Source organism: Novosphingobium sp. BL-A-41-Hi4A-0G (genome assembly GCF_055521735.1).
On sequence record NZ_CM145501.1, the window covers coordinates 275,721 to 387,983 of the forward strand.

At 65.1% G+C, this 112,263-nt stretch carries 106 protein-coding genes and 1 tRNA gene (2 of these 107 running past the window's edge); 60 read left to right on the forward strand and 47 right to left on the reverse strand.

Features of this window, described 5'->3' with window-relative positions; genetic code table 11:
- Nucleotides 1–186: the 3' end of a single-stranded DNA-binding protein gene (ssb, locus tag ACZ1JX_RS01470; RefSeq protein WP_465125064.1), read on the forward strand. 378 nt of this gene lie to the left of the window's left edge; the window shows 186 of its 564 coding nt (coding positions 379–564); the start codon falls outside the window, past its left edge; it ends in the stop codon at nt 184–186.
- A gap of 135 nt (nt 187–321) precedes the next feature.
- Here ssb and ACZ1JX_RS01475 read toward each other — a convergent pair whose 3' ends face one another.
- Complete coding sequence (locus tag ACZ1JX_RS01475; protein ID WP_465125065.1) at nt 322–1,068, reverse strand: 7-carboxy-7-deazaguanine synthase QueE; 747 nt, start codon at nt 1,066–1,068, stop codon at nt 322–324.
- Nucleotides 1,069–1,248: 180 nt separating this feature from the next.
- The gene (locus tag ACZ1JX_RS01480; RefSeq protein ID WP_465125066.1) at nt 1,249–3,963 is read right to left on the reverse strand and encodes a valine--tRNA ligase; all 2,715 of its coding nucleotides are present in this window, start codon (nt 3,961–3,963) and stop codon (nt 1,249–1,251) included.
- 128 nt (nt 3,964–4,091) lie between these two features.
- On the opposite strand from ACZ1JX_RS01480, the gene ACZ1JX_RS01485 reads away from it, so the two are divergent.
- Genes ACZ1JX_RS01485 through ACZ1JX_RS01500 form a run of 4 tightly spaced genes read left to right on the forward strand, consistent with a single transcriptional unit; the run spans nt 4,092 to nt 7,652 of the window.
- On the forward strand, nt 4,092–5,210 hold the full coding sequence (locus ACZ1JX_RS01485) for an ABC transporter permease (protein WP_465125067.1): 1,119 nt from the start codon (nt 4,092–4,094) through the stop codon (nt 5,208–5,210).
- Nucleotides 5,210–6,097: an ABC transporter ATP-binding protein gene (locus ACZ1JX_RS01490; RefSeq protein WP_465125068.1), complete on the forward strand. Its 888-nt coding sequence runs from the start codon at nt 5,210–5,212 to the stop codon at nt 6,095–6,097. Before ACZ1JX_RS01485 ends, ACZ1JX_RS01490 begins: the two co-directional genes overlap by 1 nt.
- Before the next feature lie 9 nt (nt 6,098–6,106).
- Nucleotides 6,107–7,066, forward strand: a complete 960-nt coding sequence (locus ACZ1JX_RS01495; protein ID WP_465125069.1) for an MlaD family protein — start codon at nt 6,107–6,109, stop codon at nt 7,064–7,066.
- 13 nt (nt 7,067–7,079) lie between these two features.
- Nucleotides 7,080–7,652 carry an ABC-type transport auxiliary lipoprotein family protein gene (locus ACZ1JX_RS01500; RefSeq protein WP_465125070.1) on the forward strand — a complete coding sequence of 191 codons (573 nt, stop codon included), beginning with the start codon at nt 7,080–7,082 and terminating at the stop codon, nt 7,650–7,652.
- Between the two features lie 127 nt (nt 7,653–7,779).
- On the opposite strand, the gene ACZ1JX_RS01505 is transcribed toward ACZ1JX_RS01500, so the two are convergent.
- The 6 genes from ACZ1JX_RS01505 to crcB are packed head-to-tail and all read right to left on the reverse strand — an operon-like array spanning nt 7,780 to nt 11,735.
- Complete coding sequence (locus tag ACZ1JX_RS01505) at nt 7,780–8,475, reverse strand: ATP12 family chaperone protein (protein WP_465125071.1); 696 nt, start codon at nt 8,473–8,475, stop codon at nt 7,780–7,782.
- Between the two features lie 3 nt (nt 8,476–8,478).
- Nucleotides 8,479–8,697 carry a hypothetical protein gene (locus tag ACZ1JX_RS01510; protein ID WP_465125072.1) on the reverse strand — a complete coding sequence of 73 codons (219 nt, stop codon included), beginning with the start codon at nt 8,695–8,697 and terminating at the stop codon, nt 8,479–8,481.
- Nucleotides 8,694–9,350 (reverse strand): HAD-IA family hydrolase, encoded by a 657-nt coding sequence (locus tag ACZ1JX_RS01515; protein ID WP_465125073.1) that lies wholly within the window; start codon nt 9,348–9,350, stop codon nt 8,694–8,696. The genes ACZ1JX_RS01510 and ACZ1JX_RS01515 overlap by 4 nt, the downstream gene beginning before the upstream one ends.
- Nucleotides 9,347–9,949 (reverse strand): FMN-binding negative transcriptional regulator, encoded by a 603-nt coding sequence (locus ACZ1JX_RS01520; protein ID WP_465125074.1) that lies wholly within the window; start codon nt 9,947–9,949, stop codon nt 9,347–9,349. The genes ACZ1JX_RS01515 and ACZ1JX_RS01520 overlap by 4 nt, the downstream gene beginning before the upstream one ends.
- Complete coding sequence (locus ACZ1JX_RS01525; RefSeq protein WP_465125075.1) at nt 9,949–11,340, reverse strand: RluA family pseudouridine synthase; 1,392 nt, start codon at nt 11,338–11,340, stop codon at nt 9,949–9,951. Before ACZ1JX_RS01525 ends, ACZ1JX_RS01520 begins: the two co-directional genes overlap by 1 nt.
- Nucleotides 11,337–11,735, reverse strand: coding sequence for a fluoride efflux transporter CrcB (gene crcB, locus ACZ1JX_RS01530; protein ID WP_465125076.1), 399 nt, complete (start codon nt 11,733–11,735; stop codon nt 11,337–11,339). Before crcB ends, ACZ1JX_RS01525 begins: the two co-directional genes overlap by 4 nt.
- Before the next feature lie 185 nt (nt 11,736–11,920).
- Between crcB and rpsU the strand changes: the two genes are divergently transcribed.
- From rpsU to gatB, 6 genes are all read left to right on the forward strand, one after another.
- Nucleotides 11,921–12,127, forward strand: a complete 207-nt coding sequence (gene rpsU / locus ACZ1JX_RS01535; protein WP_144902223.1) for a 30S ribosomal protein S21 — start codon at nt 11,921–11,923, stop codon at nt 12,125–12,127.
- A gap of 157 nt (nt 12,128–12,284) precedes the next feature.
- Complete coding sequence (locus ACZ1JX_RS01540) at nt 12,285–12,848, forward strand: FKBP-type peptidyl-prolyl cis-trans isomerase (protein WP_465125077.1); 564 nt, start codon at nt 12,285–12,287, stop codon at nt 12,846–12,848.
- A 106-nt stretch (nt 12,849–12,954) separates the two neighbouring features.
- On the forward strand, nt 12,955–13,257 hold the full coding sequence (gene gatC / locus ACZ1JX_RS01545) for an Asp-tRNA(Asn)/Glu-tRNA(Gln) amidotransferase subunit GatC (protein ID WP_465125078.1): 303 nt from the start codon (nt 12,955–12,957) through the stop codon (nt 13,255–13,257).
- Nucleotides 13,258–13,372: 115 nt separating this feature from the next.
- Nucleotides 13,373–14,857, forward strand: coding sequence for an Asp-tRNA(Asn)/Glu-tRNA(Gln) amidotransferase subunit GatA (gene gatA / locus ACZ1JX_RS01550; protein ID WP_465125079.1), 1,485 nt, complete (start codon nt 13,373–13,375; stop codon nt 14,855–14,857).
- Entirely contained in the window at nt 14,851–16,002 is a 1,152-nt protein-coding gene (locus tag ACZ1JX_RS01555; protein ID WP_465125080.1) for an acyltransferase family protein, read from the forward strand. Before gatA ends, ACZ1JX_RS01555 begins: the two co-directional genes overlap by 7 nt.
- A gap of 40 nt (nt 16,003–16,042) precedes the next feature.
- Nucleotides 16,043–17,536: an Asp-tRNA(Asn)/Glu-tRNA(Gln) amidotransferase subunit GatB gene (gene gatB / locus ACZ1JX_RS01560; RefSeq protein ID WP_465125081.1), complete on the forward strand. Its 1,494-nt coding sequence runs from the start codon at nt 16,043–16,045 to the stop codon at nt 17,534–17,536.
- A gap of 79 nt (nt 17,537–17,615) precedes the next feature.
- Here gatB and ACZ1JX_RS01565 read toward each other — a convergent pair whose 3' ends face one another.
- Together ACZ1JX_RS01565 and ACZ1JX_RS01570 are read right to left on the reverse strand one after the other, a co-directional pair.
- Nucleotides 17,616–17,912 carry a hypothetical protein gene (locus ACZ1JX_RS01565; RefSeq protein ID WP_465125082.1) on the reverse strand — a complete coding sequence of 99 codons (297 nt, stop codon included), beginning with the start codon at nt 17,910–17,912 and terminating at the stop codon, nt 17,616–17,618.
- A 152-nt stretch (nt 17,913–18,064) separates the two neighbouring features.
- Entirely contained in the window at nt 18,065–20,923 is a 2,859-nt protein-coding gene (locus tag ACZ1JX_RS01570) for a M16 family metallopeptidase (protein ID WP_465125083.1), read from the reverse strand.
- A 212-nt stretch (nt 20,924–21,135) separates the two neighbouring features.
- Between ACZ1JX_RS01570 and ACZ1JX_RS01575 the strand changes: the two genes are divergently transcribed.
- From ACZ1JX_RS01575 to ACZ1JX_RS01595, 5 genes are all read left to right on the forward strand, one after another.
- Nucleotides 21,136–22,755: a M28 family metallopeptidase gene (locus ACZ1JX_RS01575; RefSeq protein WP_465125084.1), complete on the forward strand. Its 1,620-nt coding sequence runs from the start codon at nt 21,136–21,138 to the stop codon at nt 22,753–22,755.
- A 258-nt stretch (nt 22,756–23,013) separates the two neighbouring features.
- On the forward strand, nt 23,014–25,593 hold the full coding sequence (clpB, locus tag ACZ1JX_RS01580) for an ATP-dependent chaperone ClpB (RefSeq protein WP_465125085.1): 2,580 nt from the start codon (nt 23,014–23,016) through the stop codon (nt 25,591–25,593).
- 495 nt (nt 25,594–26,088) lie between these two features.
- Complete coding sequence (locus ACZ1JX_RS01585) at nt 26,089–27,171, forward strand: YjgN family protein (protein WP_465125086.1); 1,083 nt, start codon at nt 26,089–26,091, stop codon at nt 27,169–27,171.
- 497 nt (nt 27,172–27,668) lie between these two features.
- On the forward strand, nt 27,669–28,271 hold the full coding sequence (locus ACZ1JX_RS01590) for a M48 family metallopeptidase (RefSeq protein WP_465126332.1): 603 nt from the start codon (nt 27,669–27,671) through the stop codon (nt 28,269–28,271).
- Between the two features lie 72 nt (nt 28,272–28,343).
- Complete coding sequence (locus tag ACZ1JX_RS01595; protein WP_465125087.1) at nt 28,344–29,612, forward strand: Xaa-Pro dipeptidase; 1,269 nt, start codon at nt 28,344–28,346, stop codon at nt 29,610–29,612.
- A gap of 147 nt (nt 29,613–29,759) precedes the next feature.
- Here ACZ1JX_RS01595 and ACZ1JX_RS01600 read toward each other — a convergent pair whose 3' ends face one another.
- The 6 genes from ACZ1JX_RS01600 to ligK form a co-directional block, all read right to left on the reverse strand.
- Nucleotides 29,760–30,110, reverse strand: coding sequence for a TonB family protein (locus ACZ1JX_RS01600; RefSeq protein ID WP_465125088.1), 351 nt, complete (start codon nt 30,108–30,110; stop codon nt 29,760–29,762).
- 54 nt (nt 30,111–30,164) lie between these two features.
- Complete coding sequence (locus tag ACZ1JX_RS01605) at nt 30,165–32,063, reverse strand: methyl-accepting chemotaxis protein (RefSeq protein WP_465125089.1); 1,899 nt, start codon at nt 32,061–32,063, stop codon at nt 30,165–30,167.
- Between the two features lie 197 nt (nt 32,064–32,260).
- On the reverse strand, nt 32,261–32,683 hold the full coding sequence (locus ACZ1JX_RS01610; RefSeq protein ID WP_465125090.1) for a secondary thiamine-phosphate synthase enzyme YjbQ: 423 nt from the start codon (nt 32,681–32,683) through the stop codon (nt 32,261–32,263).
- 20 nt (nt 32,684–32,703) lie between these two features.
- Nucleotides 32,704–33,594, reverse strand: a complete 891-nt coding sequence (locus tag ACZ1JX_RS01615) for an amidohydrolase family protein (protein WP_465125091.1) — start codon at nt 33,592–33,594, stop codon at nt 32,704–32,706.
- Between the two features lie 137 nt (nt 33,595–33,731).
- Entirely contained in the window at nt 33,732–34,790 is a 1,059-nt protein-coding gene (locus ACZ1JX_RS01620) for a 4-oxalomesaconate tautomerase (RefSeq protein WP_465125092.1), read from the reverse strand.
- Nucleotides 34,783–35,457 (reverse strand): 4-carboxy-4-hydroxy-2-oxoadipate aldolase/oxaloacetate decarboxylase, encoded by a 675-nt coding sequence (gene ligK, locus ACZ1JX_RS01625; RefSeq protein WP_465125093.1) that lies wholly within the window; start codon nt 35,455–35,457, stop codon nt 34,783–34,785. The genes ACZ1JX_RS01620 and ligK overlap by 8 nt, the downstream gene beginning before the upstream one ends.
- A gap of 106 nt (nt 35,458–35,563) precedes the next feature.
- Here ligK and ligR point away from each other — a divergent pair, with 106 nt between their 5' ends.
- The 9 genes from ligR (at nt 35,564) to ACZ1JX_RS01670 (ending at nt 44,511) form a co-directional block, all read left to right on the forward strand.
- The gene (ligR, locus tag ACZ1JX_RS01630; RefSeq protein WP_465125094.1) at nt 35,564–36,715 is read left to right on the forward strand and encodes an aromatic metabolism transcription factor LigR; all 1,152 of its coding nucleotides are present in this window, start codon (nt 35,564–35,566) and stop codon (nt 36,713–36,715) included.
- A 63-nt stretch (nt 36,716–36,778) separates the two neighbouring features.
- Nucleotides 36,779–37,600, forward strand: coding sequence for an NAD(P)-dependent oxidoreductase (locus tag ACZ1JX_RS01635; protein ID WP_465125095.1), 822 nt, complete (start codon nt 36,779–36,781; stop codon nt 37,598–37,600).
- Nucleotides 37,597–38,622, forward strand: a complete 1,026-nt coding sequence (locus ACZ1JX_RS01640) for an amidohydrolase family protein (protein WP_465125096.1) — start codon at nt 37,597–37,599, stop codon at nt 38,620–38,622. The genes ACZ1JX_RS01635 and ACZ1JX_RS01640 overlap by 4 nt, the downstream gene beginning before the upstream one ends.
- On the forward strand, nt 38,619–39,038 hold the full coding sequence (gene ligA, locus ACZ1JX_RS01645) for a protocatechuate 4,5-dioxygenase subunit alpha (RefSeq protein WP_465125097.1): 420 nt from the start codon (nt 38,619–38,621) through the stop codon (nt 39,036–39,038). The genes ACZ1JX_RS01640 and ligA overlap by 4 nt, the downstream gene beginning before the upstream one ends.
- A gap of 1 nt (nt 39,039) precedes the next feature.
- On the forward strand, nt 39,040–39,882 hold the full coding sequence (locus tag ACZ1JX_RS01650; RefSeq protein WP_465125098.1) for a class III extradiol dioxygenase subunit beta: 843 nt from the start codon (nt 39,040–39,042) through the stop codon (nt 39,880–39,882).
- 70 nt (nt 39,883–39,952) lie between these two features.
- The gene (locus ACZ1JX_RS01655; RefSeq protein ID WP_465125099.1) at nt 39,953–40,897 is read left to right on the forward strand and encodes a Gfo/Idh/MocA family oxidoreductase; all 945 of its coding nucleotides are present in this window, start codon (nt 39,953–39,955) and stop codon (nt 40,895–40,897) included.
- Between the two features lie 355 nt (nt 40,898–41,252).
- Entirely contained in the window at nt 41,253–42,044 is a 792-nt protein-coding gene (locus ACZ1JX_RS01660; RefSeq protein WP_465125100.1) for a CmcJ/NvfI family oxidoreductase, read from the forward strand.
- Between the two features lie 56 nt (nt 42,045–42,100).
- Complete coding sequence (locus ACZ1JX_RS01665; protein WP_465125101.1) at nt 42,101–43,582, forward strand: carotenoid oxygenase family protein; 1,482 nt, start codon at nt 42,101–42,103, stop codon at nt 43,580–43,582.
- Nucleotides 43,579–44,511 (forward strand): SDR family oxidoreductase, encoded by a 933-nt coding sequence (locus ACZ1JX_RS01670; protein ID WP_465125102.1) that lies wholly within the window; start codon nt 43,579–43,581, stop codon nt 44,509–44,511. The genes ACZ1JX_RS01665 and ACZ1JX_RS01670 overlap by 4 nt, the downstream gene beginning before the upstream one ends.
- A gap of 188 nt (nt 44,512–44,699) precedes the next feature.
- Here the strand turns inward: ACZ1JX_RS01670 and ACZ1JX_RS01675 are convergent, their stop codons facing one another.
- Together ACZ1JX_RS01675 and ACZ1JX_RS01680 are read right to left on the reverse strand one after the other, a co-directional pair.
- The gene (locus ACZ1JX_RS01675) at nt 44,700–45,341 is read right to left on the reverse strand and encodes a hypothetical protein (RefSeq protein WP_465125103.1); all 642 of its coding nucleotides are present in this window, start codon (nt 45,339–45,341) and stop codon (nt 44,700–44,702) included.
- A gap of 72 nt (nt 45,342–45,413) precedes the next feature.
- A complete protein-coding gene (locus ACZ1JX_RS01680; protein ID WP_465125104.1) occupies nt 45,414–46,277 on the reverse strand; it encodes a dienelactone hydrolase family protein in 864 nt (287 codons plus the stop codon).
- A gap of 145 nt (nt 46,278–46,422) precedes the next feature.
- Between ACZ1JX_RS01680 and ACZ1JX_RS01685 the strand changes: the two genes are divergently transcribed.
- Nucleotides 46,423–47,142, forward strand: a complete 720-nt coding sequence (locus ACZ1JX_RS01685) for a nuclear transport factor 2 family protein (RefSeq protein WP_465125105.1) — start codon at nt 46,423–46,425, stop codon at nt 47,140–47,142.
- 324 nt (nt 47,143–47,466) lie between these two features.
- Here ACZ1JX_RS01685 and ACZ1JX_RS01690 read toward each other — a convergent pair whose 3' ends face one another.
- Entirely contained in the window at nt 47,467–47,955 is a 489-nt protein-coding gene (locus ACZ1JX_RS01690) for a MarR family winged helix-turn-helix transcriptional regulator (RefSeq protein ID WP_465125106.1), read from the reverse strand.
- Nucleotides 47,956–48,129: 174 nt separating this feature from the next.
- Here ACZ1JX_RS01690 and ACZ1JX_RS01695 point away from each other — a divergent pair, with 174 nt between their 5' ends.
- From ACZ1JX_RS01695 to ACZ1JX_RS01705, 3 genes are all read left to right on the forward strand, one after another.
- Nucleotides 48,130–50,511 (forward strand): TonB-dependent receptor, encoded by a 2,382-nt coding sequence (locus tag ACZ1JX_RS01695; protein WP_465125107.1) that lies wholly within the window; start codon nt 48,130–48,132, stop codon nt 50,509–50,511.
- A gap of 132 nt (nt 50,512–50,643) precedes the next feature.
- A complete protein-coding gene (locus ACZ1JX_RS01700) occupies nt 50,644–51,045 on the forward strand; it encodes a nuclear transport factor 2 family protein (protein WP_465125108.1) in 402 nt (133 codons plus the stop codon).
- Between the two features lie 13 nt (nt 51,046–51,058).
- Nucleotides 51,059–52,528: an aldehyde dehydrogenase gene (locus ACZ1JX_RS01705; protein WP_465125109.1), complete on the forward strand. Its 1,470-nt coding sequence runs from the start codon at nt 51,059–51,061 to the stop codon at nt 52,526–52,528.
- A 260-nt stretch (nt 52,529–52,788) separates the two neighbouring features.
- Here the strand turns inward: ACZ1JX_RS01705 and ACZ1JX_RS01710 are convergent, their stop codons facing one another.
- A complete protein-coding gene (locus ACZ1JX_RS01710; RefSeq protein ID WP_144902140.1) occupies nt 52,789–53,445 on the reverse strand; it encodes an alpha/beta hydrolase in 657 nt (218 codons plus the stop codon).
- Nucleotides 53,446–53,572: 127 nt separating this feature from the next.
- Here ACZ1JX_RS01710 and ACZ1JX_RS01715 point away from each other — a divergent pair, with 127 nt between their 5' ends.
- The 5 genes from ACZ1JX_RS01715 (at nt 53,573) to ACZ1JX_RS01735 (ending at nt 59,813) form a co-directional block, all read left to right on the forward strand.
- Entirely contained in the window at nt 53,573–54,628 is a 1,056-nt protein-coding gene (locus ACZ1JX_RS01715; protein ID WP_465125110.1) for a cysteine desulfurase family protein, read from the forward strand.
- Entirely contained in the window at nt 54,625–55,707 is a 1,083-nt protein-coding gene (locus tag ACZ1JX_RS01720) for a cysteine desulfurase family protein (protein WP_465125111.1), read from the forward strand. The genes ACZ1JX_RS01715 and ACZ1JX_RS01720 overlap by 4 nt, the downstream gene beginning before the upstream one ends.
- A gap of 2 nt (nt 55,708–55,709) precedes the next feature.
- Nucleotides 55,710–56,042 (forward strand): 2Fe-2S iron-sulfur cluster-binding protein, encoded by a 333-nt coding sequence (locus ACZ1JX_RS01725; RefSeq protein ID WP_465125112.1) that lies wholly within the window; start codon nt 55,710–55,712, stop codon nt 56,040–56,042.
- A gap of 347 nt (nt 56,043–56,389) precedes the next feature.
- Nucleotides 56,390–57,547, forward strand: coding sequence for an iron-containing alcohol dehydrogenase (locus ACZ1JX_RS01730; protein WP_465125113.1), 1,158 nt, complete (start codon nt 56,390–56,392; stop codon nt 57,545–57,547).
- A 136-nt stretch (nt 57,548–57,683) separates the two neighbouring features.
- Nucleotides 57,684–59,813: a malate synthase G gene (locus tag ACZ1JX_RS01735; protein ID WP_465125114.1), complete on the forward strand. Its 2,130-nt coding sequence runs from the start codon at nt 57,684–57,686 to the stop codon at nt 59,811–59,813.
- 30 nt (nt 59,814–59,843) lie between these two features.
- Here the strand turns inward: ACZ1JX_RS01735 and rsmA are convergent, their stop codons facing one another.
- From rsmA to ACZ1JX_RS01750, 3 genes are read right to left on the reverse strand one after another with little or no spacing between them, the layout of a single operon-like run.
- Entirely contained in the window at nt 59,844–60,665 is an 822-nt protein-coding gene (gene rsmA / locus ACZ1JX_RS01740) for a 16S rRNA (adenine(1518)-N(6)/adenine(1519)-N(6))-dimethyltransferase RsmA (RefSeq protein WP_465125115.1), read from the reverse strand.
- A complete protein-coding gene (gene pdxA / locus ACZ1JX_RS01745) occupies nt 60,662–61,663 on the reverse strand; it encodes a 4-hydroxythreonine-4-phosphate dehydrogenase PdxA (RefSeq protein WP_465125116.1) in 1,002 nt (333 codons plus the stop codon). The genes rsmA and pdxA overlap by 4 nt, the downstream gene beginning before the upstream one ends.
- 10 nt (nt 61,664–61,673) lie before the next feature.
- On the reverse strand, nt 61,674–62,363 hold the full coding sequence (locus tag ACZ1JX_RS01750) for an HAD family hydrolase (protein ID WP_465126333.1): 690 nt from the start codon (nt 62,361–62,363) through the stop codon (nt 61,674–61,676).
- Between the two features lie 61 nt (nt 62,364–62,424).
- Here ACZ1JX_RS01750 and glmU point away from each other — a divergent pair, with 61 nt between their 5' ends.
- On the forward strand, nt 62,425–63,810 hold the full coding sequence (gene glmU, locus ACZ1JX_RS01755) for a bifunctional UDP-N-acetylglucosamine diphosphorylase/glucosamine-1-phosphate N-acetyltransferase GlmU (RefSeq protein WP_465126334.1): 1,386 nt from the start codon (nt 62,425–62,427) through the stop codon (nt 63,808–63,810).
- A gap of 5 nt (nt 63,811–63,815) precedes the next feature.
- Complete coding sequence (locus ACZ1JX_RS01760) at nt 63,816–64,268, forward strand: DUF3291 domain-containing protein (protein WP_465125117.1); 453 nt, start codon at nt 63,816–63,818, stop codon at nt 64,266–64,268.
- A gap of 66 nt (nt 64,269–64,334) precedes the next feature.
- Here the strand turns inward: ACZ1JX_RS01760 and ACZ1JX_RS01765 are convergent, their stop codons facing one another.
- Nucleotides 64,335–65,063 (reverse strand): glutathione S-transferase family protein, encoded by a 729-nt coding sequence (locus tag ACZ1JX_RS01765; RefSeq protein WP_465125118.1) that lies wholly within the window; start codon nt 65,061–65,063, stop codon nt 64,335–64,337.
- Between the two features lie 128 nt (nt 65,064–65,191).
- On the opposite strand from ACZ1JX_RS01765, the gene ACZ1JX_RS01770 reads away from it, so the two are divergent.
- From ACZ1JX_RS01770 to ACZ1JX_RS01790, 5 genes are all read left to right on the forward strand, one after another.
- The gene (locus ACZ1JX_RS01770; RefSeq protein ID WP_465125119.1) at nt 65,192–65,449 is read left to right on the forward strand and encodes a CopG family transcriptional regulator; all 258 of its coding nucleotides are present in this window, start codon (nt 65,192–65,194) and stop codon (nt 65,447–65,449) included.
- A gap of 3 nt (nt 65,450–65,452) precedes the next feature.
- Nucleotides 65,453–65,818, forward strand: a complete 366-nt coding sequence (locus tag ACZ1JX_RS01775; protein WP_196276403.1) for a type II toxin-antitoxin system VapC family toxin — start codon at nt 65,453–65,455, stop codon at nt 65,816–65,818.
- An 18-nt stretch (nt 65,819–65,836) separates the two neighbouring features.
- Complete coding sequence (gene glmS, locus ACZ1JX_RS01780; protein WP_465125120.1) at nt 65,837–67,660, forward strand: glutamine--fructose-6-phosphate transaminase (isomerizing); 1,824 nt, start codon at nt 65,837–65,839, stop codon at nt 67,658–67,660.
- Nucleotides 67,661–67,778: 118 nt separating this feature from the next.
- Complete coding sequence (locus ACZ1JX_RS01785) at nt 67,779–69,293, forward strand: N-acyl-D-amino-acid deacylase family protein (protein ID WP_465125121.1); 1,515 nt, start codon at nt 67,779–67,781, stop codon at nt 69,291–69,293.
- Between the two features lie 2 nt (nt 69,294–69,295).
- Nucleotides 69,296–70,585, forward strand: a complete 1,290-nt coding sequence (locus ACZ1JX_RS01790; RefSeq protein ID WP_465125122.1) for an alanine racemase — start codon at nt 69,296–69,298, stop codon at nt 70,583–70,585.
- 12 nt (nt 70,586–70,597) lie between these two features.
- Here the strand turns inward: ACZ1JX_RS01790 and ACZ1JX_RS01795 are convergent.
- A tRNA-Pro gene (locus ACZ1JX_RS01795) sits at nt 70,598–70,674 on the reverse strand.
- 115 nt (nt 70,675–70,789) lie between these two features.
- On the opposite strand from ACZ1JX_RS01795, the gene ACZ1JX_RS01800 reads away from it, so the two are divergent.
- Nucleotides 70,790–71,056, forward strand: coding sequence for a hypothetical protein (locus tag ACZ1JX_RS01800; RefSeq protein ID WP_465125123.1), 267 nt, complete (start codon nt 70,790–70,792; stop codon nt 71,054–71,056).
- Between the two features lie 4 nt (nt 71,057–71,060).
- Here the strand turns inward: ACZ1JX_RS01800 and ACZ1JX_RS01805 are convergent, their stop codons facing one another.
- Both ACZ1JX_RS01805 and ACZ1JX_RS01810 read right to left on the reverse strand, forming a co-directional pair.
- On the reverse strand, nt 71,061–71,846 hold the full coding sequence (locus ACZ1JX_RS01805) for a sulfite exporter TauE/SafE family protein (RefSeq protein ID WP_465125124.1): 786 nt from the start codon (nt 71,844–71,846) through the stop codon (nt 71,061–71,063).
- Complete coding sequence (locus tag ACZ1JX_RS01810; protein WP_465125125.1) at nt 71,843–72,766, reverse strand: MBL fold metallo-hydrolase; 924 nt, start codon at nt 72,764–72,766, stop codon at nt 71,843–71,845. The genes ACZ1JX_RS01805 and ACZ1JX_RS01810 overlap by 4 nt, the downstream gene beginning before the upstream one ends.
- A 112-nt stretch (nt 72,767–72,878) precedes the next feature.
- On the opposite strand from ACZ1JX_RS01810, the gene ACZ1JX_RS01815 reads away from it, so the two are divergent.
- The 6 genes from ACZ1JX_RS01815 to ACZ1JX_RS01840 all read left to right on the forward strand — a co-directional run bounded on the left by ACZ1JX_RS01815 (nt 72,879) and on the right by ACZ1JX_RS01840 (nt 79,577).
- On the forward strand, nt 72,879–73,193 hold the full coding sequence (locus ACZ1JX_RS01815) for an ArsR/SmtB family transcription factor (RefSeq protein WP_465125126.1): 315 nt from the start codon (nt 72,879–72,881) through the stop codon (nt 73,191–73,193).
- A gap of 254 nt (nt 73,194–73,447) precedes the next feature.
- The gene (locus tag ACZ1JX_RS01820) at nt 73,448–74,074 is read left to right on the forward strand and encodes a gluconate 2-dehydrogenase subunit 3 family protein (RefSeq protein ID WP_465125127.1); all 627 of its coding nucleotides are present in this window, start codon (nt 73,448–73,450) and stop codon (nt 74,072–74,074) included.
- 19 nt (nt 74,075–74,093) lie between these two features.
- Complete coding sequence (locus tag ACZ1JX_RS01825; RefSeq protein WP_465125128.1) at nt 74,094–75,773, forward strand: GMC oxidoreductase; 1,680 nt, start codon at nt 74,094–74,096, stop codon at nt 75,771–75,773.
- A 1-nt stretch (nt 75,774) separates the two neighbouring features.
- Nucleotides 75,775–77,229 carry an MFS transporter gene (locus ACZ1JX_RS01830; protein ID WP_465125129.1) on the forward strand — a complete coding sequence of 485 codons (1,455 nt, stop codon included), beginning with the start codon at nt 75,775–75,777 and terminating at the stop codon, nt 77,227–77,229.
- A gap of 61 nt (nt 77,230–77,290) precedes the next feature.
- Nucleotides 77,291–77,878 (forward strand): HD domain-containing protein, encoded by a 588-nt coding sequence (locus ACZ1JX_RS01835; protein ID WP_465125130.1) that lies wholly within the window; start codon nt 77,291–77,293, stop codon nt 77,876–77,878.
- Nucleotides 77,879–77,978: 100 nt separating this feature from the next.
- The gene (locus tag ACZ1JX_RS01840) at nt 77,979–79,577 is read left to right on the forward strand and encodes a fatty acid--CoA ligase (RefSeq protein WP_465125131.1); all 1,599 of its coding nucleotides are present in this window, start codon (nt 77,979–77,981) and stop codon (nt 79,575–79,577) included.
- Nucleotides 79,578–79,839: 262 nt separating this feature from the next.
- Here the strand turns inward: ACZ1JX_RS01840 and ACZ1JX_RS01845 are convergent, their stop codons facing one another.
- From ACZ1JX_RS01845 to ACZ1JX_RS01870, 6 genes are all read right to left on the reverse strand, one after another.
- Nucleotides 79,840–80,820: a DUF4402 domain-containing protein gene (locus ACZ1JX_RS01845; protein ID WP_465125132.1), complete on the reverse strand. Its 981-nt coding sequence runs from the start codon at nt 80,818–80,820 to the stop codon at nt 79,840–79,842.
- Nucleotides 80,820–83,588, reverse strand: coding sequence for a hypothetical protein (locus ACZ1JX_RS01850; protein ID WP_465125133.1), 2,769 nt, complete (start codon nt 83,586–83,588; stop codon nt 80,820–80,822). The genes ACZ1JX_RS01845 and ACZ1JX_RS01850 overlap by 1 nt, the downstream gene beginning before the upstream one ends.
- 1 nt (nt 83,589) lies before the next feature.
- On the reverse strand, nt 83,590–84,519 hold the full coding sequence (locus ACZ1JX_RS01855) for a fimbrial biogenesis chaperone (RefSeq protein WP_465125134.1): 930 nt from the start codon (nt 84,517–84,519) through the stop codon (nt 83,590–83,592).
- A gap of 18 nt (nt 84,520–84,537) precedes the next feature.
- The gene (locus ACZ1JX_RS01860; protein ID WP_465125135.1) at nt 84,538–84,945 is read right to left on the reverse strand and encodes a hypothetical protein; all 408 of its coding nucleotides are present in this window, start codon (nt 84,943–84,945) and stop codon (nt 84,538–84,540) included.
- Between the two features lie 78 nt (nt 84,946–85,023).
- Nucleotides 85,024–85,548, reverse strand: coding sequence for a DUF4402 domain-containing protein (locus ACZ1JX_RS01865; RefSeq protein WP_465125136.1), 525 nt, complete (start codon nt 85,546–85,548; stop codon nt 85,024–85,026).
- Nucleotides 85,549–86,116: 568 nt separating this feature from the next.
- A complete protein-coding gene (locus ACZ1JX_RS01870) occupies nt 86,117–86,392 on the reverse strand; it encodes an HU family DNA-binding protein (RefSeq protein ID WP_144902088.1) in 276 nt (91 codons plus the stop codon).
- A gap of 343 nt (nt 86,393–86,735) precedes the next feature.
- Here ACZ1JX_RS01870 and ACZ1JX_RS01875 point away from each other — a divergent pair, with 343 nt between their 5' ends.
- The 3 genes from ACZ1JX_RS01875 to ACZ1JX_RS01885 are packed head-to-tail and all read left to right on the forward strand — an operon-like array spanning nt 86,736 to nt 92,476.
- On the forward strand, nt 86,736–87,929 hold the full coding sequence (locus tag ACZ1JX_RS01875) for an efflux RND transporter periplasmic adaptor subunit (protein WP_465125137.1): 1,194 nt from the start codon (nt 86,736–86,738) through the stop codon (nt 87,927–87,929).
- A gap of 6 nt (nt 87,930–87,935) precedes the next feature.
- On the forward strand, nt 87,936–91,070 hold the full coding sequence (locus ACZ1JX_RS01880; RefSeq protein WP_465125138.1) for an efflux RND transporter permease subunit: 3,135 nt from the start codon (nt 87,936–87,938) through the stop codon (nt 91,068–91,070).
- The gene (locus tag ACZ1JX_RS01885; protein ID WP_465125139.1) at nt 91,067–92,476 is read left to right on the forward strand and encodes an efflux transporter outer membrane subunit; all 1,410 of its coding nucleotides are present in this window, start codon (nt 91,067–91,069) and stop codon (nt 92,474–92,476) included. Before ACZ1JX_RS01880 ends, ACZ1JX_RS01885 begins: the two co-directional genes overlap by 4 nt.
- 289 nt (nt 92,477–92,765) lie before the next feature.
- On the opposite strand, the gene ACZ1JX_RS01890 is transcribed toward ACZ1JX_RS01885, so the two are convergent.
- The 5 genes from ACZ1JX_RS01890 to ACZ1JX_RS01910 are packed head-to-tail and all read right to left on the reverse strand — an operon-like array spanning nt 92,766 to nt 98,487.
- Nucleotides 92,766–93,935, reverse strand: coding sequence for an acyl-CoA dehydrogenase family protein (locus tag ACZ1JX_RS01890; RefSeq protein WP_465125140.1), 1,170 nt, complete (start codon nt 93,933–93,935; stop codon nt 92,766–92,768).
- Complete coding sequence (locus ACZ1JX_RS01895) at nt 93,932–95,146, reverse strand: acetyl-CoA C-acetyltransferase (protein WP_465125141.1); 1,215 nt, start codon at nt 95,144–95,146, stop codon at nt 93,932–93,934. Before ACZ1JX_RS01895 ends, ACZ1JX_RS01890 begins: the two co-directional genes overlap by 4 nt.
- A gap of 2 nt (nt 95,147–95,148) precedes the next feature.
- Nucleotides 95,149–96,375 carry a CoA transferase gene (locus ACZ1JX_RS01900; protein WP_465125142.1) on the reverse strand — a complete coding sequence of 409 codons (1,227 nt, stop codon included), beginning with the start codon at nt 96,373–96,375 and terminating at the stop codon, nt 95,149–95,151.
- 3 nt (nt 96,376–96,378) lie between these two features.
- Entirely contained in the window at nt 96,379–97,557 is a 1,179-nt protein-coding gene (locus tag ACZ1JX_RS01905; RefSeq protein ID WP_465125143.1) for an acyl-CoA dehydrogenase family protein, read from the reverse strand.
- A gap of 12 nt (nt 97,558–97,569) precedes the next feature.
- Nucleotides 97,570–98,487, reverse strand: a complete 918-nt coding sequence (locus ACZ1JX_RS01910) for an SDR family NAD(P)-dependent oxidoreductase (protein WP_465125144.1) — start codon at nt 98,485–98,487, stop codon at nt 97,570–97,572.
- Between the two features lie 174 nt (nt 98,488–98,661).
- On the opposite strand from ACZ1JX_RS01910, the gene ACZ1JX_RS01915 reads away from it, so the two are divergent.
- A complete protein-coding gene (locus ACZ1JX_RS01915) occupies nt 98,662–99,570 on the forward strand; it encodes a LysR family transcriptional regulator (RefSeq protein WP_465125145.1) in 909 nt (302 codons plus the stop codon).
- A gap of 103 nt (nt 99,571–99,673) precedes the next feature.
- A complete protein-coding gene (locus ACZ1JX_RS01920; protein ID WP_465125146.1) occupies nt 99,674–100,672 on the forward strand; it encodes an energy transducer TonB in 999 nt (332 codons plus the stop codon).
- A 33-nt stretch (nt 100,673–100,705) separates the two neighbouring features.
- On the opposite strand, the gene ACZ1JX_RS01925 is transcribed toward ACZ1JX_RS01920, so the two are convergent.
- From ACZ1JX_RS01925 to folE, 3 genes are read right to left on the reverse strand one after another with little or no spacing between them, the layout of a single operon-like run.
- A complete protein-coding gene (locus tag ACZ1JX_RS01925) occupies nt 100,706–101,182 on the reverse strand; it encodes a PaaI family thioesterase (protein WP_465125147.1) in 477 nt (158 codons plus the stop codon).
- 43 nt (nt 101,183–101,225) lie between these two features.
- Entirely contained in the window at nt 101,226–102,194 is a 969-nt protein-coding gene (locus ACZ1JX_RS01930; protein ID WP_465125148.1) for an NAD(P)/FAD-dependent oxidoreductase, read from the reverse strand.
- 19 nt (nt 102,195–102,213) lie between these two features.
- On the reverse strand, nt 102,214–102,810 hold the full coding sequence (folE, locus tag ACZ1JX_RS01935; RefSeq protein ID WP_465126335.1) for a GTP cyclohydrolase I FolE: 597 nt from the start codon (nt 102,808–102,810) through the stop codon (nt 102,214–102,216).
- A gap of 165 nt (nt 102,811–102,975) precedes the next feature.
- Here folE and ACZ1JX_RS01940 point away from each other — a divergent pair, with 165 nt between their 5' ends.
- A complete protein-coding gene (locus ACZ1JX_RS01940) occupies nt 102,976–103,566 on the forward strand; it encodes a PAS domain-containing protein (protein WP_465125149.1) in 591 nt (196 codons plus the stop codon).
- Here the strand turns inward: ACZ1JX_RS01940 and ACZ1JX_RS01945 are convergent.
- A complete protein-coding gene (locus ACZ1JX_RS01945) occupies nt 103,563–104,537 on the reverse strand; it encodes a sensor histidine kinase (RefSeq protein WP_465125150.1) in 975 nt (324 codons plus the stop codon). The genes ACZ1JX_RS01940 and ACZ1JX_RS01945 overlap by 4 nt on opposite strands.
- Nucleotides 104,538–104,681: 144 nt before the next feature.
- Nucleotides 104,682–105,074 carry a hypothetical protein gene (locus ACZ1JX_RS01950; protein ID WP_465125151.1) on the reverse strand — a complete coding sequence of 131 codons (393 nt, stop codon included), beginning with the start codon at nt 105,072–105,074 and terminating at the stop codon, nt 104,682–104,684.
- Between the two features lie 153 nt (nt 105,075–105,227).
- On the opposite strand from ACZ1JX_RS01950, the gene ACZ1JX_RS01955 reads away from it, so the two are divergent.
- Both ACZ1JX_RS01955 and ACZ1JX_RS01960 read left to right on the forward strand, forming a co-directional pair.
- Nucleotides 105,228–105,623 carry a protocatechuate 4,5-dioxygenase subunit alpha gene (locus ACZ1JX_RS01955; protein WP_465125152.1) on the forward strand — a complete coding sequence of 132 codons (396 nt, stop codon included), beginning with the start codon at nt 105,228–105,230 and terminating at the stop codon, nt 105,621–105,623.
- Nucleotides 105,620–106,465 carry a class III extradiol dioxygenase family protein gene (locus ACZ1JX_RS01960; protein WP_465125153.1) on the forward strand — a complete coding sequence of 282 codons (846 nt, stop codon included), beginning with the start codon at nt 105,620–105,622 and terminating at the stop codon, nt 106,463–106,465. The genes ACZ1JX_RS01955 and ACZ1JX_RS01960 overlap by 4 nt, the downstream gene beginning before the upstream one ends.
- Before the next feature lie 134 nt (nt 106,466–106,599).
- Here the strand turns inward: ACZ1JX_RS01960 and ACZ1JX_RS01965 are convergent, their stop codons facing one another.
- From ACZ1JX_RS01965 to ACZ1JX_RS01980, 4 genes are all read right to left on the reverse strand, one after another.
- On the reverse strand, nt 106,600–106,974 hold the full coding sequence (locus ACZ1JX_RS01965; RefSeq protein WP_465125154.1) for a Rap1a/Tai family immunity protein: 375 nt from the start codon (nt 106,972–106,974) through the stop codon (nt 106,600–106,602).
- A 375-nt stretch (nt 106,975–107,349) separates the two neighbouring features.
- Nucleotides 107,350–107,652, reverse strand: coding sequence for a GIY-YIG nuclease family protein (locus tag ACZ1JX_RS01970; RefSeq protein ID WP_465125155.1), 303 nt, complete (start codon nt 107,650–107,652; stop codon nt 107,350–107,352).
- Nucleotides 107,653–107,832: 180 nt separating this feature from the next.
- Nucleotides 107,833–108,459, reverse strand: coding sequence for a response regulator (locus tag ACZ1JX_RS01975; RefSeq protein ID WP_465125156.1), 627 nt, complete (start codon nt 108,457–108,459; stop codon nt 107,833–107,835).
- Nucleotides 108,456–110,090, reverse strand: a complete 1,635-nt coding sequence (locus ACZ1JX_RS01980) for a sensor histidine kinase (protein ID WP_465125157.1) — start codon at nt 110,088–110,090, stop codon at nt 108,456–108,458. The genes ACZ1JX_RS01975 and ACZ1JX_RS01980 overlap by 4 nt, the downstream gene beginning before the upstream one ends.
- A 247-nt stretch (nt 110,091–110,337) precedes the next feature.
- Between ACZ1JX_RS01980 and ACZ1JX_RS01985 the strand changes: the two genes are divergently transcribed.
- The 4 genes from ACZ1JX_RS01985 to ACZ1JX_RS02000 form a co-directional block, all read left to right on the forward strand.
- Nucleotides 110,338–110,913 (forward strand): helix-turn-helix transcriptional regulator, encoded by a 576-nt coding sequence (locus tag ACZ1JX_RS01985; RefSeq protein WP_465125158.1) that lies wholly within the window; start codon nt 110,338–110,340, stop codon nt 110,911–110,913.
- Nucleotides 110,914–111,025: 112 nt separating this feature from the next.
- Nucleotides 111,026–111,427, forward strand: coding sequence for a hypothetical protein (locus tag ACZ1JX_RS01990; protein WP_465125159.1), 402 nt, complete (start codon nt 111,026–111,028; stop codon nt 111,425–111,427).
- A gap of 48 nt (nt 111,428–111,475) precedes the next feature.
- Nucleotides 111,476–111,934: a hypothetical protein gene (locus ACZ1JX_RS01995; RefSeq protein WP_465125160.1), complete on the forward strand. Its 459-nt coding sequence runs from the start codon at nt 111,476–111,478 to the stop codon at nt 111,932–111,934.
- A 65-nt stretch (nt 111,935–111,999) separates the two neighbouring features.
- On the forward strand, nt 112,000–112,263 hold the 5' end (the start) of the coding sequence (locus tag ACZ1JX_RS02000; protein WP_465125161.1) for a MarR family transcriptional regulator. It continues 264 nt past the right edge of the window; 264 of the gene's 528 nt are visible here — the first part of the coding sequence; the start codon lies at nt 112,000–112,002; its stop codon lies beyond the right edge, outside the window.

Here is a 112,263-nt window from a genome sequence, read left to right on the forward strand (position 1 = left end):
GGCGGCGGCGGTGGCCGTTCCTCCGGTGGTGGCTGGAACGAAGGCGGCTCCTCTGGTGGCGGCAGCTACGGCGGCGGTTCGCGCGGCGGGGCCTCCGGAGGTGGTTCGTCAGGCGGCGGCTGGAACCAGGGCGGCGGCAGCGCAGGCGGCTTCGGCGACGATCTCGACGACGATATCCCGTTCTGAACTGAACCGCACCACTTGCGTCCCCGCGAAGGCGGGGACCTCAGTGTTGTTACTTAACCCAAATGTAAAGCGACTGAGGCCCCCGCCTACGCGGGGGCACAGTTGTATTTACGCGTTGTATTCACGCGGAAACCCTCAAGTCCCCCGCGTATCCCCGTACAGGTGGATATGCAGCCGGTCCGTAAACCGCCAGCCACGCTCGAGCGCTTCCTCGGCAAGCCAGCGCGAACGGTCGCGCAGCACCGCGCTGCCAGTGCCCTCGGGCATCACGAACAGATGATCGCTGGCAATCGCATGGCGCTCCTGCAGCGCTGAAATCTCGGCAAGGTCCGCTGGCGTCGCCACCACGAACTTGAACCACGCTCGCGGATCGCACGCCCAGGCATCGAGCCGCTCGGGCACCAGCGCCAGCTCTGCCGCATTGCCCGAATGCGCCAGCTTGGGGCTGACGTTGAACTGGTCGATCAGCGGGTCCAGCTCCGGATGCACCGCCACCGTGCCGTTGGTCTCGACCTCGACATGCAGGGCAGGGCGCCCGGCCTTCACCAGCGCCACCACCCGCGCCAGCGCCGAGCCTTGCAGCAGCGGTTCGCCTCCGGTGATCACCAGTCGGTCCTCGGGGTGCGAGAGGATCAGCGCAGCGGCATCGGCCTCGCTCATCGTCACCTGATTTTCGCCGCGCTCGAACGCCACCTCGTCGCGGTGGGGCCGGTTGTCGCCGGTGAAGCGCCAGGTATAGGCCGTGTCGCACCAGCGGCAGGCAAGGTTGCAGCGGGAAAGCCTTACGAAAACAGAGGGGCGCCCCATCGACGGGCCTTCGCCCTGCAGCGAGGAAAAGACTTCCGGTTCCCCGGGGGATGTGGTGGCGAGTACGATAGACATTGCTCGCCCCTTACTCCTTCCCCCTTGATGGGGGAAGGATGCGAAGGCTTGGCGGCGTGCCGCCTAGCCGCAGCTGGATGGGGGTATATCGGGCGCGCGCTGCCAGCACCCCCGCCCAACTCCGACTAGGCAGCAAGCTGCCAAGTCTGCGTAACCCTCCCCCATCGAGGGGGAGGGGCTTCACCCCAGCCGCTGCAGTGCCGCCGCCAGCCGTTCGGCCTCGGCAGCGTGCATCGCGTGATCGGCGCGGGCCTTCTCGACCGCCTCGGGCTTGGCCTTCTCGACAAACGACGGGTTGCCCAAACGCCCTTCGAGCGACTTGGCTTCCTTCTGCGAAGCCGCCAGCGCCTTTTCCAGACGTGCCTTTTCCGCCGCAATGTCGATCACGCCTTCCAGCGGCACCACGATGTTGGCATCGCCCGCACCCACCTGCATCGCTGCGCCTGCAGGCGCGGCCTCGAAGCGGATGCCGTTCAGCCGCGCCAGACGCTCGATCGCCGCCGGATTGGCCTCGATGATCCCGCGAGTCAGCGCCGAGGGTTCGGGCAGATAGGCATCGAGCTTTGCCCCCGGCGCGATGCCGAGTTCGTTCTTGGCGGTGCGCAGGTTCGAGACCAGCGCGATCAGCCACTCGACCTCACGCTTGGCTGCTGCGTCCACCGTGGCTTCGGGCTTCGGCCAAGCCGCCACGATCAGTTCGCCATCACGCTGCCCCAGCGCATGCCACAGCTCTTCGGTCACGAAGGGCATGAACGGGTGGAGCATCACCAGAATCTGGTCGAGCACCCAGCCTGCAACCGCTTTGGTCTCGGCATCGAAGTTGCCCTTGATCAGCTCGATGTACCAGTCGCAGAACTGGTCCCAGACGAAGTGATAGACGGTGTTCGCCGCCGCATCGAAGCGCAGGTCGGCCATTGCCTGATCCAGCGCGGCGACGGTTTCGACGACTTCGCCGATGATCCACTTGTTCACCGCCGAGGTTGCCGCAGGCGCCGCCACTGAAGTGCTGCCGTTGATGCCATTGCTCTGGCAGAAACGCGCGGCGTTCCACAGCTTCGTGGCGAAGTTGCGATAACCCTCGACGCGCTTCTCATCCATCTTCACGTCGCGGCCCTGGCTCTCCATCGCGCACATGAAGAAGCGCAGCGCATCGGCCCCGTACTTGTCGATCAAGCCGAGCGGATCGACCACGTTGCCCTTCGACTTGCTCATCTTCGCGCCGTCAGCCGCGCGGACGAGGCCGTGCAGATAGAGCTTCTTCCACGGCACTTCTTTCATGAAGTGCAGGCCCTGCATCGCCATGCGCGCATCCCAGAAAAACAGAATGTCGAAGCCGGAGACGAGCAGGTCATTGGGGTAGTGCTTCTTCAGCAGCGGCGCGTCTTCATCCGGCCAGCCGAGCGTGGCGAAGGGCCACAGCGCCGAGGAGAACCACGTGTCGAGGACGTCGTTGTCGCGCTCCAGCGTCACGCCTGCACCGGCCTTGGCCTGCGCTTCCTCTTCGGTTTCGGCAACATAGCACTGGCCATCAGAGCCGTACCACGCCGGAATCCGGTGCCCCCACCAGAGCTGGCGGCTGACGCACCAGGGCTGGATGTTCTCCATCCAGTTGAAGAAGGTCTTTTCCCAGGTCTTGGGCACAATCTCGATAGCGCCCGAGCGCACCGCTTCCATCGGCGCCTTCGCCAGCGTTTCGGCATCGACGTACCACTGGTCGGTCAGCCAGGGTTCGATCACCACGCCGCCACGGTCGCCGAACGGCGTCTGGATCGTGCGCGGTTCGAAGTCGGCGGCAATCTCGTTGCCTTCCTTGTCCTTCGTCACGTGGGGGATGATGAAGCCAGCTTCCTTCATCCGCTCGACCACGAGCTTGCGCGCATCGAAGCGGTCGAGGCCTACGAACTCGGCCGGCACCAGCCCATCGGCGGTCTGCACCACCTTGGCCTCGGCATCGAACATGTTGAGCATGTCGCCCGCCTTGATCCCGGCGCGCTTGCCCACTTCGAAGTCGTTGAAGTCATGCCCCGGCGTGATCTTGACCGCGCCTGAACCCAGCTCAGGATCGGCATGCTCGTCGGCCACGATCTTGAAGCGCCGCCCCGTCAGCGGCTGCAGGATTTCCTTGCCGATGACCGACTTGTAGCGCTCGTCCTCGGGATGCACCGCCACGGCCATGTCGGCCAGCATCGTCTCGGGGCGCGTGGTCGCAACCTCGATGTAGTCGAGGCCATCGTCCCGCGTCACGCCATCGGCCAGCGGATACTTGAAGTGCCAGAACCCGCCCTGCGTCTCACGCGTCTCGACCTCGAGGTCGGAAATCGCGGTCTTGAGCTTCGGGTCCCAGTTCACCAGCCGCTTGTCGCGGTAGATCAGGCCCTGATTGTAGAGGTCAACGAAGACCTTCACCACGGCGCGGGTGAAGTGCGGGTCCATCGTGAACTGCTCGCGCGACCAGTCCATCGAGCAGCCAAGGCGCCGCAGCTGGCCGGTAATCGTCCCGCCGCTTTCCGTCTTCCACTCCCACACCTTCTCCACGAACTGTTCGCGCGTGTAGTTGGTGCGCTTGTCCTGTCGCGCTTCCATCTGGCGTTCGACCACCATCTGCGTGGCGATGCCGGCGTGGTCCATGCCCACCACCCACAGCGCATCCTTGCCGCGCAGGCGCTCGTAGCGGATCGCCACGTCCTGCAACGTGTTGTCGAGCGCGTGGCCGATGTGGAGCGAGCCGGTCACGTTCGGCGGCGGATTGACGATGGTATAGGGCGCGGCATCGGGCCGCTCGGGCCGGAACAGGCCATTGCTTTCCCAGTGGGCATACCATTTGGCCTCGATCCCGGCGGGTTCGAAAGTCTTGGCCAGTTCTGCAGAATTGGTGTCGGGCGTTTGGTCGGTCATGGGCCAGCGCCTTGCCATCCCAGCGCCCAGCCTGCAAGCGCTGCGGGGAACCGCAAGGGCAGTTCCAACGTTACGGCTCATGTGTTGCACTTGTCGCCCTGTCCGATTTCCCCCATGAAGCGGGCAAGATGCGGGAACTGACCGATTTCCAGCTAGTGCAAGCCGACGGGGGTGGCACAACGACGCTCGCGTTTCGCGGGCCGATGACCGTGTCCTCGCTCGGTCTTACCGACGCGCGCCTGCGGAACTTGAGCGAATCCGTCTCGGAAATCGACCTGACTGGCGTGACCCGGATGGACACCGTCGGCGCATGGACCGTCTGGCGCCTCTCGCGTGACAACGACGCGAAGATCATCGGCTGCAGCGAAGAAGCGCAGAAGCTGGTCGACGCCATCAGCAAAGCCGATTCGAACGACCATTCAGTGCGCGCGAAGCGCCTTCCCCTGCTCGAACGCGTGCCCGCCCATGTCGGCGACGTGATGATCGGCCTTGGCCGGGGTGCGTTGCAGGTGGTCGGCTTCCTCGGGCAGGTGATCCTTTCTGCAGGCACGCTGTTGCGCCATCCCGGCCGTTTCCGGATGAAAGCGCTGGTCCACCAGATGGAACTGGTCGGCGTCAATGCGCTCGCCATCATCGGCTTGATGAGCTTCCTCGTCGGCATCGTCATTGCACAGCAGGGCGCGGTGCAGCTGCGCCAGTTCGGTGCTGAGATCTACACAGTCAACCTCGTCGGTCGCCTGACCTTGCGCGAACTCGGCGTGCTGATGACCGCGATCATGGTCGCGGGCCGCTCCGGTTCGGCCTTTGCCGCGCAGCTTGGCACGATGAAGCTGACCGAAGAGGTCGACGCCATGCGCACGATCGGCGTCTCGCCGATGGAAGCGCTGGTCGTGCCGCGCATTCTCGCCACGATGATCATGATGCCCCTGCTCGGGTTCTACTCGGCATTCCTCGGCATCATCGGCGGTGCGTTCCTGTCGAGCCTGACGCTCGGCATCCCGTTCTTCACCTTCCTCGCGCGCATCCAGGAAGTGGTGCCGCTGCATGACGTCTGGGTGGGGCTGACCAAGGCTCCGGTGTTCGGCCTGATCGTCGCGGTGGCGGGGTGCTATCAGGGCATCAACGTCAAGAACAACGCCGAGGAAGTCGGCACGCGCACCACCGCTGCCGTCGTCATGGCGATCTTCACGGTCATCGTGCTCGATGCCTTCTTCGCAGTGTTCTTCACCAACATCGGGTGGGGCTGATGGATCAGACACCAGCCCCCGAACGGCTGCCGGAACTGCCCGAACAGTTCGAAGGCAGGTATCCCATCCGCGTGCGTGGCGTGCGCAACGTGTTCGGAACCCACGTCATCCACGACGGACTCGACCTTGATGTGCGCAAGGGGGAGATCCTTGGCGTCGTCGGGGGATCGGGCACCGGCAAGTCGGTGCTGATGCGCACGATCATCGGTCTCCAGATTCCCGAATCGGGCGAAGTCGAAGTGCTCGGCAGTTCGATCACCGATGCGCGCGACGACGATGACATCGACATCCGCAGCCGCTGGGGCGTGCTGTTCCAGGGCGGCGCCTTGTTCTCCACCCTGACCGTGGCCGAGAACGTCGAAGTTCCTCTACGTGAATTCTATCCCGAGATCAGCGACGAGCTGCGCCACGAGATCGCGCGCTACAAGGTTCTGCTCTCGGGCCTCCCCGCAGAAGCCACGAGCAAGTATCCGTCCGAGCTTTCGGGCGGGATGAAGAAGCGTGCGGGCCTTGCTCGTGCGCTCTCGCTCGATCCCGAACTGCTGTTCCTCGATGAACCCACCGCCGGGCTCGACCCGATCGGTGCCGCCGCGTTCGACCAGCTGATCCTCAAGCTCCAGCAGACGCTCGATCTCACCGTTTTCCTGATTACTCACGATCTCGATACGCTTTACGAGATCTGCGACCGGGTGGCGGTGATCGCGGACAAGAAGGTCATCGCCGTGGGCACGATCCCGGAACTGCTCGCGCTCGATCACCCGTGGATTCAGGAATACTTCAACGGCCCGCGCGGCCGCGCGGCGCAGGATGCGCAGGAGCGGCACGATGCGGTAAAGGCACGATTGACCGACGAAGCGCCTTCGCGCGTTGATCAGGACGAGGCATAAGGACAGGGCATGGAAACGCGCGCAAACCACATCTGGGTCGGCCTCGTCACGCTGCTGCTCATGGCGGCGGTCGCCCTGCTGACCGTCTGGATCGCCCGGATCAATCAGGGTGACATCAACGAGTACGACATCTTCTTCAAGCAGTCGGTCGATGGTCTTGCCAAGGGCTCCGAAGTCTCGTTCTCGGGCGTGCCCTCGGGGCAGGTCAAGGACATCGAACTGTGGGAGCGCGATCCCGAATTCGTCCGCGTCCGCATCGCAGTGGACCGCAAGGTGCCGATCCTTCAGGGCACCACCGCCAGCCTGCTCGGCAGCTTCACCGGCGTCTCGACGATTCAGCTGACCGGCGCGGTCAAGGGTGCGCCTGCCATCGAATGCCCGAAGGAAAACAAGCGCGCGACCTGCCCTGAAGGCGTTCCGGTGATTCCGACCAAGCGCTCAGGCCTTGGCGAGATCCTGTCGAACGCGCCGCTCCTGCTCGAACGCCTCGCCACGCTGACCGAGCGGTTGACGATGGTCCTGTCCGACAAGAACCAGAAGTCGATCGAGAACATCCTGTCGAACACCGACAAGATGACCGCCAACCTCGCCGACGCCTCGCCCGATGTGAAGCGCACCATGGCCGAACTGCAGGCAACGCTGCGGCAGGCGAACTACACGCTGGCCAGCTTTGAGAAGTTGACGACCTCGGCTGATGCTGTGCTCAACGACGAAAGCAACGGCCTTGCCCAGCAATTGCGCAAGACTTTGAAGTCCGCACAGGGTGCAGCCGATGCCTTGCAGGGCACGCTCAGCGATGCCCGCCCTGCCGCAAAGCAACTCAACGAACGCACGCTGCCCGCCGCCGAGGCCGCGATCCGCGATCTTCAGGCGACGACCAAGTCTCTGCGCGAAGTGACCGACCGCCTGAACGATCAGGGCGTCGGCGGCTTCGTCGGCGGCCCCAAGCTGCCCGACTACAAGAACTGAGGAGGCGATGAAGATGATCCGCAAAGCCCTTGTCGTCCCTGCGCTCCTCGCAACACTGGCAGGCTGCGTCAGCCTCGGCCCTAAGGTGCCCGATACGCTGCTCGCACTCACTCCCACCGCAGCGCCTGCCGCAGGCAGCGGCACCAGCGGCACGCTCGCCAGCGCGCTGGTGGTGATGGAGCCTTCCGCCGAAGCGCGCCTCGCGGTCACCCGCGTGCCGGTACAGATTGATGACGCCAACGTCGCCTATCTGCAGAAGACGATGTGGGTCGAACGGCCTGCGCGCCTGTTCCAGCGTCTCCTCGCCGAAACCATCCGCGCGCGCGGCACCCGCCTTGTTCTCGAAGGCGATCCGGGCGCAGGCGCCGTGCACCTGTCCGGACGCCTCCTCGACATGGGCTACGACGCCCGCACCCGCTCCGCCGTGGTCCGCTACGACGCAGTGCGCGAGGCCGGCGGCAAGGTCGAGACAAAGCGCTTCGAAAGCGTGGTGCCGGTGACCGAGGCCGAGGCGAAATACGTCGGCCCGGCGCTCAATGAAGCGGCAAATGCCGTGGCCAAGCAGGTCGCGGACTGGCTGGGGTAATCCAGCCGTCGGTCTCACTGGAATCCCAATGGATCCCGGCCTTCGCCGGGATGACGATACATATATAGCAAGATAGAGCGAGAGAATCCGTCGCCCCGGCGAAGGCCGGGGCCCACCACCTCTCCGCCTAACCCCGCGCCAACCCCGCAAACCGCGCCGCCGCAGCAAAGGCGCCAGCCCGCCGCTCCCGCCGTTCCATCGCTTCGGCATCCTTGCCCCAGAGTTCGGCCTGCCAGTCCTCTTCGAGGTTGGCCGCATCCCACAGCGCGTCGAGGTCCGCTTGCGGCTCCAGCGCGGCAAGGCCGAGGATCAGCGAGGCGGCGAGGCTCGCGGTGTTGCGCAGGGCGGCAAGTGCGAAAGCGTCGAGAGTTTCCAACTCTGCGCGCAACCGCGCCAGCGTTTCGGCCGGTTGCGGCTTGTGGATCACGCCCGATACCCGCACGAACGTCGCACCAATTCGCGCCTCGGCTGTGGCGAGAAGCGGCTCCCACATCAGGCGCTGGCGTGCCGCAAAGGCCTCGTCCGGCTCGGCCCGGTAGCACAGCGTGTCGGTCTCGGCATAAGGCAGGATTTCGCCGATGACGGACGCCGGATCACCCGCCACCACGTCGATCGCGTAGTCGGCCATGTCGCGGTAGAGGAACAGCGCAGGGTCGATCTCAGGCCCTTGGCGCTCCCATTCCGCCGCCATCGCCTCGGCCAGCGCCTGTGTCGGCACCACCTGCGGTCTGCCGCCGACCGTCCTAATCGCCCGCCCGTCGAGCCTCACCCCGAAGCCGCCGTCTGCTGCCTCGACCGTCACATCCTTGTAAAAGCGCTTCATTCTCTAATCCGGAGTTCGCCACCGCCGCGCGACGATGCGCGGCAGGAAAAAGAAGTCCCACAGGCCCGCCAGAGCCATGACGATCCCGGCCAGCGGCGGCAGCGCCGAGAGCGGCCCCGGCCCCTTGCCCGCCTGCACCAGCACGCCGAGCAGCACCAGCAGCGCGCCGGAAAGCCGCACCACCTGCAACGCGAAGTAACGCCCGACAGCAGGATCGCTCATGCAATCCTCCCGAGCAGCGCGCGCAGGTCCTCGATGCTCGTCGCCACGGCCTCCGCGCCTGCTTCGATCAGTTCGTCGGTCTCGTGGTAGCCCCAGTCGACACCGAAGCACCGCACGCCCGCGTTCACGCCCATGTGGATGTCATAGACCGTATCGCCGATCATCGCCGTGCGCGCACGGTCCGCGCCCGCATCCGCGATGCACTGCTCGATCATCGAAGGGTCGGGCTTGGACGGGTGCCGGTCCGCCGTCTGCAGCGAGACGAAGTGGCCGGTCAGGCCGTGGGTGGCGAGGCAGTGGGCAAGCCCCTTGTCCGATTTGCCCGTGGCCACCGCAAGCTGCCAGCCCTCGCGCGCTAGATCCTCGACCAGCGCGGCAATGCCCTCGTAGAGCGGCTCTGCCACCGCGCCTGCCGCGCGCCGGGCGCGGAAGGCGTCCTTGTAGAGTTCGGTCAGGCTGGCATGCTCGTGATGCTCGCCCTCAGGGTGCAACTGGCGCATTGCCTCGTGCAGCGAAAGGCCGACGACGCGCCGCGTCAGCTGGCGCTCGGGCGGGATCAGCCCGGCAGCCCGGAACGCTGCGTCCATCGCCGCGCAGATATCGGCCTGGCTGTCGACCAGCGTGCCGTCGCAATCGAAGATCGCCAATCTCAAGAGACAAGCCTCCGCATCAGTTCGGCGATCGCTGGAGAGCCCTCTGCCTCAAACCCCGCCGCCACGCTCGCTCGCTCGTCGGCGCTCTTGTTCTGCGATAGCTTGAAGGTGGGCCGCCACGCCAGCACTTCCATCTCGAAGCCGACGATACCGCCCATCATCCGGCGCAGCGTGTCCTCGGGCATCTTGTCCATCGTCCAGGGCGTGCCTTCGGAAATGCGCCCTTCGTGGTGGCTGGAGGACGCTTCGAGCAATCCGAGCAGCCCTTCCTGATCCATCCGCCGCACCCGTCCTTCCAGCTCAAGCGAAACGTAGTTCCACGTCGGCACTTGCGCCGCATCGGCATACCAGCGGGGGGACACGTAGCCGTCCGGCCCGTTGAGGACAGCCAGCGCCATCATCCCATCAAGGTGCTTGGTCAGGGCATTCCCGCGCGCCAGGTGGAACTGCACCGCGCCGTCTCCGGTGGAGAGCAGCGGCACATGCGCCACGCGCGGGCCATCGGGTATGGTCGCGAAGACCATCCCGAAGCCGATCTCGCCGATCAGCGCTTCCAGCAGCGCGCGGTCGTCATGACGGAACGCCGGGTTGGGATGCATCAGCGCGGCTTGCCCTTGGGAGCACCGGTGCCGGGCTTGCGCGCAGAGGCCCTGCCGCCAGTAGAGCGGGCCTCGGCATTGCGTGCCTCGGACCCGCGAGCGGCTCCGAAGCGAACCCCCGCAGGCTTGGCAGGCCGAGCCGCAGCCTTGGCATCAGGCTTGCCACCAGACTTCGGTCCCGGCTTGGTACCCGCTTTGGCAGGAGCCTTGGCAGGACCGGCACGCTTGCCTGTCGGCGTGCGACCAGCACTGCCTGCGCCCTTTTCGCCATCGGCGCGCTTGCGGCGTTCGCCTCGGCGCTCCTTGCGGTATTCCTTGGCGTGCGCCTTGGCGGCGCGCTTCTGCATCGTCTTTTCGGGGATCGGCTTGATCGGATCGATCGCCAGATCGCCGTCTTCCTCATGGAAGCCCAGACTCGCCATGCTTGCCTCGAAGTGCGCGGGCAGGGGCGCTGTCACGTCGAGCAGGTCGCCCTCGGGATGCTCGATGCGCAGACGGCGGGCGTGGAGGTGCATCTTGCGGCTGATCGTCCCGGTCAGGAACGCGGCCTGCCCGCCATACTTGCCATCGCCCACGATTGGGTGGCCGATCGCCGCCATGTGCACGCGCAACTGGTGCGTGCGCCCGGTCAGCGGCTGCAGTTCGACCCATGCCGCGGCGTTGCCCGCGCGGCTGATCACGCGATAGCGGCTGCGGGCGGTCTGGCCCTGTCCGCTTTCGTCGACCATCATCTTCTCGCCGCCGGTGCCCGGCTGCTTGGCGATGGGCAGTTCGATCAGCCCGTCCTTCACGTCCGGCACGCCGACGACCAGCGCCCAGTAGATCTTGCGCGCGGTGCGCCCGGAGAAGCGCTTAGAGAAGAACGCGGCGCTGCCCGGCGTGCGCGCGATCAGCAGCACGCCCGAGGTGTCCTTGTCCAACCGGTGGACCAGACGCGGACGCGGGCCGCCGCCCTGCGCATAGGCATCAAGCAATCCGTCGACATGCTCGTAGGTGCCGCTGCCGCCCTGCGTTGCAAGGCCAGGCGGCTTGTTGAGCACGATTGCGGCGCGGTCCTGCGAGAGGATCATCGATTCGGCGAGTTCGATCTGCTCGTCGGTCAGCGGTTCGCGCGGACGCTCGCCCTTGCCGGGTGTGCCGACCGGGGTGGCATTGCCGGGGGGCACGCGCAAGGTCTGTCCGGCCTCGAGCCGGGTGTCGACATCGGCGCGCTTGCCGTCGAGCCGGATCTGCCCGGTGCGCGCCCAGCGCGAAACGGTGGCAAAGCCCACTTGCGGCAGGTGGCGCTTGAACCAGCGGTCAAGCCGCGCGCCTTCATCGTCCTTGCCGATGGTGAACTGGCGAACCTGATCGTCGGGGAGGGCGCCTTGGCCCTTGCGAGGTATTTTCACGCTGCACCTCGCATCATCGAAAGGCCAAGGAACAGCCCGGCCACGCCTGCGACCAGCGAGCCCAACGCATAGACCGAAGCGAGGCCATAGAGTCCGCGCTGCATCAGCATCGCCGTTTCAAGGCTGAAGGCCGAGAAGGTGGTGAAGCCACCCAGCACGCCGACGCCAAGCAGCAGGCGCAGCGATTCGGCTCCGTCCTGCCGCGCCAGCCATCCGGCGAGCAGGCCCATCAGCAGGCTGCCGCTGACATTGATCAGGAAAGTGCCCCAAGGGAACACGGTGTTGGGACCGGCAAAGGCGGTCACGGCACGCCCGGCATGGTAGCGCAGCATGGCGCCTATGCCGCCGCCGATCGCTACGATGGCGGTTGCCGTCAGGGTATTGGGAGAGTTCATCCGCCGCCCTTAACCCCATGGCCTGCAAAATGCACGACTTTGCTTGCCTTTGCCGCCCGATTTGGCTAGTGGCGCTCCCGTTCGGGCCGGTCCTGTACGGATTCGGCACGTTTGGTATTTCCAGAATCAGGGTAACTCCCGCACGATTGGCGGGCTCTTGCCGACAGTTTGAGGTGTAGCGGTTTATGCAGATTCTCGTTCGCGATAACAACGTTGACCAGGCTCTTCGTGCACTCAAGAAGAAGCTGCAGCGTGAAGGCGTGTATCGCGAAATGAAGCTGCGTCGCCACTTCGAGAAGCCCTCGGAAAAGCGCGCTCGCGAGAAGGCTGCAGCCGTGCGCCGCGCCCGCAAGCTCGAGCGCAAGCGCCAGGAGCGTGACGGCGGAAAGTAAGACCGGGCGGGGCGGCAACGCCCCATCTGGCTACTTGCCGTTTAAGCCCTGATGGGCCAAGAGGGCGCCGAACTCCGGCGCCCTTTTTCGTGGGTCCGGTTCAGGTCATTCGAATCATCCAGCGCGATTCGGGCGAATCGCGTTCGAGGGGGAAAGCATGTCGGAAATCACCCGCGTTCCGCTCCAGCCCGTTGCCAAGGGCTCCATCGGCAAGATCTGGCTCGGCGTCATCGCTGCGGTCGTGCTCGGTTCGGGCGTGGCCTATGCCACCCGCTACCAGGGCATCGAGATCGAGACGGTGAAGGCCGGGACCGGCGCATCGCCGACCAAGGCTGACGTTGCGCTGATCAACTATGTCGGTCGCCTCGCCAGCGGCAAGGAATTCGATCGCGGCCAGCAGGCCGTGCTGCCGCTCGAAACCGTGATCCCCGGCTTCTCCGAGGGCCTGTCGAAGATGCAGAAGGGCGGCAAGTACGTCCTCGAGATCCCGGCAGAGAAGGCCTATGGCGCGGATGAAAAGCGCAATCCGCAGACCGGCGAAGTTGTGATCCCCGCCAACTCGGACCTCGTCTTCGAAATCGAACTGATCGACTTCAAGAGCGCGGCCGAACTGGAGCAGCAGCGCATGATGCTTGAGCAGATGCGCAAGATGCAGGGCGGTGCCGGTGCGGCTCCCGGCGGCATGCCCATGCCCATGCCCGAAGGCGCTCCGCAACCCTGATATCCGCCGGGCAGGGGCCCCTTGCGGTCCCGCCTCGGCTTGAAGCACGCCGCGCGCTCTGGTAGCGCGCGGCGTTCCTCATTTCTTTCCGACAAGAGTATCCGCCATGTCCGTAGATACCGCCACGGTGGCGAAGATCGCCTCGCTGGCCCGCATCAAGGTGACCGAGGCCGACCTGGACGCGATGGTCCCCGAACTGAACGGCATCCTCGCCTGGGTCGAACAGCTCGGCGAAGTCGATGTGACCGGGATCGAGCCGATGACTGCGGTCATCCCCAACCATCAGCGCCTGCGCGATGACGTGGTGGGCGCCGACCCGCTGACCGGTGGCAACATCCGCGACGCCGTACTGGCCAACGCCCCCGCGCCCGAACACGGCTTCTTCGGCGTGCCCAAGGTGATCGAGTGATGCCCCTCCCCCGCTGCGCCCCCGCGAAGGCGGGGGCCTCGTGCCGCATGGCTGACCGTCTCGTATCACTGCCTGAGGTCCCCGCCTTCGCGGGGACGCAGCTGGAAGTTCTGAAATGACCAACCTTACCGATCTCGGCATTGCCGCCATCCGCGATGGCGTGGCCAAGGGCGAATTTACCGCCACCGAAGTCGCCACCGCCTTCAACGCTGCGGTCGAAGCGGCTCAGCCCGCACTCAACGCGTTCATCGTCACCACGCCCGAAAAGGCGCTCGATGCCGCCGCGAAGGTCGATGCCGACCGCGCCGCCGGCAAGCCGCTTGGCACCATGGCGGGCGTGCCCATCGGCATGAAGGACCTGTTTGCCACAAAGGGCACGCAGACCACCGCCGCCTCGAAGATCCTCGAAGGCTTCATCCCGCAGTACGAATCGACCGTCAGCAGCAAGCTGTGGGACGCGGGCGCGGGCATGCTCGGCAAGCTCAACCTCGACCAGTTCGCGATGGGCTCCTCGAACGAAACCTCGGCCTTCGGCAATGTGATCTCGCCATGGCGCCGTCCGAGCGACACCGCACCGCTCGCCCCCGGTGGCTCGTCGGGCGGTTCGTCCGCTGCCGTGGCTGCGCGCATCGCGCCTGCTGCCACCGGCACTGACACCGGCGGTTCTATCCGCCAGCCCGCCGCCTTCACCGGCATCTCAGGGATAAAGCCGACCTACGGCCGCTGTTCGCGCTGGGGTGTCGTCGCTTTCGCCTCCAGCCTCGATCAGGCCGGCGCGATGGCCCATGACGTGACCGACTGCGCAATCATGCTCGAAGCCATGGCCGGGTTCGACCCCAAGGATTCGACCAGCCTGAACCTTCCCGTCCCTGAATGGACTGCAGGGCTCAGCGCCGACATGCGCGGCAAGAAGGTCGGCATTCCCCGCGAATACCGCCTCGACGGCATGGACCCGGATGTGTCCAAGAGCTGGGACGATGGCATTGCTTGGCTGAAGGACGCGGGCGCCGAGATCGTCGAAATCTCGTTGCCGCACACCAAGTACGCGCTGCCGACTTACTACATCATTGCGCCTGCCGAAGCCTCGTCGAACCTAGCCCGCTACGATGGCGTGCGTTACGGTCTGCGCGATCTGCCGGACGGTGCAGGCCTGCAGGATATGTACGCCGCCACCCGCGCTGCCGGGTTTGGCCCGGAAGTGAAGCGCCGCATCATGATCGGCACTTACGTGCTCTCGGCAGGCTTCTACGATGCCTACTACACGCAGGCGCAGAAGGTCCGCACCCTGATCGCGCGTGACTTCACCAACGCCTTCATGGACGTCGACGTGATCCTCGTGCCGACCGCGCCGTCCTCGGCATTTGCCCTTGGCGAAAAGAGCGCCGATCCGCTGGAAATGTACCTGAACGACGTGTTCTCGGTGCCCGCCAGCCTTGCAGGGCTCCCCGCCATGTCGGTCCCCGCCGGGCTTGACCGCAACGGGTTGCCGCTCGGTCTTCAGGTCATCGGCAAGGCGTTTGACGAGCAGGGCGTGCTCAACGCCAGCCTTGCCATCGAACAGCGCGCGCAGTTCTCTGCCCGTCCGGAGAAGTGGTGGTAGGACCCGGCAGCGACGGGACCGGCGCGGTGAAAGCCTTGCGCTATCCCGTGCTCGATTCCCTGCGCGGCCTTGCGGCGGTGGGCGTGGTGTTTCATCACATCCCCGCCGCCGCCGGCCTTTCGGCGGCGGGGTTCGACGCGAACTTCGGCCGCATGGTCGATCTGTTCTTCGTCCTTTCCGGATTCGTGATCGCCGCCTCCTATGGCGCGAAGCTCAGCGGAGGCTATTCGGTCTCGCGCTTTCTGTGGCTGCGCTGGGGCCGAGTCTGGCCACTCCACGCCGCGATGCTCACGGTCTTCGTGCTGTCGATGCTGGCCCTGGGTCTCATCCGCCCCGAGCTGCGCACCCATGGCCTGATGGCCGGGCGCAACGATCCGGCGGACCTGCCGATTGCCTACTTGCTCCTGCAGGGAATCGTCCCTTCGCTAGGCCTTACCTGGAACCACCCGAGCTGGTCGGTCTCCGTCGAGATGCTCCTCTATATCGTCGCTGCGACTGGCTGGCGGACCTTGGGTGCGCGGGCCTGGATGCCGTGGCTGGCGCTCGCCATCGCCGTTCTGGTCTTCATGGCGTTCGGCCCGGGTTTCGACAGCCTCGCCTCGAACATCGCGCGGGGCCTTGCAGGCTTCGGCCTTGGCCTGTTACTGCATCGCGCGCTGGAGCGCAGCAGTCCTCCTGCACTGGGCACCGGCATCGCCACGGTGCTGGAGCTTGCCGCCTTCGCCGCGCTTGGTGCCGTGCTGTGGAGCAGTGGCAGCATTCCGGCCTTCGATCTTGCCGCCACCGCCGTCGTCGCGCTGGCGGCACTCCAGCAGGGCCTTGTCTCGCGCGTGCTGACCGCCGCACCGTTCCAGTGGCTCGGCACGATGTCCTATGCGCTCTACATGGTTCATGTCTTCGTGATCGGCCGCGTGTTCGATCTGCTGGCGGTGATCCAGCCGCGCTTCGGACTGATGATTGCCGATACCACCATCGGCGGCGAGGACGCGCTGGTCGGGCCGGACTGGCAGGCCGACATGGTCAAGCTGGCCGTGATCGCGCTGTGCCTCGTCGTCGCCGTGCCCTTTGCAAGGCTGATCGAGCAGCCCGCGCGCCGTTGGTCACGCCGCGTGGCCGGGCAACAAGCACCGAATACAGCGAACTGACCCCTTTCCAACCCATCCCTCACACCTTATCGGGCGGATCATGAGCGAATATCGTATCCAGGGCGCAACCGGCGAATGGGAGGTCGTGATCGGCCTCGAAGTCCACGCGCAGGTCACTTCCAACGCCAAGCTGTTTTCGGGCGCGGCCACCGCGTTCGGCGCTGAGCCCAACACGCAGGTCAGCCTCGTCGATGCGGCGATGCCGGGGATGCTGCCGGTGCCGAACATGGAGTGCATCCGCCAGGCGGTGCGCACCGGCATGGCGGTGGGCGCGCAGATCAACAAGTGGTCGCGGTTCGATCGCAAGAACTATTTCTATGCCGATTTGCCGCAGGGCTACCAGATCAGCCAGCTCTATCACCCCATCGTGGGCGAGGGTTCGATCGAGATCCAGCTTGACGACAAGAACCCCGAAAGCCTCAAGACCATCGGGATCGAGCGCATCCACGTCGAGCAGGACGCCGGCAAGCTGATGCACGATCAGCACCCGACGATGTCCTATGTCGACCTGAACCGCTCGGGCGTGGCGCTGATGGAAATCGTCAGCCGCCCGGATATGCGCTCTCCGGCCGAGGCAGGCGCGTACCTGTCGAAGCTGCGGACGATCCTGCGCTATGTCGGCTCGTGCGATGGCAACATGGACCAGGGCTCGATGCGCGCCGACGTCAACGTCTCGGTCCGCCGCCCCGGAGAACCCTTCGGTACTCGCACCGAGACCAAGAACGTCAACTCGGTCCGGTTCGTGATGGCCGTGGTCGAGCAGGAAGCCAAGCGCCAGGTCGCCCTGATCGAGGACGGCGGCACGGTGGTGCAGGAAACGCGCCTCTACGATCCCGATCGCAACGAGACCCGCTCGATGCGCTCGAAGGAAGACGCGCACGATTACCGCTACTTCCCGGACCCCGACCTGCTGCCGCTCGAACTCGACGACGCGTTCCTCGAAGAATGCCGCGCGAGCCTGCCCGAACTGCCCGACGCCAAGCGCCACCGCTACGAGACCGCGCTCGGCCTCTCGGCCTACAACGCAGGCGTGCTGACGGCGGACGTGGAAACCGCGCGCTGGTTCGAAGTGCTGCTGGCCGAAACCGCCGCCAAGGCGAAGAAGAGCGAGGCCGATGTCGCCAAGCAGGCGGCCAACTGGCTGATTTCCGAACTGTTCGGCGCGCTCAACAAGCTCGGCGCGAACCTTGAAACCTCGCCCGTCACCCCGGCAGCAGGCGCCGAACTCCTCGCCCTCATCGCCGACGGCACGATCTCCGGCTCCATCGCCAAGCAGGTGCTGGAAAAGATGCTCGAAACCGGCGACGGCGCCGCCGCAATCGTTGAGCGCGAAGGCCTGAAGCAGACCTCCGACACCGGCGCCATCGAATCTGCCATCGACGCCATCCTCGCCGCAAACGCCGACAAGGTCGAGCAGTACAAGGCCGGCAAGGAAGCTCTGTTCGGCTTCTTCGTCGGTCAGACGATGAAGGCGATGCAGGGCAAGGCCAACCCCGGCATGGTCAACGAACTGCTGAAGAAGAAGCTCGTCTGAACGCAGCAGCGTTCAGCGCATGAAAAAGGGGAAGGCCTTGCGGTCTTCCCCTTTTTCGTTGGCGTCTGCTGCCAGCGGGTCAGGTCCGCGTGCCCTCCATCGGGAACGTGCCGAACATGCCTGCCGTCACCTTGCCGTCGAGCTTGTCGCCGTCGACGGTCGCCGTGCAATCGAGCGTCATCGGCATCGGCACGGTCATCTTCATCTGCCATGTCAGGGTATTGCCATCGACCTTGCCGTTCTCGACATCCATCGAGCCCATCTGGCCTGAGTTGGTTCCGGTGAAGCTGTCGCCGTCGACATTGACGGTGAAGGTGCTGGTCTGGTCGCCCATAGGGGTACGCGTCACGCAATTGTAGGTGCCGGCAACGGACATCGGTGCTCTCCCGTTCTGGTGTGCTGATTGGGAGTTTATCTACAAACGTGTCAATAGCAAGGCGGCCGCCGCTACGAAGCGTTGCACCGGCTCGCAGCACGAAAAAGGGGGCGCGCTTGTGGCACGCCCCCCTAGCCATTGCTGCTGCAGCCTTACTTCGGCGCGGCCATTTCCTCGATCGGCAGGCCGAACTTTTCGAGCTGCGGCTTCACCTTGGCCGCATCGCCGACGACGACCCAGACCATGCCGTCGCTGTTGATCTTCGAACGGAACGCCTTGTCCACATCCGCCGCAGTCATCTTGCCGTAACGGGCGGAGAGCGTTTCGTAGTAGTCGTCCGGGCGCTTGTAGTTGACGATCTTGGCGAGGCCATCGAGCACGGCGGCGCTGGTCTCGAAGGCGCCAGGCAGTTCGCGCGCGCTGCCCTTGGTCGACCAGTCGAGCTCTTCGGCGGTGACGCCCTTGGTCGTGACGTACTCGTCGATTTCGCGCTTGATCTCGACAAGCGAGTCCCCGGTGCGGTCGGTCTGGACCGGCGCGATCACCTGGAAGCGGACTTTGTCGAGCGGTTCGCTGACGCCGTTGTAGGCACCATAGGTCCAGCCCTTGGCCTCGCGCAGGTTCATGTTGATGCGGCCGAGGAAGTTGCCACCGAGGATATCGTTGGCAACGCCAAGCGCCACGCTGTCATCGGTGCCCTTCGCGTCGATCACCTTGCCGGCCATGATGAATGACTGCGGCGAGCCGGGACGGTCGACGAGGATCACGCGGGCTTTCTGCACCGGGACCGCGACGGAGAAGTCCTTCACCGGCCGCGCCATGCGGTTCGAGGGCCAGTTGCCGAAGCTGTCGTCGAGCATCTTGACCACGGCGTCGAGCGTGGTGTCACCCACCACGAAGATGCGCGCGGTGTCCGGGCGGAACCAGCGGGCGTGGAAGGCGAGCAGGTCCTCGCGCGTCAGCTTCTTCACCACTTCTGCATCGCCGAGGCCGCTCGACGGGAAGGCATAGGGGTGGCTGCCGTAGAGCGTGGGCACGAGCACGCGGGCGGCGAGCGCCTGCGGGTTCTTCATCTCGGCTGAGATCGCGGTCAGCTGCTGGGTGCGCACGCGCTCGATATCTGTGGGGTTGAGCGCGGGGCGGCGAACCACGTCTGCCAGCAGGCCGAGCGAAGCGCCGAGGTTGGGCGAGAGCGCATCGACCTGGAACGAGGTCAGGTCGCTTGTCGCCGAGAGCGAGATGTTGGCACCGAGACGTTCGCGTTCGCGGGCAAAGTCCGAGCCGGAGAGCTTGTCGGTGCCTTCGTCCATCAGGCTGAGCAACAGCGATTCGGTTCCGAGCGCCGACTTGGGATCGGCGGCATAGCCCGCATCGAAGCTGACGCGGACCGAAACGGTCGGCACTTCCGAGCGCTTGGCGAAATAGACCGGAATGCCGTTCTTGAGCGTGGCGCGCTGAATTGATGGGAAGTCGAGCGGGGCCAGCTGGCCGACAGCGGGGAGCTTCGAGCGGTCAGCGCCCGAGACCTGCGAGACCGGCGCACCCTTGGCGGGCATGTCGGGATCGCGGAAGTAGGCCGGGCGCATGCCGGTGGCTTCGTCGGTGTAGAACCCGCCGCGCGCCTCGCCGCCTTCTGTGCGTTGGCCGGGTTCGACCGCAAGTGCGAAGGCGGGGCGGGTTAGCCACTTGCCCAGCGCGGCCTTGACCTCGGCCGGGGTCATCTTGGCGGTGCGGTCAAGCGCCTCGCGGTAGTGGTTCGGGGTGCCGCTGTAGAGCAGGCCCTCGGCCAGCGTTGGCGCCTTGCCCGAGAAGCCGCCGGTGCGCTCGAGCCCGCGGATCTGATTGGCTGTGGCAGAGGTTGCAGCGCGCAACAGTTCGTCCTGCGTCGGGCCTTCCTTGATGAACCTGGCGATCTCAGCGTCCAGCGCGGCGGCGACCTTTGCGGGGTCCTGCCCCGGCGTGACATCGGCCTTGATCACGAACTGCGCGGCCTGCGCGAAGATCTCGGCATCGGCGGAAACCGAGACTGCAACCTTCTGCTGGCGCACCAGCGCATCGTCGAGGCGCGAAGAGGACAGGCCTCCAAGCACGGAAGCGGCAAGATCGAGCGGCAGGTAATCGGGATTGTCGAGACCCGGCACCGCCCACATGCGGTAGATTCGCGTGGTCGCAACCTGGTCCTTGATCGTCTTCGAAACGGTGGCGGGCAAGGTCGGCACCGGCGCACTGACCGGCTTGACCTGCGGACCCGGCTTGATGTCGCCGAACCACTTGCCGACCTTTTCCTTCGCGGTCGCCGCGTCGATGTCACCCGACAGGACCAGTACCGCGTTGTTGGGGCCGTAGTGATCGGTGAACCAGCCCTTCACGTCATCAAGGCTGGCCGAATCGAGGTCGGCCATCGAGCCGATGGTCGAGTGGTGGTAGGGGTGGCCCGAGGGATAGAGGTTTTCGAGCTGCTCGTACTCGACGATGCCGAAGGGGTTGTTGTCGCCCTGGCGCTTCTCGTTCTGGACAACGGCGCGCTGGTTATCGAGTACCTTCTGGGTGACCGCGCCAAGCAGGTGGCCCATGCGGTCCGATTCCATCATCAGCACCATGTCGAGCGCGGCGGTGGGCACGGTCTCGAAGTAGTTGGTGCGATCGAACCAGGTGGTGCCGTTAACGTCGGTCGCGCCGACCTGCTGCAACGGGGTGAAGAAATCGCCCGGCACGTTCTCGGTGCCGTTGAACATCAGGTGTTCGAACAGGTGGGCAAAGCCGGTCTTGCCCTTGGGCTCATTCTTCGACCCCACGCCATACCAGACCGAGACTGCGACCACCGGAGCCTTGCGGTCGGTGTTGATCAGCACGGTCAGGCCGTTGTCGAGCTTGAAGCTCTCGTAGGGAATCTGGACCTTGGCGACGAGGTCGGACAGCGGAGCCGGTTTCATGTCCTGCGCGAAAGCGGGGGCGGCAAGGGCAGTGGAGGCCGCAAGAGCGAGCAGGCTGGCAGAAAGTTTGTGCTGCATGGGTGTCCTGTGAAAGTGGCAGCGGCCTTGGGCAAGCTGCTCTGAAGTTGCGACGTCGAAGATCAGGTCGTGCCTGAATGAAAGCTGGGCCGACCTGTCCAGAATTGGTTTGATCGGAAACTTTCTAGTGCCCATGATCGCGCGCGCAAGTGGGGCGTGTCCAATGGGCAGGTGCCACTCGATCCCTTTCGACGAACGACAAAGAGAGACCGATGAACGTCAAGCTGCTCCTTTCCGCCATGCTGCTCGCCTCGACTGCCGTCCCCGCGCTGGCCGAGGAGCCGGTTTTCGATTCCCAGGCGGTGCGGGCGCATGTCACGTTTCTTGCCGACGATCTGCTGGAAGGTCGCGATACCGGGTCGAAGGGCTATGACATCGCGGCGAACTATGTCGCTGCGCAGTTCATCGCGATGGGCCTCAAGCCTGCTGGGCCAGACGGTTCATTTTTCCAGAAACTGACCGTGCGCGAGGCGCGACTTGACGGCGCGCCCAAGCTCACGCTGACCTATGGCGGCAAGGAGACTGTCCTTTCGGACACTGCACAGGTGCTGGTACGGCCAAGCCTGACCGACGCCAAGGTGGCGTTCGAAGCCCCGCTGGTCTTCGCAGGCTTTGGCTTCGACCGGCCTGACCTCGGCTTCGACGATTACAAGGGCCTCGACATGAGGGGCAAGATCGTCGTCGTGCTGACCGGCTTTCCCAAGGGCACGCCGAGCGAGCTTGGCGCGCATCTCAATTCCGACAAGGCGATGATGGCGATGAAGCGCGGGGCGATCGGCGTGATCAGCGTGCCGACCACCGAGGACACCGCCCGTCGTCCCTGGGACAAGCGCGTGGCGATCTCCGACGGTCCCGCCAAGGGCTGGGTCGGCGCCGACGGCAAGGCCTTCACCCGCACGCCCGGGATCAAGGGTGGCGCGACGCTCAACCCGGATGCCGCAGCGCCCCTGTTCGCCGGTGCGGGCAAGCCGCTGGCCAAAATCCTTGCCGAAGCCAACAAGACTGGCGGCAAGCCAAAGGGCTTTGCCATGAAGGCCCGCGCCAGCCTGTCCTATGCGCAGACTTGGAAAGACGTGGTGAGCGAGAACGTGGTTGCCATGTTGCCGGGGAGCGACCCTGCGGTTGCAGGCGAGTTCATCGGCATGACCGCCCACCTCGATCACATAGGTGTACATGGGAAAGGCGAGGACACCCTGCACAACGGCGCGATGGACAATGCCTCGGGCGTGGCGACGATGCTGGAGGTCGCCAAGGCCGTTGCCAAAGAAAAGCCCCGCCGCTCGGTGATGTTCGCCGCGCTGACCGGCGAGGAAGGCGGGCTGATCGGCTCGGACTATCTGGCGCGCAATCCTGTCGTGAAAGGTGAGGTCGTCGGCCTCGTCAACTTCGACATGCCGGTGCTGACCTACATGTTCTCCGATGTCGTGGCGTTCGGTGCGGAGAACTCGACGATGGGCAAGGTCGTTGCCGAGGCGGCGACCAAGGCCGGGATCAAGCTCTCGCCCGATCCGATGCCGGAAGAGGGGCTGTTCACGCGCTCCGACCACTACCGCTTCGTCCAGCAGGGCGTGCCCGCCGTGTTCATGATGACGGGCTTCGAAGGGCCGGGGGAGAAGGCGTTCCGCGGCTTCCTCAAGGACAACTACCACCAGCCGAGCGACGACCTGAAGCTCCCGTTCAACTGGGATGCGGGCGCGCTTTTCGCCAAGGTCAACTACTACACCGTGATGGGCCTCGCCAACGGGGCCGAGCGTCCCAAGTGGTACGCAAGCAGCTTCTTCGGCAAGGAATTCGCGCCGGGCGCGGCGAAGGCGGCTGATCCGGGGAAGTAGATCTATTTCTGTTTCACGCAGAGACGCGGAGGAGAAAGGGAGACGCGGAGAAGTTCAAAGAGAAAGCCTGCGGCGCAGCCGCCTTCAACCTCTTTCCTTCTCCGCGCCTCTCCTTCTTCTCCGCGTCTCTGCGTGAACTCCTATTGCGCTCCATCAAGGACCGACCCCCATCGAGGGGTGTAGGTTTTTCGTCGGCGCAGCCCTTGTGTTGCGTAAAAGCCACACCATGTTCTGCGCAACAGGAGGATGTTCAACACCATGAACCTCGAAAAATTCACCGACCGCGCCAAGGGCTTCCTGCAAGCCGCGCAGACCGTTGCGATCCGCATGAACCATCAGCGGATCACGCCGGACCACATCCTGAAGGCCCTGCTGGAAGACAGCGAAGGCATGGCCAGCGGGCTCATCCAGCGCGCGGGCGGCAATGCCGCTCTGGCCCAGACCGAAGTCGACAAGGCGCTGGCGAAGATCGCCGCCGTCTCGGGCTCTGGCGCGCAACAGACGCCGGGGCTCGACAACGATGCCGTGCGCGTGCTGGACTCTGCTGAACAGATTGCCGCCAAGTCGAACGACAGCTTCGTCACCGTCGAGCGCATGCTCGTCGCGCTGGCACTGGCGAGCACGACCTCTGCGGGCCAGGCGCTCAAGGCGGCCAACGTGACCGCGCAAGGTCTCGAAGCGGCGATCACCGCGCTGCGTGGCGGGCGTACGGCCGACAGCGCCAGCGCCGAAAACGCCTATGACGCGATGCGTAAGTACGCTCGCGACCTGACCGAGGCTGCGCGCGAGGGCAAGCTCGATCCGGTGATCGGCCGCGACGAGGAAATCCGCCGCACCGTGCAGATCCTCGCCCGCCGCACCAAGAACAACCCGGCGTTGATCGGCGAACCGGGCGTCGGCAAGACCGCGATTGCCGAGGGCCTCGCGCTGCGCATCGCCAATGGCGACGTGCCAGATTCCTTGAAGGACCGCCGGTTGATGGCGCTCGACATGGGCAGCCTGATCGCGGGCGCGAAGTATCGCGGCGAGTTCGAGGAGCGGCTCAAGGCCGTGCTCGACGAGGTCAAGGGCGCCGAGGGCGAGATCATCCTGTTCATCGACGAGATGCACACCCTGATCGGGGCGGGCAAGAGCGAGGGCGCGATGGACGCGGGCAACCTCCTGAAGCCCGCGCTGGCCCGCGGCGAACTGCACTGCATCGGCGCGACCACGCTCGACGAATACCAGAAGTACGTCGAGAAGGACCCCGCGCTGCAGCGGCGGTTCCAGCCGGTGTTCGTGGGCGAGCCGACCGTCGAGGACACGATCTCGATCCTGCGCGGCATCAAGGACAAGTACGAGCTGCACCACGGCGTTCGCATTGCCGACAATGCGATCGTCGCGGCGGCGACGCTGTCGAACCGCTACATCTCCGACCGCTTCCTGCCCGACAAGGCCATCGACCTGATGGACGAGGCCGCGAGCCGCATCCGCATGGAAGTGGAAAGCAAGCCCGAGGAGATCGAGAAGCTCGACCGCCGCATCATCCAGATGAAGATCGAGGAGATGGCGCTTTCGAAGGAGACCGACCAGGCCTCGAAGGATCGCCTTGCAACTCTGCGTGAGGAGCTGGCGAACCACGAGCAGCAATCGGCCGAACTCACCACCCGCTGGCAGAACGAACGCGACAAGATTGCCGCCGAGGGCAAGATCAAGGAAGCGCTCGATGCCGCGCGCAGCGAACTCGACGTGGCACAGAGGAATGGCGATCTGGCGAAGGCCGGGGAGCTTGCCTACGGCCGCATCCCCGAGCTTGAGAAGCAGCTGGCCGAAGCGCTGGGCGTTTCGCAGAACGCGATGCTGCGCGAGGAAGTGACCGCCGATGATATCGCCGCCGTCGTCAGCAAGTGGACCGGCGTGCCCGTCGACCGCATGATGGAAGGCGAGCGCGAGAAGCTGCTCAAGATGGAAGAGGTCATCGGCAAGCGCGTGATCGGGCAGAAGGACGCGGTGCTTGCCGTGTCCAAGGCCGTCCGCCGTGCGCGGGCCGGTTTGCAGGACCCGAACCGTCCGCTCGGCAGCTTCCTGTTCCTCGGCCCCACGGGCGTGGGCAAGACCGAGCTGACCAAGGCGCTCGCCGGTTTCCTGTTCGACGACGACAGCGCGATGGTGCGCATCGACATGAGCGAGTTCATGGAGAAGCACTCCGTCAGCCGCCTGATCGGCGCGCCTCCGGGCTATGTCGGCTATGACGAAGGCGGTGTGCTGACCGAAGCGGTCCGCAGGCGGCCCTATCAGGTCGTGCTGTTCGACGAGGTCGAGAAGGCCCACGGCGACGTGTTCAACGTGCTGCTGCAGGTGCTGGATGATGGCCGCCTGACCGACGGGCAGGGCCGCGTGGTGGACTTCACCAACACGCTGATCATCCTGACCAGCAACCTCGGCAGCCAGTACCTCGCCAATCTGGAAGAGGGACAGGACGTTGCCTCGGTCGAGCCGCAGGTGATGGACATCGTGCGCGGCCACTTCCGGCCCGAGTTCCTCAACCGTCTGGACGAGATCATCCTGTTCCACCGGCTGGGCCAGGAGCACATGGCGCCGATCGTGGATATCCAGGTCGGCCGGGTGGCCAAGCTGCTCAAGGATCGCAAGATCGTGCTCGACCTGACCGACGCGGCGAAACGTTGGCTCGGGCGGGTGGGCTACGACCCGGTCTATGGCGCGCGTCCATTGAAGCGGGCGGTGCAGCGCTACCTCCAGGACCCGCTGGCCGAGAAGCTGCTCGGCGGCGAGGTGCCGGATGGCTCGACCGTGCGGATCGACGAAGGCGACGGGGCCCTGAGTTTCATCGTCGAATAACGCGCTTCGTCGTGGAGTGATCAAGGAAGGGGCTGCTCCGGCAGCCCCTTTTCTGTTGAGGTTTGCGTCGGGGTGACGCGATTGACTTCACTGCGTTCAGCAAGTCTCGCGGCCCTCCCTGAGCATGTCGAAGGGGGAGGGCTGGTTATAGCGCTGCCGTTTCATCCCCCCTCCCGCAGGCGGGAGGGGCTGGGGGTGGGCATCGCGGACACGCGATACGGATAGCCATCCGCTTGCGAACGCGGATCGTAACGCCGATCGGAAAGTCACATATCGCGCGACCGGTACGGTTCCGCATCCGCAGCGTCGCTCAAAGGTTCTGCGCCGTGCTTTGCGGCATCATGTGCGCCTTTTGCACATTGTTCTACTTTGAAGAAACACCAAAAAATCGATAAGCAGGACGAATCTATTGTGGCACTTGCCTCGATGCGACTTGGTATTTACTGATCTGCTTGGGTGTTGTGTTGACAATATCCGTGGGGGCCAATCGGTACAATGCAGACTGACCGGGACGAGTACGTCGGCGATTTCGAGTTCGACGGCAATTGGCGCGAGTTTGCCGCGATCGCCTTGCCCAACCTGATCCTGACGATTGCCACACTTGGCATCTACAGGTTTTGGGCCACCACCAGGGTTCGCCGCTATCTCTGGTCACGAACGGTGTTCATGGGAGACCGGCTGGAATGGTCCGGGACCGGTCTGGAACTGTTCCGCAGTGCCATGGTGGCGCTCGTGCTGGTGCTGGTGCCGCTTGGACTGGCAAACCTGATCATCCGCCAGTTGCTTGTTCACGGATATACCGTTTTCGGACAAGTGTTGTCCGTACTGGTCCTGACCGGGTTTTACATCCTCACCGGCATCGCCGTGTTTCGCGGCTTGCGCTACCGTCTGTCGCGCACGAGCTGGAGGGGCATCCGTGGCGGCAGCCACGATCAGGGCATCGGGTTCGGCCTTGCTTATGCATGGAAGAATTTCGTCGGCATGCTTCCGCTTGGGGCACTGATGCCTTGGGCCATGGTCAGCCTGTGGAACCAGCGCTGGAACGCCATGAGCTTCGGTCCCTGGACCTTTGCTGCGCGTGGCCGGGTGCGCGGGCTCAAGCTCCCGTTTCTGTGGTGTTATGTGGCACCGATTGTCGCGATCGGTCTCATCGCGCTGATCATCTGGTCGGGCATGATTGTCACCTTCTTCGGGATCGAGCCCCGCACGCCGGTCGAGTGGGTGCTGATCCGGTTGCCGGCCGTTTTCGGCTTCATCTTCCTCTATTCGTTGATCATGCTGGCCTACTACGCCAGCTTCTTCAGGCAGATGGTCCGCAGTACCTCGCTGGGTGACATCAATTTCGGTTTCAACGCGGACGCCACCGACTGGATGGAGCTTTACATCGTCGACTTTCTGCTTGTCGTGTTCACCTTGGGGCTGGGTTCGGTGTTCCTCAGCTACCGGCACTGGAGATTCTATCTGCGCAATCTGCAGACCGATGGGCGGATAAACTTCGAGGCTGTCACGCAGTCCGACACGCCCGCGCCGGGACGAGGCGAAGGTCTTCTCGATGTGTTCGATATGGGGGCACTGTGATGAGCGATCTGCCTGTGATCGAAGACGCCGTCCAAGCAGACCTGAACGATGGCGTGACCGCGATGCGCCACCCGGTGCGGGTGACTTGGGGGCCAGCTGGGCTGTCCGTTGCGGGAGACGAGATTGCCGAGACCATCGCCTGGAGTGGACTGACCTGGATCGATCTGCTGCCCGAGGCGATCCTGCTTGGGCGCACTGACGAGCCGGGTTGGCGGTTGCGGCTTGACCGCGATGCGCCCGCGGATCTGGTAGCGCGGTTGCCGCAGCGGCCACGGTTCGGCCGCTGGATTGACCGGTTCGGCTTTGGCAAATCGCTGGTCTGCTTTGCCGCTGTCAGCAGCATGGTGGCCTTTGTCGCTATCAACACGCCAAGCTGGCTCGGTCGCCGGGTCCCCATTTCGTGGGAAGCCGGGATGAGTGATGACAATCTGGAAGATCTCTCTGCAAACACCTGCCACACGCCTGCAAGCGATGCGGCTCTGGCCAAGCTCTCGGCCATGCTGGACTACCAGAACAAGGACGGCAGCCTGCCGCCTGTCCGGGTGGAGATCATCAAGCTCGATATGATCAATGCCGTCGCGCTGCCCGGGGGGCGGGTGCTGGTGTTCGACGGGCTGCTCAAGCATATCGATTCTCCCGACACGCTGGCGGGCGTGATCGGCCATGAAATCGGCCATGTCCGCGAACGCCATGTCATGCAGGCTATGCTTCGCGAGTTCGGCATCTCGATGGTGTTGAGCGGCTTCAAGTCTGGCGTGACCAACACGCTGGGACGGATGACGTCGCTGAGCTATTCGCGCGAAGCCGAATCCGAAGCCGATGTCTGGGCACGGGCGAGTTTGGCGCAAGCCAATGTCTCACCAGTGCCGACCGCAGGTTTCTTCACGGGGCCGGTCGATCAGCCTCCTGCCGCGCAATATGCCATGGCCGCTTATCTTAACAGCCATCCGGACCCGGCAAGCCGTGCAGAAGAGTTCGGGGCCGCCTTCCGCCGCGACAGGACCTATCGTCCGGCGCTTGGCAAAGCGCAGTTCGCCGCGATTCAAACGGCCTGCGAGGATGACAGCAAGGTGAAGCCGCTCTTGCCGGGGCAGTTTTAGAGCACTTTCCGATCGGAAAGTGCTCTAACGCGCTGTGTTTGCGCTTTGGCTGGCGCGCGGTAATCTCCGCCCATGCTGCGCCATCTCCTCCCCCTCGTCGCCCTGATTCCGGCCACCGCTCATGCCGAGACGCTCTACGTGCGCGCCGGTCGGCTGGTCGATCCTGAGGCGGGGCAGGTGCTGATGTCCCAGGTTCTCAAGGTCGAGGATGGGCGGGTGGTTTCGGTGCAGGCCGAGGGGCCTTTGCCAAGAGGGGCGAAAGTGGTCGACTGGTCCGGGTTTACCGTGCTGCCCGGCCTGATCGACTGCCACGTCCATCTCGCCGACGTCGAACAATCGAAAAACGTCGCCGAGCCGCTGCTGCATTCGGCGATGGAGATCGGATTCATCGGCGCGCGCAACGCGAAGAAGACGCTGCTGGCGGGATTTACCTCGGTGCATGATGTCGGCTCGTTCCGCGCCTATGCCGATGTGGAACTGCGCAACGCGATCAATCGCGGCGATGTCCCCGGGCCTCGGGTGAGCGCCGTGGGAGCTTACGTGACGATCTCCGGCGGCGGCGGCGAGGTGACCGGGTTCTCGCCCGACGTGACCGTTCCGGCGGACATGCGCGCGGGTGTGGTGACGGATGCTGCCGATACCACGCGCAAGGTCAACGTGCTGTTCCAGAACGGCGCGGATTCGATCAAGCTGATCGCGACCGGCGCGGTTCTGGCGCAGGGGACCGAGCCCGGTCAGATCGAGCTTTCGGCTGAGATGATGAAAGCTGCAGTGAACGTCGCCCGCCAGCGCGGATCATGGGTTACGGCCCATGCCCACGGCGCGGCGGGGATCAAGCTCGCGATCCAGTCGGGCGTGAAGGCGATCGAGCACGCCAGCCTGATCGATGACGAGGGGATTGCTCTGGCCAAGGCCAAGGGCGTGTGGCTCGACATGGATATCTACAACGGGGACTTCATCGCCGAAGTCGGCAAGCGCGATGGCTGGCCCACCGACATGCTGCGCAAGAATGACGAAACCACCGAGGCCCAGCGCATAGGCTTTCGCAAGGCCGTGAAGGCGGGGGTGAAGCTGAGCTACGGGACCGATGCCGGGGTGTTCCCCCACGGGCTGAACGCGCGGCAGTTCAAATACATGGTGCGCTACGGCATGACGCCAATGCAGGCGATCCAGTCTGCGACGACGGTGGCGGCGGACCTGCTCGGGTGGAGCAAGGATGTCGGCGCACTGTCTCCGGGGCACTACGCTGACATGATCGCGGTGGCGGGCGATCCGGTGGCTGACGTCTCCGTGCTGGAGAGCGTGGCGCATGTGATGAAGGGCGGCGAGATAGTGAAGTAGGCCTTCGCGACCGATTGAAAAAGGGGGCGGTCCTGGCTGGGACCGCCCCGACGTTTGCCGGCAGGGATGGACCGGCAAGGTTGTCTGCCGCCCTGAGGGGAGCGGAGCGGCAGGCGAGGGAATCAGGGCATCAGCGCAGCGCCGAGATCACAGGAGCTTCCAGGTGACGGGCACGATGATCGCGGCGGGGCCACCGGGCGGGGGCGGGACGCTGCCCGCGCGGGTCGGCATGGCAAGCGCTTCCTTGTCGAGCGTGGCCGAGCCGGAGGGGGCGACGAGCTCGGTGCGTTCGACCGCGCCGCTCGCCCCGATGTAGACCTTCACGCGGGCCGTGCCTTCCTCGCCGCGCATCTGGGCGGTGCGGGGGTAGGTCTGCTTCGAAGCGATGATGCGAGCGACCTGCTTCTGCCATTCGGCCGATTGGGCCACGGCGGGAATGGAAGCGCTGGCAGTAGCGAAGGCCGCAAGGCCGAGGGCAATCCTTTCGATCAGTTTCATGGGGCATGTCCTTTGTCTGGCGTTTTTCGGTGGGTCTTGAACTTGGAGGCGGGATCAGAACTCCGACCAGTCGTCGACTTCGGCCTTGAGCGCGGTGTTGCCGCGGACTGGGGCAGAGGACGCGGCTGGGCGCGACGATGGCGAGCGTTCCTGGGTTGGAGCAGGTGCAGTCCGGGGCGTGATTGCGACCGGTATGCCGGCAGGCGCAGCACGCCGGGCGCCTGTAGAACTGAGGCTGAAACGGCCTAGCTGGTCGACGAGGCTGAGCGTTTCGGCGGCGAGGTTGCGCGTGCCGGCCGAGCTTTCCTCGACCATCGCCGCGTTCTGCTGGGTGAAGCTGTCCATCGAGCCGACCATGTTCGAGATGTCGGCAATGCCGGCGGCCTGCTGGCTGGCGGCCTCGGCAATCTCGTTGACCAGTTCGGACACGGCGCTGACTTCGGTGACGATCTGGCGCAGCGCCTCGCCGCTGGATTCGACGAGGGCGACGCCGCCGCTGACTTCCTCGGTGCTCTTGCCGATCAGGTCGCGGATTGACTTGGCGGCATCGGCCGAGCGCTGGGCCAGCGCGCGAACTTCGGTGGCGACCACGGCGAAACCCTTGCCGGCATCGCCCGCGCGGGCGGCCTCGACGCCTGCGTTCAGGGCGAGGAGGTTGGTCTGGAAGGCGATGCCGTCGATCACGCCGACGATCTCGGCCATCTCGCGCGAGCTGGTCTCGATGCTGCGCATGGCGGCGACGGCGCGGTTGGCGGTATCGCCGACGCTGTCTGCGGTGCTGCGTGCGACCGAGAGGCGGGCGCTGGTCTGCTTGGCATTCTCGGCAGTGGTCTTGACCGAGGTGGTGAACTCGCTGAGCGTGCGCGAGGTCTCGGCAAGCGAGGTGGCCTGCTGTTCGGTGCGCAGGGCAAGGTCGGTGGAGGCGCTGGCGATTTCGTCGGTGCCAAGCTTGATCGTGTTGCAGCCTTCGACGATCTTGCTCAGCACGCGTTCGAGCGAACCGACCGCCGCGTTGTAGTCGCTGTGCAGCTTGGCCAGCGCGCCCGACCCGTTCTCCTTGACACGGAATGTGAGGTTGCCTTCGGCGAGCGCGGTCAGGCCATCGCCGATGGCGTCGATGGTGACCTGAGTTTCGCGGGCGCGGGCCTGCTCGGTCTCGGTACGTGCAAGATCCGAGGCGAAGACGTCGCGGAACTTGTCCAGCGCGCGGGCAAGCTGGCCGAGTTCGTCGCTGCGGGTGGTTCCGGGGACGTGGACGGCGTGGTCACCGTCGACGAGACGGGTCACCGCATCGGCCATGCTTACAACCGGCCTGGCGATCGTGCGCATCAGCCAGAACAGCAAGACCACGGCGGTCATCAGGGCAAGGCCCATTGCGGCGAAAGTGAAGTTGCGCGCAGCAGTCGCGATCTTCGCGCCCTCTTCGGCCACTGCAGCGGACGCCTTCTTGTTGGCGTCGATGGCAGTGAGGGTCGCGTCTTCGAGCGCGTAGAACAGGTCAAGGCCTTCGGCGTCATGGAGTGACTGTGCGCCTGCCCCGTCGCCTGCAAGGGCCATGGTCTGCAGCGTCTCGTCCTGCGCAAGCATGGCCGACCACGCTTGCTTGACTCCGGCGAGCGCGCTCTTCTGCTCGGGTGTGCGGGTGAGCTTCTCGAAGTCGGCAATGCTGCTGTCGATGGCGCTGCGGGCATTGCGCAGCATCTTCTGGCTGCGCGCCATGGCATCGGGCGTCGCGGCAGAGAACATCTCGTCCTGCTTGAGGCGGTATTGCGAGGTGAAGGCGTGGATATCGCCGAGCGTCTCGGAGCCGGGGATCCAGACGTCGCGCTGCTCGGCGGCTATCGCGTTGACTTCATCGATCTTGCTGATCGCGGAAAGCCCCATCGCCGCTGTCGCCGCGAGGAGCAGCGAGAAAGCGACAACGAACTTTGTCGTAATGTTGAACTTGAGCATCACAGTCCCTCAAAAGCCTGTCGGCATGGGACCGGTGTAGGGATTGATCCGGAACGTCAGGTAAGGCCGGTAGGCCGTAATGCTGCGCAGACGGCGGTTAACGACTTGGGCATGAGGATTGCGCTCGGCTTTGGCCTTAGGGGCTCAAGCGCACGGAAACCCGGCGCTTTCGTGGTAAACGCGCGGAAGTTCTGTGCTCAGTCGCCCAGCAGGTGGAGCGCGATGCGGCGGCGGTGCGCGGCGCGGCGGTGCTCGCACAGGTAGATGCCCTGCCAGGTGCCGAGCGAAAGCTGCCCGCCGATCAGGGGAATCGATAGCGAGACGCCCGTGAGGATCGACTTGAGGTGCGCAGGCATGTCGTCCGGCCCTTCGTCGTCATGCGCATAGCCGTCGTTCTCGGGGGCAAGGCGGGCAAGCCAGCGGACAATGTCGCCGCGTACTTCGGGGGCAGCATTCTCCTGGATGGTGAGCGAGGCCGATGTGTGGCGGCAGAACGCGGTGAGCAGGCCGGTGGTCATGGCCTGCTCTGCTACCCAGCGGGCAATTTCGCGGGTGATCTCGTGCAGGCCCTGACCGGGCGTGGCGATGACAAGTTCGGTGGCGGACTGGCGCAGGGTCATGCGCCAGTCCATATCACGGATCAGTCGGCCCAGTAGAGCTTCATCGGGTTGTCGATGAGCAGCTTGCGCTGCAATTCCTCGGTTGGAGCAATGCGCGGGATCATGTCGACGAGGTGGCCGTCGTCAGGGATCTCGGTGTCCATGTTGGGGTGCGGCCAGTCGGTGCCCCACAGCACGCGGTCCTGATAATCGGCGACGAGCGGCGCGACCGCATCGGCAAAGGCGTTCCACGGATCGCCTGCGCCGCCTTCCTTGATCGCATCGAGGCGGTCGGGGCAGGTGGCCTTGAACCAGATGTCCTCGCGGCTGTTCAGGAAACTGCGGAAAGCCTTCATGTCAGCCCCCTCAGGTCCCTGACGCACGTCCGGGCGGCCCATGTGGTCGATCACGAGGGGCACCGGGATGGCATCCATGAACGGGCGCAGTTCCTCAAGGATGTCAGCCTCGAAATAGATCACCACGTGCCAACCCTTGGGCAGGCGCTGCGCCACTTCGAGGAACTTGTCCTTGGGCGCATCATCGACAAGGCGCTTGAGGAAGTTGAAGCGGATACCGCGAATGCCGCCGTCGTGCATGGCGTGGAGCTCGGCTTCGGAGATCGCGGGATCTACGACCGCGACGCCGCGTGCGCGCCCGTTGCTCTTGGCGATGGCATCGAGTGTGGCGGCGTTGTCGGTGCCATGGCAGCTGGCCTGAACGATCACGTTCCTGTCAAAGCCCAAGTGGTCGCGCAGGGCGAAGAGCATGTCCGGCCCGGCGTCCTGCGGCAGGTACTTGGCCTTCGCGCTGAACGGGAACTGCGCCATCGGGCCAAAGACGTGGCAATGCGCGTCCACCGCGCCTGCGGGCGGGGTATAACGCGGCTTGCTCGGGTTGGCGTGCCAGCTGATGATACGGTTCTGGTCGGTCATGCGATTTTCCCTTCCTGCTCTCTCCCCTTCAGGGGAGAGATACGCAGGCTTGTCAGCTTGCTGACTAGCCGAAGTTGAGAGGGGATCTTGCGCTTGCCCCCTCTCCCAACCCTCTCCCCTGAAGGGGAGAGGGCTATTCACCCAAACACCACCCCGTCCATCAGCTTGCGCGCGGTGCGCAGCAGCGCGGCAGTGCGGACATCGCCCGCGTCGTCCACTTCCAGAACGCAGCTCATCTCGCCGGTCGGGTGTTCGACCGAGAGCAGCTTGCGTTGGCCTTCGGGAATCGAGGCGACCTCGGCAGCGGGCGAGCCGGGGATGAGGCACGCCGTCGCCACGCTCACCGCGCCAAGCACACCGATCGTGGCGTGGGCGCGGTGGGGGATGAAGCTGCGCACGGTCACCGCGCCGCCGTTCTTCGGCGGGGCGACGAGCATCATCTTGGGGACCGACTTCGACGTCACATCGCCCAGATTCATCATCGGGCCGACGATCAGACGGATCGCCTCGATCTTCGCCTTCAGGTCAGTCGCACTGTCGAGCCAGTCGCGATCTTCGTAGCCGGTGATGCCGAGGTCCTCGGCCTTCATCACCACGCAGGGCATGCCGTTGTCGATCAGGGTGACGGCAGTGCCGTTGACCACGTCAACCGCGTTGCCCGTCGGCAGAAGCGCGCCGCACGATGATCCGGCGGTGTCGCGGAACTCCAATGGAACCGGGGCGTGGCTGCCGGGGACGCCGTCAATCTTAGCCTCGCCCTTGTAGGTCACCTTGCCACCAGGCGTGCTGACCGTAGCGACGGCCACTTGCCCGGTGTTCTCCATGTAGATCGCAACGCGGGTCTCATCGCCGGTCGCGGCCACCAGCCCGCGCTCGATGGCAAACGGCCCGACGCCTGCAAGGATGTTGCCGCAATTCTGCGCATCGGTCACGATGGCCTGATCGACGAAGACCTGCAGGAACAGGTAATCGACATCGATGCCCTCGCGGCTGGACTTGCAGACGACCGCGACCTTGCTGGTCAGCGGATCGGCGCCGCCCATCCCGTCGATCTGCACGGGATCGGGACTGCCCATCATCGCGAGGAGGAACGCGTCACGTTCGGCGGTCTCAGTCGGCAGGTCATCCTTTAGAAAGTAGCCGCCCTTGGACGTTCCGCCCCGCATCCACATGCAGCGGACGCTCGTGTCAGACATACTTCAGGCCTTCCTTCTCCAGCCGTTCGCGCATCTTGTACATGTCGAGGCCGAGGACGCCTGCGGCCAGCTTCTCGCGCTTTTCGCCTTCGTTGGCTTCGCGCGCCTGCGCAGCCTTGAGCACTTCGGCAGACTTCTCGCGCGGAACAACACACACACCGTCATCATCGGCCACGATCACGTCACCGGGGTTCACCAGCGCATTGGCGCAGACGACGGGGACGTTGACTGAACCCAGCGTGTTCTTGACGGTGCCTTGCGCGTAGATCGCCTTGGACCAGACGGGGAAGTTCATTTCGGTGAGGTCGCGCACGTCGCGCACGCCCGCATCGATCACCAGACCCCGGCATCCCCGCGCCTGGGCGCTGGTGGCGAGGAGATCGCCGAAGTAGCCGTCTTCGCAAGGGGAGGTGGGGGCCAGCAGGAGAATGTCTCCGGCCCGAAGCTGTTCGATGGCAACGTGGACCATCCAGTTGTCGCCCGGAGGGGCGCTGATGGTGACAGCCGAGCCCGCAATGCGCGCGCCGCGATAGATCGGGCGTATGTAGGAGGCGAGCAGGCCGGTGCGGCCCTGCGCTTCGTGGACGGTGGCAACGCCACAGGCGGCAAGGCCGTCGATCACGGCTGGATCGGCACGTTCGATGTTCTGGACGACGATACCCGACATTTCCGGCTCCCAATGAAACTCTTCGCGCCGTTCCATGGAACTGCGGGCCGTGAGCGACCAATGCATTGTTTGGCAGGAGGCATAAGGAAATGCTAAGCGAGCAGGCATGGCACTCCATGCGATCAACATCCGCCACATCGCCGCTTTTGCCGCCACGGTACGCCACGGCAGCGTGACTCGGGCAGCGCGGGCGGTGAACCTGACGCAGCCCGCCCTCACTCAAGCCATCGCACGGCTGGAAGCGGACCTCGGATGCGCATTGTTCGAGCGCGGGCCTGCGGGAATGACGCCGACCGAACCTGCCTTGCTGCTCGCCCCGCGCGCCGAAGCCGCGATTGCCCATGTCGGCTCCCCGCGCGTTACGGGGACGCAGGTGCGGGCCTTTCTGGCTCTGGCAAGGGCAGGCTCCTATGCAGTGGCGGCCGAGGCGACGGGCCTGTCCTCAGCCTCGCTGCACCGCGCCGTGGCGGATCTTTCGGTCGCACTGGGGCAGCGGCTGGTGGACCGGCGCGGGCGCTCGGTCTCGCTGACCCCTGCCGGAGAGCGCCGCGCACGCGGGTTCGGCCTTGCCATGGCGGAACTGCGCTCTGGCCTTGCCGAAGTGGCGGCGTGGCAGGGCAAGGCGGCGGGGCGCGTGGTCGTCGGCGCCATGCCGCTCAGCCGCGCGCGCTGGCTACCCGAGACGATCCTGCGCTTTGCCGCCGCGCATCCAGGAGTGGACGTGGCCGTGGTCGAAGGGAGCCATGCCGAGCTGTCCGGCCCCTTGCGCGATGGCGAAGTGGATATGATGCTGGGGGCTTTGCGCGAGGCGTCGTCATTGGACGATCTGGCGCAGGAGCCTGTGTTCGAGGATCAACCCGCGCTGGTGATGCGGGCCGGGCATCCGTTGCTCTCGAGCGCCGTGGATGGTGCGGCGCTGGCGTCCTACCCTTGGATTCTTCCCGCCAGCGACACGCCGCTCAGGCACTACTGGGAAGGGATGATGCGCGCCGCCGGGGCAGAGCCGCCGCATGTCGGGATCGAGTGCGGATCGGTGCTGACCGTGCGACAGTTGCTCCTCGGATCGGACGCGCTGACGCTGCTGTCCCCGGCGCAGCTGGCGGTGGAACTGGACGCTGGCGTGCTGGCGACCTTGCCGCCGCCCGCGCCGGTCGCGCGGACCATCGGCATCACCACGCGCGAGGGCTGGCGACCGACCGCGCCGCAAGCCGCCTTCGTCGCACTCCTGCGTGAAGTGGCGGCGGAAGGCTTTGCATAAATTTATGACCCCGGCGATGTTTGCATTTGTTCCTTTGCGCATGTCCGCGCAGGACCCACGCCCATGGAGAGCACTATTGCCCTGATCGGCTTCGGCGAGGCCGGGTCCACTTTTGCCAAGGCGGCAGGCTGGGAGTCTGCGGCGCTGGCTTTCGACATCAATCCCGCCCGACGCGAGGTGATGGAAGGGGCGGGCGTCGTGGTCTGTGCGACGGCCGAGGATGCCTTGAGTGATGCCGACGTGGTGCTTTCGCTGGTGACGGCGGATTCAGCGCTGCCTGCGGCTGAAGATTATGCCGCACTGTTGAAGCCGCGTGCGCTGTGGTGTGACATGAATTCCGTCGCACCCGATACCAAGCGCGCGGCGGCAATGGCCATCGAGGCGGCGGGCGGGCGCTATGTCGACGTGGCAGTGCTGGCGCCGGTGAACCCGGCGCGGATGAACGTGCCGCTGCTGATTTCGGGCGCTCATGCGGCCGAGGCCGAGGCGCGGCTGCGCGCCGCAGGCTTTGCCAAGACGCGCGTCGTCGGCGACGAGATCGGCCGCGCCAGCGCGATCAAGATGATCCGCTCGATCATGGTCAAAGGCATCGAAGCACTGACCGCCGAGATGATGCTGGGGGCGACCAGGGCGGGCGTGGTGGACGAGGTGCTGTCCTCGCTCGATGCCAGCGAGAAGCACGAGAGCTGGTTCGTACGCGCCGAGTACAACGTCGAGCGCATGACCACCCATGGCCTCCGTCGCGCCGCCGAAATGGAAGAAAGTGCCAAGACGCTGGAATCACTGGGCGTCGAACCGGTGATGACCAGCGGCACCGTGAAACGCCAGCGCGAGCAGGCGGGCAAGACAATCGCATTCACCCCAGAGAGGACCGAAGTCGCATGACCATGATCATCGACTGCCACGGCCACTACACCGTGCTGCCAAAGGCGCACGACGAGTGGCGCGAGAAGCAGAAGGCCGCGTTCAAGGCCGGGACCGAGTGCCCGCCCTATCCCGAAATCTCGGACGACGAGATCCGCGAGACGATCGAATCGAACCAGCTGCGCCTGCTCAAGGAACGCGGCGCGGACATGACGATCTTCTCGCCTCGCGCCTCGGCCATGGCCCCGCACGTGGGTGACCAGTCGGTCGCGGTGAAGTGGGCGCAAGTCTGCAACGACCTGATCGCGCGCGTCGTCGGGCTTTACCCCGAAACCTTCGCGGGCGTGTGCATGCTGCCGCAGTCGCCCGAAGCGGACATGACCAGCTCGATCGCCGAGCTGGAGCGCTGCGTCAACGAGCTGGGCTTCATCGGCTGCAACCTCAACCCCGATCCGGGCGGCGGCCACTTCAAGCACCCACCGCTGACCGACGAGTTCTGGTTCCCGTTCTACGAGAAGATGGTCGAGCTGGACGTTCCGGCGATGATCCACGTCTCGGGATCGTGCAATCCGGCGATGCACGCGACCGGCGGCTACTACATCGCGGCTGACACCATCGCCTTCATGCAGCTGCTCGAAGGCGACCTGTTCAGCAAGTTCCCCACCCTGCGCTTCATCATCCCGCACGGCGGCGGCGCGGTGCCCTATCACTGGGGACGCTATCGCGGCCTTGCCGACATGCTCAAGAAGCCCGGTCTCGACACGCACCTGATGAACAACGTGTTCTTCGATACCTGCGTCTATCACCAGCCGGGGATCAACCTGCTGGCCGACGTGATCGAGAACAAGAACATCCTGTTCGGTTCGGAAATGGTCGGCGCGGTACGCGGGATCGATCCCACCACCGGGTTCTATTTCGACGACACCAAGCGCTATGTCGATGCGCTCGACATCAGCGATGCCGAACGTCACGCGATCTTCGAGGGCAACGCGCGCCGCGTGTTCCCGCGCCTCGACGCCAAGCTGAAGGAGAGGGGCCTGTGACGCAGGAAACGCCCAAGCAGAACATCCACGAATACCTTGCCGAGCTGGAAGACATTCCAGGCACGCGGGTCTACACCGCCGCCCGCGCGCGCAAGGGTTACTGGATCAACCAGTTCGCGATGAGCCTGATGAAGGCCGAAAACCGCGAGCGCTTCAAGGCCGACGAGCGCGCCTACCTCGACGAGTGGAACATCTCGGAAGAGGCCAAGCAGGCGCTGCTCAAGCGCGACTACAACGCGCTGCTCGACCTTGGCGGCAACGTCTATTTCCTGTCGAAGCTGTTCTCTTCGGACGGACTGCCGTTCGCCGAAGCGGTCAGCACGATGACCGACATGACCTGGCCGGAATATCGCCAGATGATGCTTGATGGCGGACGTTCGCCCATCGGCAACCGCTCGATCAAGGGAGGCTATTGATATGGCCCGCATTACCGCTGGCGTCGGCTCCAGCCACGTTCCTCTGCTTGGTGTCGCCGTCGATCAGGGCAAGTGGCAGGACGACTACTTCGGCCCGATCTTCAAGGGCTACGAGTGGACCCGCGAATGGGAAAAGCGCGAGAAGCCCGATGTGGTGATTCTGGTCTATAACGACCACGCCTCGGCATTCGACGCGAACATTATCCCGACCTTCGCAATCGGCTGCGGCGAGCACTACAAGAGCGCCGACGAGGGCTGGGGCCCGCGTCCGGTGCCCGACGTGGAAGGCCATGCCGATCTTGCCTGGCATATCGCCCAGAGCCTGATCCTCGAAGACTTCGACATGACCATCATCAACGAGATGGACGTCGACCACGGCCTCACCGTGCCGCTCTCGATGATGTTCGGCCAGCCGGAAAAGTGGCCGTGCAAGGTCGTGCCGCTGGCGGTGAACGTGGTGACCTACCCCGTCCCGTCGGGCAACCGCTGCTGGGCGCTGGGCGAGGCGATTGCCCGCGCGGTGGAAAGCTTCCCCGAAGACCTCAACGTGCAGATCTGGGGCACGGGCGGCATGAGCCACCAGCTCCAGGGTCCGCGCGCCGGGCTGCTCAACCGCGAGTGGGACAACAAGTTCCTCGACATGCTGGAATCGGACAACGACGACGTCCGCCACATCCCGCACATCGAATACCTGCGCGAGACCGGCTCGGAGGGCATCGAGATGGTCATGTGGCTGATCATGCGCGGGGCGCTCGGCAAGAGCGTCAAGACGCTCAACCGCCACTACCACATTCCGTGCAGCAACACCGCGATCGGGCACATCGTGCTCGAACCGGCAGACTGACTTTCTCCCCATCCACCCTTGCCGGGCGGCTCCACAGCCGCCCGGTGCCTTTTCAAGAAAGGGAACAGACATGCGCATAGCCCTGGCAGGCGCCGGCGCGTTCGGCGAAAAGCACCTCGACAGCCTCAAGAACATCGATGGCGTCGAAATCACCTCGATCATCAGCCGCCGTGCCGAACAGGCCGCCGCCGTGGCCGAAAAGTACGGCGCGAAGCATTCCGGCACTGAACTGGAAGAAGCCCTCGCCCGCGATGACGTCGACGCAGTAATCCTGTGCACGCCCACGCAGATGCACGCCGCGCAGGCCATCGCCTGCATGAAAGCCGGAAAGCACGTGCAGGTGGAAATCCCGCTGGCCGACAGCTGGGCGGATTCGCAGGAAGTCCTGCGCGTGCAACAGGAGACCGGCAAGGTCTGCATGGTCGGCCACACCCGCCGCTTCAATCCTTCGCACCAGTACGTGCACAACAAGATCACTGCGGGTGAATTCAACATCCAGCAGATGGACGTGCAGACCTACTTCTTCCGCCGAAAGAACATGAACGCCAAGGGCGAGGCGCGCTCGTGGACCGACCACCTGCTGTGGCACCACGCCGCGCACACGGTGGACCTGTTTGCCTATCAGGCAGGCAAGATCGTCAAGGCCAATGCCATCGAAGGCCCGATTCACCCTGAACTGGGCATCGCCATGGACATGTCGATCCAGCTCAAGAGCGAGACCGGCGCGATCTGCACCCTGTCGCTCTCGTTCAACAACGACGGCCCGCTCGGCACCTTCTTCCGCTACATCGGCGACACCGCGACCTACATCGCGCGCTACGACGATCTGGTGAACGGCAAGGAAGAGCCGATCGACGTTTCGAAGGTCGACGTTTCGATGAACGGCATCGAACTGCAGGACCGCGAATTCATCGCCGCGATCCGCGAAGGCCGCGAGCCGAACAGCTCGGTCGCCAAGGTGCTCGATTGCTACCGCGTGCTGGGCGAGCTTGAACAGCAGCTGGCCGCCGGTTGATTTGCAAAAGGCCCGCCCGAAACGGCGGGCCTTTTTCGTTGGGGAGTTACACTACCTCCCGTCACCCCGGGCTTGACCCGGGGCCCATGACCTCGCTGTCGGGCGTGCCAGAGGCGTAATGAATCCCGGCCTTCGCCGGGATGACGAGGTTGGAGGCGAGAGTCTGGTTTGACTGGTCGGAAGACGGCTGAGGGGATTTAAGATTTGTTCCCCCACCACCGTCGCCCCGGCGCAGGCCGGGGCCCATGACCTCGCCGCAGCGCATGACGGTAGTGTTTTGAAGCTGGCCTTCGCCGGGATGACGACTGAAATTCAACGACGGACCTGCACCACAAGCGGGCCGGCCAAGGAGAGCATGATGGAAGCGCTGATTGCCTATTCCGGGCGGCGGTTCGAACGCCCGCGCTATTACGCCAACGCGCACGAGCGCGACGAGGTCGAGATTGCCCTCGCGCCGATGGCGATGACCGATGCCCGCGGCCTTGGCACCAGCATTGATCGCGAGGGCTTCGAGATCGTGGCGCACAAGAGCGCCGTCGCCGACTTTGCCGACCGCGAGCAGGTCGCACGGCTGCACATGCGCGAAATCGAGGAACTGGTGCAGGCGCACACCGGCGCAGATTTCGTCCATGTCGGCGCGCCGGGTCTCCTGCGCTTCTCGGAGAAGAGCGGCAAGGCTGGCAGCCTCAACAACTCCATGCCCGCGCGCTTTGCCCATATCGACATTTCCGACCGCACCGCGCAGACGTTCGGCGAGCGCGGCGCCAACGGTCGGGCATTCCTGCGCTGCGCCCACTACAATGTCTGGCGCGCCATCTCGCCGCCGCCGCAGGACGTGCCGCTGGCGTTCTGCGATGCGCGCAGCCTTGCCCCGCAAGACCTGATCGCCGCCGATGCCGTGTTCGACGAACCCGGCAAGCCCGAATGGTCATTCGAAGGGCTGGTCGTGGCGCACAACCCGGCGCACCGCTGGCACTGGTTTTCCGCCATGACCATCGACGAGGCGGTGCTGTTCAAGACCAACGACAGCGATCCCGCCCGCGCGCACCACGTGCCCCACGTTGCTTTCGACTTGCCCGACTGCCCCGCCGATGCGCCGCCCCGCGTCAGCATCGAAATGCGCGCGACCGCCTATTGGTGGGCTTGATTGCCTTACGCTTTGCGCTACACATACCGTAACAAATGATAGGGTGAGGTGTGGTCATGGGCGCGTATCCGCAGACGATCTATTTTACCGGGGCGAACGAGCCGGTAGGGCAGGAAGTGGACCTGCTTGGACTGAAGGTGGAAGGCGATCTGCCGCCCGAAGTGCGCGGCAGCCTCTATCGCGCCGTGCCCGATCCCGCCTTCCCGCCGATGTTCGACAATGATCACACGCTGTCGGGCGATGGCATGGTCAGCCGCCTGTCGTTCAACAGCGATGGCACGGCAGACTTCGCGCAGAAGTATGTCCATACCGCGCGCTACATGGCGGAAAAGGCTGCCGGAAAGGCGCTGTTCGGCAAGTATCGCAACCCCTTCACCGATGATCCTTCGGTGCAGGGCGTGGACCGCACCGTCGCCAACACCACGCCGGTCTGGCACGCCGGGCGTCTGCTGATGGCCAAGGAGGACGGGCGGCCCTATCGCGTCGATCCAAAGACCTTGGAAACGCTCGGCTCCTACGATTTCGGCGGCGCGCTCAAGAGCGAGACGATGACTGCGCACGTGCGGATCGACGGCGAGACAGGCGAGCTGTTCTTCTATGGCTACGAGGCGGACGGGCAGGCCTCGACCAAGGTCGCCTACTGCATCGTCGCACCTGATGGCACGCTGAAGTCCGAACAGTGGTTCGATGCGCCCTACTGCGCGATGATGCACGATTTCACGATCAGCGAGAACTACGCGCTGTTCCCGATCTACCCGACGACAGCGGACCTTGATCGGCTCAAGGCAGGCGGGGAGCACTGGCACCATCAGCCGGAGCTGGACTCATGGCTGGGCGTCATGCCGCGCTATGGCGATGTGTCTGAAATCAAGTGGTTCAAGGGGCCCAAGGGCTGCCACTCCTACCACATGATGAACGCGTGGGAGGATGCCGACGGCATGCTCCACTTCGATGCCTGCCTCAACAACACCAACGCCTTCGCCTTCATCCGCGAGCCTTCGGGCATCCACATCGGCCCGCAGGACGTGGTCGGCGCGCTCACCCGCTGGACCGTCGATCCGCGCAGCGAGAGCGGCGAGGTGACCGAAACAATCATCGGTCCTCCGGGCGATTTCCCGGTTATCCCCGCAAAGCTGCAAGGTCGCCCCTACAAGACCGGCTTCATGCTTTCGATGAACCCGCAGCTGCAGGGACCGCCGCTGTTCGCAGGACCGGTGGGCGTGAGCTTCAACATGCTGCTGCGGCTGGACGGGATGGACACAGCCACCCCGCAGGTGACCAACGCGCTCGCCCTGCCGCCGATGGCCGGGTTCAACGAGCCGGTGCACGTGCCTGCCACCGATCCCGCCAAGGACGGCTGGCTGGTGTTCATCATGGACCAGCAGATCGGCGACAACCAGTTCATCCATGAAGCGTGGGTGGTCGATGCCGGGAATATCGCCGCAGGACCGGTTGCCAAGGTCCACATCCCCACCCGCCTGCGCCCGCAAGTCCACGGCTGGTGGGTCCCGCAGGCGCAGCTGGACGCGCTGGCATGAGCAAGATCGTCATCACCGGAGCCTCGGGCAATTATGGTCGCGGCGTCACCGACCGGCTGATCGCGCAGCGCCGCGCCGCAGACCTCATCCTGATCACGCGCAAGCCGGAAAAGCTCAGCGACCGCGCCGCCCAGGGCTGCACCGTGCGCTATGGCGATTTCGACAAGCCCGAGACGCTTGAGCAGGCGGTGCAGGGCGCTGACAAGATGCTCCTGATCTTCGGCACCCGCGTCGGCGCGCGCGTAGTGCAGCACAGGGCGGCGATCGATGCGGCCGCAGCGGCAGGCGTGAAGCACGTGATCTACACCAGCTTCATCGGCATCGACGATCCTGCCAACCCCGCCGAAGTCCGCCACGACCATATCGAGACCGAACGCCTGATCCGCGCCTCGGGCTGCGGCTGGACCATGCTGCGCGATGCGCACTATGCCGATGCCATGGTCCTGATGATGGGGCCGAACGTGATCCAGACCGGCAAGTGGTTCTCCAACGCCGGAGAAGGCCGCGAAGCCATGGTCTGGCGCGACGACTGCATCGAAAGCGCCGTCGCCGTGCTGACCGGCGAGGGCCCAGATTCTGACAAGCACTTGGGCCGGATCTACAACATCACCGGCCCCGACCTGCAGACCTTCGCCGAAGTCGCCGCGATCATGGCCGAAGTTACCGGACGCCCCGTCGAACACGTCTCGCTCGACGACGAAGGCCAGTACGCGATGTTCGACGCCATGGGCATCCCCCGCCGCCCGGTCGACGATCTCGAAGTCGCCGGCATCCCCTGGAACAGCGACGACATGGTCAGCTTCGGCCGCGCCATCCGCGAAGGCTTCCTCGAACTGTGCACCGACGACGTGGAGCGCCTCACGGGCCGCAAAGCCCGCTCGGTCCGCCAGATGATCGAGGAAAACGTGGAGATGCTGCGGGGGGCTTGAAGGGCACCCCCTTAGTGCAAGAGGTGGGCTTACCACCACCACACTCCCGTCATCCCGGGCTCGACCCGGGATCCCGCTTTTCTCCTTCGGCCAAGCTGAGGCCGACACCTCGCGCAAAGGCAGCGGGGCCGCGGGTCAAGCCCGGGCGACGGCGGGCTAGTGGTATTCTCAGTGGCTGAGCCGCACATTCAGCCCTTGCTGGGCTTGCGCGGTAGCTTCTTGTCCAGAAACTTCACCACGTTTCGGACGAAGGCGTCCCGGAAGTTCTCTCTGGCGACTGGCAGCGATGCTTCGTCTTTGGCTGGAAACCCCTTCAACTGATTCCAGACGATGCCGTTTGCCGTGAAATAACCGCCATTCCGAAAGTCTCTGATCGTGAGATTATTGAACAAATGGGATTTTATGAACCCGCCTTCGAATGTCTGGTCACTGAGGTAAAGTTCAGCGTAGCAAGATGCCTGCGATTGGGAGTTTCGGGTTTTCGCTGAACGCGCCTTGCCGATGAATGATTTGTCTATGATCTGGGGTTCGACGATTATGCTCACATCGCCAGACCCAAGGTAGCTCTGCCAATCAACTTTTTCGAGAAGCGGCTTGAGGCGTTCAGCTTTCAATTCGAAGTCCATTACTCCGACGACGCTGTCGGCAGGGTAACTGCTATCGTGCAGGCTTTGAAGCGCCGCCCCCAAGCCGCCATAGGCTAAATAGGGAGCAGGTGAGCTAGAAATATAATTCTCTGTTTGCCAGACGTGAAGTTCGCACGGACCCATGTTCGATGCGGGCGGACCGTTCGTCGCCGAGAACAGGGCGAGCAGCGGAATAATCAGCATCGTTTACCTTGCCATGTTCGATTTCAGACTTGTCGCCCTTCTAGCTTTAAGTCTGACAGCTATGTGTCAGCCTCACAAACTCTTCTTGAACAAAGCCAGCATCCGCCCCCACGCCTTCTCCGCCTGCGCGCGGTCATAGATCGGCGCATCCAGCGTGCACCAGCCATGCTGCGCCGGGTAGACTTCGATCTCCGCAGGCCGCTTGGCTGCGTCAGCCGCCGCGCGCAGCTGCGTCTTTTCCTTCGGCGCGCGTTCGTCGTCGTTCTGGGCTATGGCGATGAGGTAGGCGGCGCGGGTCTTGGGGATCAGGTTGATCGGGCTGTCGGGCGCATCGCCGACAAGTCCGCCGCCATGGAACGAGGCCGCCGCGCCGACGCGCGCCGGGTTGGCAAAGGCGGTGCGCACGGTGAACGGCCCGCCCATGCAATAGCCGCACGAGCCGATGCGCTTCTTCGAGTTCACTTCCTTCTGCGCATCGAGCCACGAGACGAAGGCGGCAGCGTCGGTCGTGGTGCCCGATGGCGTGATAGCGCCGATCATGGGCTTGAGCTTTTCCTGCCCCGCAGGCGTGCGCCATTCCATCAGCGAGGCGAGGATCGGCGCCGGGCTGGAGCGGTAGTACTGGTTGACGACCAGCACCGCATATCCTGCGGCTGCAAGGCGGGTGCCCATGGTCTTGTAGGCATCGCGCAGGCCCGCAATGTCGGGCCACATGATCACGGCGGGGTGCTTGCCCTTCTTCGGGTAGACGAAGAACGCGTCGGCCTTGCCATCGGGCGTGTCGATCGTGACCATGCGGCTGGCGGTGGGCGCTTCGGCTGCCGTGGCGCAGCCGGGGATCGTGACAAGCGCGGCAGCGCCTGCGCCGAGCGAGGCGAACTCGCGGCGATTGAGGAAAAATTCGGCGTTCTCGGCCTCGGTAAACTCATCGCACATCGCAGATTCTCCACGCTCCGTCCGGGGCAGAGACTAGCGCGGAGGCCTTGGCGCGCAAGGTGCCTCGGCGGGTGATTTTTGCTCTCGCTTTCGGCGACGCATTTGTTAGTGTTACATACAAATATTGACTTGGGAGAGTCGCCTGATGACCGACGTGAATGCCCGCCTCGCCGCTCTCGAAGCCCGCGTGACCGAGCTTGAGGATCTCAACGCGATCCGCCGCCTGCAATGGGCCTATGGCTATTACATCGATTACAACCGCCCCGAGGAAGTGGCAGGCCTCTTCGCAAAGGACGGCGCGGTCGTGTTCCTCTCGGGCGAATACGTCGGCTACGAAGGGGTGATGCGGCTCTACGGAACGTGGTTCCAGAACCTGTTCACCGGCGGACGGCGCGGCCCGGTCCACGGGCTGCTGCTCGACCATTTCCAACTGCAGGACGTGATCACCATCGCGCCCGATGGCCTGACCGCCAAGGGCCGCTTCCGCGGCATCCTCGCAGGCGGCTGGCACGACGACATCCTCAAGGACAAGCCCGAAGGCATGCCGCAGCAGTTCTGGGAAAGCGGGATCTATGAGAACGACTACGTCAAGGAAGACGGCGTCTGGAAGATCAAGCGGCTCGACTACATGATGCAGTGGCAGGCCGATTACGAGACCGGCTGGGCCAAGACCGTCGCGCACCTGCAGCCCGCCGCCGTGTGCTTCCCCGAAAACCCGATCGGGCCGGACCGGCTCCTGCCCGAAACCGACGTCCGCCAGACCTGGCCCAACCGTCAGGAAGTGGCGATGAGCTTCGCCCACCCGGTGCTGGCCAAGGCCTTTGCCGTCGGCGATTTCACCCGGCTGCAGAAGAAGTGGCCTTGAGGGGGGGCGTTGAGACGTGGGGATGAGGAAATAGATGATGTCACGCGAAGACGCGAAGACGCAAAGACGCAAAGATGTCGTGTTTATGGAGAAGCCGTTTTCGATCTCTTGTGCGGTATCAGGGCGCGATAAGGTCTGCGTAACCCGCAACATCTTCGCGTCTTTGCGTCTTTGCGTGACATAATCCTGCTCCCCCGCGAAGGCGGGGGCCTCAGTCGGTTTACGCCTAAGTTGGGAGAGAAAGCTCCCCGCCTGCCCGTTAGGCAGTTTATCCCGAGCGACCGGCCTGCCGGCCAGGCGAGGGGCGGGGATGCAAGGCGAGCATCAAGCGCCCCAGCGGCCGATCCGGGCCAGCACCGAGGCGGCGACGCGGCGGAAAGCCTCGCGGTCGCGCTGCGAGACGCCCTTGAACAGGTCGGCGCCGACATGGGACATGGCCGGGATCGTGCGGGCGAACAGGCGCTGGCCGGCATCGGTCAGACGGACCGGCTTGCGGCGGCGATTGCGGCGGTTTGCGCCGGGTTCGACAAGGCCTCGGTCGGTAAGCGCGGCAATGGCGCGGCTGACGTTCATCGGAGGCACGCCCATGATCTCCGACAGGTCGTGCCCCGCCAGTTCCCCTTCTCCGCCCAGTGCGAGAACGATGCGCAGGTCGGTGGTGGTCAGGCCCAGCGGATCGGCCACGCCTTCACGCATTGGCGTGCCGATGAAGGTGCCGAGCTTGAGCAGGTCGATCAGCAGCGCGACTTCGCCCTCGATGGCGAGGTCGACCGGGGCGTCAGACTGGGATTCAGGGGCCGGGACCGGATTCATCGCCCGCTTCTATCGCCGGGTTCCCGTCCCGGAGCAAGGGGCGAAGTGTGCCCGATCTGCATCAGTTCCGGCTTCGCGCCACGCTCGCAAATGTTAGGCTTGCAAAGCGTGATTTAGTATGTCTTACTAACAAACATCAACCGGTTCCGAAGAGAACCATACAGGAGAGGGGATATGGCTCAAGCCCATCGTACCACGTCACACGTGCGCCTGCTTGCTGCAGGCAGCCTTGCCGCGCTCTCGCTCGGCATGGCGATGCCCGCCATGGCTCAGCAGGCGCAGGCACAAACCCAGGCTGACGAAAACACGTCGGAATCGGCACGCGAGATCGTGGTGACCGCGCAGTTCCGCGAACAGCGCCTGCAGGACACCCCGCTCTCGATCACCGCGGTCGACGCGCAGCTGCTCGCCTCGCGCAACCAGACCGATCTTGCCCAGATCGCGCAGCAGGCGCCGAACGTGCAGCTCAACGCGATGGGTGGCGCCTATGGTTCGTCGCTCGGCGCCTCAATCCGCGGCATCGGCCAGTTCGACTTCAACCCAGCCTACGAACCGGGCGTCGGCATGTACATCGACGACGTGTACTACGCGACGCTGACCGGCGGCATCTTCGATCTGCTGGACCTTGAGCGCGTCGAAGTTCTGCGTGGTCCGCAGGGCACGCTGACCGGCCGTAACGCCATCGGTGGTGCGATCAAGCTGTTCTCCAAGCGGCCGACCGACGAGACTTCGGGCATGGTCGAAGCCGTCTATGGCAGCCGCCAGCGTACCGATTTCCGTGCCAGCGCCAACTTCAAGCTTGCCGAAGGGCTTTATGGCCGCATTTCGGGCGTCTACAAGCACCAGGAAGGCTATGTCGACCAGCTCGATTACGGCTGCGTCTTCCCGAACAATGCACAGGGCATCGGCGCGCGTCCGAGCAGCGGTCAGGGCTGCCTGATCGACAAGCTGGGCGAGAAGAACTATGCCGGTATCCGCGGTTCGCTGCGCTACAACCCGAATGACTCGATCGATTACACGGTCATCGGCGACTACACGTACGAAAACCGCACGAATGCCGCTGAAGTGATCTCCTTGATCAATCCGGCCAAGATCAGCAGCACCTACCTGTGCGGCCGCTTCTGCACCTACGCAAACTTCTACGGGCAGGGCAACACGCCGCCCCCGGGCCTGTCGATCCCCGGACCGTGGGGTCAGGTGAAGGACGGCTACTACATGCCGAACCGCACCAAGTTCACTGGCTGGGGCGTTTCGGGCAACGGCACGTTCAAGCTCAACGACGATGTCAGCATCCAGTCGATCACCGCCTACCGCGAATATCGCCAGAAGTGGGGTACCGACGACGACTATACGCCGGACCTCAATGTCGTCGGCCAGGGCTACAACGACCTCAAGTTCTGGTTCTTCAGCCAGGAACTGCGTGTCAACGCCAAGCTCGGCGACACGGTCGACGTCACCGTGGGCGGCTTCTACTCCGACCAGCGTTCGACCTACTTCACCCGCCAGGACATCCGCTACATCGCGCCGGGCCTCAACTTCCAGTTCCTCGGCAACGACCCGGTGAACGCGGACAGCAAGGCCGTGTTCGGTACGGCGATCGTTCGACCGATGGATGGCCTGACCGTGACCGGCGGTCTGCGCTATACCAAGGAAAGCAAGGACTACACCTTCGTCCGCAAGAACTTCGACGGCACGGTGTCGTACTTCCTTGGCGCGCTTGATGGCGTGAAGGCGACGTACGCAGGCGACAAGGTCGACTGGCGCATTTCCGCCGACTACCGCTTCAGCCCCGAAGTGCTGGCCTACGTCACCGTGGGCACCGGCTTCAAGGGTGGTGGCGTGACTGCGCGTCCGTTCGACGCCGCGCAGGCCCTGAACGGCAGCTTCGATCCGGAAACGGTGACGGCGTACGAAGCAGGCCTCAAGACCGACCTGTTCGACCGCCGCCTGCGCCTCAACATCGCTGGCTTCATCAACGACTACAACGACATCCAGCTTCCGCTGATTTCGTGTGCGTCGCTGGGTTCGAACGCGCCGTGCGGTGCGCGCCAGAATGCGGGTAATGGCCGGATCAAGGGCTTCGAAGTTGAAATGCAGGCCTCGCCGATCGAGGGCCTGGATATCGATGCCTCGCTCAGCCATCTGACTGGCAACTACAAGAACATCGACCCGCGGGTGGGCAACGCCATCCTGCTGACCGATCCGATCGTGACGCCGAACTGGAAGTACAGCTTCGGCATCCAGTATCGCGCCAACCTCGGCAGCGCTGGCTCGCTGACGCCGCGCTTCGACTATGCCCACACTGGTCGCACGAGCGCCGGTCGTCTGGCTGCCGGTCAGCCGATCGAGTACTTCAACTCGTACAACATCGGCAACGCCCGTCTGACCTGGCGGAACGAGGCCGAGGATCTGTCGATCGCGTTCGAAGTGCAGAACGTGTTCAACGAATACTACACGCCCTTCCGCTTCGCTGCAGTCTATGCCTTCACCGGCACGGCCTACAGCCAGGTCGGTCGTCCGCGCGAGTGGGCGGTCACGGTGCAGAAGCGCTTCTGATCCGTTTCAGGTTCATGGGGGAACGGGGGCGGTCAGCAATGGCCGCCCCTTTCTTTTGCGCTTGGCGCAAACCCTATCAAATGTTAGCGTTTGACCTACGAGCCGAATCCGGCCGCGAAGGGGAGAGATGCCGTGCTGACGCGCGAGGCCTATGACCGCTATGTCGCCGCGTTCAACGCGAAGGACTATGACGCGGTTGCCGATTTCTATGTCGATCCGCCGCTGATGACCTTCTTCGGCGTCGAAATCCGCTCGCGGCAGACGCTCAAGGACTTCTACGGCTTCCTCCACGATCACGTGAAGGAAAGCGTGACGGTGCTGAATTTCGCCTGCTCGGATACGCTGACCGCCATCGACGGTGTCATCCGCGTCGAAGGCGTGAAGGACCTCACCCGGGAGGCGCTCGATGCGCAGGGGCTGCACGGTTTTTTCCCGATCAGGGCGGGCGAAGTGCAGGAAATGCGACAGTTCATCTTCTATACGATCAACAACGGCCTGATCGAGCGCGTCGAGTGCGCGCTGGCGCAGGCTTGAGAGGACATAAGCCATGACACCCGAAGGCGTGAACGTCGCCCATCCCGACAAGCTGTACACCGGCGGCCAGTGGGTCCCTGCGCACTCAGGCCGGATGATCGACCTTATCTCACCCAACACCGAGCAGGTCGTGGGGCGCGTGGCTGAAGCCGACGAGGCCGACATGGATGCCGCCGTGGCCGCAGCGCGCGCGGCCTTCGACCATGGTCCCTGGCCAACCACGCCGCCTGCCGAGCGCATCGCTGTATTCCGCCGCATGGTCGCGCATCTCGAAACCCGCGTGCCCGAGCTCGCCAAGGCGTGGACCGCGCAGATGGGCGGGCTCGCCTCGTTTGCCGGCCCGATGCACGGCGGCAGCGTCATGGCGCTGGCACAGATCGCGGGCTTTGCCGAACAGTTCGAATTCGTCGAGCGGCGCCCGAGCATGGCCGCCGATACTGCGCTGATCGCCTATGAACCGGTCGGCGTCGTTGCCGCCATCGCGCCGTGGAACGGGCCGTTTGGGATCATGGCCAACAAGGTCGCCTATGCGCTGCTCACCGGCTGCACGGTGATCATGAAGCCTTCGCCCGAAACCCCGCTCGAGGCCTATATCATCGCCGAGGCAGCCGAGGCGGCGGGCATTCCGGCGGGTGTCGTCAACCTCGTCACCGGGCACCGCGAAGCAAGCGACCATCTCGTCTGCAACGAGGGCGTGGACAAGGTCTCGTTCACCGGCTCGACCGTTGCGGGCAAGCGCATCGCCTCGGTCTGCGGCGCGCGCATGGCGCGTTGCACCTTGGAACTGGGCGGAAAGTCCGCTGCCATAGTGCGCGATGATTTCCCGATAGATGCCGCCGCCAAGATGCTGGCGGGCACGATCACGATGATGAGCGGGCAGGTCTGTGCCATGCTCAGCCGTGTAATCGTGCCACGCCACCGCCACGATGAATTCGCCGATGCCATTGCAGCGGAGATGAAGCAGGTCCGCATCGGCCATTCCGATGATCCGCAGGCGCAACTCGGCCCGGTGGCGATGAAGCGCCAGCTCGAGCGCATCGAGATGTATATCGAAGAGGGCAAGGCCACCGCCGATCTGGTGACCGGCGGGGGGCGTCCGGCACACATGAACCGCGGCTACTTCATCGAACCGACACTGTTCGCCAACGTCAGGAACGACAGCCGCATCGCGCAGGAGGAAATCTTCGGCCCCGTCCTCAGCCTGATCCCGGTGGAGGACGAGGAAGACGCGATCCGCACCGCCAATGCCAGCGCCTACGGCCTCAACGGCTCGGTCCTGACCACTGACGCCGATGCCGCCTACCGCATCGCGCGCCGCGTGCGCACAGGTGGCTTCGGGCAGAACGGCTTGCGCATGGACTTCGGCTTGCCCTTCGGCGGGTTCAAGCAATCGGGCATCGGCCGCGAAGGCGGGCCGGAGGGGCTGTTCCCCTATCTCGAACTCAAGACCATCCTGATCGACGGCATGCCGTCGGTGCTTTGATTCTCCGTTCGCTCATTCCCGTCCTCCCGACGCAGGCCGGGACCCATTAAGGTGCGGTGGTGCATGACAGTGAGGCCATGGACCCCGGCCTGCGCCGGGGCGACGCAAGTCTGGGAGGGCGATCGGCGCGCATTCCACCGCCCTCCACCACCCCGTCATCCCGGCGCAGGCCGGGATCCATTACGATGCGTTGACGCGCGACTGTAAGGCCACAGGCCCTGGCCTGCGTCTGGGCGACGGATCGTGAAGATGCGACGTGATCAGCGGATCGGGCAGTCCGGCGACAGGCGCATGTCGAGGTAGTTGTCCACGGCGCGCATCATGTCGTCCATTTCGTTCTCGAAGAAATGGTTGGCGCGCGGGATTTCGTCGTGGTGGATGGTGATGTGCTTCTGCGTGCGCAGCTTGTCGACCAGTTTCTGCACCGCGTTGGGCGTGACGACGGTGTCCGCCGTGCCTTGTACGATGATGCCCGAGGCGGGGCAGGGCGCGAGGAAGCTGAAATCGTACATGTTGGCAGGCGGGGCGACCGAGATGAAGCCACGGATCTCCGGACGGCGCATCAGCAACTGCATGCCGATCAGGGCGCCGAACGAATAGCCCGCGATCCACGTGGTGCTGGCTTCAGGATGGATCGACTGCACCCAATCGAGCGCGGCGGCCGCGTCGCTGAGTTCGCCAATGCCGTTGTCGAACGAGCCCTGGCTGCGCCCGACGCCCCGGAAGTTGAAGCGCAGCGTGGCAAAGCCGCGCGCGACGAAAGTCTTGTACATCGCCTGCGTGATGCGATCGTTCATCGTGCCGCCCGCCTGCGGGTGCGGATGGAGGATCATCGCGACCGGTGCGCGGGGGCGGGTGGCGGGCTGGAAACGGCCTTCGAGGCGGCCTTCGGGGCCGGGGAAAATGACTGCGGGCATTGCCTGTCCGGTAATCCTGTGGTCTGGCCCGGTCGGCATGGAATGCCGGGGCTGGGAATTGCGTTGACGGCTATATAGAAACCAACCCTCCGAAAGCAATCTTTCCGCGCAATTGCTGGGATTCACGTTGCCACAAAAACCGATCTACCTCGACCACGCCGCCACGACGCCGCTCCTGCCCGAGGCACTGGCGGCGATGCAGGAGGGTTTTCGCATCTGGGCAAACCCTTCGAGCCCGCATGCGGCGGGGCGCGCGGCGCGGGCGGCGCTGGAAGATGCGCGGTCGCGGGTGAAGGCGGCATTGGGCTGGCAGGGCGAAGTGATCTTCACCAGCGGGGCGAGCGAGGCGCTGGCCATCGCAACAAAGCATGTTTCCCCGGGGAAACAAACAAGGAACATCACCAGCGCCGTGGAGCACGAGGCAGTGCTTCGGCTGACGCCGGATGCCATTCGCCTGGGTGTCGATACGGCCGGGATGGTCAGAATTTCCGAACTGGAGCAAGCGCTTAAGGCTGGAGGGCCGGCGCTCCTGGCAGTCCAGCAGGTCAATAGCGAAACAGGCGTTGTTCAGGATCTTGCGCCAATCGCAGAGTTGGCAAAGTCCTGCACTTCGCTGTTGCTGGTCGATGCCGCGCAGGGCGCGGGGAAACTTCCCTTGCCGCAGGCGGACATGATCGCGCTATCGGCACACAAGTTCGGCGGGCCGGTTGGCGTCGGAGCCTTGCTGGTGCGCGATTGGGCTATGCTGAGCCCGAGCGGCGGCCAGGAGCGCGGCTATCGCGCCGGGACCGAGGCGCTGCCGCTGGTGCTCGGCATGGTGGCTGCTCTCGAAGCCGGGAATCAATGGCTCAAGTGCGCTGCAGGTTTGCGAGATTCGCTGACGAATCAACTGCTTGAAAACGGGGCGGAAATTGTTGCGCCGGAGTCTGTGCGCAGCCCGACGATTTCCGCCTACCGCATGCCGGGCAAGTCGAGCGTAGCGCAACTGATCCGCTTCGACGGCGCGGGCATCGCCGTTTCCGCAGGAAGTGCCTGTTCCTCGGGCTCGCTGAAGGCCAGCCACGTGCTGACCGCGATGGGCCATCCGCATCCCGGTGAAGTCATCCGCGTATCCATCGGGCGCGAGACGACCGAGGCGGAGATCGCGCGGTTCGTGGGCATGTGGAAGGAGATTCGGGGGTGATCTACCTCGACTATCAGGCGACCACGCCGCTCGCCCCCGAAGCGCGCGAGGCGATGATGCCGTGGCTCGCAGGGCCTGAGGAGATGGGGTTCGCCAACCCGCACAGCCCGCACCGGGCAGGGCGAGCGGCGGCGGCGGCGGTGGAAGTGGCGCGTGGGCAGGTTGCCGCGCTCCTCCCGCCGGGCGGGCGCGTGGTGTTCACCTCCGGCGCGACCGAGGCGATCAATCTGGCGCTGGCGGGATCGGGCCAGGAACGGCTGGCAGTCAGCGCCATCGAACACGCGGCGGTGCTGGATACGGCGCGGGCGCTCAATCCGGGCATGACGGTTCTGCCTGTGGATGGGGCGGGGCTGGTCGATCCCGACGTGGCGATTCCGGAAGGCACCGGCCTTGTCGCGGTGATGCAGGTCAACAACGAAATCGGCACCATCCAGCCGGTCGCGGAGCTCGCACGACGGGCGCACGAGATTGGCGCGCTGTTCCTGTGCGATGCGGTGCAGGGGACAGGAAAGCTCACCGCTCCGGACGGCGCCGACCTGATCGCAATATCTTCCCACAAGCTCCATGGCCCCAAGGGCATCGGCGCGCTGTGGGTGCGTGATGGAGTAGAACTCTCGCCCCTCATCCACGGCGGCGGGCAGGAGGGCGGATTGCGCTCGGGCACGCTGTCCCCTGCGCTCTGTGCCGGCTTTGGTGCGGCGGCGGCTCTGTGCACAAGTCTGTCGGAAACCGACCGGCTTCATGTGGAAAAGCTGTGGACCAAGGTGCGCGCGCTGTTCGAGGGCTGGACGCTCAACGGCAGCGCCACCGAGCGCTGGCACGGCAATCTCAACCTTCGCCTGCCGGGGCTCGATGTGGCGCGACTGTTGTCGGAATGCCGCACCGTGGCATTTTCTGCAGGCTCTGCCTGTGCCAGCGGGTCCGGCAGACCGAGCCATGTCTTGCGCGCGCTCGGACTTTCGGACAGGGATAGCAAAACCGCGATCCGCATCGGTTTCGGACGCTATACGGGGGATAAGGAGCTTGAAGAGGCGGCCGGGGCGATCAACGCCGCGGCACGCGCGCAGGGAGTCTTGTAACCATGGTCAGCGTCACTTTCGTCACGGCAAAGGGCGAAAAGATTGCCGCAGAGGGCGAAGCGGGCACGCGTTTGCTGGAACTCGGCCAGGCCAAGGGCATGCCACTGGAAGGCACCTGCGAAGGCCAGATGGCCTGCTCCACCTGCCACGTGGTGATCGACGCCGCATGGTTCGACAAGCTGCCGCCCGCGGTGGATGACGAAGAGGACATGCTCGACCTCGCCGCTGGCGTCACCCGCACCAGCCGCCTTTCGTGCCAGATCGAATTGACCGAAGCGCTCGAGGGCCTGGTCGTGCACATTCCTGCCGAAGCTCGCGACATGCAAGGCCGCTGACCCGGCCCACGAATCACCACTCCCTCCCCTTTCGCCCCGGCCCCGTCATCCCGACGAAGGCCGGGATCCATAACGCTTCGGCAGCGCACGACAGCAAGATCATGGGCCCCGGCCTGCGCCGGGCGACGGATTGCTTAAGGCGCCAAGTCCGCGATCCCAACCCCGCCGTCATCCCGGCGAAGGCCGGGATCCATCACTCTTCGGTAGCGCACGACGGCAAGGTCATAGACCCCGCCCGCGTCTAGGCGGCCGCGTTCTTGATGAGAGGTCGGGCAGGCTCGCCTTTTGGTCTCTTGCCCACAAGCGCGTTTTGCGGTCGGATGGGCGCGAGAAGCTAGAGGACCCAAATGGCTGCGATCAATCTGCCGCGTGTGATCCGTATCGGCGGCGGGGCTCTGGCCGAGCTGCCTGCCGCAATGGCGCAGTGCGGGGTGTCACGGCCCTTTGTCGTGACCGACGGGTTTCTGGTCAGCTCGGGGATGGTCGAACGCATGACCGGGGTGCTCGACTCGGCGGGAATGACTGCGACGGTTTTCGCAGAGACCGTGCCAGACCCGACCGTGGCCGTGGTCGAGGCAGCGCTGGAAGCCTTGCGCGCCGCCGATTGCGATTGCGTGATCGGGTTCGGCGGAGGCAGCCCCATCGACACCGCCAAGGCAATTGCCGCGCTTGCCGCTGATCCCCGCCCCGTCCAGTCGATGAAGGCTCCGGCAACGACCGACGTTCCGGGTCTGCCTATCATCGCGGTGCCCACTACCGCCGGAACCGGATCGGAAGCGACGAAGTTTACCATCGTCACCGACGAGGCCACCAGCGAGAAGATGCTATGCGCCGGCCTCGCCTTCCTGCCGACCGTGGCCATCGTCGATTTCGAACTGACCATGGGCAAGCCCGCGCGGCTGACGGCAGATACCGGGATCGATTCGCTGACCCACGCCATCGAGGCTTACGTTTCGAAGAAAGCCAATGCCTTCAGCGATGCCATGGCGATCTCGGCGATGAAGCTGATCGCGCCCAATATCCGTACCGCCTGTGCCGAACCCGGCAACCGCGCGGCGCGCGAGGCGATGATGGTGGGTGCGCATCACGCAGGCATCGCGTTCTCCAACGCCAGCGTTGCGCTGGTCCATGGCATGAGCCGCCCGGTCGGCGCGTTCTTCCACGTTCCGCATGGCCTTTCCAACGCAATGCTCCTGCCTGCGGTGACAGCCTTTTCCGCGCCCGCCGCGCTGTCCCGCTATGCCGATTGCGCGCGGGCGATGGGCGTGGCGCGCGCGGACGAAGGTGACCAGTCGGCAGTGGCGCGGCTGCTCGAGGAACTGGCAGCGCTCAATGCTGACCTGTCAGTCCCATCCCCTCGCGCCCACGGCATAAGCGAAGCTCGGTGGTTCGAGGTCGTCCCCGAAATGGCACGGCAGGCGCTCGCTTCCGGATCGCCCGGCAACAACCCGCGCGTTCCGCAAGCGGCGGAAATCGAGCGCCTCTACGCCGAGGTCTTCGGCTGACGCCAGACTTTCGCATGATTGCAATGCCCTGACGGATCATGCATAGGCTTGGGCCGTTCCTCCCCAGGTTCATCGGATTCGGCGCTGCGCACGGTTTGCGGGGCGTTGCTAATGTGAGCGTATGGACATGGGTGAAATGAACGGACGTATCGATCGCAGCGGCCTCAAGGTCGACGCCAATCTCGCCAGCTTTATCGACAGTGACGTGCTCGGGCCGCTCGGGCTCGATGTCGCGGCTTTCTGGCAGGGTTTTGCCGCGCTGGTCGGCCATTTCGCTCCGGTAAACCGCATGCTGCTGAGCAAGCGCGACGCGCTGCAGGCGCTGATCGATTCATGGCACCGCGAGCGCCGGGGCAAGCCCATCGACGCGGACGAGTACCGCGCATACCTGACCGAAATCGGGTACCTCGTGCCCGAGCCGGATGACTTCACCATCGGCACCCGGAACGTCGATCGCGAGATTGCCTGCATGGCAGGGCCACAGCTGGTCGTGCCCGTGCTCAACGACCGCTTCGTGCTCAACGCCGCCAATGCGCGCTGGGGCAGCCTATATGACGCCTGGTACGGCACCGACGCACTCGATGCGCCGCCCGCGCGGCCGGGTGGGTATGACAAGGATCGCGGTGCGGCCGTCGTCCGAGCAGGCCGCGCCTTCCTCGACCTGACCTTCCCGCTCGACGGGATGAGTTGGGCCGACTGGGATGGGACGGGCGCGTTGCCGCTGTGCGATTCCACGCAGTTTGCGGGGACCAAGCCCGGCGGCATCCTGCTCGCCAACAACGGCTTGCATGTCGAGATCGTGCTCGACCGCACCCATCCGGTGGGCGCTGACGACAAGGCGGGCATTGCCGACATCGTGATGGAAGCGGCGCTCACCGCCATCGTCGACCTTGAGGACTCCGTCGCGGCGGTCGATGCCGAGGACAAGCTGCTGGCCTATCGCAACTGGCTCGGCCTGATGCGCGGCGATCTGGAGGCGAGCTTCCAGAAGGGCGGCAAGACCATGACCCGCGCGCTTGAGGCTGACCGCGAATGGACTTCGGCTACGGGCGATGCAATCACGCTCCCCGGCCGCAGCCTGCTGTTCGTGCGCAATGTCGGCCACCTGATGACCAACCCGGCGATCCTGCTCGAAGACGGCAGCGAGATCCCCGAAGGCATCATGGACGCGGTGATCACCAGCGCCATTGCCGCCCACGACATCAAGGGCCTTGGCCGCCACCGCAACAGCCGCACCGGCAGCATCTATATCGTCAAGCCCAAGATGCACGGGCCGGAAGAGGTCGGCTTCACCAACGACCTGTTCAACGCGGTCGAAGACCTGCTGGGCCTTGATCGCCACACCGTGAAGGTCGGCGTCATGGACGAGGAGCGCCGCACCTCGGCCAACCTCGCCGCCTGCATCGAGGCGGTGCGCGACCGGATCGTGTTCATCAACACCGGCTTCCTCGATCGCACCGGAGACGAAATCCACACCTCGATGCAGGCAGGCGCGATGATTCGGAAAGGTGCCATCAAGGGCTCGGGCTGGATCGCCGCCTACGAAAAGCGCAACGTCTGCATCGGCTTGGCCCACGGCCTGTCCGGCAAGGCGCAGATCGGCAAGGGCATGTGGGCCGCGCCCGACATGATGCACGACATGATGCAACAGAAGATCGCGCACCCGAAGACCGGCGCCAACACCGCATGGGTCCCGTCGCCCACCGCGGCAACGTTGCATGCGATGCACTACCACCAGGTCAACGTGTTCGAAGTGCAGGAAAGCGTCGCGCAGGAAGCCACGCCCGGCCTCGACGCACTGCTGGCGATCCCGCTGGCAGACGGCGCGAACTGGTCCGAAGAGGAAGTGCGCGAGGAACTCGACAACAACGCGCAAGGGTTGCTGGGCTATGTCGTGCGCTGGATCGATCAGGGCGTCGGCTGCTCCAAGGTGCCCGACATCAACGACGTGGGCCTTATGGAAGACCGCGCCACGCTGCGCATCTCCAGCCAGCACATGGCCAACTGGCTGCTGCACGGCGTGGCGACCAACGCGCAGGTCATGGACAGCCTGAAGCGCATGGCCGCCAAGGTCGATGCGCAGAACGCGGGCGATCCGCTCTACGAGCCGATGGCCGGAAACTGGGAAGAAAGCTTCGCCTTCCGCGCGGCCTGCGATCTGGTGTTCAACGGCGTGGAACAGCCCAACGGCTACACCGAGCCGCTGCTCCACGCATGGCGTCTGAAGAAGAAGGCAGCTTTGGCGAAAGTGGCCGAGCCAGCTTGAATTTGAAGGGGCGGGCCTGCGGGTCCGCCCTTACTTCGTCAGCACCCGCGCGATGGAGACGAACTCCTCCACGCTCAAGGTCTCGGCCCGCCGCTGTGCATCGATGCCGAGCACCTCCAGCGCGTCCAGCGCCCCCGGCAATCCCTTCAGCGACTGGCGCAGCATCTTGCGGCGCTGGCCGAAGGCGGCTTCGGTCACCCGCTCCAGCATCCGCGCCGAGACGCCTTCGGGCATCACGCCGGGTTCGACATGGATGATCGCCGACATCACTTTTGGCGGCGGAGTAAAGGCGCTGCGGTGAACCTTCATCGCGATGCGCGGAGACGCGCGCCACTGCGCCAGCACGGCAAGGCGGCCATAGGCATCGGTTCCGGGCGCGGCGACGATGCGCTCGGCCACCTCAAGCTGGAACATCAGCGTCAACGACTTCCACTGCGGCGGCCAGTCCTGCCCTGAAAGCCAGCCGGTGAACAGCTGCGTGCCAACATTGTAGGGCAGGTTCGCCACCACGTGCCAAGGCCCGTCGAACAGCGTCGCCGGATCGATCTTGGTCGCATCCCCGCCGATCACCGTAAGCTGGCCGGGAAAGGCTTCCGACAATTCAGCGAGCGCAGGCAGGCAGCGCTTGTCCATCTCGATTGCAGTGACATTTGCGCCTGCGCGAAGCAGGGCGCGGGTCAGTCCACCTGGCCCCGGACCAACCTCCAGCACGTTCTCGCCTTTGAGCTTGCCAGGCACGCGAGCGATGCGGTCGAGCAACTGCTCGTCGAACAGGAAGTTCTGCCCCAGCGCCTTGGTGGCGAAGAGGCCGTGGCGATTGATGACGTCACGAAGCGGGGGAAGGTCGGTCATGCCAAAGCCCTCCGGCCTGCACATTCCCCCGCCATGCGCAGCGCGGCGATGGTCGGGCCGACGCGGGCCTTGCCGGTCCCGGCGATGCCGAACGCCGTGCCGTGGTCGGGCGAAGTGCGAATGATCGGCAGACCCAGCGTGACATTCACGCCTTCATCGAAATCGAGCGCCTTCATCGGTATAAGCGCCTGATCGTGGTACATGCAGATGGCCACGTCGTAGCCTTCGCGCGCCTCGGCGTGAAACATCGTGTCGGGCGGAAGCGGACCGAACGCATCGATCCCGGCCTCGCGCAACATGGCGACGGCAGGCGCGACGATCTCCGCGTCCTCGCTCCCCATACGCCCGTCCTCGCCGGCGTGAGGATTGAGGCCTGCCACCGCGAGGCGAGGGTTGGCGATGCCGAAGTCCCGCACCAGCGCCGCCGCAGTGATCGCCGCGCGATTGCGGATCAGCTCGGCGCTCAGCAAGTCCGGCACCAGCCGCAGCGCCACGTGGACGGTAATCGGCACGACCTTCAGGCTCGGCCCCGCCAGCATCATCACTGCGTTCTCTGCCGTCACCCCGCAGGCCTCGGCGACGAATTCGGTCTGCCCCGGATGATCGAAGCCCACTCGGGCAAGGAGGCTCTTGGCGATGGGGCCAGTGACCAGCGCCGATGCCGCGCCCGAGCGGACGAGGCCGGTCGCGCTCGCCAGCGCATTCAGGGCAAGGCTCGCACCTGCGTCATCAGGCTCGCCCGGAGTATAGGGCAGGTCGGCAAGGTCCAGCACCGGCAAGGCCCCGGCAAAGCACGCAGCCACTTCGTCCGGCGCTTTCACCGTACACACCGGCACCGTGATCCCGCGCCGCCGCGCCGCTTCCTCGATTACGCGGGACGAGCCGACCACGAAAAACGGCGGCAGGCCTTCCGCATCGCTCAGGGCCCATGCGGCAGCGGCAAGCTCCGGTCCGACGCCTGCAGGATCGCCGATGGTCAAGGCAAGGGGGGCGGTCATGAGTGGGAGCCTAGACGCTCTGCGCCACGCTGGCGAGACGCTCCAGCGTTGGCACCAGCTCGTCATAATGGTCAATCACCGCGTCCGCGCCAAGCTCATCCGCAGGCACATCGTTGAAGCCAAAGCGCACAGCAACCACTGGCATCGGCACCGCCTTTGCCGCGCCCACGTCGAACGTCGTATCGCCCACGAAGGCGGCGTTTCCACCGCCGCAGCGCTCGACCATTTCGTGGAGCATGTCGGGCTTCGGCTTGGCGCGATGGCGGCCCAACGTATCCCCGCCGATCACGCAGGCGAAGCGGTGCATCAGGCCCATTTCCTCGAACAGCTTCATCGCCAGCGCTTCGGCCTTGTTCGTCGCAATGGCGATCTTCACGCCGCGTTCGTCGAGCGCATCCATCATCGCCGCGCCACCGGGAAACAAGGTGGTGTGGTGCGCGATGTTCTGCCCGTAGAATTCGATCAGCCGCGCCTGCAGGCCGGGGAAGGCGTCCTCGTCCACCCCGCCCGATTCCGTCAACGCCGAACGCAGCATCTGCGCCGCGCCGCCGCCGATATGTCGCTTGGTCTCCTCCAGCGGCACTGGCGGCCGACCGGCCAGCGCCAGCGCATGGTTCAGCGCCACGCCCAAGTCGCGGCTGGTGTCGAGCAGGGTGCCGTCGAGATCGAATCCGACGATTTGATAAGGAAAATCCGCCATCATGTGCGCAACTGGCCTGCCGTTCTGGAAAGCGCAAGAATTGTCTGGCAAAGGTGCCCGCATGACCGACCAGACGCCTATCGCAACTATCATCCTCGCCGCCGGAAAAGGCACCCGCATGAAGAGCGACCTGCACAAGGTGCTCCACCCGATCGCGGGCAGGCCAATGGTCAAACACCTGATGGCGAGCGCGGCGGCGCTGAACCCCGCACGGCAAGTCGTCGTCGCAGGCCATGGGCGCGAGCAGCTGGAAAAGGCGCTCGGCGGCTCAGCCACGATTGCCGTGCAGGACCCGCAACTGGGCACCGCCCACGCCGTCCAGCAGGCCGAAGAGGCGCTGGCCGGTTTCGAAGGCGACGTGCTGATCCTCTACGGCGACGTACCCTTCGTCCGCACCGAAACGATGCAGGCGATGATCGCGCGGCTTCACGAGGCAGACGCTCCCGCCGCCGTGGTGCTGGGCTTCGAACCTGCCGAGACGCTGCAATATGGGCGCGTGATTGCCGAGGGCGGGCGCATCGTGAAGATGGTAGAGCACAAGGACGCAACCGACGAGGAGCGCACCTGCCGCGTGTGCAATTCGGGCCTCATGGCGGTGCGCAGCGCGGACCTGTTCGGCCTCCTCGCCCGCGTCGGCAACGACAATGCCCAAGGCGAATACTACCTGCCCGACGTGGTCAACATCGCGATTGCCGATGGCCGGACGTGCGCGGTTGTGGTGACCGACGATGCCGACGAAGTGGCCGGGATCAACAGCCGCGCCGAACTTGCGCAAGCCGAAGGCCGCTGGCAACAGCGCCGCCGGGCACAGGCTATGGCCGATGGCGCGACCCTGATCGCGCCCGAGACGGTGTGGTTCGCATGGGACACCGTGCTGGGCCGCGACGTGACCGTGGAGCCCAACGTGTTCTTCGGCCCCGGCGTGTCCGTGGCCGATGGCGTCACGATCCACGCCTTCTGCCACCTTGAAGGCGCAACGCTCGCCCCCGGCGTCCACATCGGCCCCTACGCCCGCCTGCGCCCCGGCGCGAAGCTGGAGGAGGACGTCAAGGTCGGCAACTTCGTCGAGGTGAAGAACACCGTGATGCACCGCGGTGCCAAGGCCAGCCACCTCACCTACCTCGGCGATGCGGAAGTGGGCGCAGAGGCCAACATCGGCGCAGGCACGATCACCTGCAACTACGACGGCTACTTCAAATACAAGACCACCATCGGCGAACGCGCCTTCATCGGCTCCAACTCGGCCCTGATCGCGCCGGTGAAGATCGGCGCAGATGCCATCGTCGCCGCAGGCAGCGCGGTCTCGCGCGATGTGGCCGACGGCGAACTGCGCATGGTCCGGGCCGAGCAACTGGTAAAGCCCGGCTGGGCCGACCGGTTTCATGATGCGATGAAGAAGAAGAAGGCGGAGAAGAAGGCGGAGAAGAAGGCGGAGAAGAAGGGCTGACACTCATGCCCATTGCCCAGATCAACGTCGCCCGTTTCCGCCTGCCCCGCGACCATCCGGCCAACGCCGATTTCATGGCCGCGCTCGACAACGTAAACGCCATGGCCGAAGCCTCGGACGGTTTCATCTGGCGTCTGGTGGGCGAAGGCAACAATGCGACCGATCTTGCGGCCATTCCCGACGATCCCGATTTCATCATCAACATGTCGGTCTGGCGCGACGTGGCGGCGCTCGAAGACTTCGCCTATCGGCAGGCGGATCACCGCACGGTGCTGGCACGACGGCGGGAGTGGTTCGACCGGATCGAGCCGTCCATGGCCGTCTGGTTCGTGGCCGAGGGGCACGTGCCGAGCATCGAGGAGGGCATGGCCATGCTGCGGCGACTGGGCAGGGAAGGGCCGCAGGAGGCGGTGTTCACGTTCCAGTGGCACCGTGCGAACGTCGTCACTCGCGCCTGAAACCCGGTGCGGCCCAAGGCTTCATCACAGGCAACCGGAGCGGAGGCATTGCGTTCCGCGAAGGCGCTAATCGCGCCGGGCCTCCACGGCTGATGGGTAGAACATCGCCCTGAATCGCTCCAGAAACGCCGTCAGGTTGGCATGTCCTGCGATCATCGGCTTCATCGGGCTGGCGAAGTCCACAAAGGCGATATTGGCAAGCAGGCTGAAGACGACCGCGTCGGTCTCGGTTGGTTCTGCGCCGAAGAACCAGGGCCCGTCGCCAAGCAGGGCGGCTAGGGCATCGATGTCACGGCCGGCGATGGCTTGGATTTCCGCTTCGGCATGAAGACCAAGGCCATGGCCGTTGATCTGGGCTTTCACTCCCCGCCGCGCCATCGGGGCAAGCAGGTTGCGGATCGGCGACGGGATGCGGCCAAGGACCGTGCTCTTCAGGATCGGCCAGTTCTCCGGCCTTCGCCAGCGGTCATGAACCATGGCCCAGTAGAGATTTTCCTCGACCAGGCGTTGGATCGCCACCGCCGTGCCGCGTTGGGTTGAGGTGAGGGCGGCATCGGGGTCGACTCCGAACCGCTCCTTCAGGTAGGCGATGATCAGCGTGGAATCTCCGATCGTCCGCCCCTCATGCTCGATCCACGGCGCCTTCCTCTTCGGCCCGCGAAATGGTGCGGCGGCCGTGATCGATTGATGCGCGATTCCCGTCATGCGCAGGAAACTGTCCAGCTTGAGGCAGAACGGGCTGACCGAGACCAGGCCCCAGGCGCCGGGCAGATGATAGACCTTGAGATCGGACATCGCTTCTCCCCCTGTTCACGATGCGACAACGAATCAGAGGTTATGCAGCGTCCATGATCGACGCAATCTCCCCTGGATAGCCGAGAGGGTGACTTGACGATAGCGCGATATCATATCATGATATCATAATGGCACGCATTCTCGCCGACCTTCCCGAAGTCGACATCGACTGGCTCGACGCCCGCGCGGCCGAAGAGGGCAAATCGCGTGCGGCGGTATTGCGCGATGCGGTCAGCGCATACAAGGCCAGTCTGCCGCTGCCCGGTCGGTCGGACTGGATCGTACGCGGCGCAGGATACTGGAAGGACAGGCGCGACCTTGGCGACGGTCTGGATTGCCAGCGCGGGCTCCGTGCAAGCGGCCGTGGCGCACGCGCGGAAGGCTGACGCTTGTCCGATCCCTTCTTCGATACCTGCATCCTGGCCGACTGGCTGCGCGACGTGCCGCAGGCGCGCGCGGAGTTGTCGCGCTATCGCCGCCATCGTATAAGCCGCCTGGTCTGGGCCGAGATCCTCGCTTGCGAGCCTCTCGAGACGCGCGATCATGTCCGCGATTTAATCTTGCCGTTTGAAATCGTAGAGGTGGACGGGCGCATAGCGATTGCTGCCGCCGACCAGCACCACCGACACGGTATGCCCCTTCCCGACGCGATGGTGCTGGCGACGGCACAGATCAACGGCAGCATTCTTGTCACACGAAATACCAAGGATTTCCCGGCTAACCTGCCGGGCATCCGGGTACCCTATACTCTCTAAGCGAAAGCCCATCCCCCAATGTGCGGAATTATCGGAATCGTCGGCCAGGAACAGGTGGCAGACCGTCTGGTCGATGGCCTGCGGCGGATGGAGTATCGCGGCTATGACTCGGCCGGGATCTGCACGGTCGAGGACGGCCATCTGGTGCGCCGCCGCGCCGAGGGCAAGCTCAACAACCTCGTGCTCGAACTCGCGCGCAATCCCGCCTCGGGCCTGATCGGCATCGCCCACACCCGCTGGGCCACCCACGGCGCCCCGACCACGAGCAACGCCCACCCCCACGCCACCGGCGAAGTGGCGCTGGTCCACAACGGCATCATCGAGAACTTCAAGGTGCTGCGCGACGCCCTGATCGCCCGCGGCCGCAAGTTCGAGAGCGAGACCGACACCGAAGTCGTCGCCCACCTTGTCTCCGAGCAGGTCGAGGCAGGGCTTTCGCCGCAGGACGCGGTCAAGGCCGTGCTGCCACAATTGCGCGGGGCCTTCGCCCTCGCCATCGCCTTCCGTACCCATGACGACATGCTGATCGGCGCGCGCCTCGGCTCGCCGCTGGTGGTAGGATACGGCGAGGGCGAGACCTATCTCGGCTCCGACGCGCTCGCACTCGCCCCGCTCACCCAGCGGATCACCTATCTGGAAGAAGGTGATTGGGTGGTCATCACCCGCGAGGGCGCGCAGATCTTCGACGCTGACAACAATCCCGTCGATCGCCCCATCGTCGCCTCGGGCGCCACCGCCGCCGCGATCGAGAAGGGCAACTACCGCCACTTCATGCAGAAGGAGATCTTCGAGCAGCCGGTGGTCGTGGCGCAAACCCTGCGCTCGTACTTGCGCCGGGTCGAGCAGACTGTCGCCCTGCCGCAGATCGACTTCGACCTCGCCAGCATCAACCGCGTCACCATCGTCGCCTGCGGCACGAGCTTCTACGCCGGCATGGTCGCCAAGTACTGGTTCGAACAGTTCGCCCGCCTGCCAGTGGACATCGATGTGGCTTCCGAATTCCGCTATCGCGATCCTGTGCTCGAGCCGGGCGGCCTCGCCCTGTTCATCTCGCAGAGCGGCGAGACGGCGGACACTCTGGCCGCGCTCAGGCACTGCAAGGCTGCAGGCCAGACAATCGCCGTCGTCGTCAACGTGCCGACCAGCTCGATGGCGCGCGAAGCGGACCTGCTGCTGCCGACCCACGCCGGCCCGGAAATCGGCGTCGCCTCGACCAAGGCTTTCACCTGCCAGCTTGCCGTGCTCGCCGCGCTCGCCGCGCACCTTGCGGTCAAGCGCGGACGCCTGACGCGTGCGGAAGAGGCCGAGATCGTCGAGCAACTGGTCGAAACCCCCGCCTGCCTCAACGCAGCGCTCGCCCATGACGAGGAAATTGCCGGGATGGCCCACCTCATCGCCCCTGCGCGCGATGTGCTCTACCTCGGGCGTGGCCCGGACTATCCGCTGGCCCTGGAGGGCGCGCTGAAGCTCAAGGAAATCAGCTACATCCACGCCGAAGGCTATGCCAGCGGAGAGATGAAGCACGGCCCCATCGCCCTGATCGACGAGGCGGTGCCGGTGATCGTGCTGGCGCCTTCAGGACCGCTGTTCGAAAAGACCGTCAGCAACATGCAGGAAGTGCGCGCGCGCGGCGGCAAGGTCGTGCTGATCTCCGACGCCGAAGGCATTGCCGAAGCGGGCGAGGGCTGCCTCGCCACGATCGAGATGCCACGTGTCCATCCCCTGATCGCGCCACTGGTCTATGCTGTGCCGGTGCAATTGCTCGCCTACCACGTCGCCGTTGCCAAGGGCACCGACGTCGACCAGCCGCGCAATCTCGCCAAGTCGGTGACGGTGGAATAAGCCCCTTCACAACAAAAATTGTCTCAAGGATCGCAAGGCCTTAGGCGTCGTTCGCCAAGGCCTTGCGCTTGCCAGCTGCCGTGCCCCTGCGTCACTCATCGCCGCAGGAGGGCAATCCATGCGCAAATTGATGTTTATGCTGGCGGTTGGTCTGTGCGCGAGCGCAACAGCGCAGGCCTCAACGCTTGTAACCGGCGCCACGGTGATCGACGGCACCGGCGCGCCGGGGCGTAAAGCAGCCGTGCGGATCGACGGGGAGCGCATCGTCGCAGTCGGCCCACTCAAGCCCCGCAAGGGCGAGACGGTGATCGACGGGAAGGGCCTTGTCCTCGCCCCCGGCTTCATCGATGCGCACAGCCACCATGACCGGGGCGACTATGCCGACCCTGCCATGCCGCCGGTGCTGGCCCAAGGCGTGACGACCATCGTCATCGGTCAGGATGGCGACAGCGACGCGCCCTTTGCCGATGTCGCCGCGAAGTTCCGGACACACCCCGCCGCGATCAACGTTGCCAGCTACACCGGCCACGGCCTGCTGCGCGAACGCGTGATGGGCGCGGACTACAAGCGCGTGGCAACGCCTGCCGAAGTGGCAGCGATGCAAAAGCTGCTCGCGGCAGACATGGCCGCAGGCTCACTCGGCCTGTCCACGGGCCTCGAATACGATCCCGGCATCTATTCCGCGCATGACGAGGTCGTCGCGCTCGCCAGCACTGCGGCGGCAGGCGGCGGCCGCTACATCAGCCACATGCGCAACGAGGACGTCACGTTCGACGCTGCGCTCGACGAATTGCTCGACATCGGCCGCAAGACCGGCATCCCGGTGCAGGTCTCGCACATCAAGCTTGGCGTGGTCGACAAGTGGGGCACCGCCAAGGCGGTCCTCGCCAAACTCGATGCCGCACGCGCAGCAGGCATCAAGGTGACTGCCGACGTCTATCCTTACGAATACTGGCAATCCACGCTCACCGTCCTGTTCCCCAAGCGCGACTATGCCGACATCGAAGCGGCCCGCTTTGCCCTGACTCACCTGACAACGCCGAAGGGCATGCTGCTCGGCTTCTACGCGCCCGATCCCTCGCTTGTCGGCAAGACCATTGCCGATGTTGCGGCGATGCGCGGCGAAGAACCGGCCAAGACCTACCTCTGGCTGATCCAGACCGCCGAGGCATGGCGCGCCGCACACCCCGATGGCGGTCGCGCCGAAGCGGCCATCGGCACGGCGATGGACCCGCGTGACGTCGCCGACTTCATCGCATGGGACCACAGCGTGATCTGTTCGGACGGAGCCATCGGCTCGCGCCATCCGCGCGGGGCAGGGGCCATGGCCAAGATCCTGCGGCTCTACGTGCGCGAACAGAAGCGGCTGACGCTTGCGCAGGCGGTCCACAAGATGACCGGCCAGACCGCCGAGCAGTTGGGCATCGCCGGGCGCGGCCTGCTTAAGCCCGGATACAAGGCTGACCTCGTCCTGTTCGATCCCGAGCGGGTGATGGACAAGGCAACAGTCGAGAACCCCGCCGCTTTGGCCGAGGGCGTGGCGCTGGTCATCGTCAACGGCGCGGTGGTCGCGCGCGATGGCAAGCCGACCGGCGCTAGTCCCGGGCAGTTCCTGCAGCGCGGGGCAAAGTGACCATGCAGCGCCGGGCCTTCCTCCAGGCTGGCGGTGGAGCGCTGGGGCTTATGGCCGCAGAGGCTGCCGCCACGCCGGTCCTCTCGCCCGGCAACTTCGGCCTGACCGCAGCATCCGCGTCCCGTCGCAACGGCTGGATCGAGGTCGACGCGCAAAGCTTCGAGGCGAACGTGCAGGCGGTGCGCGCCGTGGTCGGTCCCGCCCGCCTCTGCGCGGTGATGAAGGCAGATGCCTATGGCAACGGCATTGCCCTGCTCATGCCCTCGATCCGCAAGCTCGGCATCACCGACGTTGCCATCACCGCCAACGACGAGGCGCGCGTCGCGCGGGCGCTGGGCTATCGCGGACGCCTGCAGCGCATCCGCGCTGCCGCACCCGATGAGATGGAAGATGGCCTCGCCTTAGGGATCGTGGAGCTTGTCGCCAATCCCGAGGCCGCCAAGCGCCTCGCCGCGATGTGGCGCAAGCGCGGCGGGCGGAGCCCCCTGCCGGTGCAGCTCGCGCTCAACGCCGGCGGCATGTCGCGCAACGGGCTGGAACTGTCGAGCCCATGGGGCAAGGCCGATGCCCGCACCCTGCTTGGCACCGAAGGGCTGGCAGTGCGCGGGGCAATGACCCATTACCCGAGCGAAACGGCTGACGACATCCTTGCCCAGCTCGCCCGGTTCGAAGCAGATATCGGCTGGCTTCAGGCCGAAGGGCTGATCGGCAAGAACGTGGTCCGGCACACCGCCAATTCCTTCGCCACGCTTGAGCACCCGGCAACGCGGCTCGACATGGTGCGGGTGGGCGGCCTGCTCTACGGCGATCCCGGCAGCGTGAAGACCGACCGCTATGTGCAGACGATGACGATCAAGTCGCGCGTCGCGGCGGTGAACCACTTCCCCGCAGGACAGACGGTCAATTACGACCGCACCTACAGGCTCGAGCGCGAAAGCTGGCTGGCCAACATCCCGCTCGGCTATTCGGACGGCTACCGCCGCGCCTTCAGCCATGCCAACCGCCCGGAGTTTGCCAGCGAAACCACGAATCGCAGCGAAGTGCTGATCGGCGGACGGCGCTTCCCGCTGGTCGGGCGTGTGACGATGAACACCCTGATGGCCGACGTCACCGGCTTTCAGGACAGCATCGCGCTCGGGCAAGAGGTCGTCCTGTTCGGCGCGCAAGGGGCAGAGCGGATCACCCAGGCCGAAGTCGAACGCAACAGCGCATCCTACGGCCCCGAACTGCTCACCGTTCTTGGCGCAACGCTGCCCCGCGTGCTGGCATCGCCTGGCAAGGACAACGTCTGATCGAAAGGAAATTGGTCGGGGAGATAGGATTCGAACCTACGACCCTCTGGTCCCAAACCAGATGCGCTACCAGGCTGCGCTACTCCCCGACTGGCCACGGCCCCTAGTTTCTATGTTCTGTGCGCGCAAGCGGAAACGTCTGTCATTGCCGCAAGTTGCTTTCGTTGATTGCTCCGGCGCGCGCATTGCGCCACGAAGGCGGCGATGAGCAAGCGCCGCCGCCGATACCTCACCGCGACGATGCCCGATGGCTACGTCAAGACCATCGGGCCGACGACGGACAGCTTCACCCATTACTGGCGCATCGTTGCAGAGCTCGAGAACGGCAAGACCGAAGTGTTCTGGGGCCACACCCGCTCGCTGGCCGAAGCCCGCAAGAAGCAGGCCCCGGCGGCTGAGGCGGTTCGCATGCGGGGGTGGAAGAGCTTCGCGTTCGAGATTGCCGAACTGGTCGAAACGCCAGAGCCATAAACTGTTACCCCAGCAGCAGCGGCACGCTCCGCGCCAGCATGTAGAGCGCGACCACCACGATCAGCCCTGCGAACAGAGTGTTGAGCGTGCCCTTGCTGGCAGCAAGGCGGGTCGAGGCCTTGGTGCCGAGCACCGTGCCCACCAGACCGCCTGCGATGAAGGCGATGGCAATCGGCCAGTCGAGCATGCCCGAGGCGGCATAGTTCAGCGAGGTGGCAAGGCCGAAAGCGCTGACCGCGACCAGCGAGGTGCCGATGGCACGGCCGATCGGCATCGAGGTGCTGGCGATCAGCGCGGGCACGATCAGGAAGCCGCCGCCGATGCCGAAGAAGCCCGAGAGCAGGCCGGTGCCCGCGCCGAACGTCACCACGCGGGGCAGGTTGTCACGGTTGCACACCACGCCCTCGATCCCCTCGGCCCCGCGCCCGCGCCACATGAAGAAGGCGACGACGAGCATCAGCACCGCGAACAGTGCCAGCAGGCTTTGCCCGTCCACCGCCTTGCCGATGGTCGAGCCGCCCAGCGCGCCGAGCACGCCTGCGGTGGCGAACATGCCCCCGCAGCGCCAGTTGACGTTGCGCGCGCGGGCATGGCTGGCAAGGCCTGAAAGCGCGTTTGCCGCCACCGCCAGCGCGCTCGTGCCGATGGCAAGATGCGGGCTGGCTACGCCGACGACATAGACCATCAGCGGCACGGCAAGGATCGACCCGCCACCGCCGACAAGGCCGAGGACAAAGCCGACGATCACGCCCGAAAGGCCCGCCAGCAGGTGCTGGAGATCCCAGATCACAGCAGGTCGACCGGCAGCTTGAGATAGCGCACGCCGTTGCTGTCGGGCTCGGGCAGGTGGCCTGCGCGCATGTTGACCTGAATCGATGGCAGGATCAGCCTGGGCATGCCCAGCGTCGCATCGCGCGCCTCGCGCATGGCGACGAAATCGTCCTCGCTCACGCCGTCATGAACATGGACGTTGGCAGTGCGCTGCGCGCCGATGGTAGTCTCCCATACGAACTGCGTGCGGTCGGGCGCCTTGTAGTCATGGCAAAGGAAAACGCGCGTCTCGTCTGGCAGGGCCATGAGGCGGCGGATCGAACGGTAGAGCGTGCGCGCATCGCCGCCGGGGAAATCGGCGCGGGCGGTGCCATAGTCGGGCATGAACAGCGTATCGCCGACGAACACCGCATCGCCGATCACGAAGGCGAGACATGCGGGCGTGTGGCCGGGCACGTGCAGCGCAATCGCCTCGATCCCGCCGATGTGGAAGGCATGGCCGTCGTCCATCAGCAGGTCGAACTGGCTGCCGTCGCGGGCAAAGGCGGGGCCTTCGTTGAAGACCTTGCCGAACACCTCCTGCACGGTGGTTATCGCGGTGCCGATCACGATCCTGCCGCCAAGCTTCTCCTGCAGATAGGGCGCGGCAGAGAGGTGGTCGGCATGGGCGTGGGTTTCGAGCAGCCAGTCAACGCTCAGGCCTTCGGCCTCGACGTGAGCAATCACGCGATCCGCCGAGGCATGGCTGGTGCGGCCCGAAGCCTGATCGAAATCCATCACCGGATCGATGACCGCAGCACGGCGCGTGGCGGGATCGTGGATGACATGCGTGGCGGTAAACGTCGCCTCATCAAAGAAAGTGGTCACCACCGGCACGGGGCCAGTCGCGCGCGCGGCACGGACCTGAGCAATGGCAGTGGTGAGGGGCAAGTCGGACATGGCGGGTAACTCCTCTGTCCTTAATATAATTAAAATCTAATATAAGGCAAGTCGAATTTAAATTGCTTTGCTGCTCTTGTGCGCGGCTCAATCGGCGTTATCTGATCGTGTCATGAAGCCCGCCAGCCTTGCCGATCTGAAGACCAATGCCGCCGCCATGGCCGGGCGGATGCGCACCATGAGCCATCCCGAGCGGCTGCTCATGCTCTGCCGCATGGACGAGGGCGAGGTCTCGGTCACCGAACTGGTAGAACTCACTGGCCTGTCGCAGTCCGCCGTCTCGCAACACCTCGCCCGCCTGCGTGACGAAGGCGTGGTCGACAGCCGCGTCGCTGCGCAAGTGCGCTTCTACAGCCTCAAGGACGAGATCGTCCGCGCCATCATCCACGCGCTCTGCGAGATCTGCGAAGCGCGCGCAAAGGGCTGATTCCGCGCAACGACTGCCTACCAAAACACCTCGTCATTGCGACCCCGGCGTAGGCCGGGGGAAGCAATCCAGAGCGGTTTGCAGTGACGCTCTGGATTGCTTCTCCCGCTTCGCGGGCTCGCAATGACGAAAGAAAGGGGAGCGTGGCATCCCATACGCAACCCTCTTGCGCACGGTATCCAAATTAGAGTATTCATTCTTATATTGACGTGGCGCTGTTACCGGCGACCCGTGCAAGGGAGAATGATCGCCTCATGCCGCAAAGTGCAAAGCGTGGCTGGAACCGCCGCGAGTTCGTCAGTGCTTCGGCGCTCGTCGCGCTGGCACTGGGCCTGCCCGCAGCCGCCGTCAGCCTGACCCGCCTCGATTCAGCCGATGCGCCGAGCGACCGCCAGCGCCTGCTGATGAAGGACATCAGCCAGCTGGTCATCCCGCGTTCGGCAACGCCCGGCGCAGGCGAGGTGGGGGCGGGTGACTTCGCCATTCTCGCACTGGCCCACGGCCTTGACGGTTCGCGCACCCCGCTCAAGGACCCGACCGCCTACGCCCGCTTTGCCCGCAACGACGGGTCGATCCGTCACGTCGCCTGGCTGGAAAAGGAACTTGATAGTCGCGCAGGCGGCGATTTTCTGAAGGCTCCGGCCGATGCGCGTTTCGCGGTGCTCAAGGCGCTCGATGCCGAGGCCTTCGCCAGCCGCGAGAGCGAAAGCCCGTGGAAGGCGATCAAGGGCCTGATCCTCACCGGCTATTACACCAGCGAAGTCGGCGGATCGCAGGAGTTGCGCTACGAGCCGGTGCCCGGTCGCTTCGACCCCGACCTGCCACTGACACCGGACTTCCGCGCCATCTCCAACGACTGGACCGCCGTCGATTTCGGCTGAAGATACAGGACTGACTGACATGCAATTCGACGCAATCGTGGTCGGCTCCGGGATCACCGGCGGCTGGGCGGCCAAGGAACTGACGCAGGCAGGCCTCAAGGTCCTGATGATCGAGCGCGGGCGCGAGATCGTCCACGGCGAATACGAGACCGAGATGAAGACGCCGTGGGAAATGCCGTTCCGGGGCCTTGGCGATGCGGCGCAGTACGTCCGCGAATATCAGGTCCAGATGAAGAACCGGCACTTCAACGAGTTCACGCAAGGCCACTTCGTCAACGACAAGGAAAACCCCTACGCGACCGGCGCGGACACGGACTTCACCTGGTTCCGCTCCTACCAGCTCGGCGGCCGCTCGCTCACCTGGGGCCGCCAGTCCTATCGTTGGTCCGACTACGATTTCGGCGCAAACAAGCGCGACGGCCACGGCACCGACTGGCCGATCCGCTACGCCGACCTCGCGCCATGGTACGACAAGGTCGAGGAGTTTATCGGCGTATCGGGCGCGGCTGAGGGCCTGCCCCAGCTGCCCGACGGCAAGTTCCAGCCGCCGATGGCACTCAATGTCGTCGAACAGCACGTGCGCAAGGTTGTGGCCGACAAGTACGGCCGCTGCGTCACCATCGGTCGCGTCGCCAACATGACCGAGGCCAAGCCGGACGAGGGCCGCTCGGCCTGCCAGAACCGCTCGATCTGCGCGCGCGGCTGCTCGTTCGGGGCCTACTTCTCCACCCAATCGAGCACGCTTCCCGCCGCCACGGCCACCGGCAACCTCACCGTGGTGACCGACGCCATCGTCGAGGCGGTCGACTACGACCCCAGGACGAAGCGCGTGACGGGCGTGCGCTACGTGAACACCAAGGACGGCACGCGCGCCTCAGCCACCGCCCGTCTCGTGTTCCTCAACGCAGGCGCGTTCAACTCGGTCCATCTCCTGCTCAATTCGCGCAGCGAGGCGATGCCGACCGGCCTTGCCAACTCCAGCGGCGTGCTCGGCACGCAGATCATGGACCACGCCAACACGCTGTCCACCATCGCGCTGTTCCCGCAGTTCAACGGTCGCACCACGTTCGGCAACCGCCCGACCGGCGCAATCATCGCGCGCTACCGGAACATGGACGTGATGGACGGCGTCGGCCACACCCGCGGCTACTCTTTCCAGGGTGGCGCGCTGCAGAGCAACTGGGGCGCGGGCAAGCGCGAGGCCGGGATCGGTGCCGAGCTGAAGGACAAGCTCCACCAGCCCGGCATGTGGCGCTTCGTCCTCGTCGCCTTCGCCGATTGCGTGCCGCGTGACAGCAACCGCCTGACGCTCGACAAGGTCAAGACCGACCGCTTCGGCATCCCGCAACTCCACGTCGACTTCGCCTTCGGCAAGGAAGAGCAGGCCGCCCTCGCGCAGGCCAAGGCCGACGCTGCCGAGATGATGACCGCAGCAGGCGGCAACGTGATCATGGGACTCGACCAACCCGGCCCCGGCGGCACCGCGATCCACGAAATGGGCGGCGCGCGCATGGGCCTCGATCCGAAGTCTTCAGTGCTCAACAAGTGGAGCCAGGCGCACGACATCCCCAACCTGTTCGTAACCGATGGCGCGCAGATGGCCTCGTCGGCCTGCCAGAACCCCTCGCTCACCTACATGGCGCTGACCGCGCGCGCCTGTGATGCGGCGGTGAAGATGCTGCGTGAAGGCACCATCTGAGGTGACCTCCACAACCATCGCCGGCATGACCGAGCGGCAGAAAAGTCTAGCCTTTTTCACCCTGATCACCGCGCTGGTGCTCGAGATCGTCGACGTCACGATCATCAACACCGCGCTGCCTGCCATGCAGGCCGATTTCGCCGCGCGCGGTCAGGATCTAGGCGGCAGCGCCGCGCAGTGGATCGCGGCGGGCTATTCGCTCGCCTTCGGCCTGCTGCTGATCCTTGGCGGCAGGCTTGGCGATCTGTTCGGCGGCCGGGCGATGTTCCTCACCGGCGTTGCGGGCTTCACCGTGGCCTCGGCGCTCTGCGGCATGGCGGCAGACCCGCAACTGCTGATCGCCGCGCGCGTGATGCAGGGCGCGGCAGGCGCGGTCATGGCGCCGCAGGTCATGGCGGTGATCCAGATCCTCTACGATCCCGTCGAGCGCATCGGACGCCTCGCATGGTTCGGTGTGATCGGCGGCCTTGCCGGGATTGCCGGGCCGATCATCGGCGGCCTGCTGATCTCGGCAGACATCGCAGGCCTCGGTTGGCGCACCGTGTTCCTGATCAACCTGCCCATCGGCATCGCGGCGTTCATCGCCGGCTGGCGCTACCTGCCGCGCGAAGTGGCGCACAAGGGCGGGCGGATCGATGTGATCGGCACGCTCGCGTTCGGCGCGGCGCTGGCGGCCATGCTCTTCCCGCTGGTGCGCGGCGAACATGCCGGGCTCGATATGGGGAGCCTCGCGCTCCTCGCCGCCTCGCCCTTCCTGATGTGGGCGGCATGGCGCGGTCTCGTCGCCCGGGCAAGCGCCGGTCGCCCGGTGATCTTCCCGCCGGAACTGATCCACAACCGCCTGTTCCGCACCGGCGCGCTGATCGGCCTCGTATTTTCGGCGGCCAACACCGGCTTCCTCTTCGTTTTCGCCCACGCGCTGCAATCGCGGCTCGGCTTCTCGCCCCTGCAGACCGGTCTCGTCCACATTCCGTTCAGCGCGGGCGTTATGATCGGCATGGGCTTTCTCGGCCGCCGCTACCTCGCCAAGGCGGGCAAGTGGGTGATGGTCTGCGCCTCGCTCGCGCTGTTCGTGGCCGATACCGCAGCGCTCGGCTGGATTGCATGGGGCGGTCCCGGCCTGCCGCTGCTCCTGCCCGCGCTGCTGCTGGCAGGCGTCGGCATGGGCACGCTGTCCGGTCCCGTCTCGCCCGTTGCTCTCGCGAGGGTGGACCGGTCCCACGCAGGCGCGGCCAGCGGCATCCTCAAGACCGTGCTGCAAATGGGCAGCGCCTTCGGCATAGCCCTCGTTGGCAGCGCCTACTTTGCATTAGGCGGACCCGTGACGGCTCAAGGCCCCGGCGGCGTCTATGCCGCGCTCGGCGTGATCCTCGTCCTCCTCGCCGGATGCCTCGCCCTCGCGCTTTCGCTGCCCGACCGGATATTTGCGACCCAACCATCTTCCCAAGCGGCATAATCGCGATACACTCTCCCGCAACAACCGCGCCGAACAAGGCGCTCGGGAGAGGATCAGCGCGATGGAAGACCTGCCAACGGCAAAGTTCCACACCATGACCGAGGGCACCCAGGAAGACTGGGACGCGATCATGACCCACCTGCGCCCCCATGCGCAGAGCGGCGGTGCGAGGGTGCTCGAACACCTGCGCCTGCTCGAAGGCGATTGCGGCGGCTTTGCGGTCGACCGTCTGACCCACTGCCTCCAGACCGCCACCCGCGCCCACCGCGACGGCCGCAGCGAGGACTATGTCGTGATGGCCTTGCTGCACGACATCGGCGATACGCTCGGTGCCTACAACCACCCCGACATCGCCGCCGCCATCCTCAAACCCTTCGTCTCCGAGGAACTGCTGTGGATCGTCCAACACCACGGCATTTTTCAGGGCTACAACTTCTTCCACTTCATCGGCCTCGACCGCAACCTGCGCGACAAGTTCGCCGACCACCCCCATGCCGCCGCCACCGCCGAATTCATCGACAAGTACGATTGCCCCGCGTTCGACCCGGACTACGACACCCTGCCGCTCGAATTCTTCGAACCCATGGTCATGCGCCTGTTCGAAAAGCCCCTGACCAGCATCTACAAGAAGGCCATGGCCGAGGCTTGAGGCGGTCTGTCGCACCCGACACACACTGTCACGAACACCACCCTTGCGCCCGACCTTAATTGCGTGATTAACTGCGCAAAATCGCTTGGGAGAGCAAGACATGGCCGATCCAGCCGTGAAGTCCGCCACCGCAATGCCTACCACAGCAGAGCGCACCGCGGACCTGTTCACGTTCGAGGAGTTCCTTCGCTTCTGGGCCGATGACCGCCCGCAAGGCACCGCGCTCGACGGTCCCGACCGCACGCTGACCTATGGCGCGCTGGAGCAGACCACCGCGCAAGTCGTCGCAGGCCTGCGCGATCTCGGCCTCGTGAAGGGCGATCGCGTGGCCTGGTTCGGCAAGAACAGCACCCTCTACTTCACCCTGTTCTTCGCCGCCGCGCGCCTTGGCGTGGTCATGGTGCCGATCGGCTGGCGGCTTGCTCCGGCGGAAGCCACGTGGATCGCCAGCGATGCCCAGGCCAAGGTCGTGTTCCTCGGTCAAGGCTTCGAAGGTCTCGCCGATGCCTTCAGCGCACTGCCCGATGTCCGCATCGCGATGACGCAGGAGCACGCGTGGCGCTGGATCGATGCGCAGGAGGCCGCGCCCTTCGAGGCTGCCGGACCCGACGATGCCGTGCTGCAGCTCTACACCTCGGGCACCACCGGCAATCCCAAGGGCGCAGTGCTGTCCAACCGCAACCTGTTCGGCCTGCGCAAGCAGTCCATCGGCAGTGCGCAACCCTACACCACGATGACCGACGACGAGGCGATCCTCGTCGCCATGCCCTGCGCCCACATCGGCGGCACCGGCCTTGGCGTCATGGCCATCGGGGCAGGGCTCCCCGGCGTGGTCCTTGCCGAATTCGAACCGCGCGCGGTGTTCGACGCGGTGGAGCAAAAGGGCGTCACCCGCTTCTTCATCGTGCCCGCCGCGTTGCAGATGCTGCTAAACCACCCCGACTGCGCCAGCGTCGACTTCAGCCGCGTGAAATACATCATCTACGGCGCCTCACCGATCCCGCTGGTGCTGCTGCGCGAATGCATCGCCATGTTCAAGGCCGAGTTCATCCAGGCCTATGGCATGACCGAGACCACCGGCACGATCTGCATGCTCCCGCCTGAAGACCACTGCGTCGAAGGCAACCAGCGCATGCGCTCGGCCGGAAAGCCGCTACCCGGCGTAGAAGTGCGCGTAGTTGGCGAGAATGGCGAGGCAGTGGGCCCGAACGAGATCGGCGAAATCCAGACCCGTTCGTCCAACAACATGCTCGGCTACTGGAACCTGCCCGAAGCCACCGCCAAAACGATGACGTCCGACGGCTGGATCGCCACCGGAGACGCCGGCTACCTCGACGAGGACGGCTATGTCTACATGCACGACCGCATCAAGGACATGATCATCTCCGGCGGCGAGAACGTCTACCCTGCGCAGGTCGAAAGCGCGATCTACGGCCACCCCGATGTGCTCGAAGTCGCCGTCATCGGCGTGCCCGACGCGACCTGGGGCGAGGCGGTCAAGGCCGTCTGCGTGCCCAAGCCCGGCCACGCCATCGATCCGCAGTCGATCATCGACTGGACCCGCGAACGGCTCGCCGGATTCAAGGTCCCCAAGTCGGTCGACGTTATCGCAGCACTCCCCCGTAACCCCTCCGGCAAGGTCCTCCGCCGCACCTTGCGCGAACCCTACTGGGCAGGGCGGGAGCGTCAGGTCAACTGAGGGCGAGGCGTCCCGTCACACCAACCTCGTTATCCCGGCGAAGGCCGGGACCCACGACGGCTCAACCTTGCACGACGGAGGAAATGGATTCCGGCCTTCGCCGGAATGACGGGTGGAAGAGGGAGCGACGAGAGTTTGGAACCCACCCAAACCCGAAAAAGACTCCGTCGCCCCGGCGCAGGCCGGGGCCCATGACGGTGCAATCCCACAAACCCTTCAAAACCAAAGCAAAGCTCGAAGCCCAAGCTCAAAGCACCACCACTCAGTTATACTGCACCGTCACCGTCACCGTCCCCGTAAACGTCCCCAACGCGCTCGAGCCCGAGAGCGGCACCGTGCCGCCCACGTTCACCTGCACGCTGCCTGCCGTCCCGGTCGAACCGCTCAGCACCTGCGCCCCGCCGCCAGTGTTGGAAAGCGTCGCCGTCACCGATCCGCTGCTGCCCGACAGCGTCACCGAACTCGGCACCGAAACCGTCACCGCCTGCCCGCCTTCGCCCGCCACAGTGAACCGGGCCGCCGTCGCGGCGGGCGAGGGAAAGCGGCGGACATTGGTGCCGGTCACCGAGGCCACGCCACCCGGCGTCAAAGTCAGCGTGCCCGAACCGCTGCTTGGCCGGGTCACGCTGCCGAACTGCAGGTCCTGCGTCTTGGCGATGCTGATCGGCCGGATCACTTTGGCGAGGATGTTGCCGACCAGCGAATCCGCACCCCCGCCGAAGGAGCGCTGCGCGGTGATCAGGTACGAGGACACCGCGTTGCCTGTCGGGTCTGCAGAATCGTTGCCATCCACCGGCAGGTCGAATCCGATCAGGAATGTGCGCGCCGAACTGCGCGGGATCGGCGCAAGGTTGATCACGATATAGCTGCCCGCACTGAACGCCGAAGTGATCGTCGCAGTGCCGTTGGCGATGCTGATTGCGGTGATGTAGTTCAACCGACCCGTCGGCGTCCCCGCCAGCGCCAGCGTCACCTGCACGTTGGTCGAATTGCAGGCACTGGTGTTGCTGCACGAGATCGTCACCACGGCGTTCGCCCCCGAGCCTGACAGCCGCACGCCGCTCCCCGAAAGCAGGGTCACCGCCCCCGATGTCGCGCTTGAGCGGAACACTGTCTGTCCCGATGATGCCGAGACGATGTCGCCGAAGTTCGCGTCGGTGATGGTGTCCACCGAATATGTCTGGGCCTGCGCCGCGCTTCCGGCGAACAGCAGCATCAGGGTCAGGAGGAACAAGCGCAGCATCAGCGGGAAACCATCTGTGTCGGCTGGTTGAAGGCGACTTCGCCCGAAGCGTCAATGCTGCGTCCGTCAGCCCCCACGGTCACGAACACGGGTTCCTTCAAGTGCATGCCAAGCCGCGTGGCCTGTTCGGGATCGATCTCCAGCGCATAGCTGCCCGGCTTGACCTCGTCGAACACCGCAGTGCCGTCGAACTCGGTCATCCCTTGCACGACCACGCCCTTGGCCGAGACCAGCCGCAGCTTGACCGCCGATAGTCCGCTCAAGGAGCCCTCGCGCCCGCGGAAGCGGATGCGCGCGACCAATTCAGACGTCGGCACCATCGGATAGTTGATCTGCGCGACATTCCCCGCGCGCGCGGCGAATGTGATGTTCTGCGGCGGCGGGGCGACGAACATGGTCTCCGCGCCTGAGACATCGGCACGCAGCGACGTCATAGTGCCATCGCCAAGCCCCGTCACGAATGCACGCCCCTGTGCGTCGGTCACTGCCTTCAGTCCGCCGCCTTGGATGACCACGCCCGGCACCGCTTCCTCGCCCGCATCGCGTGTCCCGTTGGCATTGGCATCGATGAACGCCAGCAGCGCTGCGCTCGCACCGTTGGCGGGGCCGGGAGGGGTCATGCGATAGCGGCCTTTCAGCGGATCGCGGGCAATCCCGAAGTTGAGCTGTATGCCAACCCGCCAGCGGTTCTGGCTGGTCGACCAGTCGCCGCCCAATGTTGCCGTCGCCATCGGCAGGCGTGCGGTGAAGGCTGCCTGCAGTGCCGTGTCGCTGGCGGAGAAGTTGCGCGTCGCGCCGAGCCGCAGGCTGTAGCGCTCGCCGATCGCACGGTCGGCAGCAAAGCCCAGCGTGTCGAGCCGCGTGCCCGGCTTCAGGCGGAAATCGGCCGTCGCGCGCAGCTGCCACTTGTAGTCGATCAGCCGCATCGCGCCCAGATTGGCGTTGATCCGCGTGTCCGAGAAGCTCCCCTGCGTCCGGCGGCTGTAGTCCGCCCCGATCGCCAGCAGCGTCTGTCCGACATTGGCCGTGGTCCGCGCGCGGGCCGAAAGCGTCTGCCCGCCATCCTTGAATTCGGCGCGCTCGAAGCGGCCTGAAACCGGCAGGCCGAGCGAGCCCGGCAGCGGCACGGCAAGGTCGAACACCACTTCGCTGTAGCGGCGCATCGGACGGCCCGGATCGAACAGCATGTTGGCCTCGTCGGCAAAACCGCCGCCATATTCCACGTGCCGTCCAAGGAAGCTGATCCCCTTGATCCGCCCGGCCAGCCCGAGCGAGACCGCGCGCCCCTTGCCGAAATCGCTCGCCAGATCGGCCTGCACCGCAAGCCCCATCAGCGAGGTGCGCGTGCCGAGCGAGCCCATCGTATGGCTCGCCCCGCCAAAGTCGGTGAACCGCGAAAGCCCCGCCGTCACTGTCACATGCTCGCTGATCCCGTGCGCGATGTTGAATGTCGCGCGCAAGTCGCCCTTGCCCTTGCCGAAGCCGCTGAGGTTGGCGTCAGAAAGGTCGATCAGCGTGCGGTCCTGCGATACCACGCCGAGGTCCACCGTGGTCCTGCCCGCCGCCAGCTGCCCGCCGCCGACGTTGATCACCCGCGTCCGCTCGAGCCGCTCGCCACGCGGGCCATAGAGCACGACGCGCAGCGCGTTGCGCCCGCGCACCAGCGGAATGTCGTTGAACTCATAGCGCCCTTGCGCGGTCGATCCACGCTGTGCGGACCGCAGGATGTCGTTGACGTAAAGCTCAGCGTCATAGCCCAGCGGCAGCTCGCCGCGCAGGTTGATCCGCTGGAACACGCTCGCCTCGTCCAACCGCGATGACGAAAACACGAAGCCCGCCCCGCCAAGGCTGCGCGCGCCGACCACTTGCGGCGGCGTGAACACATCGCCCGCCGAGGCCGACGTGCCGCCGAGCGCGCCCAGCAGCCGCCCTTCCTCCGACCGCCGCGTAAACGCCACGCGCGCCGAGGAGGGCTTGCCCTGATCGTCTGTCGCAAGCCACGCCGAGAAGCCGGTCTGCAGCAGGTCGGCGGCAACGCGCCCCTCGAACCGCGTCACAGCCCGTCCGCCACGCGCCCCGCCTTCACGGTTGTAGCCAAGCTCGCTGGTGAAATCGAACGAGGGCGCGCCCACCCAGCGATAGGGCGTCGCCACGCGCAGCGCATCGTCCTGCTGCTCGGGTGCCCCTGCAAGGCCTGCCATGCGCGCCAGCCGCTCGCGCTGCGCCTGCAGCGGCAGCTTCTCGGTCGCCTCCAGCGTCAGGATCATCTCGTCGGCCACCGAGGTGATGCGCAAAGGCAGCAGCTTGGCCACCAGCGAGGCGCGCAGGTAGATGTCGGTCTCGGTGATCAGGCTGTCGGGCGGCACCAGCGCCACGACCTTGCCGCCAATCAGCGCCTGCCCGGATTTCAGATCGATGGTGATCGGCCGCTGCCCTTCACCGATGCGGCCCGAGGCGATGCCATTGCCCACATCGATGTCGAGCGGGATCTCGAGCAGGCGCGACAGCTCGCCCAGCGGCAGCAGCGGATCGGCGGGATCGCCATAAGCGGTCAGCGCCTCGCTGATCGTGGTGCCGTCCAGCTGGACCGAGAACAGCAGCAGGTCATTGCCGAATGCGGGCACGGGCAGCCCAGACGTCGACAGGGCGCGCGTGGCTGGGCCCGCCTCGCGCGCGGCGTCGGCGGATTGCGCAGGCGCAACCGGTCCCTCCGGCGCGCCGCTGTTGCCAGCGGCGGCCAGGGCCAGGATACCCAGCGTTGTCAGCATGTCAGGGGGCGGTATAGGTCCCGCTGGCGATGGCGACGGGCTTCTTGCCGTCGTCCGCGCTGTAGGTCGCCGTCACCACTTCGCCCTTCTTCAGCGGGCGCAGCAGCGGCACCAGTGCCTCGCGCTCGTCGGCTTCGGGATAGACCGCGATGCCGCGTGCGACTCCGACTATCTCCTTGGCCGTGCGCAGTTCAAGGTTGCCGTAGAGCGATGTCACACCCTTGCGGCGCAGCGTGACCGAGAGGGCAGGCCCTTCGCGCACCGTCGCTGCCGCAATCGGCCCGATGCTGCCGGTCGCGTCCGGCTCTCCGCCGCGCACGATCAGCGGGATCGAGATGCCGAAGACCGACTGGATGCGCAGCACCAGCTCGCCCTTTTCCGCAGCCGCCGCCTGCTCCGCCGTCAGCCCGGTATCGGGCGCAGGAACGGTAGTGACGGTCAGATGCGTGCGATATTCGCTCGTGTCGGCGCCGTCGGCCAGCGTGGCGCGCACGCGGATCGTCTTGCCCTGGCCCGGCGGCAGCGTCAGCCGGCTCGGCGCTGCCAGCACGAAGGGCTTGGCAGAACGGACCTTGGCACCCACCGCTTCGGCTGCAGCACCGCGTTCAACCAGACGCGCCAGCGGCACGATCTCGCCCGAAGGCAGCATCGCGTTGTCGACCAGCGCCACGTCGACCGTCACCGGCGTCGTCCCCTGGTTGAACACATAGACCGCCTCGGTGCGCTTCGTGCGATCGAAGATCACGCGGCGCGGAGTAATGTTGATGTTGGCCGCAGCCGCCTGCACCGGCACGCTGAGCTGCGGTGCCTCGGCCTTGGGCGCGGTGATCGGCAGCGAAGCCTGCTGCCCCCACGCGCCGGTCGGCACCAGCAGCGGCAGCAAGGCCAGCATCGTCCTGGAATAGCGCTTCATGGCAAGATCAGCCTTCATGGAAGCCCGCTCAACCGGTCAGTTGAACTGGGCAAGAAACAGGATCGAACTTCCGCCCGGCGAGGCAGCACGGATCGTGTTGCGCAGGCGGGCAGGGGAGGCGGCGGTCTGCAGCAGGTCGATGCGGTAAACCCCGCTTGCCATCACCACCACGCCGCTCTGGCGCGAGGCATTCTGCCCGCCAGGCTTGCGCGGCGACAGCAGCATCGAGACCGAATCTCCCATGCCCCCGTTGAGAAACACCGCCGAGACGGCGTCGCTCAGGATATCGAACGAAAAGCCCGCACCCACCGGTTCGACGATCACGACCGACGCGCCTGCATCAGCCGTTGCGGCGTGGGCGACCGGAGACAGGTCCAAGGCCGCGCCCGCGATCAGAACCGCAGCGGCCAGTTGCCGCGCCTTGTTCTTGTTCGATGAGCGCATTGCCTTTCCCCCTCCTGCCTCCGGTACCCTTCCGCCCCGGGAGAGTTGTCGCATGGCGACATCTCTCCCGGAGTTGCCTCACTGATACGTGACGGTAACCGTGAAGTTGCCGGTATAGGCACCGGTCGCCTGTGTGTCAGGCAGGCTGAACGAGCCACCGACGTTGAGCGTGGAGGACCCTGCAGCAGCCAGCGCGCCCGAAAGCGTCACGGTCGAGCCGAAGTCGGGCAGCAGCGTGACCGCGATGGTGTTGGTGCCGCTGGTCAGGTTGACGGTCGCCGGGATCGAGGTCGTGACCGACTGGCCGCCTTCGCCATCGACGGTGAACTGTGCGCGGCTGGTGGTGCTGGCAAGCGCAACCGCGCCGCTGGCTGCAACGACGGTGTTGCCGGTGTTGGCCAGCGTGACCGTGCCCGTACCGCCGGTGCGCGGACGCACGATGCGGCCGAAGGCGAGGTCGCTGTTCTTGGTGATCGTCAGCGGGCGGACGATGGTGACCGACCCTGCTGCAGTGGCACTGCTGGTATTCGCGGCCTGGGCGAAGGCGGTGCCTCCGGCCAGCAGCCCGGCGGCAACAGCCGCACTGGCAAGCAACTTCTTCATCTCAATTCCCCTATCCAAGACCCCGGAGCCACCGGGGCCGTCCCGAAGCGAAATCCGTGAGGCTTGCCCGCAGATTTCGTTGCCGGCGAAACTGGCCGGACAGGGATTTCCCTAGGTAGACGTGCCTAAGCAATGGTTAACGGAAATGCGACCCGAGGCCGTTCAGCTGATCGCGATCGAGGGTGTATATTAACGATCAAATCAATGAAAATTATCGGCAATATGCCAAAATTCGGCAATGTGTAACGTCCGACTTTAACTGAACTTAATGTCAATTTGACCTGATTCCGGCTCGAAATTCGTTAACTTTCGGGGGGAGCCAGACTGTCTAGAGACAGGCTGTTATAGCGCCTTTCGGACCAGCGCCGGGGATGCCCGATGGCGAAAGATGCTCGGATGAAGAGTCAGGCCACGCAAGGCTGTCGGCGAGTCTGGTGCTGCGAGCCGAAAAGGCGGTGCCAGGGCGCGCGCCACGCACAAGAAGGGGCGCGCAAGGATGGGAATGCGAAATAATGGAGAGCAGGGGTGGACCCGGCGCCTGCACTGGCAGGCGCCGGTCCCGAACGGATCAGCCGTTCAGCTTGTCCTTGACCGCCTTGGCAGCCGAGAAGGTCAGCTTGTTCGAAGCTGCGATCTGGATGGTGGCGCCGGTCGAGGGGTTGCGGCCTTCGCGGGCCGGGGTGTTCTTGACCTTGAACTTGCCGAAGCCGTTCAGCGAGACTTCCTCGCCCTTCGCGGCTGCGTCGGCGATCGCTGCAAAAACGCTGTCGACGACCTTGCGGGCGTCTGCCTTGGTGAGGCCGTGGCTTGCTGCGATGGAATCGGCGAGGTCGCTGTTGTTCATTGTCCTGATGTCCTCTGCTGGAAAGGGAGCGCACGGCTAACGCATGGCGAACCGCGAAAGCCATGGCCTTTGCGCGTCTTTCCACTGAATTTCGCAGGCACCGAGCGATTTTAGCTCGATTTTGGGCTTGTGCCCCGCCGAATCGGCATTTTTCGGGAACCTGCAGGGCATTTGTAACTTTGTGTCGCAACCCGCGACCTTGCCCATCAAGGGGCGTGCGCGGCTGCAGCAATATGCTAGACACAGGCTTCAAGGCCATTTCGCACTTGCGAAGTAAGGGCGGGTTTCGCACTGCGTGATTCGCCTCGAAGCAGTGCCGGAATGTGCAAATTGGCGTTTTCGAGTGAGACTGTCCTTGCGCTCCAGCATCCGTAATTCGTTTCTCGCAGGCCCCGTCGTAGTCGCATTGCTCACGCTTGGCGCGTGCGGTTCGTCCGACGCTGCCAAGCCCAAGCCGACCCCGATCGTCGGCGTGATGATCGCAAAGACAGAGCCGGTCGAACTGACCGCCGAGCTTTCCGGCCGGACCGAAGCGTCGGAGGTCGCCGAAGTGCGGCCGCAGGTTGCAGGCATCGTCATGCAGCGCCTGTTCCAGGAAGGCTCGTTCGTGCGTGCCGGGCAACCGCTCTACCAGATCGATTCCCGCCTCTATGCTGCCAGCCAGGCGCAGGCGTCCGCCTCGCTCGCCGCTGCGCAGGCCACGGTCGAGGCCAATCGCCTCAAGGCAGAACGGTTCGAGGCGCTGGCCGTGCAGGGCGGCGTCAGCAAACAAGACGCGGCAGACGCACGCGCCGCCTACAACCAGTCGCGTGCTGCCGTCGGGCAGGCCCGGGCGGCGCTCGCCTCGGCACAGGTCAACCTCGGTTTCACCCGCGTGTCTTCGCCGATCAGCGGGCGCATCGGCATCTCGATGGTCACCAAGGGTGCCCTCGTCACCAATGCGCAAGCCACGCCCATGGCCAAGGTCCAGCGGCTCGATCCGATGTACGTCAACATCAAGCAATCGGGCGCGGATTTCGTCGCCCTGCGCCGCGCGATCGAAAGCGGCAAGCTTGTGTCGGGCGCGGCCCCGGTAACCGTGATCCTGCCCGATGGCAGCACCTACCCCATCGCCGGCAAACTCAATCCCGCCGACATCGACGTCGACCCCGAAACCGGCACTATCACCGTTCGCGCCGTCGTCCCTAATCCCAAGGGCGAATTGCTTCCCGGCCTGTTCGTGCGTGCCCGCGTGGCGCAGGGCACCGTGCCAGACGGCATTCTCGTGCCCCAGGCAGCGGTCAGCCGCGATCCGCGCGGTCGCGCCAGCGTGCTTGTCGCCAATGCCAGGGACGAACTCGAAAAGCGCGAGATCGTGGCGGACAGCCCGGTCGGCCAGAACTGGCTTGTGACCTCGGGACTGAAGCCTGGCGACCGCGTCGTCGTCGAAGGCCTCATCAACGCGCGCGAGGGCCAGAAGGCCAAGGTCGTCCCGGCGGGCAGCAAGCCGAAACCCGAAGCAGGCCCGGGTGCAACCGCCAAGAGCGGCGGGAACTGATCCCGCATGATTTCCCGCTTCTTCGCGCACCGCCCGATCTTCGCATGGGTGCTGGCCATCGTGATCATGGCCGCAGGTCTGTTTGCCGTAAGCACGATGGGGGTCGAGCAGTACCCCGACATTGCCCCGCCCACCGTCTCGATCAATGCCAATTATGGCGGCGCCGATGCCGCCACGGTCGAGAATTCCGTCACCCAGATCCTCGAGCAGCAGCTCAAGGGGCTCGACGGAATGCTCTATTTCAGCTCGACCTCGTCGAACGGCTCGTCGAGCATCACCGTCACGTTTGACAAGGGCACGGACCCCGATACCGCGCAGGTCCAGGTCCAAAACGCGATCTCGCGCGCAGTCAGCCGCCTGCCCGCCGTGGTCCAGCAGCAGGGCGTCAACGTCAACAAGGCGCAGTCCGACCAGCTGATGGTCGTCTCGATCTATGACGAGAGTGGCAAAGCCACCAATTCCGACATCTCGGACTACCTCACCACCCATTTCCAGGACCCGATCTCGCGTGTCGAGGGCGTCGGCAGCGCGCAGATCTTCGGCGGTTCCTTCGCCATGCGCGTGTGGCTCGATCCGCTCAAGCTCGCCGCCGTGCAGCTCATGCCGTCCGACGTGACCGCGGCCCTGCAGGCGCAGAACACCCAGGTCGCCGCGGGCGAGATCGGCGGCAACCCCGCCCCCGAAGGCCAGCGCCTCAACGCCACGGTCACCGCCCGCTCGCGCCTCGAAACGCCCGAGCAGTTCGAGAACATCGTGGTCAAGACCAACGTCGATGGTTCGGTGGTGAAGCTCAAGGACGTCGCCCGTGTCGAGATGGGCGAGGAAAACTACGGCGCGCTCAGCCGCTTCAACGGGATGCCCGCCACCGGCATGTCGATCAGCCTCGCCTCGGGCGCGAACGCCACGCGCACCGCCGATCTGGTCAAGGAAAAGGTCGCCGAACTGGCAAAGGACCTGCCGCCGGGTTACCATACCGCCTACCCCCGTGACAGCAGCATCTTCGTCAAGCTCTCGATCGAGGAAGTGGTCTGGTCGCTGTTCGAGGCGATCGCGCTTGTCGTGATCGTGATGTTCGTTTTCCTGCAGAACTGGCGCGCCACGCTGATCCCGGCGATTGCCGTGCCGGTCGTGCTGCTCGGCACGTTCGGCGTGCTCTCGCTGTTCGGCTACACGATCAACACGCTGACCATGTTCGGCGTCGTCCTTGCCATCGGCCTGCTGGTCGATGATGCCATCGTCGTCGTCGAGAACGTCGAGCGCGTGATGCACGAGGAGCACCTCGGTCCCCTCGAAGCCACCGTCAAGTCGATGGACGAGATCACCTCGGCGCTGATCGGCATCACCCTCGTGCTGACCGCCGTGTTCGTGCCGATGGCCTTCTTCGGCGGCTCGACCGGGGCGATCTATCGCCAGTTCTCGGTCACCATCGTCTCGGCGATGACCCTGTCTGTCCTCGTCGCTCTGGTCTTCACGCCCGCCCTGTGCGCCACCTTGCTGGTGCCGGTCGAGCGGGAGAAGCCCAAGGGCCGGTTCTTCTCGCGCTTCAACCGGGCCTATTCCGGGCTGGAGGAGCGCTACAAGACCCGCCTGTCCCGCACCGTCGCGCGGCCCTTCCCGTGGATGGTGGCCTTCGGCGCAATCACGGTTGCCATGGTGCTGCTCTACCTGCGCCTGCCCACCAGCTTCCTGCCCGACGAGGATCAGGGCAACATCTCGATCAACTACCAGCTTCCGGTCGGCTCCACTTCCGAGCAGACCCGCGCCGTGGCGATGTCCATTTCGGACTACATCCGCAAGACCGAGGCCGACAACATCAAGGCGGTCTTCGTGGTCATGGGGCGCGGCCAGTCCGGCTCGGCGCAGAACGCAGGGCAGGGCTTCATCCTGCTCAAGGACTGGTCCGAACGTCAGGGTGCAGATCGCTCCGCCGCCGCGATCGCAGAGCGCCTCAACGCCTATTTCCGCAAATCGCGTGAAGCGCAGATCTTCATACTCAACCCGCCGCCGATCCGCGGCCTCGGCCAATCCGCGGGGTTCGAGATGTGGATTCAGGACAGTGCCGGTGCCGGCCGCGAAGCGCTCACCGCCGCCCGCCGCCAACTGACCAGGATGGCAGGCGAGGACGAACGTCTGGCGCAAGTCCGTCTCAGCGGCCTCGAGGACACCCCGCAGCTCAAGGTCGACATCGACGACGACGCCCTGACCGCCTTCCAGATCGCGCCCGCCAGCGCCAACTCTACACTCTCCATCGCCTGGGGCGGACTCTACGTGAACGACTTCGTCGACCGCGGCCGCGTCAAGCGCGTCTATGTCCAGGGCGATGCGCCCTATCGCGCCAAGCCTTCCGACCTCGGCCAGTGGTTCGTGCGCAGCGCCAATGGCGAGATGGCCCCGTTCTCCGCCTTCGCCTCCTCGCGCTGGACGCAAGGCCCGGTCCGGCTCGACCGCTTCAACGGCATCGCCGCCCAGCAGTTGAGCGGCAGCGGCGCGCCCGGCGTCAGCTCGGGCGATGCGATGAAGATCATGGAGGACAACGCAGGCCAGCTCGAAGGCAACTTCACCCCTGCATGGAGCGGCCTGTCCTATCAGGAACGCGCCGCATCCAGCCAGTCCACGCTGCTCTACGCAGCCTCGATCTTCTTCATCTTCCTGTGCCTTGCCGCGCTCTATGAAAGCTGGTCGGTGCCGGTCGCGGTGCTGCTGGTGATCCCGCTGGGCATCATCGGCGCGGTCCTCGCCGTCACCTTGCGCGGCTATGACAACGACATCTATCTCCAGGTCGCCCTGCTCACCACCATCGGCCTGTCCGCCAAGAACGCGATCCTCATCGTCGAGTTCGCCGAATTCGCCATGGCCAAGGGCGCGACTCCCGTAGCTGCAGCGCTCGAAGGCGCGCGCCTGCGCCTGCGACCGATCATCATGACCAGCGTCGCCTTCATCGCGGGCGTCGTGCCGCTGGCGCTGGCGTCCGGTGCAGGTGCCAACGGCCGCCGCGCCATCGGCACCGGCGTGCTGGGCGGCATGCTCTCGGCCACGGTGCTCGCGATCTTCCTCGTGCCGGTGTTCTTCGTCCTGGTGAAAGGCTGGCTCGCCCGCAAGCAGCCCGCCGCCAGCCCTCAGCTGCAGGGAGAACCGGCATGAACCGCCGCGCCATAATCGCCACGCTCCCCGCGCTCGCCCTTGGCGGCTGCAACCTTGCGCCGAAGTACGTGAGACCCGAAGCCCCGGTTGCCCCCACCCTGCCGCAAGGCGCGGCGTACCCGGCGCTATCCTCTACAGAAACGCAGGTCGATGCTCTCGGCTGGCGCGATTTCTTCACCGATCCGCGCCTGCAGCAGGTCATCGCCAAGGCGCTGGCCGACAACCGCAACTTGCGCGCCACGCTCGCCAACGTCGAGCGGGCGAGGGCGCTCTACCGCGTCAACCGCGCCGCCCTGTTTCCCATCGTCAACGGCTCGGCCACGCTCTCGGCTGTGCAAGGCACGCAAGGCCGCGTGACCGACAACTTCCTCGTCCAGGCAGGGTCAAGCTCCTACGAGATCGACCTGTGGGGCCGCTTGCGCAATCTCAGCGCCGCCGCGTTCCAGACCTGGGCCGCAACCGACGAGGGCCGCAAGTCCACCCAGATCGCGCTCGTCGCCGAAACCGCCAGCGCTTGGCTCTCCTATGCCGCCACGGCTGACGCCCTGCGCATCGCGCAGGAAACCGTCGCCACCCGCAAGGACACGCTCAGCCTCAACCAGCGGCGCGAAGCCAACGGCATCGGCACCAGACTCGATGTCGCCACCGCAACCTCGCAGTTGAACGCGGCCGAGACCGCCGTGGCCGATCTGCAGACCAATCTTGCACAGGCCCGCAACGCGCTCGAACTGATCACCGGCGGCCCGCTGTCCGATGATCTCCTGCCCACCACGCTCGGCACCGGCGATCAGGTGCTCGGCGCCCTGCCGGTCGGCCTGTCGTCGGAGGTGCTGCTGCGCCGTCCCGACGTGCTGTCGGCAGAGCACAGCTTGCGCGCCGCCAATGCCAACATCGGCGCGGCCCGCGCTGCGTTCTTCCCCCGTCTGTCGATAACCGGCCTGTTCGGCTTCGCCTCGCCCGGCCTGACCCGCATCTTCGAAAGCGGCGATTTCCAGAAGACCGCGAATACCGCCATCAGCCAACGCATCTTCGACGGCGGCGCTACCGCCAACAACCTCGCCGCCGCCAAGGCCTCGCGCGATGCGGCGCTCGCCACCTACGAGCGCACCATCCAGACCGCCTTCCGCGAAGTGGCAGACGCGCTCGCCCGGCGCGGCACGATCGATGAAAGCCTGCGCGCGCAGACCAGCCTCGAAGCCAACGCCGCCACCGCCTTGCGCCTCAGCAAGCTGCGCTACGAAGCGGGCGTCGCCAACTTCCTCGAACCTCTCGACGCCCAGCGCACACTCTACAACGCCCAGCAGTCGCTCATCTCGGCCCGCCTGACCAAGGCCAGCAACATGGTCGAACTCTACCGCGCCCTGGGCGGCGGACTGGTCGAAACGACGGCTACGCCGCAAAGGTAGTGCGGCCTGGGCTCGACTCCAAAGATCGCTATTTGAACCGTCACCCCGGCGAAGGCCGGGGCCCACGCGCTCTAAGCGTGACGCCGTCCCAGACCGGCAAACCACCCCGCGGCAGCAAAGGCAGGAAAGCACCCCTGCTGCGGAGGAACTCTGCCCGTCAGCGTAATGGGTCCCGGCCTTCGCCGGGACGACGCTGGACTGCGCAAGACCATACGTCACCCCGGCGAAGGCCGGGGCCCATTACGTCGCCATAGAGCGCAACCCCCGAACCTCAAAAACGCCGCAAACCTCAATAACTCCGCGGCAGCCCCAGCACATGCTCCGCCAGAAACGACAGGATCAGGTTCGTGCTGATCGGCGCCACCTGATAGAGCCGCGTCTCGCGCAGCTTGCGTTCCACGTCGTACTCCTCGGCAAAGCCGAAGCCGCCGTGCGTCTGCACGCAGGCATTGCCCGCTTCCCATGAGGCATCGGCGGCGAGCATCTTGGCCATGTTGGCCTCCGCGCCCATCGGCAGCCCCGCCTCGTACATCCGCGCCGCCTCGCGCACCATCAGCTCGGCCGCGCGCATGTTCGCGTAAGCCTTGGCGATGGGGAAGGCGACGCCCTGATTGGCCCCGATCGCCCGCCCGAACACCTGCCGCTCCTTGGCGTATTCCACCGAGCGCCGCGTAAACCACTTGGCATCGCCCACGCATTCCGCCGCGATCAGCACGCGCTCGGCGTTCATGCCTGAGAGGATATAGCGAAACCCCTTGCCCTCTTCGCCCAGCAGGTTTGCCGCCGGAATGCGCATCTGGTCGAAGAACACTTCCGTCGTCGCATGGTTCATCATCGTGCGGATCGGGCGGATGGTCAGAGACCTGCCCACCACCTCGCGCATGTCGACGATGAACACCGAAAGCCCGTCGGTCTTCTTGGCCACCTCCTCGCGCGGCGTCGTCCTCGCCAGCAGCAGCATCAGGTCGGAATGTTCCGCCCGGCTGGTCCAGATCTTCTGGCCATTGACCACGTATTCGTCGCCCTCACGCCGGGCGAACGTGCGCAAGCTGGTGGTGTCCGTTCCGCTGGTCGGCTCGGTCACCCCGAAGGCCTGAAGCCGCCATTCGCCGCTTGCAATCTTCGGCAGATAGGTGCGCTTCTGCTCTTCCGAACCATGGCGCAGGATCGTGCCCATAATGTACATCTGCGCGTGGCACGCCCCGCCATTGCCGCCCTCGGACTGGATCGTCTCGAGGATCGCCGCCGCCGCGCCAAGACCCAGCCCCGACCCGCCATATTCCTCGGGGATCAGCACCGAAAGCCAGCCTGCTTCAGTCAGCGCGTTGACGAACTCGGTCGGATATTCCCGCTTCTCATCCAGCTTGCGCCAGTACTCGCCCGGAAACTGCGCGCAGAGCTTGCGCACGCCTTCGCGAATTTCGCCATGGTCCTCGGCATCATAAGGAGAAAGGATCATCGCGCCGCCTCGAACACCGCAGCGATGCCCTGACCGCCGCCGATGCACATCGTCTCCAGTCCATAGCGACCCCCACGCCGCTGCAACTCCCGCGTCAGGTTGGCCAGAATGCGCCCGCCGGTCGCGCCGATGGGATGGCCCAGCGAAATGCCCGATCCATTGACGTTGAGCATGTCATGGCGGCTGTCATCGTCAGACCAGCCCCAGCCCTTGAGGCAGGCCAGCACCTGCGGCGCAAACGCCTCGTTCAGTTCGATCAGGTCGATATCGCCCCATGAAAGCCCGTTGCGCGCAAACAGCCGCTCGGTCGCAGGCACCGGGCCATAGCCCATGCGCGAAGGATCGCAGCCCGCCGCCGCCCACGAATGGAACCACGCAATCGGCTCCAGCCCAAGCTCTTCCAGCTTGTCCTCTGCCACCACCAGGCACGCCGCCGCCGCATCGTTCTGCTGGCTGGCATTGCCCGCCGTCACCACGCCCTTTTCCAGCGGCTTCAGCTTGCCGAGCGACTCCATCGTCGCATCGGCGCGATAGCCCTCGTCATGCGCGAAGGTCACCGGCTCGCCCTTCTTCTGCGGAATGCTCACCGGCACAAGTTCATCATCGAACAGCCCCTTGGCCCACGCCGCCGCAGCGCGCTGGTGGCTGCGCACGGCATAGGCGTCGCACGCCTCACGGCTGATGCCGTAGTCCTTGGCGAGGTTCTCCGCTGTCTCGATCATGCCGCTGATCACGCCATAGCGCTCGATCGGCTGGCTCATCACCCGTCCGCGCGTCAGCCGGTCATGCAGCGTCAGCGACCCAGCCCGTACACCCTTGCGCACGTCGGTGGTATAGTGCTCGACGTTCGACATCGATTCCACCCCGCCCGCCACGACCACGTCGGAAACGCCGGTCTGCACCATCATCGCCGCATTGACGATCGCCTGCAGCCCCGATCCGCAGCGCCGGTCCAGCTGATATCCGGGCACTTGCTCAGGCAGGCCCGCCAGCAGCCACGACCAGTGCGAAATGCACGGCGCTTCGCCATTGCCATAGCCTTGCGCAAAGATCACATCGTCCACCCGCGCCGGATTGATCTTCGTCCGCTCCATCAGCGCGGTCAGGATCGTCGCGCCCAGCTGCCCCGCAGTCAGCGACGCAAGGCTTCCGCCAAACTTGCCGACGGCAGTGCGGATCGGGGCGACAATGGCGGCTCTACGAAGGGTCATGCTCATTCCTTGTCCGAAGTGGCAACCACGCCCCGGTCGATCAGCGCGGCAATCTCGCCCGAAGCCATGCCCAGCCGCTCGGCCAGCACCTCCTCGCTATGCTGTCCAAGGTAGGGCGCAGGCAGCGGATCGCCTGCCTCGCGGTCGGGGATATTGGCGAAGCTGCGCGTCGCCGGGTATGCAAACCCGCTGGGGTTGGCGGGCGAGGGGCCAAACAGCGGATTGTTGCCTACAAGCTCGGGGTCGCGGGCCATCTCATACATCGTGCGATAACGCTCGAACGTTGCCCCGGCCCTGGTCAGCCGCGCCGCCATTTCGGCATAGTCGAACCGCTCCGCCGCCTCCTGAAACATCGAGAACAGCCGGTGCCGATGCACGAAGCGGTGATGGTCGCTGGCAGCAAAGCTCACGCCCAGTTCCGCCTCGACTCCGGCAACGTCTTCGGTCAGCCCGAACGCCGCGACCGTAGCCGTCCACTGTTTGGGCGTCAGCGCGGCGATCATGAAGCGGTGGCCGTCACGGCTCTGGAAATCGCGCCCGAATGCGCCCCAGATCGCATTGCCGATCCGCTCGCGGTCCCCGCCGCGATAGAGCATTTCGGGCGCGGCACCTGCGTTGAACGCCGTTCCAATCGCCACGTCGCCCAGCGGCACCCGCAACTCGCTGCCCTCGCCAGTCGCATCGCGATGGCGCAGGCCTGCGAGCAGGGCGAAGGCGCAATAGGCACCAGTGATGAAGTCCCAAGCCGGCAGGATCTGGTTCACCGGCGGCGCAGATCCCGCGTCCCACTCCTCTGGCCCGGTCATCAGCGGATAGCCCGACGCGGCGTTGACGGTGAAGTCCATCGCCTGCCGCCCGTCATGCCAGCCCATGATCCGCACCGAGACCAGATCGGGCCTTCCGGCCGCAATCCGCTCATGCGCCATGAAGCTCTCCACCGGCAGATTGGTGACGACCTGCCCAACCTTGCCCGCCAGCGCCACCGCCAGCTCGCGCCCTTCGCCCGTCTGAAGATCCAGCGCCACGCTCTTCTTCGCGCGATTCAGGTTCTCCCACGAAAGCGACCGCCCCTCGCGGGTCATCATGTAGCGCTTGTAGTCCAGCCCCCCACGTCGATCATCGATCCGGATAACCTCCGCCCCCAGCTGCGCGCAGTAAAGACCCACCGTGGGCGAGGCGACGAACGAGGAAACCTCGACGATCGATAGGCCGGAAAGCAGCTGGTACATGACCTACCAAACCGCCCCTTCACGCGCAAACTCGCGCAACAGGCTCTTGGCGATCTGCAACTGCATGATCTGGCTCGTGCCTTCGTAAATCCGCAGGATGCGCGCATCGCGGAAGAACCGCTCCGCCGGATATTCGGCAAGGTATCCCGCCCCGCCGAACACCTGCACGCAGCGGTCTACCACGCGCCCGCAGGCCTCGGAGGCGAACAGCTTGGCCGCTGCCGCCTTTCTCTGGATGTTCTCGCCCCGGTCGGCCCGCGCGCAGGCATCGCTGACCATGCATTCGGCGGCATAAAGCTCGGCCTCGCTGTCGGCCAGCATCGCCTGAATCAGCTGGAAATTGGCAATCGGCTCGCCAAACGCCTTGCGCTCAGTGGCATAGCGGATCGCGGTGTCGAGCGCGCGCCGGCCCATGCCAACGCCCATCCCCGCCACCGAAAGCCGCCCGTTATCAAGGCTCTGCATCGCAATCTGGAACCCGCGCCCTTCCTCCCCGCCGACCAGCGCCGAGCCGGGAATGTGCACGTCCTCCATGATCACGTCGGCAATGTGTGCGCCCGACTGGCCCATCTTCTTGTCGGGCTTGCCAATGGTGATCCCCGGCGTCGACATGTCGACGATGAACGCCGAGACATGCGCGTTCTTCGGCAGCGCCTCCTTGGACGTGCGCGCCATGATCAGCCCGATCTTCGCCCAGGGGCTGTTGGTGATGTAGCGCTTGGTCCCGTTGAGCCGGTAGCCGTTGCCATCACGCACCGCCGTCGTCTGCATCGCCGCGCTGTCCGATCCCGATCCCGGCTCGGTCAGGCCGAAGCAGGCGATCTCCCCGCTGGCGATGCGCGGCAGCCATTCGGCCTTCTGCTCCGCCGTCCCGAAATTCTTGATCGCACTGCCGGTCATGCCAATGTTGATCGACACGGTCGAGCGGTAGGCGGGCGAGGCATAGGCCATCTGCTTCACCGTCTCGATATACTGGCTGATGTTCATGCCAGCCCCGCCGAATTCCTCGGGGATGGTGATGCCGAACAATCCCATCTCGCGCATCTCGTCGAGGATCTCGTCAGGAATGCGGTCGTTCGCAATGACCTCGTCCTCCGCCGGGATCAGCCGCTCGCGCACATATCGCCGCAGCTGCTCGATGAACTGCTCGAAGATATCAGGGTCCATGCCGGGGTTAGTCATCTCGAAAAATCCTCAAACCGGATCATAGGGGAACACGTGGGCCGTCACTTCATCGGCCCGCGCAAAGCTGGATTTGAATGCCGGGATCAGCTCCTCGCCAATGCTCGCCGGCGTCCAGCCCTCGAGCTTGACCATCGAGCGCGCCGGGCGCGGCTTGGAGAACAGCACGATCTCGTTCTTGCGCACCGAGAACACCTGGTTGTTCACCTCGCTCGCCGCATCTGACGCAAGAAACGCCACCAGCGGCGCGATCTTGTCCGCGCTCATCGCCTTCATCCGCTCCACCCGCTGCTTCTGCTCGGGCGTTTCGGCGGGGATCGAGGCGGTCATCCGGCTCCACGCGAACGGCGCGATGCAGTTCGACCGCACCCCCCAGCGCGCCATGTCGAGCGCGATCGAGTGCGACAGCGCGACCAGCCCCAGCTTGGCCGCCGAATAGTTCGCCTGCCCCACGTTACCGATCAGGCCCGAGGTCGAGGTAAAGTGGATAAAGCTGCCCGATTGCTGCTCACGAAAATAGGGCGTCGCCGCCTTTGACACGTTGAACGCACCCGTCAGGTTCACGTCGATAACGCTCGTCCAGTCCTCATAGGACATCTTGTGCCAGATCGTGTCGCGCAGAATCCCTGCGTTGTTGACCACCGCGTCGATCCGCCCGAACCGCTGCACCGCATCCTCGATGATCGTCGCGGCACCTGCCGGATCGGCCACGCTGGCAAGGTTCGCCCAGGCCCTGCCGCCCGCAGCGACAATATCATCCACCGTCGATTGCGCCGGACCCGCATCGCCGCCATCGCCGCCCTGTGCCACGCCCGGATCGTTGACCACGACCGCCGCCCCTTCACGCGCGCAGAGCAGGGCAACCTCGCGCCCGATCCCGCGCCCCGCGCCGGTCACTGCGACGACCTTGCCCTCGAGCATCCCCGCCATTCGAATCTCCCAGAAGAGGCTTGTCGGTACTCTTGTTAAGCGACCGATTAAATCATTTCAACCGCAACCGCGCCAAGTGCGACGCACTGCTTCGCACAGGCCTTCACAATCATCTGCGATTGTGGTCAGGACGCATAACCAATCATCGCGTGATTGATCGAAGGGTTTCCGCTGATGCGTTTCAAAGGTCTCGATCTCAACCTGCTCGTCGTGTTCGATGCGCTGATGGAAACCCGCAGCGTCACCCGCGCCGCCGAACGCATTGGTCTGACCCAGCCCGCCACCAGCGCCGCCCTGCGCCGCCTGCGCGATTATTTCGGCGATGAGATCGTCGTCGCCGTGGGCAAGCGCATGCACCCCACGCCCTTTGCCGAAGGCCTGCACCCGCAGATCCAGCTCGCCCTGCGTGGCGTCGAACGCGCGATCACCACGCCCACGCGCTTCGACCCGGCAAGTTCCAACCGGCGCTTCCGCATCATCGGCTCGGACTACATCATGGTCGCCGTGCTGGTCCCGCTGATCGAGCGTTTCGCCCGCACCGCGCCCGGCGTGCGCGTCGAGATCCTCCAGCCCAACGAGCACAGCGCGGCAGAGCTCGAACAGGGCAGGGCCGACCTCCTGATCACGCCCGAGCCTTTCCTTGCCTCATGGCACCCGCACGAAGTGCTGTTTGTCGAGGAGCAGGTCGTCGTCGGCTGGTCGCAGAATCCTGTGTTCGAACGCGGGCTGACCGAGGAGGACTTCTATGCTGCAGGCCACGTGACCATCGCCTTCGGTGCGAACCGCACCCCGGCCTTTGCCGATTCCACGCTGTCCCGCCGCGGGCGCGAACGACTGGTCGAAGTCACCGTGTCGAGCTTCGCTTCGGCCCCCTGGTTCATCGAAGGCACAGCCCGCCTCGCCGTCCTCCATGAACGCCTCGTCCGCCAGATCGCCCGCCGCTTCAACCTTGCCTGGGCACCGATGCCGTTCGACTTCCCCCGGATGCACGAAATGATGCAATTCCACGAATCCCGCGCCGACGACGCCGGCCTCACATGGCTGCGCCAGCAGATGCGAGAAGTTGCGGCGGAAGCGGCTTGACGGGCGGTTCCGGCCCCACCCGATGAAGCCACATGCAAATTCGAGCGGAACGCGCAAAATATCTTGCGGTCAAATGATGGGGTGGCAATTGTAGCTTATGCCTTTGACCAACTTTGTCCGACCATTTCTCCGAGGAATTGAAACCATTTGGGCAAAGCAAATTGCCGTGCTGGTATTTTCAAGCATGGCAGTTTGCTGTGCTCATGCACAAGTTCTTCCGGATCTCACCGGGCTTGGCGTGTTCGAGCATCATCTTCCTGCTGAAACCATAAGTCGCATCGCGCCTGAACTCTGGGGCGATGATACGCGTTTCAGCTTGACGATCGGCCCGTCAGGCAAGCCTGAGCATTGCACCTACGTACCGGCACATAATGGACTGCCCCAGGCTGACGGTTCGCGGCTCTGTGGGGAACTAATTCATTATGGCATTTGGCAAATGCCAACGTGGCATGGCCCTTTCATGCGCGGCGGCAGGATCACGTTTGCTCTCAAAGGACGATGGAACGACGTACTTCGCCGGCCTGTTCACCTAACTGCCGCTCGCAAGGGCGCTCCTGTGGAGCTATTTCGCTCTGGCGAAAAGTGTGTGGCTTATGAATGGTTTCTGAAAGACGAAGACGTCGACACCTTGTGCAAACAGGCAATCGCTTCGCACGCCGAATTTGCTCCAAATGATGCTGGCGCATTGGTCGCCAAGCTCTGGGTGGCAGTTGATGCTAGGGATCGGCAGTTCGACCTTATGGCGGAACCGTGGATCAGGGACATTGATATGCCCGTGCGATACGCCGTCGACCCACCGCTGGCTGATGAGGTGCTGTGGCCCGAGCAGGGCGTGCTGGTAACCAGCTTCGACCAGTTGGACTACCCGCGAGAGGCGTTACTCCATGAAATCAGTGGCCTCGTGAAAGTCTTGGTCGGATTTGACCGGGCAGGCACACCAAAGTCTTGTAGGCCATTGAGATCGGACAACTCGACTTACCTTGGGAACGCCACTTGTCGCATAGCGATGCAGCGCGTTAGCTTTGACTTTCAGAGAGATGTTCCGCAGTTTGAAGGCGAACGCTACTACGCCGTTCCAGTGAATTGGGTTATACCGGAATAGCGCGATAGCCTCACGGGCAGCGGGTATTGGACGTCAATGCGAAGTCCGCTTCGCCCGCTTGATCGTCCCCGAAAAGCTCAGCACGGCCTCTTCCCTGCCGTCTGCCCCAACACGCAGCACCGTGCCGCGCGCGAACACCAGACTTCCGCCTGCCCGCACGCATTCCCCGCGCGCCGTAAGCAGGTCCCCGGCCTGCGCGCCGCTGACGAATTCGCAGTTCATCGTCACCGTCACGCCGCTCACTTCATCGCCATTCGAGGCTGCGACCATGAACAGCGAGAAATCTGCAAAGGTCATCAGCGACCCGCCGTGGACGATGCCGTGGCCATTGAGGTTCTTCGCCTCGGGAATGAACCCGGTGACGATCCCGCGCTCGTCCTTCCTCACGAAGAATGGGCCAGTGCCATCCTCGAACGGGTCTTTGCCCGACCATTTCCACCAGCCGGCCCAAGGCCCTTCGCTGATCTGTTCGAAATTGCCCCGGATTGGCGATACTTCTTCAGTGCTCATGGCCGCTCTCTTAAGCGGACGATTGAACCTGTGTCGATAGCAATCAGGCCACTTCCTCACGCTCGCGCGCCATCATCCGCGTTGCCAGCGTCCGGCCCGAAATCCACGCATTCTCGACGCGCGGCCCGAGCAGCCAGTCGCCGCAGATGCCGATCTTCGACTGCACGCTCCACAGCGCGCCAAGATTGCTGCCGGTAGACATGGCATAGCGCCAGCGGTGGGCAGACGCGGTGACGGGTTCCGGCAAGCTGATCTCCAGCGCGTCCTCCAAGGCAGCCAGCAGAGCGCGCGCCACGTCCTCCACCGAATCCTCGATGTGGCTGGTCGACCAGTGCGGGCTCGCCTGCACCACCCAGGTCTCCAGTCCCTTGCGGCCGGGCTTGGCGGTGTTGCGCGCAGCCCAGCTGATCAGCCCCGCCTCGCGCACTGTGTCCAGCTTGGAGGGCACACGCTCGCCAAACGCGAACATTCCGGTCCAGCAAGGCTGCGAGCGGGCGGCAAGGGCCGTGGAGGCCAGCGACAGGTCATGCAGCGCGACAATTGCCGCGGCCTGCTCGGGCGGAAGCGATACGACCACTGCGTCGAACGGCCCCGCCTGCGCCCGGTCACCGCCGGCCAGTTCTCCGCTGAGGTGCCATTGCCCCTCGCGGCGGACCAGCCCGCGCACGTGCCAGCCGAACGTCACGTCATGCTGGTCGGCCATTTCCTTGACCACCGCGTTCATCGTCGGAACGCCAACCCACGCGCCGGTTCCGGCAGCGGGCCAGGGTGCGGCAACGCCGCTGGCCGACCAGCGCGCGACTTGCGCCATGAACGCGGGATCACGCACGGTGAAGTACTGCGCGCCGTGATCGAAATGCGCTTCACCAAGCGGCGTCTGCATCCGCCGGGTAGACATGCGCCCGCCCGGGCCGCGTCCCTTGTCGAACAGCGATACAGTGTGGCCCGCACGGACAAGCTGGGCAGCACACGAGAGTCCGGACATGCCGGCCCCGACAATGGCAACTTTCATTTTCATGGGTTTGAGAGGATCAACCACGACCCATCAACGCCAGGACTTCCTTGCGGCTGCTGGCATCGTCGAGGAAGCAACCGAGCATCCGGCTGGTCACCATGCCCACGCCATGCGTCCGCACCCCGCGTCCGGTCATGCAGCCGTGCTGAGCCTCGATCACCACGGCCACGCCATGGGGCTGGAGGTTGTCCCAGATGCACTTGGCGACTTCTGCGGTCAGACGCTCCTGCACCTGCAGGCGGCTTGCATAGCCATGCAGCACACGGGCGAGCTTGGAGATGCCGACCACCCGGTCCTTGGGCAGGTAGGCGATCGACGCGGTGCCGATGATCGGCGCCATGTGGTGTTCGCAGTGGCTCTGGAACGGAATGTCCTTGAGCAGCACGACCTCGTCATAACCGCCCACTTCCTCGAACGTGCGCGAAAGGTGCAGGCCGGGGTCTTCGGCATAGCCGCGGCAGTATTCGCGCCAGGCGCGCGCCACACGCTTGGGCGTGTCGAGCAGACCTTCGCGCTCGGGCTCGTCGCCCGACCAGCGGATCAGCGTGCGGATCGCATCCTCGACATCGGCCGGGACGATGATCTTGCCATCCTCGCCGATCACGTCAGCCATGCCGGACGATGCGGCGAGGGAAGGGGAAAGGACGTTCATCTGCTTACGCGCTCCGGCTCGCAATGTTGCGGGATGCTGACCGGATGCGCCGCGACCCCCTCGGGAACAACACGGACCAAAGGGCACGGACTGGAAAGCGGCGCGAAAGCGCGTATATGTGCACCCATGTCCATAGCCGAAATGATCGCCTCCAGCCCGACGGCAGCCGTCATCAGCAATCCGCGTTTGCCGGACAACCCGATCATTGCCTGCAATGACGCGTTCGTCGAACTCACCGGATACAGCCGCGAGGAGATCATCGGTCGCAACTGCCGCTTCCTGCGCGGCCCTACCACCGAGGACGACAAGGCACGGGTCCTGCGCGAAGGCATTCACCGCAAGCAGCCGGTCATGGTCGAGATCATCAACTACAAGAAGGACGGCACCCGTTTCCGCAACGCGGTCATGGTCGCGCCGATCTTCGATGCCGATGGCGAGGTCGAGTATTTCCTCGGCTCCCAGGTCGAACTGGCCGAAGAACAGGGCGCAGCCAACGATGCGCGCCGCAACGGTGCTGCCGAGCGGGTCGAGCGCCTCAGCCGCCGCCAGAAGGAAATCCTCGTGCTCATGGCCGCAGGCAAGCTCAACAAGCAGATCGCCTACGAACTGGGCCTCAGCGAACGCACTGTGAAGATGCACCGCTCCGCCGTGCTCAAGGGTCTCGACGTCAAGACCAGTGCCGACGCCATCCGCGTCGCGATCGAAGCCGGCTTCTAACGCTCCAGTCTCTTCGCACCCTCGATCCGGAACTCGCACCACACGCCCGCCGGATCGAACGTCAGTTCCACTGCGTCGAGTCCCGGCTGCGGCATCAGCAGCTTCGTGCCGATCCCCGCGCGCGTCGGCGGGCTCACTTTCGGTCCCCCGCGCTCCGTCCATAGCAGGTAGAGCGTCGAGCTGCCCGGTCCGATGAACCAGCTCAGCTCCACATGCCCCCGCTCACCCGCCAGCGCGCCATGCTTGACCGCGTTGGTGCACAACTCGTGCAGCGCCATGATCAGCGGGATGCAGCTGTCGGTCGGCAGCAGGCAAGGCTCGCCGCTCAGTCGGATGCGCCCGTCCCGGTCGAACGGCGCGACCGTCTGGCGCGCGAGCTGCGGCAAGCGCCCTTCCGCCTCTGCCCCGATCTGCAGCAGGTCGCTCGCCGCTGCGAGACCCTCGATGCGCAGGCTGAATTCCTTGTAGAAATCCAGCGGAGAGGCTGCCTTAGGCCCGCGCGAAGCCAACGCCTGGATCAGCGTCAGCATGTTGCGCACCCGGTGACGCAATTCGCGGTTGTAGCTCTCGCGCTGGTCGCTGACCTCGCCGAGCCGCCGCATCGTCTGCCGCAGCATGCTGCCGATGAACACCGTGAACGCGCCCGAGAACACGAACAGGCCGAAGAACAGCACGCGCACCACGTTCACTTGCGAGAACCACAGCTCGCCCCCGAACAGCCGCTGCGCCAGCAAGGCCGCGATGACCGTGTAGGCCAGCGCATAGCGCAGCTCCAGCGCCAGCGAGGCGATCAGCAGGGCGGGCCAGTAGGTCACGAACGGCCGTCCCAGCGATCCGGTGTCGAGCACCGCGCGCATCACGGTCGGCACGATCAGCAGCACGGCGATCCACGCGAGCGATTGTGCTGGGGAACGCTGCGGATCGACCAGCAGACGAACAAGCTTCGCCTGCCGCGCTTCGTCCAGTCTCACGAGGCTCTCCCCTGCATCCCCTGCGGCCAGCCGCTCGGCATAGTTGGTCCGCTTTGGATAATACTAGGGTTGGAGAGAGAGCAAGTCCAAGAAAATAAAGCTGTTTCAGGGCTTCCGGGTGGACGTTAACCAATCCCCGAAACGTCAGGCGGCCTCGGGAAGCGCAAACTTCGTCGGGGTGGCAAGGCGCAGGACATCCGCCAGGGCGATCACTTCCGCCACGGCATGCGCTTCTTCCGGGGTGAGCCCCGAAAAGTCGGGAAGAAAGGCCCGGCAGGTCTGCAGCAGATTGCCCGGTGAGCGCTCCAGCTCGGAACGATAGGCATCAAGCGTGCGGCACCCGTCGATCTCGCCCCAGGACAGCCCTGTGGGCGAGGGCCGCTCATGGTAGGCCCACAGTGCCTGCACCGCCCGCTCCACCGCCAGCTGGGCCTGCGTCACCACGGCCGCGCCCGACGCGCGGGCCTTCAGGCGCTGGCGATAGCGGCGCTGGCGTTCCGCGTTGGAGAGTGGTTTAGCGTCGGTCGAGAAAGGCATGCCGAATTTTTACCGATTAACCAACACGTTGCATACTCCGTTACGTTACTTAGGCCGCATTCACCGTCTTTGACCTCGATCAAGGTCAATATCGTATGTGTTGCATATGAAATTCCCCGAGAGGGCAATCCAGCCCGCCGGGAGATTCGCACCATGGGGCCTCAACCAGCCACTGCTGTCGCGCAGGAGCAGTCGCTGCGCCGCGCGATACCGCTGTTCGACGGCGCATTGGCCACGCGCGGCTTTGAACTCAACGCGATGTGCTTCTCGTTCAACGAGAAGGCCAACCGCGACGCGTTTCTTGCCGACGAGGACGCCTATTGCGCCCGCTTCCACCTCACGCCCGAGCAGCGCAAGGCCGTGGCGGACCGCGACGTGCTGGCGATGCTCGATGCCGGCGGCAACGTCTATTACCTCGCCAAGCTCGCCGGCATTTTCGACCTTGGCGTGCAGGACCTCGGCGCCCTGCAGACCGGCATGTCGGTCGACGCGTTCAAGGCCATGCTCGTCACCTGGGCCGAAAAGATCCCCACCAAGGAGAACGCATGATGGCACAGGTCATCGGAGGCTATTTCACCAGCCACGTCCCCGGCATCGGCGGCGCGATCATGCGCGGCGATCAGGACACGCCCTACTGGAAGCCGTTCTTCGAAGGGTTCCCCCCGATCCGTGAATGGCTGGCCGAGGCAAGGCCCGATGTCGCCGTCGTCTTCTCCAACGACCACGGCCTCAACTTCTTTCTCGACAAGATGCCGACTTTCGCGGTCGGTGCCGCCCCGTCCTACGACAACGCAGACGAGGGCTGGGGCCTGCCGGTCTACAAGAGCTTCACCGGCCACCCTGCGCTGTCCTGGCATGTGATCGACAGCCTCGTGCGCGACGAGTTCGACATCACCACCTGCCAGAAGATGCTGGTCGATCACGCCGTATCGATCCCGTTCGAACTGGCTTATCCGGGCGTCGAAAGCTGGCCGCTCAAGCTGATCCCGATCTCGATCAACACCGTGCAATACCCGCTGCCAAGCCCCAAGCGCTGCCTTGCGCTGGGCCGCGCCGTCCATCGCGCGCTGCAATCGTGGGCCGGTAACGAGCGTATCCTGATCTGCGGCACCGGCGGCCTCTCGCATCAGCTCGATGGCCCCCGCGCCGGTTTCATGAACCCGGACTACGACCTGTTCTGCCTCGACAACCTCGCCGCCAACCCCGATGCGCTCACCGGCCATACCGCCGAACAGGTCGCCGAACTCGCCGGCACCCAAGGCGTCGAAATCCTCAACTGGATCGCCGCGCGCGGTGCGATGGGCGATGTCCCGCTGGCGGAAGTCAGCCGCAACTACCACATCCCCATCAGCAACACCGCCGCCGCCAGTCTCTTGCTCGAACCGGCGTAGGCCATCGCCCCTTTTGAATCCTCTCCATTTTCACGAAGTGCAAATGGGCCCGCCCTCCCTTCAACTCCTCCCCATTTTCACGAAGTGCAAATGGGGAGGTGGCAGCCGCGCCAGCGGCTGACGGAGGGGAAAAACTAACGCCCCCGCCGCTTGCGCACCTTGACCGGAGCCTTGCGCTTCGGCGGAGCATCCACCTTGGGCTGGATATCCGGCCATGCATCCGCCACCGCAGCCTTCACCACCATCCGCCCCTCAAGGCTCCGCGCCTCGGGATGATCGGCCAGGTACTTCGCCACCACGCTGCGCACTTCCCCCGCGCTCACGGTCTCGGGCACCTTTGGCGCCCGCTCCAGCGCCCGAAATCCGTCGAGCACGCCGATCACGTAGGAAAGACACATCGCCCGGTCGACTGGAACGCTGGTCGAACAGGTATCCTGCAACTGCTCCCCGCTCATCCACTCGGCGCGGGCAGGCGAGGCCAGCAGGCCAAGGGCAAGAAGGACGGGCAAACAACGTAGCAAGGTCGAGGCAACTCCACAGCGGTCGCTCACCCAACCCGCACAGCCCGGTTTTGATCCGGTGAGCTGCCCTCAAACCACCATTTCAAATCCTCCCCTTTTTCACGCAGTGCAAAAGGGGAGGTGGCAGCCCGCAGGGCTGACGGAGGGGCAGGAATCCCGCCCCCTCCGTCATTCGCTCCCGCGAATGCCACCTCCCCATTTGTGCTCCGCAAAAACGGGGAGGATCATTGGCGGTTATCGATAGAGTCGTTTCGAAAGCTGCCCGCAAGGACAGGACGCCATTGTGGACGCTGGCACCATTTCCCAGACAGCCCCGCCGTCACCCCGGGCTTGACCCGGGGTCCCGCTTTCTCTTCGCGCAAGCTATCCAAGGATCGCGTCGTAAAGATCCAGCCAGTCAGGATTGCCGCGCTCGATCAGGTCGAACTTGAACGCTCTGCGCCAGCGCTTCACGCGCTTCTCGTGCGCTATGCAGTCCTCGATCCGATCACCGCGTTCTGCCCAGACCAGCCGCTTCAAACCATAGCGGGCACAGAAGTCCGATCCCCGGTCCTCGCGATGTTGGTGGATGCGCGCGGCAAGGTGCGAAGTCACGCCTACGTACATCGCGCCTCGGTAGCGATCGGCCATGATGTAGACCCAACCGCCGAGCCTTTCCCTATCCATGGCGCAAGGAGAAAGAAAGCGGGACCCCGGGTCAAGCCTGGGGTGACGGTAATGGCGCGGTTATGGTGGCGATTCTTGCTACCACCCACCCCAGACATCCACAACCCCAACCCCAAAACCTCACCGTCGCCCCGGGCTCGACCCGGGGCCCCGCTTCTTTTCGGGCCTCAGGAAACCCCCTCAGGCGTCCTGATCGTTCACCGCCAGCAGTGCCAGTTCGGTGCGGTTGTCGATGCCCAGCTTCTGGTACATCGTGTGGAGATAGACCTTCACCGTGCCTTCGCCGATCCCCAGTTCCGAACCGATGTCGCGATTGCGCAGGCCGCGGGCAACCAGTCCGGCAATTTTGCGCTCGCGCGGGTTGAGCTTGGCGAGAGGGCCTTGCGTGTCGGGCCGCAGCGAAAGATCGATGGCGCGCTGCAGGAAGGTCGGCTCGATCGCCTTCTGGCCGGCGTGAACCTTTTCGAGCACTTCGACGAGACCATCTTCCGCCCCGTCCTTGGACACGATGCCCTCGACCCCTGCCCGCATCACCGAAAGCAGCTGGCGGTCATTGATCTCTGCAGTCAGCAGGACCACCGGGCGCTTGTCACCCCGTTCGCGCAGGGCTTCAAGTGCCTGTACCCCGTTCATGCCCGGCATGTTGATGTCCAGCAGCACGATTGCCGGATCATGGGTCTTGACCGCGTCGAGCGTTTCCTCGCCGCTCGCCGTGGCGGCTACCACTGCAAAACGCGTTCCCCGCAAGACGGCTTCGACACCGGCGCGGATGAAGCCGTGATCGTCTGCAACGAGAATGGGGATCATGCGAATTCTCCGGATCTGAGCGCTATTTCAAGACGGGCACCGCCGCCGCTGCTGTGTAGTTCGAAACTGCCGCCGAGAGCCTCCACCCGCTCGGTGATCGAGCGCGGCCTCGGTGCGGTATCGATCGGCGGAAAACCCATGCCATCATCGGCGATGCTCAGCCGGATCTGCCCGCCTTCGTCATCCACGCGGACGGTGACCTTGCGGCACTTGCCGTGTTTGGCGGCGTTTGCAACCGCTTCGCGCACCAGCTGTCTTATCTCGTGGGAAAGCTGCACGGAAACGGGCAGCGCACGGTCGGGCAGGACCAGGGCGGTTTCGATATGCCAGTGCGCCCCGGCTTCGGCGAGCAGGTCGTGTAGTTCCTCGGCGATGTCGGTGCGCCGGTCGCTCTCCTGACCACGGCGCAGGCGTTCGATCAGCAGGCGCAACTGGCCCTGTTCGCGGCGCAGGGCGTTCTTGATCGAATCTATTTCGCCTTCGGGATCGTTGCCTTCGCGAATCCAGCGGCGTAGCGCTTCCAGCCTGAACAGGGTTCCGGCAAGAAACTGCGCGACGCTGTCGTGCAAATCACGGGCGACGGCGTGCCGCACGCCGGTTTCGGCGGCATTGCGGGCCAGCCGGGCCATTTCCTCACGGTCGAGCGCGCGGCCCAGTTCATCCGCGATTGCCCCCATCAGGCCGATGTCGTCGAAGCTCAGCGCGTCGGTGTCCCAGGCCACCAGATGGCCTGAGCCCGTCACGCTCTGTACGGAAACCATGATGCCACTGTCGGCGCCAAGCGTACGCGCGAGGCGCGATTGCAGCTTGCCTTCGGCCCGTATGATGGACGGGTCATGCGCCAGGTGGGTCAGGATATGCCCGCGCCTGACATCGAACAGCGCTGCGGCGCGTGGCGTCAGCAGTTCTTCGGCAAAATCCTCGGGTGAAAGCTGGTCCCTCGTCAAGGTCGAACCGTCAAGGCGGCGCAACTCGATCCAAGGCTCCTCGCTGCTGGCAAAGGCAAACGCCACGTGCGTGGCACCGAAGGAACGCGCGACAAGCGCCAGCGCGGCATCGAACACGATATCGCGGCGCTCTCCGGGAATGCCCGAAGGCTCCGGCAGGGTAACCGTGCGCCCGCTGCCCCTCGACATGCTCAGCCAGATCAGCATCGATGACAGCAGGATCATGTAGATCGTCCGGCGGACGAACCGGAACAGGTCGATGTCGACGCCGAGCTTGTAGAGCGTGATGCCGAAGATCAGGTTGGTGCCCAGCAGCACGATCGCGGTGAGCACGGTTGCGCGCCAGTTCCAGCGAACCATCGCGGCAACCAGCAGGAACGCAGCGAAGGCCAGGAACGGGCTCTGGAACTCGGTGAAGCGGCTTTCGGTGAAATAGACCGCTGCCAGGAACATCGCGATGTCGAGGCCTTGGGCGAGGGGCGCAAGGCGGAAGTCGAACCACCAGCTCCGCCAGGCCACGACCATCAGTGCGGCCGTCCACAGGGTGTAGATGCTCAGCAGCGCATAGCCGTAGGTTGCACCGCGCGCAGGAACCGAGGGATCGAGCCAGAGGGCGAGCAGAAATGCGAGCGCCAGAATGGCACGTCCCATTGCCACGACCCGCCCAGTGTTGCGTCTCGCCATGCGATTTCCCGTCATCCGACCGATTCGGTCCCCGGATGGCTTGTGCACCAGCTTGCGACCCATGAACAGCAAGTCCCATCTACACAGATGATACGATGCGGAATTAGACCGACGTTAACCAATATCTGAGGATTTGGTAACGCTTTATGAAAGACGAGTTGGAAATTTCGCCGCTTTCGGGCAAGATCGGGACAGGGGCCGTTTACCCTTTTTGTGGGGCGCGGATTGATCGGGACACGGCGAACATATGATCGTGACAGGGGAAGTATTCGATAACCCGCTGGTCGAGCTTACTGCCAAGCAGCGCGAAGTTCTCGACCTGCTGATCGAGCACAAGACCTCGAAGGAGATTTCCCGCCTTCTGGGCATCTCGCCGCACACGGTCGACCAGCGCATCATGCTCGCCCGCGCCAAGCTCGGCGTCGCCACTCGGGGGGAAGTCGCGCAGGCCTATCGGCGCCTGATGGCGACATACGAACAACCCGTATATGAAGATTCCCATATAGGTTTCCCCCCGCTTCCCGTCGCATCACCGGTCCGGGATGACGTGGATGTCGGAACGTCTGCGGCAGGGTTCGGCTTTCCGGTGCACGATGCACCAGGGATCGAGAGCAGGGGCCAGGCCGCACTTGCCGGGGAGCCTTCTCCTTCTGGCAAGGTGGACGCAACCGCCTATCACCACGTTCTCCCGGAGATGTTCGACGGGCCGAACGGCACCTTTCTGCGGCTGGGTTACATTGGCGGCATAACGGTGTTCCTGATCCTGATCGTGCTGGGAGGGCTGAGCATGTTCGTGCAGCTGTCCACCATGCTCGATCACTGATCGCACTCTGCCCGGCCACGCATCTCCGTCCATGAACCGGATGGTCGGCGCGGGGGCGCCGCCATCCTCGAGAAAGGGGTCTGCCGTTCCAAAGACGGCGGGATGGGGTGTAATGATGAAAGCTACCGACAACACTGTTACCGTGAACTTCGGGACCGAAGCCGCCGCGCGTTCCAACGACAACGCCGTCGCCGTCCACGGCATGCGCATAACGCGGGACCTACACCAGGCCGAGGCCGCGCTCGACGAGGCGCTGATCCGCCAGGCCAACCTGCTTGCCACCATGGTCCGCGCCCGGCGCGAGACCGCCGCAGGCCCGTTCACCGGCCATGACGCCCTGCTCCGCCTCGCCGCCAGCCAGAAGGCCGTGCTCGATGCCAGCGGCGAACTCGCCCGCGTCCACGGCAAGCTGCTCGACGTGGGCCGCGAGATGGGCTCGTTCATCGACGATTGCCCGCCTGCTGGCTCGCTCGGTGACGCAGGTCGCCCGGTCGCACTGGCCGATGCCGCATAAGGCCCCCGACCAGCCAAGGCGCCGGCCGCCCGGGGGAGGGCGCAGGCGATGGTGCTGATATGGCTCTACCGTGCCGCCATCGTCGCCATCCTCGCCTTTGCCCTGCGCAAGGGCGAGGAGCCCGAGCGGCTCGTCTCGGGCATCATCATCGCCACCGCCACGGCTGACGCGATCAACCACGCCATGTTCGGAGACCCGGCGTTCTTCGCGCTCAACCCCGGCCACCTGGTGATCGACGGCTGGGCCCTGCTCGGCATGCTGTGGGTCGCGCTGAGGGCCAACCGCGGCTGGCCGCTCTGGGCCTGCTCGGCGCAGATCATCGTCGTCCTCGCGCACACGTCCAAGCTGATCGACCTCTCGCTCGTCCGCTACGGCTACTTCGCGATGACGCAGCTGCCCGTCGCCATCCAGACCGCGGCGCTCTTCGCAGGGACCCGCGCGCACCTCAGGCGCAAGCGGCACATCGGCCCGTACCACGCCTGGCGTCCTGCCCTGCAACCCGCCTGATCGGGCACTGCCCCGGCGTCATCACGCCACCAGGCGACATATCTCCTCCAGTTCAGGAGCCCCATATGACTGTCCGTTCCACGCGCGCCACCGCCACCGCCACGCCGCCGTCCACCGGCCGCCGCAACGGCCTGCGCCTCGTCGTCCCCGCCACGATCCGCCCCGCGCTCGACGAGGCGACGATCCAGCGCCACACCGCCTTGGCGCGCGAGCTCTACGCCAGCCGCCGCCGCCGCCACCGCTACCTCCCCGCCGAGCTGTTCGGCGAGCCGACCTGGGACATCCTGCTCGATCTCTACGTCGCCGCGCGCGAAGGCCGCCGCGTGCCG

Excerpts from the sequence above, each read along its gene's own strand:
- ACZ1JX_RS01845 (WP_465125132.1), bottom strand. The coding sequence starts at position 80,820 with ATGCTGCGCTTGTTCCTCCTGACCCTGATGCTGCTGTTCGCCGGAAGC.
- ACZ1JX_RS01495 (WP_465125069.1), top strand. The coding sequence starts at position 6,107 with ATGGAAACGCGCGCAAACCACATCTGGGTCGGCCTCGTCACGCTGCTG.
- ACZ1JX_RS01585 (WP_465125086.1), top strand. The coding sequence starts at position 26,089 with ATGCAGACTGACCGGGACGAGTACGTCGGCGATTTCGAGTTCGACGGC.
- ligR (WP_465125094.1), top strand. The coding sequence starts at position 35,564 with ATGGCACTCCATGCGATCAACATCCGCCACATCGCCGCTTTTGCCGCC.
- ACZ1JX_RS01595 (WP_465125087.1), top strand. The coding sequence starts at position 28,344 with ATGCTGCGCCATCTCCTCCCCCTCGTCGCCCTGATTCCGGCCACCGCT.
- ACZ1JX_RS01680 (WP_465125104.1), bottom strand. The coding sequence starts at position 46,277 with ATGTGCGATGAGTTTACCGAGGCCGAGAACGCCGAATTTTTCCTCAAT.
- ACZ1JX_RS01940 (WP_465125149.1), top strand. The coding sequence starts at position 102,976 with ATGTCCATAGCCGAAATGATCGCCTCCAGCCCGACGGCAGCCGTCATC.
- pdxA (WP_465125116.1), bottom strand. The coding sequence starts at position 61,663 with ATGACCGCCCCCCTTGCCTTGACCATCGGCGATCCTGCAGGCGTCGGA.
- ligK (WP_465125093.1), bottom strand. The coding sequence starts at position 35,457 with ATGTCGGGTATCGTCGTCCAGAACATCGAACGTGCCGATCCAGCCGTG.
- folE (WP_465126335.1), bottom strand. The coding sequence starts at position 102,810 with ATGGCTGACGTGATCGGCGAGGATGGCAAGATCATCGTCCCGGCCGAT.
- ACZ1JX_RS01835 (WP_465125130.1), top strand. The coding sequence starts at position 77,291 with ATGGAAGACCTGCCAACGGCAAAGTTCCACACCATGACCGAGGGCACC.
- ACZ1JX_RS01620 (WP_465125092.1), bottom strand. The coding sequence starts at position 34,790 with ATGTCTGACACGAGCGTCCGCTGCATGTGGATGCGGGGCGGAACGTCC.
- ACZ1JX_RS01650 (WP_465125098.1), top strand. The coding sequence starts at position 39,040 with ATGGCCCGCATTACCGCTGGCGTCGGCTCCAGCCACGTTCCTCTGCTT.
- ACZ1JX_RS01575 (WP_465125084.1), top strand. The coding sequence starts at position 21,136 with ATGAACGTCAAGCTGCTCCTTTCCGCCATGCTGCTCGCCTCGACTGCC.
- ACZ1JX_RS01970 (WP_465125155.1), bottom strand. The coding sequence starts at position 107,652 with ATGGATAGGGAAAGGCTCGGCGGTTGGGTCTACATCATGGCCGATCGC.
- ACZ1JX_RS01770 (WP_465125119.1), top strand. The coding sequence starts at position 65,192 with ATGGCACGCATTCTCGCCGACCTTCCCGAAGTCGACATCGACTGGCTC.
- ACZ1JX_RS01925 (WP_465125147.1), bottom strand. The coding sequence starts at position 101,182 with ATGAGCACTGAAGAAGTATCGCCAATCCGGGGCAATTTCGAACAGATC.
- ACZ1JX_RS01695 (WP_465125107.1), top strand. The coding sequence starts at position 48,130 with ATGGCTCAAGCCCATCGTACCACGTCACACGTGCGCCTGCTTGCTGCA.
- ACZ1JX_RS01690 (WP_465125106.1), bottom strand. The coding sequence starts at position 47,955 with ATGAATCCGGTCCCGGCCCCTGAATCCCAGTCTGACGCCCCGGTCGAC.
- ACZ1JX_RS01905 (WP_465125143.1), bottom strand. The coding sequence starts at position 97,557 with ATGACTAACCCCGGCATGGACCCTGATATCTTCGAGCAGTTCATCGAG.
- ACZ1JX_RS01915 (WP_465125145.1), top strand. The coding sequence starts at position 98,662 with ATGCGTTTCAAAGGTCTCGATCTCAACCTGCTCGTCGTGTTCGATGCG.
- ACZ1JX_RS01870 (WP_144902088.1), bottom strand. The coding sequence starts at position 86,392 with ATGAACAACAGCGACCTCGCCGATTCCATCGCAGCAAGCCACGGCCTC.
- ACZ1JX_RS01485 (WP_465125067.1), top strand. The coding sequence starts at position 4,092 with ATGCGGGAACTGACCGATTTCCAGCTAGTGCAAGCCGACGGGGGTGGC.
- ACZ1JX_RS01570 (WP_465125083.1), bottom strand. The coding sequence starts at position 20,923 with ATGCAGCACAAACTTTCTGCCAGCCTGCTCGCTCTTGCGGCCTCCACT.
- ACZ1JX_RS01865 (WP_465125136.1), bottom strand. The coding sequence starts at position 85,548 with ATGAAGAAGTTGCTTGCCAGTGCGGCTGTTGCCGCCGGGCTGCTGGCC.
- ACZ1JX_RS01910 (WP_465125144.1), bottom strand. The coding sequence starts at position 98,487 with ATGGCGGGGATGCTCGAGGGCAAGGTCGTCGCAGTGACCGGCGCGGGG.
- ACZ1JX_RS01900 (WP_465125142.1), bottom strand. The coding sequence starts at position 96,375 with ATGTACCAGCTGCTTTCCGGCCTATCGATCGTCGAGGTTTCCTCGTTC.
- ACZ1JX_RS01660 (WP_465125100.1), top strand. The coding sequence starts at position 41,253 with ATGATGGAAGCGCTGATTGCCTATTCCGGGCGGCGGTTCGAACGCCCG.
- ACZ1JX_RS01980 (WP_465125157.1), bottom strand. The coding sequence starts at position 110,090 with ATGGCGAGACGCAACACTGGGCGGGTCGTGGCAATGGGACGTGCCATT.
- rpsU (WP_144902223.1), top strand. The coding sequence starts at position 11,921 with ATGCAGATTCTCGTTCGCGATAACAACGTTGACCAGGCTCTTCGTGCA.
- ACZ1JX_RS01800 (WP_465125123.1), top strand. The coding sequence starts at position 70,790 with ATGAGCAAGCGCCGCCGCCGATACCTCACCGCGACGATGCCCGATGGC.
- ACZ1JX_RS01685 (WP_465125105.1), top strand. The coding sequence starts at position 46,423 with ATGACCGACGTGAATGCCCGCCTCGCCGCTCTCGAAGCCCGCGTGACC.
- ACZ1JX_RS01880 (WP_465125138.1), top strand. The coding sequence starts at position 87,936 with ATGATTTCCCGCTTCTTCGCGCACCGCCCGATCTTCGCATGGGTGCTG.
- gatA (WP_465125079.1), top strand. The coding sequence starts at position 13,373 with ATGACCAACCTTACCGATCTCGGCATTGCCGCCATCCGCGATGGCGTG.
- ACZ1JX_RS01605 (WP_465125089.1), bottom strand. The coding sequence starts at position 32,063 with ATGCTCAAGTTCAACATTACGACAAAGTTCGTTGTCGCTTTCTCGCTG.
- ACZ1JX_RS01985 (WP_465125158.1), top strand. The coding sequence starts at position 110,338 with ATGATCGTGACAGGGGAAGTATTCGATAACCCGCTGGTCGAGCTTACT.
- ACZ1JX_RS01765 (WP_465125118.1), bottom strand. The coding sequence starts at position 65,063 with ATGTCCGATCTCAAGGTCTATCATCTGCCCGGCGCCTGGGGCCTGGTC.
- ACZ1JX_RS01735 (WP_465125114.1), top strand. The coding sequence starts at position 57,684 with ATGAACGGACGTATCGATCGCAGCGGCCTCAAGGTCGACGCCAATCTC.
- glmU (WP_465126334.1), top strand. The coding sequence starts at position 62,425 with ATGACCGACCAGACGCCTATCGCAACTATCATCCTCGCCGCCGGAAAA.
- ACZ1JX_RS01840 (WP_465125131.1), top strand. The coding sequence starts at position 77,979 with ATGGCCGATCCAGCCGTGAAGTCCGCCACCGCAATGCCTACCACAGCA.
- ACZ1JX_RS01855 (WP_465125134.1), bottom strand. The coding sequence starts at position 84,519 with ATGAAGGCTGATCTTGCCATGAAGCGCTATTCCAGGACGATGCTGGCC.
- ACZ1JX_RS01675 (WP_465125103.1), bottom strand. The coding sequence starts at position 45,341 with ATGCTGATTATTCCGCTGCTCGCCCTGTTCTCGGCGACGAACGGTCCG.
- ACZ1JX_RS01930 (WP_465125148.1), bottom strand. The coding sequence starts at position 102,194 with ATGAAAGTTGCCATTGTCGGGGCCGGCATGTCCGGACTCTCGTGTGCT.
- ACZ1JX_RS01705 (WP_465125109.1), top strand. The coding sequence starts at position 51,059 with ATGACACCCGAAGGCGTGAACGTCGCCCATCCCGACAAGCTGTACACC.
- ACZ1JX_RS01475 (WP_465125065.1), bottom strand. The coding sequence starts at position 1,068 with ATGTCTATCGTACTCGCCACCACATCCCCCGGGGAACCGGAAGTCTTT.
- gatB (WP_465125081.1), top strand. The coding sequence starts at position 16,043 with ATGAGCGAATATCGTATCCAGGGCGCAACCGGCGAATGGGAGGTCGTG.
- ACZ1JX_RS01635 (WP_465125095.1), top strand. The coding sequence starts at position 36,779 with ATGGAGAGCACTATTGCCCTGATCGGCTTCGGCGAGGCCGGGTCCACT.
- ACZ1JX_RS01565 (WP_465125082.1), bottom strand. The coding sequence starts at position 17,912 with ATGTCCGTTGCCGGCACCTACAATTGCGTGACGCGTACCCCTATGGGC.
- ACZ1JX_RS01950 (WP_465125151.1), bottom strand. The coding sequence starts at position 105,074 with ATGCCTTTCTCGACCGACGCTAAACCACTCTCCAACGCGGAACGCCAG.
- ACZ1JX_RS01990 (WP_465125159.1), top strand. The coding sequence starts at position 111,026 with ATGATGAAAGCTACCGACAACACTGTTACCGTGAACTTCGGGACCGAA.
- glmS (WP_465125120.1), top strand. The coding sequence starts at position 65,837 with ATGTGCGGAATTATCGGAATCGTCGGCCAGGAACAGGTGGCAGACCGT.
- ACZ1JX_RS01540 (WP_465125077.1), top strand. The coding sequence starts at position 12,285 with ATGTCGGAAATCACCCGCGTTCCGCTCCAGCCCGTTGCCAAGGGCTCC.
- ACZ1JX_RS01505 (WP_465125071.1), bottom strand. The coding sequence starts at position 8,475 with ATGAAGCGCTTTTACAAGGATGTGACGGTCGAGGCAGCAGACGGCGGC.
- clpB (WP_465125085.1), top strand. The coding sequence starts at position 23,014 with ATGAACCTCGAAAAATTCACCGACCGCGCCAAGGGCTTCCTGCAAGCC.
- ACZ1JX_RS01730 (WP_465125113.1), top strand. The coding sequence starts at position 56,390 with ATGGCTGCGATCAATCTGCCGCGTGTGATCCGTATCGGCGGCGGGGCT.
- ACZ1JX_RS01490 (WP_465125068.1), top strand. The coding sequence starts at position 5,210 with ATGGATCAGACACCAGCCCCCGAACGGCTGCCGGAACTGCCCGAACAG.
- ACZ1JX_RS01960 (WP_465125153.1), top strand. The coding sequence starts at position 105,620 with ATGATGGCACAGGTCATCGGAGGCTATTTCACCAGCCACGTCCCCGGC.
- ACZ1JX_RS01810 (WP_465125125.1), bottom strand. The coding sequence starts at position 72,766 with ATGTCCGACTTGCCCCTCACCACTGCCATTGCTCAGGTCCGTGCCGCG.
- ACZ1JX_RS01750 (WP_465126333.1), bottom strand. The coding sequence starts at position 62,363 with ATGGCGGATTTTCCTTATCAAATCGTCGGATTCGATCTCGACGGCACC.
- ACZ1JX_RS01860 (WP_465125135.1), bottom strand. The coding sequence starts at position 84,945 with ATGCGCTCATCGAACAAGAACAAGGCGCGGCAACTGGCCGCTGCGGTT.
- ACZ1JX_RS01480 (WP_465125066.1), bottom strand. The coding sequence starts at position 3,963 with ATGACCGACCAAACGCCCGACACCAATTCTGCAGAACTGGCCAAGACT.
- ACZ1JX_RS01670 (WP_465125102.1), top strand. The coding sequence starts at position 43,579 with ATGAGCAAGATCGTCATCACCGGAGCCTCGGGCAATTATGGTCGCGGC.
- ACZ1JX_RS01610 (WP_465125090.1), bottom strand. The coding sequence starts at position 32,683 with ATGACCCTGCGCCAGTCCGCCACCGAACTTGTCATCGCCACGCCCGGT.
- ACZ1JX_RS01895 (WP_465125141.1), bottom strand. The coding sequence starts at position 95,146 with ATGACCCTTCGTAGAGCCGCCATTGTCGCCCCGATCCGCACTGCCGTC.
- ACZ1JX_RS01790 (WP_465125122.1), top strand. The coding sequence starts at position 69,296 with ATGCAGCGCCGGGCCTTCCTCCAGGCTGGCGGTGGAGCGCTGGGGCTT.
- ACZ1JX_RS01825 (WP_465125128.1), top strand. The coding sequence starts at position 74,094 with ATGCAATTCGACGCAATCGTGGTCGGCTCCGGGATCACCGGCGGCTGG.
- ACZ1JX_RS01590 (WP_465126332.1), top strand. The coding sequence starts at position 27,669 with ATGCTGGACTACCAGAACAAGGACGGCAGCCTGCCGCCTGTCCGGGTG.
- ACZ1JX_RS01815 (WP_465125126.1), top strand. The coding sequence starts at position 72,879 with ATGAAGCCCGCCAGCCTTGCCGATCTGAAGACCAATGCCGCCGCCATG.
- ACZ1JX_RS01600 (WP_465125088.1), bottom strand. The coding sequence starts at position 30,110 with ATGAAACTGATCGAAAGGATTGCCCTCGGCCTTGCGGCCTTCGCTACT.
- ACZ1JX_RS01725 (WP_465125112.1), top strand. The coding sequence starts at position 55,710 with ATGGTCAGCGTCACTTTCGTCACGGCAAAGGGCGAAAAGATTGCCGCA.
- ACZ1JX_RS01500 (WP_465125070.1), top strand. The coding sequence starts at position 7,080 with ATGATCCGCAAAGCCCTTGTCGTCCCTGCGCTCCTCGCAACACTGGCA.
- ACZ1JX_RS01820 (WP_465125127.1), top strand. The coding sequence starts at position 73,448 with ATGCCGCAAAGTGCAAAGCGTGGCTGGAACCGCCGCGAGTTCGTCAGT.
- gatC (WP_465125078.1), top strand. The coding sequence starts at position 12,955 with ATGTCCGTAGATACCGCCACGGTGGCGAAGATCGCCTCGCTGGCCCGC.
- ACZ1JX_RS01665 (WP_465125101.1), top strand. The coding sequence starts at position 42,101 with ATGGGCGCGTATCCGCAGACGATCTATTTTACCGGGGCGAACGAGCCG.
- crcB (WP_465125076.1), bottom strand. The coding sequence starts at position 11,735 with ATGAACTCTCCCAATACCCTGACGGCAACCGCCATCGTAGCGATCGGC.
- ACZ1JX_RS01615 (WP_465125091.1), bottom strand. The coding sequence starts at position 33,594 with ATGACCGACCAGAACCGTATCATCAGCTGGCACGCCAACCCGAGCAAG.
- ACZ1JX_RS01890 (WP_465125140.1), bottom strand. The coding sequence starts at position 93,935 with ATGATCCTTTCTCCTTATGATGCCGAGGACCATGGCGAAATTCGCGAA.
- ACZ1JX_RS01975 (WP_465125156.1), bottom strand. The coding sequence starts at position 108,459 with ATGATCCCCATTCTCGTTGCAGACGATCACGGCTTCATCCGCGCCGGT.
- ACZ1JX_RS01510 (WP_465125072.1), bottom strand. The coding sequence starts at position 8,697 with ATGAGCGATCCTGCTGTCGGGCGTTACTTCGCGTTGCAGGTGGTGCGG.
- ACZ1JX_RS01885 (WP_465125139.1), top strand. The coding sequence starts at position 91,067 with ATGAACCGCCGCGCCATAATCGCCACGCTCCCCGCGCTCGCCCTTGGC.
- rsmA (WP_465125115.1), bottom strand. The coding sequence starts at position 60,665 with ATGACCGACCTTCCCCCGCTTCGTGACGTCATCAATCGCCACGGCCTC.
- ACZ1JX_RS01655 (WP_465125099.1), top strand. The coding sequence starts at position 39,953 with ATGCGCATAGCCCTGGCAGGCGCCGGCGCGTTCGGCGAAAAGCACCTC.
- ACZ1JX_RS01850 (WP_465125133.1), bottom strand. The coding sequence starts at position 83,588 with ATGCTGACAACGCTGGGTATCCTGGCCCTGGCCGCCGCTGGCAACAGC.
- ACZ1JX_RS01760 (WP_465125117.1), top strand. The coding sequence starts at position 63,816 with ATGCCCATTGCCCAGATCAACGTCGCCCGTTTCCGCCTGCCCCGCGAC.
- ACZ1JX_RS01995 (WP_465125160.1), top strand. The coding sequence starts at position 111,476 with ATGGTGCTGATATGGCTCTACCGTGCCGCCATCGTCGCCATCCTCGCC.
- ACZ1JX_RS01785 (WP_465125121.1), top strand. The coding sequence starts at position 67,779 with ATGCGCAAATTGATGTTTATGCTGGCGGTTGGTCTGTGCGCGAGCGCA.
- ACZ1JX_RS01640 (WP_465125096.1), top strand. The coding sequence starts at position 37,597 with ATGACCATGATCATCGACTGCCACGGCCACTACACCGTGCTGCCAAAG.
- ACZ1JX_RS01955 (WP_465125152.1), top strand. The coding sequence starts at position 105,228 with ATGGGGCCTCAACCAGCCACTGCTGTCGCGCAGGAGCAGTCGCTGCGC.
- ACZ1JX_RS01710 (WP_144902140.1), bottom strand. The coding sequence starts at position 53,445 with ATGCCCGCAGTCATTTTCCCCGGCCCCGAAGGCCGCCTCGAAGGCCGT.
- ACZ1JX_RS01520 (WP_465125074.1), bottom strand. The coding sequence starts at position 9,949 with ATGCATCCCAACCCGGCGTTCCGTCATGACGACCGCGCGCTGCTGGAA.